92 protein-coding genes and 1 pseudogene (1 of these 93 running past the window's edge) are annotated in these 114146 nt (G+C 60.0%); 24 read left to right on the top strand and 69 right to left on the bottom strand.

The features are described 5' to 3' along the window. Positions 1-246: 246 nt before the first annotated feature. The 6 genes from ACTQWD_RS01005 to ACTQWD_RS00980 form a co-directional block, all read right to left on the bottom strand. On the bottom strand, positions 247-645 hold the full coding sequence (locus tag ACTQWD_RS01005; RefSeq protein ID WP_427719318.1) for a DUF956 family protein: 399 nt from the start codon (positions 643-645) through the stop codon (positions 247-249). Between the two features lie 120 nt (positions 646-765). Beyond that, positions 766-1686 carry a PTS system mannose/fructose/sorbose family transporter subunit IID gene (locus ACTQWD_RS01000; protein WP_154518429.1) on the bottom strand — a complete coding sequence of 307 codons (921 nt, stop codon included), beginning with the start codon at positions 1684-1686 and terminating at the stop codon, positions 766-768. A gap of 16 nt (positions 1687-1702) precedes the next feature. Beyond that, a complete protein-coding gene (locus tag ACTQWD_RS00995; RefSeq protein WP_055285302.1) occupies positions 1703-2521 on the bottom strand; it encodes a PTS mannose/fructose/sorbose transporter subunit IIC in 819 nt (272 codons plus the stop codon). Between the two features lie 18 nt (positions 2522-2539). After that, positions 2540-3529 (bottom strand): PTS sugar transporter subunit IIB, encoded by a 990-nt coding sequence (locus tag ACTQWD_RS00990; protein WP_154518426.1) that lies wholly within the window; start codon positions 3527-3529, stop codon positions 2540-2542. Between the two features lie 378 nt (positions 3530-3907). Beyond that, the gene (locus tag ACTQWD_RS00985; RefSeq protein WP_441054600.1) at positions 3908-4336 is read right to left on the bottom strand and encodes a hydrogenase maturation nickel metallochaperone HypA/HybF; all 429 of its coding nucleotides are present in this window, start codon (positions 4334-4336) and stop codon (positions 3908-3910) included. Between the two features lie 198 nt (positions 4337-4534). Then, entirely contained in the window at positions 4535-7312 is a 2778-nt protein-coding gene (locus ACTQWD_RS00980; protein WP_441054598.1) for an FAD-dependent oxidoreductase, read from the bottom strand. A gap of 189 nt (positions 7313-7501) precedes the next feature. On the opposite strand from ACTQWD_RS00980, the gene ACTQWD_RS00975 reads away from it, so the two are divergent. The 3 genes from ACTQWD_RS00975 to ACTQWD_RS00965 all read left to right on the top strand — a co-directional run bounded on the left by ACTQWD_RS00975 (position 7502) and on the right by ACTQWD_RS00965 (position 10954). Further along, positions 7502-8164, top strand: a complete 663-nt coding sequence (locus ACTQWD_RS00975; protein WP_441054596.1) for a TetR/AcrR family transcriptional regulator — start codon at positions 7502-7504, stop codon at positions 8162-8164. A gap of 62 nt (positions 8165-8226) precedes the next feature. Further along, positions 8227-9234: a DUF5692 family protein gene (locus tag ACTQWD_RS00970; RefSeq protein WP_441054594.1), complete on the top strand. Its 1008-nt coding sequence runs from the start codon at positions 8227-8229 to the stop codon at positions 9232-9234. A 232-nt stretch (positions 9235-9466) separates the two neighbouring features. Next, entirely contained in the window at positions 9467-10954 is a 1488-nt protein-coding gene (locus tag ACTQWD_RS00965) for a hypothetical protein (protein ID WP_441559056.1), read from the top strand. A 132-nt stretch (positions 10955-11086) separates the two neighbouring features. Here the strand turns inward: ACTQWD_RS00965 and ACTQWD_RS00960 are convergent, their stop codons facing one another. From ACTQWD_RS00960 to dnaK, 7 genes are all read right to left on the bottom strand, one after another. Then, positions 11087-11281 carry a hypothetical protein gene (locus tag ACTQWD_RS00960; RefSeq protein ID WP_441540398.1) on the bottom strand — a complete coding sequence of 65 codons (195 nt, stop codon included), beginning with the start codon at positions 11279-11281 and terminating at the stop codon, positions 11087-11089. 133 nt (positions 11282-11414) lie between these two features. Continuing rightward, a complete protein-coding gene (gene clpB, locus ACTQWD_RS00955; protein ID WP_441015378.1) occupies positions 11415-14042 on the bottom strand; it encodes an ATP-dependent chaperone ClpB in 2628 nt (875 codons plus the stop codon). Between the two features lie 621 nt (positions 14043-14663). Next, positions 14664-16964 carry a hydratase gene (locus ACTQWD_RS00950; protein WP_441559055.1) on the bottom strand — a complete coding sequence of 767 codons (2301 nt, stop codon included), beginning with the start codon at positions 16962-16964 and terminating at the stop codon, positions 14664-14666. 495 nt (positions 16965-17459) lie between these two features. Further along, entirely contained in the window at positions 17460-17876 is a 417-nt protein-coding gene (locus ACTQWD_RS00945) for a heat shock protein transcriptional repressor HspR (protein WP_427719306.1), read from the bottom strand. Positions 17877-17948: 72 nt separating this feature from the next. Beyond that, the gene (locus ACTQWD_RS00940) at positions 17949-18914 is read right to left on the bottom strand and encodes a DnaJ C-terminal domain-containing protein (RefSeq protein ID WP_154518131.1); all 966 of its coding nucleotides are present in this window, start codon (positions 18912-18914) and stop codon (positions 17949-17951) included. Positions 18915-19021: 107 nt separating this feature from the next. Then, positions 19022-19864, bottom strand: coding sequence for a nucleotide exchange factor GrpE (locus ACTQWD_RS00935; protein WP_441537702.1), 843 nt, complete (start codon positions 19862-19864; stop codon positions 19022-19024). A 2-nt stretch (positions 19865-19866) separates the two neighbouring features. Further along, positions 19867-21759: a molecular chaperone DnaK gene (gene dnaK, locus ACTQWD_RS00930; RefSeq protein WP_154518137.1), complete on the bottom strand. Its 1893-nt coding sequence runs from the start codon at positions 21757-21759 to the stop codon at positions 19867-19869. A 590-nt stretch (positions 21760-22349) separates the two neighbouring features. Here dnaK and ACTQWD_RS00925 point away from each other — a divergent pair. Further along, positions 22350-22601 (top strand): indolepyruvate ferredoxin oxidoreductase subunit alpha, encoded by a 252-nt coding sequence (locus ACTQWD_RS00925; RefSeq protein WP_158564522.1) that lies wholly within the window; start codon positions 22350-22352, stop codon positions 22599-22601. 236 nt (positions 22602-22837) lie between these two features. Here the strand turns inward: ACTQWD_RS00925 and ACTQWD_RS00920 are convergent, their stop codons facing one another. The 4 genes from ACTQWD_RS00920 to nadA are packed head-to-tail and all read right to left on the bottom strand — an operon-like array spanning position 22838 to position 26705. Then, positions 22838-23383, bottom strand: a complete 546-nt coding sequence (locus tag ACTQWD_RS00920) for a transcription repressor NadR (RefSeq protein WP_441537703.1) — start codon at positions 23381-23383, stop codon at positions 22838-22840. Beyond that, the gene (gene nadC / locus ACTQWD_RS00915) at positions 23383-24243 is read right to left on the bottom strand and encodes a carboxylating nicotinate-nucleotide diphosphorylase (RefSeq protein ID WP_441559054.1); all 861 of its coding nucleotides are present in this window, start codon (positions 24241-24243) and stop codon (positions 23383-23385) included. Before nadC ends, ACTQWD_RS00920 begins: the two co-directional genes overlap by 1 nt. Before the next feature lie 3 nt (positions 24244-24246). After that, entirely contained in the window at positions 24247-25623 is a 1377-nt protein-coding gene (locus ACTQWD_RS00910) for an L-aspartate oxidase (RefSeq protein WP_441559053.1), read from the bottom strand. A gap of 56 nt (positions 25624-25679) precedes the next feature. Next, positions 25680-26705 carry a quinolinate synthase NadA gene (gene nadA, locus ACTQWD_RS00905; protein WP_154518146.1) on the bottom strand — a complete coding sequence of 342 codons (1026 nt, stop codon included), beginning with the start codon at positions 26703-26705 and terminating at the stop codon, positions 25680-25682. A gap of 194 nt (positions 26706-26899) precedes the next feature. Between nadA and ACTQWD_RS00900 the strand changes: the two genes are divergently transcribed. Next, entirely contained in the window at positions 26900-27040 is a 141-nt protein-coding gene (locus ACTQWD_RS00900) for a hypothetical protein (RefSeq protein WP_441041767.1), read from the top strand. A gap of 60 nt (positions 27041-27100) precedes the next feature. On the opposite strand, the gene ACTQWD_RS00895 is transcribed toward ACTQWD_RS00900, so the two are convergent. After that, positions 27101-27676 (bottom strand): hypothetical protein, encoded by a 576-nt coding sequence (locus ACTQWD_RS00895; protein ID WP_441041769.1) that lies wholly within the window; start codon positions 27674-27676, stop codon positions 27101-27103. 136 nt (positions 27677-27812) lie between these two features. Between ACTQWD_RS00895 and trxA the strand changes: the two genes are divergently transcribed. From trxA to hypE, 7 genes are all read left to right on the top strand, one after another. Then, positions 27813-28133 (top strand): thioredoxin, encoded by a 321-nt coding sequence (trxA, locus tag ACTQWD_RS00890; RefSeq protein WP_441067417.1) that lies wholly within the window; start codon positions 27813-27815, stop codon positions 28131-28133. A gap of 219 nt (positions 28134-28352) precedes the next feature. Then, complete coding sequence (locus ACTQWD_RS00885; RefSeq protein ID WP_006235225.1) at positions 28353-28601, top strand: hypothetical protein; 249 nt, start codon at positions 28353-28355, stop codon at positions 28599-28601. A gap of 1 nt (position 28602) precedes the next feature. Next, positions 28603-29109 (top strand): nickel-responsive transcriptional regulator NikR, encoded by a 507-nt coding sequence (gene nikR, locus ACTQWD_RS00880; protein ID WP_441054572.1) that lies wholly within the window; start codon positions 28603-28605, stop codon positions 29107-29109. 117 nt (positions 29110-29226) lie between these two features. Beyond that, on the top strand, positions 29227-31884 hold the full coding sequence (hypF, locus tag ACTQWD_RS00875; RefSeq protein ID WP_441559052.1) for a carbamoyltransferase HypF: 2658 nt from the start codon (positions 29227-29229) through the stop codon (positions 31882-31884). Positions 31885-32018: 134 nt separating this feature from the next. Beyond that, a complete protein-coding gene (locus ACTQWD_RS00870; protein WP_154518167.1) occupies positions 32019-32279 on the top strand; it encodes a HypC/HybG/HupF family hydrogenase formation chaperone in 261 nt (86 codons plus the stop codon). Continuing rightward, positions 32279-33391, top strand: a complete 1113-nt coding sequence (gene hypD, locus ACTQWD_RS00865; RefSeq protein ID WP_441559051.1) for a hydrogenase formation protein HypD — start codon at positions 32279-32281, stop codon at positions 33389-33391. Before ACTQWD_RS00870 ends, hypD begins: the two co-directional genes overlap by 1 nt. A 48-nt stretch (positions 33392-33439) precedes the next feature. Then, positions 33440-34474 carry a hydrogenase expression/formation protein HypE gene (gene hypE, locus ACTQWD_RS00860; protein WP_441554238.1) on the top strand — a complete coding sequence of 345 codons (1035 nt, stop codon included), beginning with the start codon at positions 33440-33442 and terminating at the stop codon, positions 34472-34474. Between the two features lie 122 nt (positions 34475-34596). Here hypE and ACTQWD_RS00855 read toward each other — a convergent pair whose 3' ends face one another. The 6 genes from ACTQWD_RS00855 to ACTQWD_RS00830 all read right to left on the bottom strand — a co-directional run bounded on the left by ACTQWD_RS00855 (position 34597) and on the right by ACTQWD_RS00830 (position 38704). Continuing rightward, positions 34597-34719, bottom strand: coding sequence for a hypothetical protein (locus tag ACTQWD_RS00855; protein WP_255413547.1), 123 nt, complete (start codon positions 34717-34719; stop codon positions 34597-34599). 19 nt (positions 34720-34738) lie between these two features. Next, complete coding sequence (locus ACTQWD_RS00850; protein ID WP_117583648.1) at positions 34739-35005, bottom strand: HPr family phosphocarrier protein; 267 nt, start codon at positions 35003-35005, stop codon at positions 34739-34741. A 9-nt stretch (positions 35006-35014) separates the two neighbouring features. Then, a complete protein-coding gene (locus ACTQWD_RS00845) occupies positions 35015-36547 on the bottom strand; it encodes a glycoside hydrolase family 1 protein (RefSeq protein ID WP_154518173.1) in 1533 nt (510 codons plus the stop codon). A gap of 89 nt (positions 36548-36636) precedes the next feature. Then, positions 36637-36969, bottom strand: coding sequence for a PTS lactose/cellobiose transporter subunit IIA (locus ACTQWD_RS00840; protein WP_117583650.1), 333 nt, complete (start codon positions 36967-36969; stop codon positions 36637-36639). Beyond that, positions 36962-38350 (bottom strand): PTS sugar transporter subunit IIC, encoded by a 1389-nt coding sequence (locus tag ACTQWD_RS00835; protein ID WP_441559050.1) that lies wholly within the window; start codon positions 38348-38350, stop codon positions 36962-36964. Before ACTQWD_RS00835 ends, ACTQWD_RS00840 begins: the two co-directional genes overlap by 8 nt. Positions 38351-38362: 12 nt before the next feature. Further along, positions 38363-38704: a PTS sugar transporter subunit IIB gene (locus tag ACTQWD_RS00830; protein ID WP_117583652.1), complete on the bottom strand. Its 342-nt coding sequence runs from the start codon at positions 38702-38704 to the stop codon at positions 38363-38365. A 302-nt stretch (positions 38705-39006) separates the two neighbouring features. Here ACTQWD_RS00830 and ACTQWD_RS00825 point away from each other — a divergent pair, with 302 nt between their 5' ends. Both ACTQWD_RS00825 and ACTQWD_RS00820 read left to right on the top strand, forming a co-directional pair. Further along, a complete protein-coding gene (locus tag ACTQWD_RS00825; RefSeq protein WP_441559049.1) occupies positions 39007-40977 on the top strand; it encodes a BglG family transcription antiterminator in 1971 nt (656 codons plus the stop codon). A 164-nt stretch (positions 40978-41141) separates the two neighbouring features. Beyond that, a complete protein-coding gene (locus ACTQWD_RS00820) occupies positions 41142-41810 on the top strand; it encodes an HAD family hydrolase (protein ID WP_441559048.1) in 669 nt (222 codons plus the stop codon). Between the two features lie 511 nt (positions 41811-42321). On the opposite strand, the gene ACTQWD_RS00815 is transcribed toward ACTQWD_RS00820, so the two are convergent. From ACTQWD_RS00815 to ACTQWD_RS00795, 5 genes and pseudogenes are all read right to left on the bottom strand, one after another. Beyond that, positions 42322-42879: a hypothetical protein gene (locus ACTQWD_RS00815; RefSeq protein WP_441559047.1), complete on the bottom strand. Its 558-nt coding sequence runs from the start codon at positions 42877-42879 to the stop codon at positions 42322-42324. Positions 42880-43112: 233 nt separating this feature from the next. Further along, positions 43113-43649 carry a PTS sugar transporter subunit IIA gene (locus ACTQWD_RS00810; RefSeq protein ID WP_427719835.1) on the bottom strand — a complete coding sequence of 179 codons (537 nt, stop codon included), beginning with the start codon at positions 43647-43649 and terminating at the stop codon, positions 43113-43115. Positions 43650-43922: 273 nt separating this feature from the next. Next, positions 43923-44327 (bottom strand): annotated as a pseudogene (locus ACTQWD_RS00805) (family 1 glycosylhydrolase); the annotation flags it as partial. Positions 44328-44611: 284 nt separating this feature from the next. Beyond that, entirely contained in the window at positions 44612-45295 is a 684-nt protein-coding gene (pyrE, locus tag ACTQWD_RS00800) for an orotate phosphoribosyltransferase (RefSeq protein WP_441057299.1), read from the bottom strand. Between the two features lie 121 nt (positions 45296-45416). Next, a complete protein-coding gene (locus tag ACTQWD_RS00795) occupies positions 45417-45560 on the bottom strand; it encodes a LuxR C-terminal-related transcriptional regulator (protein WP_154518191.1) in 144 nt (47 codons plus the stop codon). 153 nt (positions 45561-45713) lie between these two features. Between ACTQWD_RS00795 and ACTQWD_RS00790 the strand changes: the two genes are divergently transcribed. From ACTQWD_RS00790 to ACTQWD_RS00775, 4 genes are all read left to right on the top strand, one after another. Next, positions 45714-46451 (top strand): DUF4428 domain-containing protein, encoded by a 738-nt coding sequence (locus ACTQWD_RS00790; protein ID WP_441032084.1) that lies wholly within the window; start codon positions 45714-45716, stop codon positions 46449-46451. A gap of 24 nt (positions 46452-46475) precedes the next feature. After that, positions 46476-47798, top strand: coding sequence for a hypothetical protein (locus ACTQWD_RS00785; RefSeq protein ID WP_441559046.1), 1323 nt, complete (start codon positions 46476-46478; stop codon positions 47796-47798). A 48-nt stretch (positions 47799-47846) separates the two neighbouring features. Next, positions 47847-49088 carry an SPFH domain-containing protein gene (locus tag ACTQWD_RS00780; protein WP_427747636.1) on the top strand — a complete coding sequence of 414 codons (1242 nt, stop codon included), beginning with the start codon at positions 47847-47849 and terminating at the stop codon, positions 49086-49088. 80 nt (positions 49089-49168) lie between these two features. Further along, positions 49169-50011 carry a hypothetical protein gene (locus ACTQWD_RS00775; RefSeq protein ID WP_441559045.1) on the top strand — a complete coding sequence of 281 codons (843 nt, stop codon included), beginning with the start codon at positions 49169-49171 and terminating at the stop codon, positions 50009-50011. Positions 50012-50203: 192 nt separating this feature from the next. On the opposite strand, the gene ACTQWD_RS00770 is transcribed toward ACTQWD_RS00775, so the two are convergent. From ACTQWD_RS00770 to ACTQWD_RS00710, 13 genes are all read right to left on the bottom strand, one after another. Then, complete coding sequence (locus ACTQWD_RS00770) at positions 50204-50827, bottom strand: response regulator transcription factor (protein WP_427795575.1); 624 nt, start codon at positions 50825-50827, stop codon at positions 50204-50206. Beyond that, the gene (locus tag ACTQWD_RS00765) at positions 50824-52323 is read right to left on the bottom strand and encodes a sensor histidine kinase (RefSeq protein ID WP_441559044.1); all 1500 of its coding nucleotides are present in this window, start codon (positions 52321-52323) and stop codon (positions 50824-50826) included. Before ACTQWD_RS00765 ends, ACTQWD_RS00770 begins: the two co-directional genes overlap by 4 nt. Beyond that, positions 52320-54203, bottom strand: a complete 1884-nt coding sequence (locus ACTQWD_RS00760) for a histidine kinase N-terminal 7TM domain-containing protein (RefSeq protein WP_441559043.1) — start codon at positions 54201-54203, stop codon at positions 52320-52322. The genes ACTQWD_RS00765 and ACTQWD_RS00760 overlap by 4 nt, the downstream gene beginning before the upstream one ends. Before the next feature lie 142 nt (positions 54204-54345). Beyond that, positions 54346-55776 (bottom strand): 6-phospho-beta-glucosidase, encoded by a 1431-nt coding sequence (locus tag ACTQWD_RS00755; RefSeq protein ID WP_441559042.1) that lies wholly within the window; start codon positions 55774-55776, stop codon positions 54346-54348. 344 nt (positions 55777-56120) lie between these two features. Next, a complete protein-coding gene (locus ACTQWD_RS00750) occupies positions 56121-56765 on the bottom strand; it encodes a DUF4867 family protein (protein WP_441054729.1) in 645 nt (214 codons plus the stop codon). Between the two features lie 142 nt (positions 56766-56907). Continuing rightward, the gene (locus ACTQWD_RS00745; protein WP_441559041.1) at positions 56908-57396 is read right to left on the bottom strand and encodes an S-ribosylhomocysteine lyase; all 489 of its coding nucleotides are present in this window, start codon (positions 57394-57396) and stop codon (positions 56908-56910) included. 151 nt (positions 57397-57547) lie between these two features. Continuing rightward, complete coding sequence (locus ACTQWD_RS00740) at positions 57548-59038, bottom strand: FGGY family carbohydrate kinase (RefSeq protein WP_441559040.1); 1491 nt, start codon at positions 59036-59038, stop codon at positions 57548-57550. Positions 59039-59208: 170 nt separating this feature from the next. Beyond that, positions 59209-60147, bottom strand: a complete 939-nt coding sequence (locus ACTQWD_RS00735) for a transketolase family protein (RefSeq protein ID WP_427718099.1) — start codon at positions 60145-60147, stop codon at positions 59209-59211. Then, on the bottom strand, positions 60140-60976 hold the full coding sequence (locus ACTQWD_RS00730) for a transketolase (RefSeq protein ID WP_441559039.1): 837 nt from the start codon (positions 60974-60976) through the stop codon (positions 60140-60142). The genes ACTQWD_RS00735 and ACTQWD_RS00730 overlap by 8 nt, the downstream gene beginning before the upstream one ends. A gap of 2 nt (positions 60977-60978) precedes the next feature. Beyond that, positions 60979-62379, bottom strand: coding sequence for an L-fucose/L-arabinose isomerase family protein (locus tag ACTQWD_RS00725; RefSeq protein ID WP_441559038.1), 1401 nt, complete (start codon positions 62377-62379; stop codon positions 60979-60981). Between the two features lie 255 nt (positions 62380-62634). Further along, positions 62635-63645: a LacI family DNA-binding transcriptional regulator gene (locus ACTQWD_RS00720; protein WP_427793677.1), complete on the bottom strand. Its 1011-nt coding sequence runs from the start codon at positions 63643-63645 to the stop codon at positions 62635-62637. A 219-nt stretch (positions 63646-63864) separates the two neighbouring features. Next, positions 63865-64839, bottom strand: coding sequence for a nucleoside hydrolase (locus ACTQWD_RS00715; RefSeq protein WP_441559037.1), 975 nt, complete (start codon positions 64837-64839; stop codon positions 63865-63867). A 4-nt stretch (positions 64840-64843) separates the two neighbouring features. Beyond that, entirely contained in the window at positions 64844-65839 is a 996-nt protein-coding gene (locus ACTQWD_RS00710; RefSeq protein ID WP_441041531.1) for a ribokinase, read from the bottom strand. Positions 65840-66025: 186 nt separating this feature from the next. Between ACTQWD_RS00710 and ACTQWD_RS00705 the strand changes: the two genes are divergently transcribed. After that, positions 66026-68218 carry an acyltransferase family protein gene (locus ACTQWD_RS00705; protein WP_441559036.1) on the top strand — a complete coding sequence of 731 codons (2193 nt, stop codon included), beginning with the start codon at positions 66026-66028 and terminating at the stop codon, positions 68216-68218. Positions 68219-68407: 189 nt separating this feature from the next. Here the strand turns inward: ACTQWD_RS00705 and ACTQWD_RS00700 are convergent, their stop codons facing one another. From ACTQWD_RS00700 to ACTQWD_RS00610, 19 genes are all read right to left on the bottom strand, one after another. After that, entirely contained in the window at positions 68408-69604 is a 1197-nt protein-coding gene (locus ACTQWD_RS00700) for an Nramp family divalent metal transporter (protein ID WP_427747655.1), read from the bottom strand. Between the two features lie 74 nt (positions 69605-69678). Further along, entirely contained in the window at positions 69679-71523 is a 1845-nt protein-coding gene (locus tag ACTQWD_RS00695) for a magnesium transporter (RefSeq protein WP_370450605.1), read from the bottom strand. Positions 71524-71843: 320 nt separating this feature from the next. After that, positions 71844-73250, bottom strand: a complete 1407-nt coding sequence (locus ACTQWD_RS00690; protein ID WP_441540367.1) for a polysaccharide deacetylase family protein — start codon at positions 73248-73250, stop codon at positions 71844-71846. Between the two features lie 72 nt (positions 73251-73322). Further along, on the bottom strand, positions 73323-74078 hold the full coding sequence (locus ACTQWD_RS00685) for a PRC-barrel domain containing protein (protein WP_441540366.1): 756 nt from the start codon (positions 74076-74078) through the stop codon (positions 73323-73325). Continuing rightward, positions 74078-74467: a YtxH domain-containing protein gene (locus ACTQWD_RS00680; protein WP_154516595.1), complete on the bottom strand. Its 390-nt coding sequence runs from the start codon at positions 74465-74467 to the stop codon at positions 74078-74080. Before ACTQWD_RS00680 ends, ACTQWD_RS00685 begins: the two co-directional genes overlap by 1 nt. Positions 74468-74603: 136 nt before the next feature. Further along, on the bottom strand, positions 74604-75431 hold the full coding sequence (locus tag ACTQWD_RS00675; RefSeq protein WP_441041523.1) for a cyanophycin synthetase family protein: 828 nt from the start codon (positions 75429-75431) through the stop codon (positions 74604-74606). A gap of 24 nt (positions 75432-75455) precedes the next feature. Beyond that, positions 75456-76829: a hemolysin family protein gene (locus ACTQWD_RS00670; protein ID WP_427793690.1), complete on the bottom strand. Its 1374-nt coding sequence runs from the start codon at positions 76827-76829 to the stop codon at positions 75456-75458. Between the two features lie 114 nt (positions 76830-76943). After that, positions 76944-77627, bottom strand: a complete 684-nt coding sequence (gene trhA / locus ACTQWD_RS00665) for a PAQR family membrane homeostasis protein TrhA (protein ID WP_441559035.1) — start codon at positions 77625-77627, stop codon at positions 76944-76946. Between the two features lie 851 nt (positions 77628-78478). Next, complete coding sequence (lacG, locus tag ACTQWD_RS00660; RefSeq protein ID WP_441559034.1) at positions 78479-79897, bottom strand: 6-phospho-beta-galactosidase; 1419 nt, start codon at positions 79895-79897, stop codon at positions 78479-78481. Beyond that, entirely contained in the window at positions 79894-81408 is a 1515-nt protein-coding gene (locus ACTQWD_RS00655) for a glycoside hydrolase family 1 protein (protein ID WP_441559033.1), read from the bottom strand. The genes lacG and ACTQWD_RS00655 overlap by 4 nt, the downstream gene beginning before the upstream one ends. Positions 81409-81410: 2 nt before the next feature. Next, a complete protein-coding gene (locus ACTQWD_RS00650; protein WP_441054783.1) occupies positions 81411-82751 on the bottom strand; it encodes a PTS sugar transporter subunit IIC in 1341 nt (446 codons plus the stop codon). Between the two features lie 80 nt (positions 82752-82831). Further along, on the bottom strand, positions 82832-83140 hold the full coding sequence (locus tag ACTQWD_RS00645) for a PTS sugar transporter subunit IIB (protein WP_441054753.1): 309 nt from the start codon (positions 83138-83140) through the stop codon (positions 82832-82834). A gap of 47 nt (positions 83141-83187) precedes the next feature. After that, entirely contained in the window at positions 83188-83502 is a 315-nt protein-coding gene (locus tag ACTQWD_RS00640) for a PTS lactose/cellobiose transporter subunit IIA (RefSeq protein ID WP_441554221.1), read from the bottom strand. Positions 83503-83513: 11 nt separating this feature from the next. Then, positions 83514-85394 (bottom strand): BglG family transcription antiterminator, encoded by a 1881-nt coding sequence (locus ACTQWD_RS00635; protein WP_441559032.1) that lies wholly within the window; start codon positions 85392-85394, stop codon positions 83514-83516. 659 nt (positions 85395-86053) lie between these two features. Then, positions 86054-86500 (bottom strand): type I restriction endonuclease subunit R, EcoR124 family, encoded by a 447-nt coding sequence (locus ACTQWD_RS00630; protein WP_441559031.1) that lies wholly within the window; start codon positions 86498-86500, stop codon positions 86054-86056. Positions 86501-87101: 601 nt separating this feature from the next. Then, positions 87102-88307: a DUF362 domain-containing protein gene (locus tag ACTQWD_RS00625; protein ID WP_441537100.1), complete on the bottom strand. Its 1206-nt coding sequence runs from the start codon at positions 88305-88307 to the stop codon at positions 87102-87104. Positions 88308-88634: 327 nt separating this feature from the next. Beyond that, positions 88635-89840, bottom strand: coding sequence for an ABC transporter permease (locus tag ACTQWD_RS00620; protein WP_441559030.1), 1206 nt, complete (start codon positions 89838-89840; stop codon positions 88635-88637). After that, complete coding sequence (locus tag ACTQWD_RS00615) at positions 89827-91014, bottom strand: ABC transporter permease (protein ID WP_441559029.1); 1188 nt, start codon at positions 91012-91014, stop codon at positions 89827-89829. The genes ACTQWD_RS00620 and ACTQWD_RS00615 overlap by 14 nt, the downstream gene beginning before the upstream one ends. Before the next feature lie 9 nt (positions 91015-91023). Next, positions 91024-91962 (bottom strand): ATP-binding cassette domain-containing protein, encoded by a 939-nt coding sequence (locus ACTQWD_RS00610; protein ID WP_441559028.1) that lies wholly within the window; start codon positions 91960-91962, stop codon positions 91024-91026. A gap of 166 nt (positions 91963-92128) precedes the next feature. On the opposite strand from ACTQWD_RS00610, the gene ACTQWD_RS00605 reads away from it, so the two are divergent. After that, positions 92129-93274, top strand: a complete 1146-nt coding sequence (locus ACTQWD_RS00605) for a sensor histidine kinase (RefSeq protein WP_441559027.1) — start codon at positions 92129-92131, stop codon at positions 93272-93274. After that, positions 93271-93900 (top strand): response regulator, encoded by a 630-nt coding sequence (locus ACTQWD_RS00600; protein WP_441559026.1) that lies wholly within the window; start codon positions 93271-93273, stop codon positions 93898-93900. The genes ACTQWD_RS00605 and ACTQWD_RS00600 overlap by 4 nt, the downstream gene beginning before the upstream one ends. Positions 93901-94337: 437 nt before the next feature. Here ACTQWD_RS00600 and ACTQWD_RS00595 read toward each other — a convergent pair whose 3' ends face one another. The 8 genes from ACTQWD_RS00595 to bilR all read right to left on the bottom strand — a co-directional run bounded on the left by ACTQWD_RS00595 (position 94338) and on the right by bilR (position 109879). Further along, positions 94338-100607 (bottom strand): Spy0128 family protein, encoded by a 6270-nt coding sequence (locus tag ACTQWD_RS00595; RefSeq protein WP_441559025.1) that lies wholly within the window; start codon positions 100605-100607, stop codon positions 94338-94340. A 457-nt stretch (positions 100608-101064) separates the two neighbouring features. Then, positions 101065-101406 (bottom strand): 4Fe-4S dicluster domain-containing protein, encoded by a 342-nt coding sequence (locus ACTQWD_RS00590; RefSeq protein ID WP_441559024.1) that lies wholly within the window; start codon positions 101404-101406, stop codon positions 101065-101067. Positions 101407-101413: 7 nt separating this feature from the next. Next, the gene (locus ACTQWD_RS00585; RefSeq protein WP_441559023.1) at positions 101414-102502 is read right to left on the bottom strand and encodes a hydrogenase large subunit; all 1089 of its coding nucleotides are present in this window, start codon (positions 102500-102502) and stop codon (positions 101414-101416) included. Positions 102503-102507: 5 nt separating this feature from the next. Then, positions 102508-103224 carry an NADH-quinone oxidoreductase subunit C gene (locus tag ACTQWD_RS00580; protein ID WP_441559022.1) on the bottom strand — a complete coding sequence of 239 codons (717 nt, stop codon included), beginning with the start codon at positions 103222-103224 and terminating at the stop codon, positions 102508-102510. Next, positions 103224-103817 carry an NADH-quinone oxidoreductase subunit B family protein gene (locus tag ACTQWD_RS00575; protein WP_441540356.1) on the bottom strand — a complete coding sequence of 198 codons (594 nt, stop codon included), beginning with the start codon at positions 103815-103817 and terminating at the stop codon, positions 103224-103226. Before ACTQWD_RS00575 ends, ACTQWD_RS00580 begins: the two co-directional genes overlap by 1 nt. A 12-nt stretch (positions 103818-103829) precedes the next feature. Next, complete coding sequence (locus tag ACTQWD_RS00570) at positions 103830-106712, bottom strand: proton-conducting transporter transmembrane domain-containing protein (protein ID WP_441559021.1); 2883 nt, start codon at positions 106710-106712, stop codon at positions 103830-103832. Positions 106713-106998: 286 nt separating this feature from the next. Continuing rightward, positions 106999-107394 (bottom strand): helix-turn-helix domain-containing protein, encoded by a 396-nt coding sequence (locus tag ACTQWD_RS00565; protein ID WP_229770663.1) that lies wholly within the window; start codon positions 107392-107394, stop codon positions 106999-107001. A gap of 454 nt (positions 107395-107848) precedes the next feature. Further along, positions 107849-109879, bottom strand: a complete 2031-nt coding sequence (gene bilR / locus ACTQWD_RS00560) for a bilirubin reductase, long form (RefSeq protein WP_441559020.1) — start codon at positions 109877-109879, stop codon at positions 107849-107851. 734 nt (positions 109880-110613) lie between these two features. Here bilR and ACTQWD_RS00555 point away from each other — a divergent pair. The 3 genes from ACTQWD_RS00555 to ACTQWD_RS00545 all read left to right on the top strand — a co-directional run. After that, positions 110614-110931 (top strand): hypothetical protein, encoded by a 318-nt coding sequence (locus tag ACTQWD_RS00555; protein ID WP_441559019.1) that lies wholly within the window; start codon positions 110614-110616, stop codon positions 110929-110931. A gap of 836 nt (positions 110932-111767) precedes the next feature. Then, positions 111768-112721: a helix-turn-helix domain-containing protein gene (locus tag ACTQWD_RS00550; RefSeq protein ID WP_441554208.1), complete on the top strand. Its 954-nt coding sequence runs from the start codon at positions 111768-111770 to the stop codon at positions 112719-112721. A 258-nt stretch (positions 112722-112979) separates the two neighbouring features. Next, positions 112980-114146, top strand: the 5' portion of a protein-coding gene (locus ACTQWD_RS00545; protein WP_441559018.1) for a C45 family autoproteolytic acyltransferase/hydolase. It continues 498 nt past the right edge of the window; 1167 of the gene's 1665 nt are visible here — the first part of the coding sequence; it begins with the start codon at positions 112980-112982; its stop codon lies beyond the right edge, outside the window.

Raw genomic sequence — 114146 nt, 5'->3', positions numbered from 1 at the left:
ACGGTGAGCCCGGCGCCGCGAAGCGCCCTGGCCCTCTCCACCATTCTCCTACTGTATGCCATGCGGACTCCGTTCCGGACCTCAACGGTCCAACTTTTTGTCCGCAGTCCCCCTTGTTCCGGAAACTGCATCCCAGAATAGGCGCTCAAACTGGGATGATATTTCCCCAGCGAATCCCGCGAAGAGCTACAGGTAGTCATTGGGGACGTTCTTAAATGACTAGTCGTATAAGAACGTCGCAGGCGACTAGTTGCCTTTGTGGAAAAGGCCTTTGATGACGGAGGGGATGCTCTTGGCGCCCTTGGCCGTCACATCGATAAAGTCGGGCGAACGCACAAGCTTATCCTCGTCGACGTACTTGCGAACTGCACGAAGCGTCTCTTTGTCGTCGCGCGTCGAAAACGTAAAGTGGCCGTTATCCTTGGTAAAGATAGCGAAACGCGTGATCTTCTTAGTGCCGCGCAAAACCTCGGCGGCAATATAGTCGACCTCGTCCCACGGAATTTGAATAAAATCCTCGGGATTGCGCTCGTTGTAATACTCGAACGCCTTATTGCCCACCATCACGTTACCGTGGCTGGTAAGCCCCATCAGGCAGGTTGCCGGTGTTGCCAGATCGACCGTGCTGTTCTGAGATTGCGCCATGCGCGCCTCGCCCTCCAAATAAAACAATCGGACCGCATCCAGTGTACCCACCGGGTGCGGTCCGTTTCAATGGCTCAAAAGCCCTTGCCTAGCAACTCTCGGTCTTAAGCCGAAGCGTGCTTACATGAAGCCGCAAACGCGACCGATGATACCGACGGCGAAGAGAGCCAAGATGATGACGATCGGGCTGACCTTCTTCTTGAGCAGCTTGCAGACGAACAGCGTCAGGCACACGGCAGCAAGGCCGGGGATGAGCTGATCGAGGTTAGCCTGAAGCGTGGTGACCTTCACCTGATCAAGGGCGGTAGCACCGACGGAGTTGTACATCGTCAGCGCTTCCTTGATGCCCTCGGCACCGGAAGGCAGGTTAGCCCAGTCAATGAAGGCGCCGGCAGACTGCGTGACCTTGGAGACGACCGGGGTGAAGGAGATGGACACCCAGCGCTCGACCAGGGCGCCGATGATGAACATACCCAGGATGGAAGCACCCTCGGTGACCTTGCCCATCAGACCGCCGGAGAGGTCCTTGGCGATGGAGGAGCCGACCTTATAGCCAAACTCCTGCGTGTACCACAGGAAGGCGTAACGGATGATGTTCCACGCGAAGAAGAACAGCAGCGGACCGGCGATGCTGCCGGACAGGGCCAGGGAAGCGCCCAGAGCGCCCAGGATCGGGCGAAGGGTGAACCAGAAGGCGGGGTCGCCGACGCCGGCGAGCGGGCCCATCATACCGACCTTGACGCCCTGAATGGCGACGTCATCGATCGGCGCACCGTTGGCGCGCTCCTCCTCAAGAGCGAGGGTAACACCAATGACGGGGGCGGAAACATAGGGATGGGTGTTATAGAACTCCAGGTGGCGCTTAAGCGCGGAAATCTGGTCGTCCTTGCTGGTGTAGAGCTTCTTGATCGCAGGGATCATTGCGAAGCACCAGCCGCCATTCTGCATACGCTCGTAGTTCCACGAGCCCTGAAGGAACTGATGACGGAAGCAAACCTTCTTGCGGTCAGCCTTGGTGAGCTGAATCTTGTTCTCTGCCATATGTATCACTCCCCTCCTACTCGTAATCGTTCAGAATGTCGCCGAGCGGGTCACCGGAGCCACCGCCCATGCCGCCACCCTGCTTGGCCAGATCCTTGAGGCCAAGGTAGATGAGGGCAAGGGAGATGCCGATGAGGCCAAGAGCGATCAGCGTGAGCTGAGGGATGGCAGCAAGGACAAAGCCGAGGATGAAGAACGGCCAGGTCTCCTTGGTGGCCATCATGTTGATGACCATGGCGTAACCGACGGAGGCGACCATGCCGCCGCCGACAGCCATGCCGCCGGACAGCCAGTCGGGCATAGCGTTAAGCGCGTTGGTAACCGCCTCGGCCGGGATGATGCACAGAAGTACTGCCGGGATGGCGATACGAAGGCCCTGCATGAGGATGGCGGCGTACTGCCAGCGCTCGATGCCGGAGAAGTCGCCCTTCTCGGCGCAACCGTCCATGGCGTGAGCGATAGCGGTAGCCAGGGTACGGCAGATCATGGTCAGGAACAGACCAGCGACCGACAGCGGGACGGCGACGGCGATGGCGGCGGTAACGGCCTTGGCCGAATCGGTGGCGCCACCGTTGAGGGCGAGCACCATGATAATCGAAGAAGCGACCGAGGCCAGAGCGGCGTCAGGCGCGACGGCGGCGCCGACGTTAGCCCAGCCAAGGGCCATCATCTGGAGCGAACCGCCCAAGAGGATGCCCTCCTGAAGGTGACCGGTTACGAGACCGATAAGCGTGCATGCCACGAGCGGCTGATGGAACTGGAACTCATCCAGAATGCCTTCCATACCGGCAAGCAACGCGACAATCGCAACAAGCAGAATAGTGATTGCAGACATGTATCGGACCCTCCTTTACTATGCTTGAGCGGCCAGTTCGGCCTTAGCTTTCTTCAACATGGCGTCGAGATCCTCGGAGGAATCCGAAGGAACCTTGCGGACCTCGAACTTGACGCCCTTGGCCTTGAGGGCCTCGAGAGTCTTAACGTCGTCATCGCCCATAGCGACGGCGTTAGTGACGACGACCTTGCCCTTGGAGTGAGCCATGGAACCGATGTTGACTTCCTTGATGTCGACGCCGGCCTCGATAGCCTTGAGCAGATCCTGCGGGTTCTCAAAGAGCAGCATGGCCTTGGTGTCACCAAAGCGCGTGTCCTTGACAACCTCGGCCATCTTCTTGATGGGCACGACGTTGGCATGGACTCCCGGAGGGGCAGCCTGCTCGATCATGGTCTTGCGGAGCTCGTCGTGAGCAACGCCGTCGGAAACCACGATGATGCGGTTGGGGTTGATCTGCTTGGTCCACGTGGTGGCCACCTGACCATGCAGCAGACGGGTGTCGATACGGACGTGGGCGATCTTGATGTGCCCATCGCCGATGACCGTTCCCGGAGGGATGGCGCCTGCAGGAGCAGCGGCGGCCGTGGCCGGCTTCTTCTCCTCGGGCTCCAGAGACTCGGGCTTGACGCGCACGCCAGCCTTAGCCTCAGTCACGAGATGTTTTGCGATCGCATGTGCAGTGTTCTTTGCGTCAAAGCGCTGCGAATATGCCTCGATGAGCATAGGCAGGTTGACACCGGTGACGATAGCCCAGGAATCGTGGCCCTCGATGAGACCGCTGATCTGGTTGAACGGCGTGCCGCCCCACAGATCAACGAGGAAGAGCACCTGCTCCTGGTCCTCGAAGGAAGCGATTGCTTCCTCGACCTTGGCACGGAAGTCGTCGGGGCCCATGCTCGGCTCGAGCGAGACCACGGCCACAGACGGCTGATCGCCAAAGACCATCGAGCCCGTCTGCTTGATTCCGGCTGCCAAGTCCCCGTGGCTAGCAAGAACAATACTTACCATCACATAACCTCCTCTTTGTCTACGTATTTCCTACACGACATGAAAGGAGTATACCTGTTCGTCCTGTAAAATTATAGAGAAAAATGCGAATGATTGGATAATTTGTTTAAACGTCTAGGTTTGTTACAAGTTGATTACGTTACTGCTTTTTGACGGATTACACGCCAAGGCGTCACTTATCAAGCCATTCATTTTACAGATACAAGCAGGCTGGTCATTAATATCGATTTTAGGCAAGCGCGAATGCGCTTGTACTGCAGTTATTTTGTTTAAACAGACATAACTTGACTATTAGCGTGACTTATGCACTAACGTAAGTAGTCATTGGGGACGTTCTTAAACGACTAGTCGAACAAGAACGTCCCCAACGACTAGGGGCTAGACGATGTGGAGGGGGTTGGCAGCGTCGACGGCATCGGGGGCGTCGGAGAGGCCGTCGGGAGCAGCATCTGGCGGGTCCTCGTCGGGGGTCTCAATCTGCTTGATCATGACCTCCTGGCCCTGCAGCAGGTATGTCTCGCCGCTACCGCAATGGGGACAGATTTTGCCGTGCTCGACCGTCGCATAGTCGCGGCCGCACGCCTCGCAATGCGTCACGGCCTCGACAGGATCCACGATAAGCTCCGTGCCCTCGGTGATAGGCTTTTTATCTGCCGCCCAGCGCCAAGCGTCGAGCAGCAAGTCGGGAACGACGCCCGAGACCTCGCCCAGCAGCAGCGTGACGCTCGAAACGCGACTCACGCCATTGGCGCGCGCCACGTTCTCGACATCGCGAATAATGTGATAGACGATTCCCAATTCATGCAAGGCGAAAACCCTTCTGCAGCGGTTGATACGATGTCAACCCATATATCAGCGAGCGGCGATCCAGGTGCCCCAGGTTGCCCCGAAACAAGGCGTCCGCTGGGCTTTTGCCCGCGGCGCCGCAGTTGAGGGGCAAGATGGGGTATCTGGGCGCCGCGCATCGTCGGCAGTGCCGCCGTTCGTTAGAACGGCGGAACCTCATTACTTCTTCCCGAATTTGATCTTGATGGCACGCTTGAGCGCATACTTGCCCAAGCTGGGGAGCTTTTGCTCGTATTTGACCATCGTGGAGCACTCGGGGCGGTCGCGATCCAGGTGGATGGCATCGAACGCGCACTTGGTGGTGCACAGACCGCAGCCGATGCACTTGTTGGGGTCGACGATCGAGGCGCCGCAGCCCAGACAACGGGCGGTCTCGGCGCGTACCTGCTCCTCGGTAAAGGTCTCGACGTACTCGCTAAAGGGCGCGGCCTTCTCGCGCTCGCGGTCGACATGTGCCACCTCGCGGCTCGCGTTGTCGTAGCTCTCGATAACGACATCGTCGCGGTCGAGCGCGATGTAGCGGCGCTGGTTGCGGCCGATGGTGAGCGTGGAGCCCGGTTGCACAAAGCGGTGGATGGACACGGCGGCCTCGTGACCGGCAGCGATGGCGTCGATGGCAAAGCTCGGACCGGTGTAGACGTCGCCGCCCACAAAGATGTCGGGCTCAGCGGTCTGGTAGGTCTGAGGATCGGCAAGGGCACCCTGGCCGCGGCCAAGCTCCACCTTGGAGCCAGCCAGCAGGTCGCCCCACACGATGGACTGACCGATCGACATGACCACGCGGTCGGCGTCGACACGACGCAGGTCGTTCTCGTCGTACTCGGGCGCAAAACGGCCCTCGTCGTCAAAGACACGCGTGCAGCGCTTGAAGGTGATACCGCACACACGACCGGCCTCGTCCAGATGGACCTCCTTGGGGCCCCAGCCGCAGCTGATGTGGGCGCCGTCCTCAACGGCCTCGCGACGCTCCTCCTCGCTGGCGGGCATCTGGGCCTCGCTCTCCAGGCAGAACATCTCAACGTGCTCGGAACCCAAACGGCAGGCGTTGCGCGCGACGTCGACAGCCACGTTGCCGCCGCCCACCACGATGGTGCGGCCGGGCAGCGTGTCGATCTTGCCACTGTTAACCTCGCGCAAAAAGTCGACGGCCACGGTCACGTCCTCGGCATCCTCGCCCGGAATACCGGCGAGGCGGCCGCCCTGGCAGCCAATGGCAACATAAAAGGCCTTAAAGCCCTGCTCGCGCAGCTCGTCGAGCGTCACATCGCGACCGACCTCCACGCCATAGCGGAACTCGGCGCCCATCAGGCGAATGACCTCGACCTCGGCCTCGATCACATCCTTCTGCAGCTTAAAGCTGGGAATGCCATAGGTGAGCATGCCGCCCGGACGCTCATTCTTCTCGAACACGACGGGCTTGTAGCCCTTCTCGGCCAGGTAGAAAGCGCAGGACAGGCCGGCCGGACCGGCACCGATGATGGCGATCTTCTGGTCGAAGCCGCCGGCACGCGTCGGGGTCACCACAGGTGGGACATAGCGGGTCGCGGCATCCAGATCGCGCTGGGCGATAAACTTCTTGACCTCGTCGATGGCCACGGCCTCGTCCACGCGACCGCGGGTGCAGGCATCCTCGCAGCGGCGATTGCACACACGGCCGCAGATAGCGGGCAGCGGGTTCTCGCGCTTAATGAGCGCTAGCGCCTCGTCATAGCGGCCCTGCGCCGCGAGCTTCAGATAGCCCTGAACGGCAATGTGCGCGGGGCAGGCCGTCTTGCAGGGCGCGGTGCCGGAATCGTGTGTCTCGATGCGGTTGTCGTTGCGGTAATTGGGCGACCACTTGGTGTGGTCCCACTTGGTGGCATCGGGCAGCTCCTGGCGCGGATACTCGGGCACCTGTCCGCCGGCCTTTTTGCTGCAGAGCTTCTGGCCGAGCTTGGCGGCACCAGCCGGGCACACCTCAACGCAGCGACCGCAGGCTACGCACTTGTCCTTCTCGACCTTGGCGACATAGGCCGAGCGCGACAGGTTAGGCGTGTTGAACAGCTGCGAGGTGCGCAGGGCGTAGCACACGTTGACGTTGCAGTTGCAGATGGCGAAGATCTTGTTCTCGCCGTCGATATTGGTGATCTGGTGCACAAAGCCGTTGTCCTCGGCCTGGCGCAAGATGTCATATACCTCCTCACGCGTCACATAATGGCCGCGGTCGGTCTCAACCACATAGTCGGCCATATCGCCCACGGCAATGCACCAGTCGGCGGGGTCGTCGGCGCAGCCCTCGCCCATCACACGACGACTCGCGCGGCAGCTGCAGATGCTGGCGGCATATTTGCCATCGTATTTGTCGAGCCAATGCTCGATATGCTCGATCGGCACCGAGGTGCTCGAAGCATCGATAGCCTTCTCGACCGGAATGACGTGCATGCCGATGCCGGCGCCTCCGGGCGGCACCATCGGCGTGGCTTTGGACAGCGGCCCCTTGGACGCCTGCTCAAAGAACTTGGCATAGACCGGATGCTCCTCGAGCTGGCTCACGCGCATGTTGAGGAACTCGGCGGAACCCGGCACCAGCATGGGCAGCACCCACTGCTTGGCGCGCTCGGGATTTTCCCAGTTGTACTCGAGCAGACCCGTGTAGCTCATGTCGTCGAGCATCTTCTCGATCTGGGCCTCGGGCATGCCGGTGAGCTTGACCATCTCGGGCAGCGTATAGGGACGGCGCATCTTCATCTTGCAGAGCACTTCGGCCTGCTCGTCGGTTGCGGCCTCGGCAAACGACCAGTACTCGTAGCCCAGCAGCTCGTCGCGGTGCAGCAGACGGTTGGTGCAATGCTCGCACAGCTTGACAATGGCCTCGCGCGGATGCTCCGGCAGCGGCGGCACGAACTCCGAACCGATGTCGGGCTCGGTGTAGCTAATTCCCGGTCCGTTGAGAATCATGGTTGTCCCTTCTCTTGCCGCAGCCCGACGAGGCCGCAGCGCCCCTCTTTTTTGCAGGCCGGGCATGCCCCCATGCCGTTCACCCGCCATTGTTGACATAATGTCAAAAATAGTATTGACGAACCGTCAACAATATTCAAGACTATTAGGCGAACGGTCGGGCCCAAACGGATGAAAGGCGGCAAGCGCATGAGCGATAACGCAGCGAGCACCCCTGTGGCCGACGCCGTCCCCACGCCCGACAGCGCGGCAAAGCGCCTGACAGGTGACGAGCGCCGTCGCGAGATTCTCGCCGCCGTGCGCGCCGTGAGCTCCGAGCTGGGCGTGTCCCATCTATCCGTCTCGGCCGTGACCAAGCGAGCCGGCTGCACGCGCTCGCTGTTCTACCACTACTTCGTCGACATGGACGCCGCCGTCACCGCCGTCATGGACGAGGCAATCGACGGTTTTATCTCCGAGCTCGAGCAGTGGAATGCCAGCCGCATCGTCGGTGATATCGAGGGCGCACTCGACACCGTCGCCCCGCTCTTTAAGCGCCTGGTTGTGAGCGGCCACGAGCTGCCGAGCACGCTCACCTCGAGCAGCGGCGCGCTCTACGGCGGCTTTCTGCACAACGTGGTCCAGCGCGTGGCGCAATACATCTGCGACACCACCGTGGTGGACTTTGTCGCCCATCATGACCTGCGCATCGACCATGTCTACGAGACGTTTTACACCCTCATCATGGGACTGTTGATGTACATCCGCACGCACCCCGATGTGCCCGACGAGACGGTTAAGGAGATTATCGCCTCGACACTCCACATCGAGGGCTACACCGCCAAGTATCCCGAGCGCAAGCCCAGGAACTGATGACATTTGGCCAAACTGCCCGCGACGGAAGAGGGGCCGCGGGCGTATGAAAGGAGAGCAGCATGCTGTTCGATGTTTGGGGTAGCGATACCCTTATCCACTGGGCCGGCTGGGCGATGGTCTTTATCGGCTTGATCGTACTCAACGAGGTCGGCCGCCGTACCAAGCTCGGCGCGGCCATCATCTTTGGCGTGGCTCCGCTGGCCATGACCATCTACTGCATCGCCATCGCCGTCGGCGTTTCGCAGGGTGCCGAGTGGGCGCTCACCAACCCCACCCATGTATACCAGAACAGCTGGTTCCATTACGCCAAGGTATACGCGGCGCTGGCCGGCTGCTGGGGCTTCATTGCCATTAAGTACCAGTGGGGCAAGATCGGCAAGGCGCATTGGTTCCGCGCATGGCCGTTTGTGATCGTCGCCATTAACATCTTGATCGCCGTCGTGTCCGACTTTGAGAGCGCCTATCACTTCTTTGTCCTGGGCGAGTCCACCTGGGTCACCTCCGAAGGTGCTACGCAGCTGGCCGGCTGGAACAACGTGTTCAACGGCATCGCGGGCATCATCAACATCTTCTGCATGACCGGTTGGTGGAGCGTCTACGCCTCCGAGGACAAGACCGACATGCTGTGGCCCGACATGACCTGGGTCTACATCATCGCCTACGACATCTGGAACTTCTGCTACACCTACAACTGCCTGCCCACCCACTCCTGGTTCTGCGGCTTTGCGCTGCTGCTGGCGCCCACCGTCGCCGCCTTTATCTGGAACAAGGGCGGCTGGATCCAGAACCGCGCCTTTACGCTGGCCATTTGGTGCATGTTTGCCCAGGTGTTCCCCTACTTCCAGGAGGAGTCCATCTTTGTGACGCACTCCACGCTCGACCCCAGCGCCGCCACCGCGGTCTCGATCGTCGCACTGGTCGCCAACATCGCCGCGATCATCTACGTCGCCTACCGTGCCAAGAAGCTCGGCCGCAACCCCTACAAGCAGGATGTCTTTGAGGGCACCAGCGATTGGGAGAAGGCCACTGCCCGTCGCGCCAAGGTTGATTACGCGCACGCCGAGTAACGCGCCTGACGCAAACATCGCTTGAGCACGAAGCGGCATAGCCGGCTCCGCGCAACTCAACGCACTGCAGAGCCCCCGAAACGTGATTCGTTCGCGTTCCGGGGGCCTTTTGCTGCCGCGAGGATACGGCCGAACGATACGCTCGGGTTAAATCGGATCTTATATTTCGCATGCGCTTTATATGGCTCCATTTTTGGGTACAGTGTTGAGCCGATATTGCATTGGGGGATATATGAGCGATGAGACACGTGGCCGCGAGGATGCGGCCCAGGATGCGGAAGCATGTGCCGAGGCCCTGGAGAGCCTTGACCGGATTGCGCTAGACGAGCTCTCGTTGAGCGATTTGGCCGTCGACGCGCAGGACGAGGTGTGCGAAGGCACTGAGGACGAAGGCAGCGACGCCAAAGACGCTTCTGACGAGGCCGAAGCCGAAGAGGACGATAGCAAGGACGACGTCCAGTCGGAATCCGCCTCGGGAGAAGAGACCGCCCTGCTTGGCAGCTTGCCTGCCGATGACTCGCTCACCCGCGAGCTTCCTGGCCTGGGTTCTGCGCCGGCCGTCGACGAGACCATCGCCATGGGCGATATTCCCCTGCCGTCCGTTCCCTCGGCACGCGAAGCCGAGGCTCGCCATCACAAGATGTCGCCCAAGCGACGCAATTTGATGGTTGCCGGCGTCGTTGCCGCCGCGCTCGTTGCCGGCGGCGCGGGCTATGCCGCTTGGAACGGATACCAACAAGAACAGGCCGCCATCGCTGCCGTCAACGCCCACACCATGATGTCGGTGCAGATTGGCGTACATGCCGCAGGGCTCGACTGCTCCACCGGCTCCAAGATTCCCGTGCAGGTGAGCGGGCAAGACTCTGACGGCTCCTCCGTGAGCGAGACGCTCTATGTTGATGAGCACGGTCGCGGTATTAAGCTGCTGCCTGGCGACTATACGCTCTCCATCGCTGGGTCCCCCATCGCAGCTGACGGTACCATTTACGCCGTGCCAACCACCAAGGCGCAGGTTAGCGTAAAGAGCGACGGGCAGGACCTGAGCGCTCAGGCATCCTTTAAGCTTAAGGTACCTTCGGCAGACACGGTGACCGACGACCAGATCGATGCCGCGGCCAAGTACGCCGAGGAGGGTGGTGCGAGCTCTGCCGCGGTCGCAAAGGTGCTCCAGCAGGCGGCAACCGCGCGCCGTGACGCCGCCGTCAATGCCATGAGTTCCCGCGAGGCGCAGGCGGCCCGCGACGCCGATGCTCGGCATAAGGCAACGAACCTGTATCAGCTCGATATTCCCGTTGAGTGGTACGGCAAAGTCGCGACTTGGCAAAACGGCAATACGCTGTGCATCTATCTTGCCAGCGACAGCAATACGCCGATCGCGACGCTTGTCGCAGTGCGCGACGGCGAGAGCTTTACGCCCGATAAGGGCGATACGGTTTTAGGTGCGGCAAGCCTTGGCAACGGCTACACGGTCTACGCCAGCGGCCCCGTCTATCCGTATGTGGTGCCCCAGACCATCAACGGGCGCACGCAAGACCCCGTGTCGACCTACCCCATGGACACGGCCATTGAGCTTGTCGAGCTTACAACCGGCAACCGCTATACCTATAGCCAGATCAAGAACGTACTGGTCGGTAAAGACGGCAAGGCAGACGCCGCGACCAAACTCGAGACCGACTACCTCGCCCAGATTCTGATGCCAAGCATCAAGGCCCAAGACTAGCCGTCCGCAGCGAGGGTAGCTAATTTGGGACGGGGCTTTTTTAGCTGCCCCGACCGTTAATCGACTAAACCGGCACATTACCAGCCGGGGCAGCTAAAAAAGCCCCGTCCCAAATTAGCTACCCTGCAGGAGTTAGCGCCACGGATCGGCTTCGAACATCGGCTCGCGCTCGGGGCAGCGATCGCTGTAGGGATCGTAGCCGTCGTCGTCCTCGTTCTCGGCACGGATGTAGGGGTCGCGCGGCTTGGGTGCCTGCTTAGACGCAGGCTTGGGTGCGGCGGGCGCTGACTCAGGCGCCGGTGCGTTCGTCTCGTTCTCGTCTTTCATCTGCATAGCTCCTTGCCATGTACTCATGTTCAACATCATCGATTGTCGCACGAAAAAGGGCGGCGGACCCAATTGGATCCGCCGCCCTTGGCGTTTGGCTCAAAAGGTAGTTTTTAAGGCATGGCCCAACAATCTACTCGGCGTCGGGCACCTCGTAGGTGGCAGACGGCGTGTTATCGCACACGACGGTAAAGGCACCGTCCTTGTCGACGTCAACCGTCACCTGATCGCCCTCGCGCACCGTACCGTCGATGATAGCGGCGGCGATGGCGTCCACGACCTCGCGCTGCACCAGACGCTTGAGCGGACGGGCACCAAAGACCGGGTCCAGACCGCCCACGGCGAGCATCTGCTTGGCCGCCGGGGTGATGGCAAGCGTCATGCGCTCCTTGGCCAGACGTGCGCGGACGTCGGCGAGCTGAATATCGACGATCTTTTCGATCTGCGCCATGCCGAGCGGATGGAACACCACGATATCGTCGATACGGTTGAGGAACTCGGGACGGAAAGTCTGAGCCATGGCCGCGTCAACCTGATGGCGCATCTCCTCCTCGTCCTTGCCCGAAAGATCGGCGATAGCCTTGGAGCCCACGTTGGACGTCATGATGATGATCGTGTTCTTGAAGGACACCTGACGACCCTGACCGTCGGTCAGACGGCCGTCGTCAAGCACCTGCAACAGCACGTTGAAGACATCTGGATGGGCCTTCTCCATCTCGTCGAGCAAGATCACGGAGTACGGGCGACGGCGCACGGCCTCGGTGAGCTGTCCACCCTCGTCGTAGCCCACGTATCCCGGGGGCGCACCGATCAGACGCTGAACGCTGAACTTCTCCATGTACTCGGACATGTCGATACGCACGAGCGCGCGCTCGTCATCGAACAGGCACTCGGCCAGCGCCTTGGCGAGTTCGGTCTTGCCCACACCGGTGGGGCCCAGGAAGAAGAAGCTGCCGATGGGCTTGTCCGGATCGGAGAGGCCCGCACGGCTACGGCGCACGGCCGCGGCGACGGCGGAGACGGCCTCATCCTGGCCGATGACGCGCTTATGCAGCTCGCCTTCCAAGCCCTTCAGCTTGTCGAGCTCACCCTGCATCATCTTGGAGACGGGCACACCGGTCCAGGCGCTCACGACCTCGGCGATCTCATCGGAGGTCACCTGCTCGTTGAGGCCTTCACCGTCCTGCTGCTTTTGTGCCTCGAGCGCGGCCTCGGAATCCTGAATCTGCTGCTGCAGACCCGGAATCACGGAGTAACGCAGCTCGGACGCACGGCCCAAGTCTCCGTTGCGCGTCGCACGTTCCTCTTCGCTCTTGGCCTCATCGAGCTGGCCCTTGAGCTCCTGCACATGGTCGATGGCGTTCTTTTGGTTGAGCCAACCGGCCTTTTGCACGTTGAGCTTTTCCTGGATCTCGGCGATTTCCTGGCGCAGGGTCTCCAGACGCTCCTTGGAGGCGTCGTCGGTCTCCTTCATGAGCGCCTGTTCCTCGATCTGCAGCTGGGTGAGCTGACGCGTGGTGGCGTCGATCTCGACCGGCATGCTGTCGAGCTCCATGCGCAGGCGGCTTGCCGCCTCATCGACCAGGTCGATGGCCTTGTCGGGCAGGAAGCGGTCGGCGATGTAACGATCGGAGAGGTCGGCGGCGGCCACGAGCGCGCTATCGGTAATGTGCACGCCGTGGAAGATCTCGTACTTCTCCTTGAGGCCACGCAGAATCGAGATGGTGTCCTCGACGGTAGGCTCGGAGACCATAACGGTCTGGAAACGACGGGCGAGCGCCGCGTCCTTCTCGATGTACTTGCGGTATTCGTCGAGCGTGGTCGCGCCGATCGCGTGCAGGTCGCCGCGGGCGAGCGCCGGTTTGAGGATGTTGCCGGCGTCCATGGAGCCCTCGGTGGCACCCGCGCCCACAATGGTGTGGAGCTCATCGATGAACAGGATGACCTTGCCTTCGGACTTCTGTACTTCCTTGAGCACGGCCTTCAAGCGGTCCTCGAACTCGCCGCGGTACTTGGCACCGGCGACCAGCGCGCTCATGTCGAGCTCGATGAGGTCGCGGTCGCGCAGCGTGCTCGGCACGTCGCCGGCCACGATACGCTGGGCGATGCCCTCGACGATGGCCGTTTTACCGACACCCGGCTCACCGATGAGCACGGGGTTGTTCTTGGTGCGGCGGGACAGGACCTGGATGGTACGGCGAATCTCGTCGGTACGGCCGATGACCGGGTCGAGCTTGCCGGCGCGGGCCAGGTCGCAGATGTTGCGGCCGTACTGCTCCAGCGCCTCAAACTGAGTCTTGTCCTCGGCGGACGTCACGCGGTCATCGCCGCGCAGCTCCTCGTAGACCTGCTCGATACGCTCCTTGGTAACGCCGGCGTCGCGCAGCACGCGGCCCGCCTCACCTTTGTCCTCGGCAAGCGCCATCAGCAGATGCTCGGTCACTACAAAGCTGTCGCCCATCTTGGTGGCCTTTTTCTCGGCCTTCTCGATGACGCGGACGAGCTCGTTGGACAGGCCCATCTGCTGGCCCTCGCCCGAAACCTTGGGTGCGCGGTCGATGGCATCTTGCGTGGAGTGTGCAAGCTGGGCTGGGTCGGCGCCGATGCGCTCGATAATCACGGAGATATTGCGCTCGCCGGCACCGAGCAGGGCGGACAGCAGGTGAATCGGCTCCACCGCGCCGGCCTGTGCGTCGGCAGCCGTGCTCATGGCGGTCTGCAACGCCTCGCGCGACGTCATTGCTAGCTTATCGATTCTCATGGAATCACCTCTCTTGGGGCGGCCGCCCTACGGGGCGGCTTCACGTTGTCCGAGAAGTATTGTTGCCAGCTTTGTACGATCTTATACACAAATCTAAGTCTCTATATATAAGATTTTCTGAGTGATTAAGCGATAGGGAGCAGGCACGCTCACCCGCTGCGGCCTCGTCCCCTTACTATCTCAATCTGTAACATCTAGCGGCTGTTTATGGCTCCAGATGTTACAAATCAAGATGAAATGACCAGCGGCACCCGTTTGTCTCAATCTGTAACATCTACTCGGCAAATAGAGCTCTATCTGTTACAAATCGAGACGAACAGAAGACACCCGAATCGAATATCTAAATCTGTAACACCAGGCCCACTTTTAGCGGCCAAGATGTTACAGGTCGAGACAAACGGGACCATCACAAAGGTGCCTGCCCCCTTTGTGGCGGTTCTCGACAAAAAGAAGCCGCCCCATTAACAGAGGCGGCATCAAGCAAGTCTATTTATTAGCGTCCCTCAAGACCCAACGAGAACGCAGAAATGTAGCCCGGGGCTTATCCTTTCCCGAACGCGACCCTCGCGAAGCGCGTGAGCGGGCGGGAAAGGATAAGCCCCGGGCGGACAATTAAGTGCGTTACTCGGCAGCGGCCTTGAACTTGTTGTAGTTGATCAGGCAGCCGGCCTTGACGATGGCACGCTCCTCAGCCGTCATATCGGCAATGTAGAGCTCAATCTGCTCGACCGCACCGTCGGCGCGCACCACGTAGGCGGCGATGTCCTTTAGGTCGCCGTCGAGCGCAGTGCGGATACCCGGCACAAAGACGTAGTCGCCCACCTCAAAGTTGGGCTCGGCCTCCATCTGGAAGGGCACCATGCCCCAGTTCATCACATTGGAGCGATAGCGCTTGGTGGCGTACTCGTGGACGATGTTGGCCAGACCGCCAATCACGCGCTGGCAGCTCGCGGCCTGCTCGCGGGCAGAACCGTCACCGGGCTTCTTGGCATAGAGCATGGAGCCGTACTCGGTCGCCTTGGCATCGGCCACGACGCCGGCGCCGGCCAGCGCCTCAAACACACCGGCAAGCTCGGCATCGAGTGCCGCCAGGTCGCCCGCCGCCTCGCCGGCAACGCGGCGCTTCTCCACGGCGTCGACCTCCTTGGAACGACCCACGTAGGCCGGATCGCGGCGGCTGAGCGTAAACTCTGCCAGGCCCAGCGGGTTGGAGCGGAAGGAGCTCGTCTCGCCCGAGGGAATGAGCTCGTCGGTCGTGGTGACCGGGTCCATGATCTTGGAGCACACCTTGAGCAGGATATCGTCGCCGAGAGGCTCCATCGCGGGCCACGGCTTGATGTTGGGGCCTTCGACCAGCTCGTCGGCAGGCTCGGCCTTGCCAAAGCCCCAGTACACGCGCTTTTTATACGGCGCGTCGTCAAAGGTGTACTCGCAGGCCTCATCCCAAGTCTCCTCGGGCAGGTCGGTCGCCGGCGTCAGGACGCCGCCGTTGGCAGCCGTCGCCGCAATGGAGCGAGCGTCCATTAGGGCCACGGCGCTCAGCTGACCATTGCCCGGCTTGGAACCCTCACGGTTGGGGAAGTTGCGCGTGGTGTGACGGATCGAAAGGCCGTTGTTGGCAGGCGTGTCGCCGGCACCAAAGCACGGACCGCAGAACGCCGTGCGCACGATCGCGCCGGCCTCCATAAGGTCGTAGATATAGCCACGGCGCGTAAGTTCGAGCGCCACGGGCTGGCTCGTGGGATAGACCGACAGCGAGAACTCGCCGCAGCCGGTGTTGGCGCCCTTGAGCACGCGGGCAGCCTGGACCACGGAGTCGTAGTTGCCGCCCGAGCAGCCGGCGATAACGCCCTGTTGCACGTGAAGCTTGCCGTCGACGATCTTGTCGAGCAGGCTAAAGTGCGTCTTGCCCTCGCCGATCTTGGCGGCCTCGAGCTCCACCTCATGCAGGATGTCCTCGAGGTTCTCGTTGAGCTCCTCGATCTCAAAGCCGTTGGAAGGATGGAATGGCAGCGCGATCATGGGCTTGATGCTCGACAGATCGACCTCGACGCAACCGTCGTAGTAGGCGACATCGGCGGGCTTGAGCTCGCGGTAGTCGTCGCCGCGACCGTGCATGGCCAAAAACGCGTGCGTGTCCTCGTCGGTGGCCCAGATGCTCGACAGGCAGGTGGTCTCGGTGGTCATGACGTCGACGCCGTTGCGGTAATCGGTCGTCATGCTCGCGATACCCGGGCCCACAAACTCCATGACCTTGTTCTTGACATAGCCCTTGGCAAAGACGGCACGGATGATGGCGAGCGCCACGTCGTGCGGGCCGACGCCGGGACGCGGGGCGCCCGTGAGGTAGATAGCGACGACGCCGGGATAGGCAACGTCGTAGGTGTCGCGCAGCAACTGCTTTGCCAGCTCGCCGCCGCCCTCGCCCACGGCCATGGTGCCCAGGGCGCCATAGCGGGTGTGCGAGTCGGAGCCCAGGATCATCTTGCCGCAACCGGCGAAGTTCTCGCGCATAAAGGAGTGGATGACGGCGATGTGCGGCGGAACGAAGATGCCGCCGTACTTTTTGGCCGCGGAAAGGCCAAAGACGTGGTCGTCCTCGTTGATGGTGCCGCCCACGGCGCACAGCGAGTTATGGCAGTTAGTGAGCACGTAGGGCAGCGGGAACTGCTCCATGCCCGAGGCGCGCGCCGTCTGGATGATGCCGACGAAGGTGATGTCGTGGCTCGCCATGGCATCGAAGCGAATCTTGAGCGCCTCGGGGTCGCCGGACGTATTGTGTGCCTGGAGGATCGAATACGCGATGGTGCCGCGCTTGGCATCCTCGGGCGTCTGCGTAATACCGCGCTCGGCAGCCTCGGCCGCAGGCACAACCTCGCTGCCGCCGCGCAGGTAGATGCCGTCCTCGTACAGCTTGACCATACTGTCTCCCACTCTGCCCAAAAGATTTGGGCGCATAGCATGCATTCGTTCAATATCGTGCCATAGAACGGTTGCGAATGGGTTACGAATCTGCACGTTCACTTTATCTTGGTAAAGCACAGGACGAGCCCGATGTGGATCAGCAGATTTGGTGCAAGAGCGTCCCTTTCGACTAGTCATTTAAGAACGTCCCCAATGACTACTCTGGCAACGGCAGCGAGCGGGCCGCATTCGGAGCAAGGCAACGCCGCAGGTAGAGGACGGACAGCGAGCGGGCCGCATTTCCAAAGTGAGGAACGTCCCCAAGTGCCGCATCCGGACCATGGCAACGCCGCAGGTAGAGGACGGACAGCGAGCGACGTCCAGAGCGAACAAGTTGGCATGAAAAAGGCAAGGCATAGACCTTCTGGTCATGCCTTGCCTTTTGAATGACAAATTGTCGCTCTGGGCGGCGCGCAGCGTCGACCGGTCCGCCGTTCGTTAGAACGGCGGAACCTAGAGATCCCCGCCGGCTCCCAGTAGCTTGCGCATGACCTGTTCGGGATTAACCGAGCCATCGCGCGGGGCCAGGGAGGTGATCTTCTTCTGCATCTTGTACTCGTGCAGCTCGTCCTCGAGCTGGCGCATGCGGGCGCGGAGCTTTTCGTTCTCGCGCTCGCGCTCCTCGGCACGCTCCTTCATATCGAGGATACGCACCACGCCGGCAAGGTTGATGCCCTCGTCGGTCAGCTGGTTGATGAGCTCCAGGCGCTCGATATCGGCACGCGAATACAGGCGCGTGTTGCCGCCCGAGCGCTGGGGGTTCACCAGGCCCTTGGACTCGTAGACGCGCAGAGTCTGCGGATGCATGCCGGTCAGCTCGGCCGCCACGCTGATCATGTACAGCGGTTTGTTCCTATTGTCCTCGGCCATGCTACCTGACCCCTTTCCGTCTCGTTATCGTCCATCATAAGCCCGCGGGCGTGGGCGTGCACCGCGACCGCCCTAGAACGTCGCCTTGTAACGGTTGACCTTCTCGCGGTAGTCGCGCGTGTCGGCCTCGCGCAGCTTGGTCATGGCATCGCGCTCGTCATCGGATAGGTTCGTGGGAACCTGTACCTTGATCTCGACGAGCAGCGCGCCCGTACGGCCACGGTGCTTAACGTCGGGCGCCCCCATCTCCTTAAAGCGGAACTTCTTGCCCGTCTGGGTACCCGCAGGCACTTTCAAACGGACCGTCGCACCGCCGGGCGTGGGCACGTCCACCGTGCAGCCGAGCGCCGCCTCGTAGACCGAGACCGGTACCTCCATGGTCACGTCGGCGCCTTTGCGCTTAAACAGCGGGTGCTCCTCCACATGCGTGGTCACGACCAGGTCGCCGCGCTCGCCACCGGCGACGCCATACTCGCCGCGACGCTTGTAGCGTAGCTTGCCGCCGTCGACCGCGCCCGCGGGCACCGAGACCGTAATGGTCTGCTGCTCGCCTGTCGAGGGAATGCGATAGGTGACCTTGTGCGTCACGCCGCGAAACGCGTCCTCGGCCGTCACATCGACGGTCAGCGACAGGTCGCCGCCCTTGCGAGCGCGGCTGCGACCCGCGCCGGCACCGGCAGCGCCCGCAGCCCCGGCAAAGCCCGAGCCCCAATCGCTGCCCCAGGCGCCGTTGCCGCTAAAGATGCTGTCGAAGATGTCGCCCCAGCCGCTGGCACCCGCGCCGGCACCGTAGCCGCCGCCATACGCGCCGCCTGCGCCCGGCATGCCGCCAAACATGAGCATCTGGTCGTACTCTTTGCGCTTCTTCTCGTCCGAAAGCGTCTCGTAGGCCTCGCTGATCTCCTTGAACTTGGCCTCGTCGCCGCCGGCGTCAGGGTGATATTTTTGCGCGAGCTTGCGAAACGCGCTCTTGATCTCTTTGTCGGAGGCGCTCTTGGATACGCCCAGGATGTCATAGAAGGTTTTGCCTGCAGCCATCGTAGCTCCTCTCCTGTTTTATCCGTCGCCCAGCGGGCGGCGGTTCATGCTTTCATATGGCACTAGGCCAGAAAGGGCCCCGGGTGTTGCCCCGGGGCCCTTCTCAATTACTCCTCGGCGCTCTCGGCCGTATCGGCCGCAGCATCCTCGGGCGCCGCTTCGGGCTCCGGTGCGGGGCGCTTTTCGCCACCGTAGGTCACCGTCACCATCGCGGAACGCAGGATGCGGTCCGCCATGCGGTAGCCCTTCTGGTACACGTCGTTGACGGTCTCGTCGTACTGCGACGAGTCCTCGACGCGACCCACAGCCTGGTGCTCGAGCGGATCGAACGCCTCGCCCTTGGGGTCGATGGGCTCAACGCCCTCGTGCGCAAACACATCGAGTAGCTTGGCATGCACCGCGTCGACGCCGTCGACGAACTGCTTAAAGTCGTCGGCAAGCTCTTGGCTGCGGGCATGGTCGATCGCGCGCTCGATATCGTCGACCACCGGCAGCAGCGCAGTGACAAGCTTCTCGGTCGCGCGCTCACGCTCGGCGATACGCTCGCTGGCGGTGCGGCGACGGAAGTTCTCCCAGTCGGCCTGCAGACGGGCGGTGCGCTCGGTGGCGTCCTTCGCCTTGTCCTCGGCAGCCTTCTGAGCCTCTGTCGCAGCATCGAGCTCATTGCGCACGTCGGCAAGCTCCTTCTGGGCCTGCTCGAACTTGAGCTTAAAGTCGTTGTCGGCGGCTTCCTCACCGGCGCGGATAGCGGCTTCCACCATCTCGTCCTCGGTCATCGTCGCCTCCTTGTTGGAATCCTCTACCTGGTTCTCGACAGCCTCGGCGGCCTCGGCCTCGTTGGCCTCGGTATCGTCGACGGCCTCTACGGGAATCTTCACGTCCTTCTCCTCAGAGTCAACGGGGGCGGCTCCAACGGCAGCCGCCTCCGTGCGAGCTTTACGGGCGGACATGATTACTTGTCCTCGTCGTCCACAACCTCGTAGTCGGCGTCGACGACGTCATCGTCGGCAGGCTGGGCGCCGGCGGCACCGTCGGTCTGCTGCTGAGCGTCGGCGTAGACAACCTGAGCCAGCTCGTAGGCCACGGACTGCAGGGACTCGCCAGCTGCCTTGATGGCCTCGACGTCAGAGCCCTCGAGCGCCTTCTTGGCATCGGCGATAGCGGCCTCGGCCTTGGACTTCACGTCGGCGGAAACCTTGTCGCCCAGCTCGTTGAGGGTCTGCTCGGTGGAGTAGCACAGGCTGTCGGTCTGGTTGCGGACCTCGACCTCTTCCTTCTGCTTCTTGTCCTCCTCGGCATGAGCCTCGGCGTCCTTGACCATACGATCGACTTCTTCGTCGGACAGAGCGGTGGAGCCGGAGATGGTGATCTGCTGCTCCTTGCCGGTGCCCTTGTCCTTAGCGGAGACCTTGACGATGCCGTTGGCGTCGATGTCGAAGGTGACCTCGATCTGCGGCACGCCGCGGCGGGCAGCCGGGATACCGGTCAGCTGGAACTTACCGAGCGACTTGTTGTCGCGGGCAAGTTCGCGCTCGCCCTGGAGCACGTTGATCTCGACGCTGGTCTGGTTGTCGGCAGCGGTGGAGTAGACCTCGGTCTTGGAGGTCGGAATCGTGGTGTTGCGGTCGATCATCTTGGTCATGATGCCGCCCATGGTCTCGACGCCCAGCGACAGCGGGGTAACGTCGAGCAGCAGGATGCCCTCGACGTCGCCGGTGAGCACGCCGCCCTGGACGGCAGCGCCGTCGGCAACGACCTCGTCGGGGTTCACGGACATGTTGGGCTGCTTGCCGGTCATAGTCTTGACGAGCTCCTGGACGGCAGGCATACGGGTGGAGCCGCCGACGAGGATGACCTCGGTCAGATCGGAGAGCTTAAGGTTAGCGTCGCGCAGGGCGTTGGTGACAGGCTGCTTGCAGCGCTCGAGCAGGTCGCGGGTGATCTTCTCGAACTCGGCGCGGGTCAGCGTGTAGTTGAGGTGCAGCGGGCCGGACTGGTTCATGGTGATGAACGGCAGGTTGATAGTGGACTGCTGGGCGGCGGAGAGCTCCTTCTTGGCGTTCTCGGCGGCCTCCTTCAGACGCTGCAGGGCCATGGGGTCCTGACGCAAGTCGACACCGTTCTCCTGCTGGAACTTATCGGCCATCCAGTCGATGACGCGCTGATCCCAGTCGTCGCCGCCCAGGTGGTTGTCGCCCGAGGTGGACAGAACCTCAAACACGCCGTCGGCGAGGTCGAGGATGGAGACGTCGAAGGTACCGCCGCCCAGGTCGAAGACCAGGATGCGCTGGTCGGAGCCCTGCTTGTCCAGACCATAGGCCAAAGCGGCAGCGGTCGGCTCGTTGACGATACGCTTAACGTTGAGGCCGGCGATCTTACCGGCGTCCTTGGTGGCCTGGCGCTGGGCGTCGTTGAAGTAGGCCGGGACGGTGATGACGGCGTCGGTGACGGTCTCGCCCAGATACTTCTCGGCGTCGGCCTTCATCTTTGCGAGCGTCATGGCGCTCACCTGCTCGGCGGTGTATTCCTTGCCCTCGATGTCGACGACGGCACGGCCACCCTGGCCCTCCTTGACCTCATACGGCACGGTCTTGAGCTCGGAGGTGCACTCGGAGTACTTGCGGCCCATGAAGCGCTTGATGGAGAACACGGTGTTCTTGGGGTTGGTGACCGCCTGGTTCTTAGCGGCCTTGCCCACGACGCGATCACCGTCGGCACGGAAGCCCACGACAGACGGGGTGGTGCGGTCGCCCTCGGCGTTCACGATGATGGTCGGAGAACCGCCCTCGAGAACGGCCATTGCGGAGTTAGTAGTACCAAGGTCGATACCAAGAATCTTGCCCATTAGAAATTCCCTCTCTCTTGTGCGTTTGCACCGACTCGGCGGTCTGCCAAGCGGTCTTTCGGTTTGTCTTTCAGGATGTAGTGTATCCCCTTATGGACCGGAATATACAAAATCTAAGTCAATTCATATAAGATTTCTTATCACTTAGAGTTTAGGTTCTCGAATGCGCAGGTAGATGCGCTGATTGAGTTCTCGGCAAATCTATCGAAATCTATGTAGAGATGGCTGAGGTTTGGGCCGGGGGTGCCTGGGGCTGCTTTACGGAAAGCTCGTCCCGGTTTGAGCGTGGATTCCGGGTCGTAGTTTCCGTCTGAAGGCTCAACCGGAAACCATATCCCGTTTTGAGAGCTGATACCGGGTCGCAGTTTCCGCTAGCGGACCCAACCGGAAACTGCGACCCGTTTTTCGACCAGATAACGGGATGCGCTTTCCGAAAGCCCACTCAATTGCTCAATAATTCGAGTCACCTTTATCTAACATTTGCTCAGCTCACCAGCCTCACCTGTGCGTTTCTTAGTAAGCCTTGGCATACTCGGCGAATGGTATGAAGATGCCGGCCAGAGGGTATTGCAAACGGTCGCTCACGTGGTATGTTTTTGCCCGAATCAAACCGGCGCGCATCGCCTGTAGCGTCGGTCAACAGAGAGGAAACTACCATGGCTCATCCCGTAATTGATGCCGACGAGTGCATCGCTTGTGGCGTTTGCGTCGACTCCTGCCCCGCTGGCGTTCTGGAGCTCCAGGACGTCGCTACCGTTGCTGACGAGGACTCCTGCGTCGCCTGTGGCGCTTGCCAGGACGCTTGCCCCGCCGGCGCGATCACCGAGATCGTCGAGGAGTAACAACTCCCCCACTTGCACACTCACAAGTACACCGTGCACAAAAAAGAGGCCTCCGCATCGCCGCAGAGGCCTCTTTTTTGTGCGGATAGCTAATTTGGCACCGTCGCAGGTTGAGCATAAGTCAGCGAAAACGCCCCTAAGCGAGCAAGGTGACGTGAAAGAGAAGGGAAGCGTACTTTTGTACGCGACCGACGATTGAACGTCAGATTGCCGCTTAGGGGCGTTTGCAGCGTCGGCTACGATAGATCGTCTTCGTAGGGCATCAGGTCTGCCAGATAGCCCCTCTCCTTGAGCATAGCCTCGATCTCGTCGAGGGTTTGCTCATCCTCTGCCGCGATGCGATGGAAGTGATAGCCGCTCGTCACCGTTAGTAGTGGAAAGCTCTTGCCGCTCTCGATATCGTGCAGGTAGCGCTCAACATCGCGACGATTGCGGATGTCCAGGTCGGCCGTGATCTTACCGTACACGCGGTGGTTGACGATTACGTTGAGCACGGCGCCTCCGGCGTCGACGATACTCGTGAGCTCATCGCCTGCCTGCTCCACGCTATGGCGAACCTTGACCAGGCGCGTGGGCACGGCGGGGCTGCTGGGGGCCTCCTGCAGCACGTAGCCGCGATTGGTCGCCACGATATCGTGCCCATCGGCGCGCAGCAGGGCGATGTCTTGCACGACAACCTGGCGGCTAACACCCACCTCGCGAGCAAGCGTACTGCCGGAGACGGGGTCTTTGGCTCGTTCGAGCACGCCCATGATGGCACGGCGACGCTCGCGGGCGTCCATTATTTACCGTCCAGCAGACGCAGGTGCTTAAGCGAGAGGTCGAGAATCGGCGCAGAGTGCGTCAACGCCCCCGAGCTAATAAAGTCAACGCCCAGGTCGGCAAGCGCACGGATATTGCTGGCATCCACGTTGCCCGAACACTCGGTCTTGGCGCGACCGGCAATAAGCTCAATCGCGGCAGCCATGTCATCGTGGGTCATGTTGTCGAGCATGATGATGTCGGCACCGGCCTCCACGGCCTCGCGTACCATGTCCAGGTTCTCGCACTCGATCTCGACCGTCGCGGTAAACGATGCATGGGCGCGCGCCATCTCGATCGCACGCGTCACGCCGCCGGCGGCATCGATGTGGTTGTCCTTGAGCATGACAGCCGTCGACAGGTTGTAGCGGTGGTTGCTGCCGCCGCCGATCTCGACCGCGGCCTTCTCGAAGACGCGCATACCCGGCGTGGTCTTGCGCGTGTCGACGAGCACGGTCTTGGTGCCCTCGAGCGCCGCAGCCATCTGGTGCGTATAGGTAGCGATACCGCTCATGCGCTGCAGGTAGTTGAGCGCCACGCGCTCGCCCGAAAGCAGCACGCGCGCATCGCCGCGTACCTGGCCCACATGGTCGCCCGCGTGCACCTCGTCGCCATCGGCAACATCAAACAGCACCGAGCTCTGCGAATCCAGCAGCGCAAAGGTACGAGCGAACACATCCAGGCCCGCGATGATGCCATCGGCCTTGGCGATGAGCTCCACCGTGGCGGGACGCGCCGTGGGGCACACGCTCGCCGTGCTCACGTCCTCAAACGTAATGTCCTCGCGCAGAGCCTGCAGAATCAGATCATCGACGACGAGCTTCATGGTAATGGGGTTCATGGTCTACTCCTCCACGGCCTGCGTGCCGGCGGCACGGGCCAAATCATCGATTGCCAGGGTGTCGGCGCTCAGGGCGCGATGACGGCCATCGAGCGCGGGCTCGCCCGCCTGCTCCACGGCGAGCGACTCGCCGGTACGCATGTGCCACGCGGCGCGACGACCCCAGACCAGCGCCTCGAGCAGGCTGTTTGATGCAAGGCGGTTCTTGCCGTGAACGCCGTTGCAGGCCGTCTCGCCGGCGGCGTAGAGCTCGGGCATCGAGGTGTGGCCGTCCTTGTCGACCCACACGCCGCCCATAAAGTAGTGCTGCGTGGGCGTAACGGGGATGGGCTCGTCCAAGATGTCGCGGCCGTCCTCCAGGCAGCGTGCGCGAATGTTGGCAAAGTGTCCGGTTACCACGTCGCGCTCAACGGGGGCAAAGCTCAGCCACTCGTGCTCGGTACCATCCTGCTTCATCTGCTCGCGAATAGCGGCGGCGACCACATCGCGCGGCTGAAGCTCGTCGGTAAAACGCTCGCCGGCGGCGTTAAGCAAAATCGCGCCCTCGCCGCGGCAGCTTTCGCTGATCAGGAAGGTGCGGCCCGGCTGCGGCGAGAACAGTCCCGTGGGGTGAATCTGCACGTAGTCCAGGTGCTCCATCTTAATGCCATGCTCCTGGGCGATGTAGCAGGCATCGCCCGTGAGCTGCGGGTAGTTGGTCGAGTGGTCGTACACGCCGCCGATACCGCCTGTCGCCCACAGCGTGTGGCGGGCATGGATCTTAAACGGCTCGCCGGCATGCACGCCCTCGGCGGCATTTGCCAGCTCGTCGGCGGGGCGAACCGAGTTGTCCTCGTCCACGGGAACGGCGACGACGCCGAGGCACGCCGTGGCGCCATCACGCTCGCCCGTCAGAATGTCGGTCATGGCCACGTGCTCCAAAATCTGCACGTTATCCAGCTTGCGAACGGCCTGGAGGAGCTTGGTCGTGATCTCCTTGCCCGTAATGTCGGCATGGAAGGCAATGCGCGGGCGGCTGTGCGCACCCTCGCGGGTAAAGTCGAGGCTGCCGTCGGCCTTGCGCTCAAAGTCCACGCCCATGGCCAGCAGGTCGTTGATGACCGAGCGGCTCGAGCGGATCATGATGTCGACGCTCTCGCGGCGGTTGTCGTAGTGGCCGGCGTGCATGGTGTCCTCAAAGAAGGCGTCGTAGTCAGAGCCTTCGGGAAGCACGCAGATACCGCCCTGCGCGAGCATCGAATCGCACTCGTCGACAGCGCCCTTGGAGAGCATGATCACGCGCGTGCTCGTCGGCAGATTGAGGGCCGCGTATAGGCCCGCCACGCCGCAACCGGCAATGACGACGTCGCACTCCATGTCGGGGCATTGTTTGGTTTCCACAGGAATCCTCTCCCTTGTAATGTGACATAAGGGATGGTCCCTCATGTCACATCGTTCTAGCGAGCCGCGTATTCGAGCATGCGGTCGAGCGTGAGCTTGGCCTGGTCGGCGGCCTCATCCGACACGCCGATCTGCACCTCGCCCTCGCCCGTCTCCAGGCAGCGCACGAGCTTTTCGAGCGTGATGAGATCCATGTTGACGCAGGTGGGCTGCACCGCGGGGAAGTAGAACTTTTTGCCGGTGCCCTGACAGCGGCGCTCGAGCTCGTAGAGCACGCCGCGGACCGTCACGATGATGAACTCGCTCGCGTCCGACTCCTCGGCATACTTGATGATGCCGGCAGTGGAGCCGATGTAGTCGGCCTCGGCCAGGACGTCGGCCTTGCACTCGGGGTGCGCCAGCACGAGCGCGTCGGGGTGCGCCTCCTGTGCGTCGACGATCTGCTCGACGGTGATGATGTGATGGCGCGGGCAGTAGCCGTTGTTGAGGATGACGTGCTTTTGGGGCACCTGCTCGGCCACAAAGCGGCCCAGGTTCTGGTCGGGAATGAACAAGATGTGCTGCTGCGGCAGCTCGGAGACGATCTTGACGGCGTTAGAGCTGGTAACGCACACGTCACTCCAGCTCTTGATCTCGACCGTCGAGTTGACGTAACACACCACGGCCAGGTCGTCGCCATATTCGGCGCGCGCCGCGTCGACCGTCTCGTGCTTAACCATGTGCGCCATGGGACAGTCCGCGCCCGGCTCGGGCAGCAGTACGGTCTTGGTGGGGTTGAGCAGCTTGGCGCTCTCGCCCATAAACTCCACGCCGCACAGCACGATAGTCTGCTGCGGCAGGCTCTTGGCGAGCTTTGCCAGGTAGAAGCTGTCGCCGACGAAATCGGCCACAGCCTGAACCTCGGGCGCCACATAATAGTGCGCCAGGATCACTGCGTCACGTTGGGTTTTTAGCTGATGAATGGCCTCGACGAGCTCTGCGGGCACCAGTGCCGCGCGCTCCGTTGCCGTCGTTGCCGATGCCAGGCCGGCCGCGATATCGCGTGCAAGCTCCGATGCATCCATGTTCGCGCTCTGTGCCATCAAGGCCCCTCTCTTTTGGCGAATCTTGGGGCTTTAGTATGACACCTGGCTTTACAGCTGACAAGACAGCTGTAAAGCCAGGTGTAAAGTTGGAATAAGGATTCAATCTTGGGGCGGGTCCATTTTCGAACTGGCAAGCTGAGGACAGTCGAGCTCTCGATAACGCAGGAGGCATCTTTGGACGGCCGCCGCGCATGGTCGACGGCATGCCCGTGACCCAGCATGCGGGCCACGGCTTTGACACCAAGAGCATCAAGTTCGCCGTCGAGCGCATGAACGGCAACTGCCAGTTTCGCATTCACGGCAATCGGTTTGAGCTTCGCGCAGTGATGTAAGGGCGCGACAAGTCGGCGCCGCGCTCGACCCATCAGGACCGCCTTGCCGGCGCCAGTCCGCTACAGCGGTGCGGCGGCCGGGGTCAGCTGCTTGATGTAGGCCCACATGCGCTGCTTGGCGGCCTTGTCGGTCAGCGCGGCCTCAAAGCCGTCGAGCGCGAGTACGCGACGACCCTGCACGTGGGCGACCAAGCCGGGCTTGAGCATGGCGGTATCAAAGTCGTCGATCGCCACGAGCATGTCTGCGTAGGTCTCGCGCATGGTATCGGCCGCGCGATCGTCCAGCAGCAGGACCGCCTCGGGGTCCAAGGCCTCGAGCGCCTCGCGGAACAGCTCGCACGGCAGGTCCTCGCCTATCGCAACCGCTCCGTCGCCCGCGCCGGCAACACTTGCCAGCACGCAGAAATCCTCGGGCGCGTAACCGATGGCGCCGAGCGCCTTACGCAACGCGGCGCCGTCTGGACCGGCAGCCAGCTCGCCACCCGCACGCTCGGCATCGTCTAAATCTCCTTTTACCAGCACAATCGGCGAGCACGCGTTGCCCGCGATACGCACGCCGCGGCCCGCGAGCGATGCGAGCTCCTGCTCGGCCGCCTGGGCGATGGCTTCTTTTTTCTGGCTTTGTGACGTGGGCATGCGCTCTCCAATCGTTTGCGTGCCCACCATTATATAAAAGAGCCGCCCGCGAGTGGTTGCATTGCGGGCCGTTGGGTATAAGCACGGTCGTACTGAGTTTTACGCGGCCGAGCCGCGTCGCACTATGGAGGTCACTATGGCTGACATTAAGCAGATTACCCCCGAGAATTTCGATTCCATCGTTGACGGCAGCCTTCCCGTGCTGGTTGATTTTTGGGCACCGTGGTGCGGTCCCTGCCGCTCGCTCTCGCCTATCGTTGACGAAGTGGCCGACGAGCTGGCCGGCAAGATTACCGTCGCCAAATGCAACGTCGACGACAATCAGGACCTGGCCATGAAGTTTGGCGTCATGAGCATCCCCACGCTGGTTGTCTTTAAGAACGGCGAGGAAATCGACCGCTCCGTCGGTGCGCTGCCCAAGGCCAGGCTGCAGGCGCTGCTGGAGAAGCACCTGTAATACGCCGGTCACGCGCTGCCGTCCATGAGTGGTTTTGTGCCGCTCGCCGGAGAGCCGGGTGTTGAGCCCGCGACCACGGATAGTATGGTAATCACAAACAGCCCCCAGTGAACGGGTGCGAGTCAGACGGACTCGCACCCGTTTTCTTATGCGGCGATGCGCAAAGCGGGCGTAGTAGAATCTGAACCACTGATTAGACCCGTACAAAAGGAGATTCCCATGCATGACGTCGGAATGAACATGAGCCAGCTTGCCATGAGCGTCAAGCAGGTCGACGACACCATTGAGCTCGCTCACGAGTGGAGCCATCAGCTGCTGCATGCGACCGAGAACTTTGACATGGAGCGCATTGGCGCCAAGCTCGAGGCCGCCATGGCGGCGCTCCACGAGGCGCACGATGCGCTCGAGGGCTACGAGGAGGCCATCGAGGCCGACCATAACTCCGTTGGCTCCGTAAAGCTGGTGTAGCGTGGCCGAGCACGAGCACGCCTGCGAGCACGAGCATCCGCACGGGCCGACCGGCGACGTGGGCTGCCGCCTCAGCGGCTCCGCCTCCGAGCTGGTCCGTTTTTCGGTCACCGCGCCCGACGACCTGTTGCGCCGCTTTGACGAGCAAATCGCGCGCCGCGGCGACGTTGCCAACCGCTCCGAGGCCGTGCGCGACCTGATTCGCGCCTCCATTGCCAAGGAGCAGATGCGAACGCCCGACGAGCAGGTCATCGGGTCGCTCACCATGATTTACGACCATCACACCGGCGACCTGACGCGCCGCCTGGACGAGGTGCAGCACGACTACACCAACGAGATTGTCTCGACCATGCACGTGCATCTGGACCACCACAACTGCTTGGAGATTCTGGCGCTTAAGGGTCGCGGCGAACGTGTCTACGAGCTGGCCGACCGTCTGCTGGGCCTGCGCGGCGTTAAACACGGCGAGCTCACCTGCGCCGCCACCGAGCAGAGCCTGGGGCTGTAGCGGGTCTTTGCGCGGCGCACCTGCCAAGAAGGGACAGGTTTGTTTTGGCAGGTTTAACGTTTTACCTACCAAAATAAACCTGTCCCTTTTTGGCAGGTCTCGATGAAGGAGGGTCGCATGCGACATGCGCATATCCATGTAACGGGCATTGTGCAGGGCGTCGGCATGCGACCGTTTGTGTATCGCGAGGCCATGGCGCACGGCATTTGCGGCTGGGTGCTTAACGCGGGCGATGGCGTGCATATCGAGGCGCACGCTCTAAGCGAGGCGCTCGACGAATTTGTCGCCGCGCTTTCCGAGCATACGCCTGCGGCGGCTCGTGTGGAGCATGTCGAGGTTATGGACCTAGCGCCCGGCGACTGGGACGCCGCCAACGAGCGGGGCTTTCGCATTGTGGCATCGCAGGATCAAACCGCCCACACGACGCTCGTCTCGCCCGACATCGCCACGTGCGACGACTGCCTGCACGAGCTGTTCGACCCCGCCGACCGACGCTTTCACTATCCCTTTATCAACTGCACCAACTGCGGACCGCGCTTTACCATCATCCGGTCGCTGCCCTATGACCGAGCGGCCACCTCGATGGATTGCTTTCCCATGTGCCCCACCTGTGCCGCAGAGTATGGCGACCCGCTTGACCGGCGGTTTCACGCGCAGCCCGATGCCTGCTTTGATTGCGGGCCGCACATTACGTGGCGCGAGGCCGGCGAAGCCGCCGCGTCGCTGACCGTCGGCACCACGCGCAAGACCAGCGACGCCATTATCGACCGCTGTGTTGAGCTGCTGGCCAACGGCGGTATCATCGCCATCAAGGGTCTGGGCGGATTTCACTTGGCATGCGACGCCTCCAACGAGAAGACGGTAGCCGAGCTTCGCCGCCGCAAACGCCGCAGCAACAAACCGCTTGCCGTTATGGTACGCGGCCTTGCCGATACTGAACGCCTGTGCCATGTCAACGACGTTGAACGCGGCTTGCTGACCGGCAGCATTCGCCCCATCGTGCTGCTGCACCGACGTGCCGTTTGCGAGAGCGGCGGCTCCCCCAACGCGCTCGCGCCGTCCGTCGCGCACAACCTTCCTGAGCTTGGCGTTATGCTCCCCTACACCCCGCTTCAGCATCTGTTGCTTGCCGCGGCAGAAGCCCGCGGTATGCACGCGCTCGTCATGACCAGCGGAAACCTGAGCGAAGAACCCATCGAGACCGATGACAACCTTGCCTGGGAACACCTCGTTGCCGCCGGCATCGCCGACGCGTTGCTCGGTAACGACCGCGCAATCCTCTCGCGCTACGACGACTCTGTGGTGCGCGCGGTGAACGGCGCCGTTATGCCCGTTCGCCGCGCTCGCGGATATGCACCCCAGCCGCTGCCGTTGCCGGCGCTCGACGGAGCTCCGTCCTGCGTGCTCGCCTGCGGGCCACAACAAAAGGCCACGATTGCGCTCACGCGTGAAGGGACGAACGGCGAGGCAACCTGTTTTGTGTCGCAGTATATCGGCGATGTTGAAAACGGCGGGACCTTCGATGCCTGGAACGCCGCGCGCACGCGCTTGGAAGATCTCTTTGACTTGGAGCCCGCCGCCTTGGCCTGCGATCTACACCCCAGCTATCTATCGAGCCAGTGGGCGCGCGAGCAGGCGCGAAAATGCAATCTGCCGCTCGTCGAGGTCCAGCACCATCATGCGCATATCGCGAGCGTAATGGCCGAGGCGATTGCCGCGGGCCAGCTTACAACCGACGCGCGCGTCCTTGGCATCGCCTTTGACGGCACCGGCGCCGGCACCGATGGGACCATTTGGGGCGGCGAGTTTCTTGTTGCCAGCCTTGGCGGCTTTGAGCGCGCCGCGCATTTGCGCACCTGGACGCTCCCCGGCGGGGCGGCCTCCGTGCGCGACGCCCGCCGCAACGCCTTTGCCCTGCTCAGTGAGCTCGGCCTGCTTGAACATCCGGGGGCCGAGCGGCTCTTGGACGGCCTAGACGAGCAAACACGCAGCGTGACGGCAACGATGATCGAGCGGAACATCAACAGCCCACGCACGAGCAGTATGGGGCGTCTCTTTGACGCCGCCGCTGCAGTTTTGGGCATTTGCGGGCAGGCAACCTACGAAGGCGAGCCCGCCATCGAACTCGAAGCCGCCGCCTGGCGCGCGCTCGGCAGCAAAATTACCCATGTTCCCGGCGATAAAGACGGCTGTTCCGCATCTGACCCATTGCGACTGGACAGTTTGTTCAGATTTGTATTAAAAACAGACCCTCTAACCAACGGTTTTGGCTCAGATTACCCCGAAGAGGGCTCTCCAGGCACCTCATTTGCGGTTAATTCGCCCGCCGGATACCCCAAATCAACCCATTCGGGGTCCTCGCAGACGATCTATACCACCCATTACCACTCTAAAAAGTACAAATCTGAACTAACTGTCCAAGCAACCTCGAGCAGGTCTCTCGTCCTGAGCCCCAGCTCACTTTTTGCGGCGCTTTTGGAGGGAACCAGAGCCAGTGTGCCCGCCGACAGGCTCGCACTCGACTTCCATGTCGCCGTCGCGCGCTCTTCGGCACGCATCGCCAGCGAGATCTGCACCCGTGAAGGCCTCGACACCGTCGCGCTCTCGGGCGGCGTGTTCATGAACCGACTTCTGCTCCAGCTCCTCACCCGCGAGCTCAAAAGCGCAGGTCTTACTGTCCTTATCCCGCATACCGTGCCCGTCAATGACGGCTGCATCGCCTACGGTCAGGCGGCGGTCGCAAGCGCTCGTCTTGCGCAAATCGCATCGCAGTAGCTCGCTCTCGCACGCCGCTGTGCCCAGCCGTCTCACAGGCGTAACGCGTTTGCCCGCGAACCCCGCGAGCGCTACCATCAACTGATGGATTATTGAGCGCCCATCCAGCGCAAAGCGTCTAAAAGGGGAACAATATGTGCCTTGCCGTCCCCGGTAAAGTAGTCAAACGCGACGACGGCCTCAAGGCCACCGTCGACATGATGGGCATCGAGCGCCCCGTGTCGCTACGACTCGTGCCGACGGCGCAGGTTGGCGACTATATTCTCGTGCACGCCGGCTTTGGCATCCAGATCGTCGACGAGCAGGAAGCGCAAGAAACGCTCGAGCTCGTTAACGCCATGACCGAACTGGCCGAAGAAGACCAACTGGCCAGCAACCCGGCCGAGGCATACTAGTGGCGGCCGGACAGCCGGTGCGCTCCGGTATCGACTTTTCGGTATTTCGCGACCCCAAGCTGGCTCGCGAGCTCATCGAACGCATTCTCGGTCTTGTCGGCGACCGTACCATCAACCTTATGGAAGTCTGCGGCACGCACACCGTGAGCATCGGCCGCTATGGCTTTCGCTCCATTATGCCGGCCGGGCTCAAGCTGCTGAGCGGCCCGGGCTGCCCCGTCTGCGTTACCGCCAACCGTGACATCGACCACGCGATCGCGCTCGCCAACATAGACGGCGCCATCATCACCACCTTTGGCGACATGATGCGCGTGCCCGGATCGTCCACCTCGCTCGCAGCGCAAAAGGCGGCAGGGCGCGATATCCGCATCGTCTACTCTCCGCTCGATGCGCTCGACATTGCCGAGCAAAATCCCGATCGTCCGGTCATTTTTATGGGCGTGGGCTTTGAGACTACGACGCCCACCATCGCCGCTGCCATCTTGGAGGCCGAGACGCGCGAGCTTTTGAACTTTTCGGTCTATTGCGCCCACAAGACCACGCCGCCGGCGTTGCGCGCCATCGCCAACGATCCCGAGACCGCCATCGACGGCTTTATCCTGCCGGGCCACGTCTCCACCATCACGGGTTTGGCGCCCTTTAGCTTTTTGGTCGACGAGTTCGATACCCCGGGCGTGGTCACGGGATTTGAGCCGGTCGATATCCTGCAAGGCATCTGCATGCTGGTCCAGATGGCTGTCGAGGGCAGGCCCGCGATCGACAACGCCTACCGCCGTGGCGTCAACGCAGGCGGCAACCCCGTGGCGCGACAGCTGGTCGAGCAGGTGTTTGAGCCATGCGACACCACATGGCGCGGGCTGGGGCCGATTGCCAGCTCGGGCCTTTCCATCCGCCCCGAGTTCTCGCGCTTTGATGCCCGTACCCGCTTTGACGTGCCCGTTGAGGCGACGGTCGAGCCGCGTGGGTGCCGCTGCGGCGACGTACTGCGCGGGGCCATTACGCCGAGCGGCTGCCCTCTGTTCGGCCACGCTTGCACACCCGAGCATCCCGTGGGCCCCTGCATGGTGAGCTCCGAAGGCAGCTGCGCGGCGTACTACCGCTACCGTAACTAGTCCGGACGCACCCGCACACTGACACCACCCACGATTGGAGTTTTGGATATGTCCCGTACTGCCACCGATAGCACCGTCCTGTTGGGCCATGGCTCCGGCGGTCAGATGATGAAACGCATCATCGATGAGGTCTTTTTAGATGCCTTTGGGGCGCCCGAGTTGCTCGAAGGCAACGACGCCGGCGTCGCCGCGCTGCCCGCGAGCGGGCGCATCGCCATGTCGACCGACAGCTTTGTAGTCTCGCCGCAGTTCTTCCCCGGTGGCAATATCGGTCGCCTCGCCGTGTGCGGAACCGTCAACGATGTCGCGACCTCGGGCGCCAACGTGCGCTACCTATCGTGCGGTTTTATCCTCGAAGAGGGCTATCCCATGGATAAGCTCCGCCAGATTGTGCAGACGATGGCCGAGACGGCGCGCGAGGCGGGCGTGTCCATAATCACGGGCGACACCAAGGTGGTCGAGCGCGGCGGGGCCGACGGCGTCTACATCAATACCGCCGGCGTGGGCGAGGTTCCCACGGGCGTGGCGCTCAGCGGCGCCAACTGCCGCCCCGGCGACGTTATCCTGGTGTCAGGCACACTGGGCGACCACGGGATCGCCATCATGAGCCAACGCGAGGGCCTGGCGTTTTCGAGCACGATCGAAAGCGACGCCGCGCCGCTCAACCACCTGATTGCCGACGTTTTGGCCGCAGCGCCCGGCACGCGTTGCTTTCGCGACCCCACGCGCGGTGGCCTGGCGTCCACACTCAACGAGTTTGCCCAGGCCAGCGGTGTTGCCATGGAGATCGACGAGGATGCCGTGCCCGTGCGTCCCGACGTGCAGGCGGCATGTGAAATGCTCGGCTACGATGTGCTGCAGGTGGCAAACGAGGGCAAGATGGTCGCCGTGGTGCCGGCCGAGCAGGCCGATGCGGCTCTAGCCGCCATGCGTTCCGCCCGCTACGGCGAGAACGCCGCGATCATCGGCCGCGTGCTGCCACTTGCCGAGGGCTCCCGTCCCGCCGTGCGCGTGCGCACCGGCTGGGGCTCGACCCGCATCCTCGACATGCTCGTGGGAGAGCAGCTGCCGAGAATTTGCTAACGACGGCATCCGTGCGCCACCGCGCTTTGAACAATGCGCTTTTGATCGCTCAGCACAAGAGACCCCCACGACCGAGTTGAATCGGTCGCGGGGGTCCTTGCATTTGCGAGCTTTGCCGTTATCTACACTCGGAACTTTGGATACGTCAGCAGTACGAGCGAGACGCTCACGCCCAGCTGTATGAGAATCTGGCGAACGTCGCCGACGCCTCCAAGCGCCATGATAGGCAGCAAGGTAACGAGCATCGACGTGGCTTTTGCCCGCCTACTCCCCGCAGCCGCTCTCGATTAGCGCCACGAGGGCATCGACGGCGGCCGCCTCGTCGGCGCCGTCGGCTGCAATCTCAATCTCGCAACCACAGGCCATTCCCAGGCTCATAACCATCAGGATCGACTTGGCGTCTTTGGCGTCTCCGCCCACCTTACCAACGGTGATCGAGCTCTCGTACTTGCTCGCCTCCTGCACAAACAGCGATGCAGGGCGCGCGTGGATGCCGCTCGGATTCTTGACGACCGTCGTCTTGGAAACCATCTCTACTCCTTACTCCACCACGATGTTATCGGTTGCGGTGTCGGCGCCGTTGCTGGCGATGAGTTTCTTGTAGTAGAAATAGGACTTCTTTCGCCCCAGCGCCATGCTTCCATTGCCAAAATCGTCAACATCGACCGAAACAAAGCCGTATCGTTTGCTTACCTCGGAAGTTCCGGAACTTACCAGATCAATCGGACCCCACCACGCATAACCAAATACATCCACACCATCCTTAATTGCTTCAGCGAGCTGCTCGACATGGCGCTTCATATAGTCGATACGATAGTCGTCCTCGACATATCCATTCTCGTCGAGCTCATCTATGGCTCCAAGACCGTTCTCAGAGATAAAAATAGGCAAATGGTAACGATCGTAAATATGATTAAGAGTGATACGGAAACCAATGGGGTCGATAGGCCATCCCCATTCCGACGCCTCAAGATAGGGATTTTTAATTGCCGTAACCAAAGAGCCCGAGGGCTTGGGGACCGGCTCACCCTTATAGCGCATGATGTAGGTCATGTAGTAACTGATCGTTACGAAATCGACAGTACCCGACTTGAGCACCTCAGCATCACCCGGCTGCATATCAATATGAATATCGTTCTCATCAAAGAAACGATCCATGTAATACGGGTATTCGCCTTTAGCCTGGACGTCACTGTAGAACCAGTTGAAGTGGTCTTCGAACAGAACCTGGAGCTGATCTTCGGGCTTGGGGGTCTCAGCATAGTTCTCGAGTCGGCAGAGCATGTTTCCGATCTTTGCATCCGGATCAATTTCGTGGCACTTCATAACGGCCTTGGCGCTCGCAACAAATTGATTATGGGAAACCTGATACTTAAGCTCCCAATTGTCGCGATACGGATTCTCCGGAGTCTTAGAATCCTCTTCGCTCATAATGACGCCACTGCAGGTGAAAGGATTGGTAAGAACATTGTTGATTTCGTTGAACGTAAGCCAGTATTTAACTTTCCCCTTGTAACGCCTAAAGCAAGTCTCCGCATAACGCTCAAATGCTTCGACAGTGTGGCGGCTTTTGAAACCACCGTATGCTTCGGCAAGATGAAGCGGGGTATCGAAGTGGCACAGCGTCACCATTGGCTCCATACCGAGCTTGTGGCATTCATCAAACACGCGGTCATAAAAAGCCAAACCGACCTCGTTTGGCTGAGCATCGTCACCGTTGGGGAAAATGCGGCTCCAGCTGATCGACATGCGGAAAACCTTAAATCCCATACCCGCAATCTCGGCCAGTTGCTCCTTATAGCGATGATAAAAATCGATTCCCCGACGCTTGGGAAGATTGTATTGCTCGGGATGTAGCTTCATTTGCTCCAACATCTCGGCGGTAACGGAATTATGCGGGAGAGGCTGACCTTCATATCCACGATTCGCCTCGCGAGAAATAAACGGAGCGAAATCAGAGGTTGCAAGCCCGCGACCCCCCTCATCAAACGCACCCTCAATCTGATTTGCAGCCGTTGCTCCTCCCCAGAGGAAGCCATCAGGAAATGCGCTCTGCTTCTTAACAGTATCCATAAATCTAGTTCCTTAAAGATGGAGTTCTTAAAAATAGAGGGAGACCTTTGTCGCAATCTCCCTCGCGTCAACCAATTGGAAGATTCGAATTACTGACCGGCGCGGATAGCCAGTGCGCGCACAATCGGCATCATCTTTTTAACCATATGAAGTTCAGCACTAATGGTCATGAGAGTGTCCTGAGCATGCGTAAAAAGCAACGAGTACTCGACTTCCTCACCTGCCGCTTGGGCTTGAATCGTGGCAGTCTGCACTTTATGCGCGGTCAGAATCTTTGCATCCGCTTGGGCAAGGTGCTCCTCTGCCGCATCAAAATCAAACTCCGCCAAGCTATCCAACGCCTGGTCAATACAAGTCCTACCGTCACCAGTATTTAAAATGACTTCCATAGCCACAGCGCTGATGTCAATTGCGTCACTCATCGTTCGCTCCCGTCGTTGTAGAATCTGCAGCTGCCAGCACAACTTTTTCGGATGGACCATTCTCAGAAGCAGTCTCGGAAATGTTTGCAGCCTTCCTTGCCTCACGAGCGACACGTTTTGCCGCCTTCTTCGCAGCGCGCTCAGCCTCGATTTTCTGCTCGTCCTCTGCGGCATGTTTGTCGAAAACCTTAAAGAAGGGATACCAAATGATTGCCGCAAGAATCAGGTTCACCACGACAAGCACCACGTTGCGAAAATCTCCGTTGGAAAGGAAGTAAGCCGAAACCGCGTTGGGAAGGAAGTTCATCGCAAACATCTGGGTATGGAGACTTGCCCAGTCGAACTGCAGCCACAGATAGGCATTTGCGGGCAGAATGATAGCTTGAAGAATAACCGGGATGAACAGATAGGGATTATTAACGATAGTGGAAAAAACCAGAGGCTCATTGATATTAAAGAGGGACGGCACGAACGTCGCCTTACCGAGCGTGCGGTTCTTTTTGGATTTCGAGAACAGCATCATAAACGCCAGAGGCAAAGTGTTGAGCTCTCCGCCAATCATGTAGTAGCGCGAAAGGCCATACGCATTGATGTTGGTCGGCGTAGCCCCCGCGGCAACTGCAGCCATATTCTCAGCCATACCACCCTGGGTGATCGGAAGCGTCACCGAAATAAACGCCCAGCCCGAAACACCAAAGAAGTAGAACACGTCCATCACCAAAGCCATAAACACAACGCCGGGGAGAGACTGGCCAAAACTGGTAACGGGTGAAAGAATCAGCGCAATTACGGTAAAGACATCAATTCGAACAAGAAACGTCAGCAGAAACGCAATTGTAAGGCTCAGCAAAATTGGGATAATGCTGTCGAACCAGCTTTTAACAAAATCAGGGATAACCGATTCTTCACCGAAGAAGCTATGATGCGCTGCGAACTTGTAGATTGCACCGACCGTGATACCCACTGCCATAGCCGCAAACATGCCGCTCGAGCCGAACTTCCACATCTCGAAGGCCATGCCCTCATCGACCGTCTGGGGATTCATGCACAGCATAAAAGCGCCGACGCCGGTAAAGCCAGCGATCAGGGCCCTACCTTTATCGTCCTCCTTGACACAGACGCTGTGAGGAATGATAAAAGCGATGAACATTCCTACGAGACCAAACGAGTAGGTATTAAGCGCTGACAGGTCAGGTAGAGCGGGCACAAAATTACGAACCACATTAAAAAGGCTCGGAATTGCCGAGACCATTGTAAACGGAACGATATACAAAACGGCATTGGCAACGATTCCAAACCAATAGCTCGACGTAAGCTTATTGACAACGGGGACAACGTTCTTTTCGATGCTCCCTTGGACTTTTTTCATCACATTAGACATATCAAGCACACCCTATTCGCCATCAAAATCTATGTCGAGAAGATCGTAGGCATCTTCGAGAATTCCCTCGCCATCAAGCGACGCATAATAATCAGGGTCGATTGACATTACCTTTACACCGTAAGGCTCAAGCATTTTTTGCGTCGCCGGAACCTCGGCGGCAAAATGCGGCCCCAAGAGGAGGGCATCGATCTTATCGGCATAGTCCATAATTTCAGATTTGCTGACCGCATTGATGGTGCAGTCAAGGCCCTTGGACTTTGCGACCCTGCGCATGCCCGCCGCCATAAAGCCGGTCGAGGCACCGATGCCGCAAGCGAGGAGAATACGGACGGTGCCGTTCTCGTCTGCCATGGGGTACTCCTTTCCCAATAAGCGGGCCCAAGGCAGCTCCGATGCCGCCGCAGTCCCCGCCATGTTCTTGAGCGTCCGTGTCGACCCGGCCGCCCTTGACCGTGACCGCACTATACGCGGCAGAGGGTTCTTGCCGCCAACCGTCTTTTTGCCGCATGGCGGCAAGGCGGCAGATTTTCCGCTTGCGCGGCAAGCCGGGCGGTTTTCCGCTTGGGCGGCAAATTGGAAAAGCTGCTCCACACGGAGCTGAGATACCATGGGGCGGTACGCCCCATCTGCCGTTCATCTCTTGGAGGAAAGCCATGGCGAGTGCCAAGCAGAACCGCATCAACCGCATGATCGACGTGCTCGAAAACAGCAGCTCATGGGTATCCTCCTCGATGCTTGCCGGCCTTTTAGGCGCAAGCGAGCGAAGCATCCGCAATTATGTTGCAGAGGTCAACGAAACCGGTACCCGGCATATTGAATCGTCTAAAGAGGGCTATCGCCTTGCCGCGACGGCACCGGCCACCGCCAGCGCTGCCGCAAGTCCTCGCGAGAACGTCGATGCCATCCCCGCGAGTGCGGACACCAGACGCGACTTTACCATCTCCCGCCTTGTCAACGCATGCGGTGGACTCTCCGTCTTTGATATCTCCGATGAGCTCTTTATCAGCGAGAGCACGTTTCAGAGCTCCGTGATGCCACAGGTGCGCGCGCTCGTGCGACAATTTGGCCTCAATGTCGAGACGCACGACTACCGTATGACGCTTACGGGGCGCGAGGCCGACAAGCGCAAGCTTCTCGGCCATATAGCCACCCACAATTCCTATGGATACTTCACCTCGACCAAGACGCTCGAGAACATGTTTCCCGGCTTTGACGTGCAGGCGACCCTCTCGAGCTTGGTCGAGATCTGTCAGCGCTCGGACCTGTTTATCAACGACTACGCACTCTCCAACCTGCTTATGCACCTGCTGGTGATCATCATCAGGCTCACCTCGAACAACGAGCTCAGCGAGGTAGACGGCGTCATCGACGGAGACGGCCTAGTGGAGCAGCTCGGGCAGCGCGAGCAGATCACGCACTGCGCCCAGCGCATCGCCGCCTACTTTGAGAAGCAGTTTGGCTGCGCGATTCCGCGCACCGATTTTCAGCAGATCCTGCTGCTTTTGGCGCTTTCCGTCGAGCGTTGCGATTTTGGCGACCTCAACCGCGAGGAGCTCGCGGGCATCATCGACCGCGATTTTGTGGACATGGTCCTGGGAATTCTCGACGAGTGCGGCGAGCGCTACAACCTACCACGCTTTATCGACGAGCCTATGCGCCTGCAGCTCGTCCTGCATATGTTTAACGCCTACCAGCGCGCTATCTACCACGTAAGCTACCCCAACCCGCTCGCCGCGCAGATCAAAAGCGAGTACGCACCGGTCTACGACATGGCGGTCTATATCGCCCACCGCTTTTCGACCGCCATGGATGTTGAGGTGGGCGAGAACGAAATCGCATTTATCGCCTTTCACATCGGCGCCTATTTTGAGAAGTTCTCTGCACCCGATGGCGCCATCACCTGCACGGTGATTATCGAGGAGTACCACGATTTTGCACGCAGGCTCGTCGACGACCTCAAGGCCGAGTTTGGCGACGACATAAGTGTTGTTGCCGTGATGAGTTGCGATAACTACCTGGCCGATCCTCCCGAGTGCGACGTGGTGGTCACTACGATCGACGTGCCGGTTTGCGGCGGCAGCACCAAAATCTTGATCGGACCCATCCTCACTAAGCAAAACGTGCGAAAGATCCGCGACCGGCTTTGCGCCATCCAAGAGCGGCGGCGGCGCCTCTATGCCCAGGGCCTTTTGGGACGCCTGCTGCAGCCGGGGCTGTTTATGCGCAATGTGGACGCAGACGACGCCATAAGCTGCATCGACCGAATGGGGAAGCTTTTGGCTGCCCAGGGGCTCGCAACGCCTGAGTATATCGCTGACGTGCATCTGCGTGAGAGAGTCTCGTCGACGGCGTTTACCGACAGCCTTGCCATACCCCACGCGATCTCGGTGTATCCAGACCGTTCGTTTATCGCCGTGGCCCACAATGACGCCCCGATTCCTTGGGGACGCCACGACGTGCGGTTTGTGCTACTTATAGGCATCGCACAGGAAGACATGGGGCTCTTTAGAGATGTGCTCGATCTGATTATCGAGGTGTTCTCCTCGGTAGAGACCACGATGAGGCTCATGCAGACCGACACATTCGAGGAGTTTCTGGCTGCGTTTACGCAAGACATCGGATAGAAGGCTCGACCCGCATCCTCGACATGCTCGTAGGAGAGCAGCTGCCGAGGATTTGCTAACGACAAAGGCTCAGGGCTATTAAAGATATTCAAATTCCAAACATGCCCGGCACGCATGCCCAGTATCATGAGGTGCGTTTTACAACTCAAGCGGCAGGAGCACCCATGGCAGCAGCTTTTTCCCATGTGATCTTTGACCTGGACGGCACCATCCTCAACACGCTCGAGGACCTGGCGGCCGCCGGCAACCATACCTGCGAGATGCACGGCTGGCCCACGTTTGCCGTAGACGAGTACCGCTACAAGGTGGGAAACGGCATGCTCAAGCTGGTCGAGCGCTTTATGCCCGCCGAGTATGCGGGCGACGGCCGTATGTTTGAGCAGACGCTTGCCGAGTTTAGGGCTTACTACGGCGAGCACAAGGAGGACCACACCGCACCGTACGCCGGTACGATCGAGATGCTCGACCGCCTGCACGCGGCGGGCGTGCAGCTTGCCGTGCTCACCAACAAGGACCATGTCTCGGCCGCTCCGCTTATCGAGAAGTATTTTGGTTCCGAGCGCTTTGCGCTGGTACAGGGCCGTGTCGATGCGTTTCCGCCCAAGCCCGAGGCACCCGTCACGCTGCATGTGATGGAAGAGCTGGGCGCCGACCCGGCGACCACGCTCTACGTAGGCGATTCCAATGTCGATATCCTGACCGGCCACAACGCCGGTCTTAAGAGCGCAGGCGTCAGCTGGGGCTTCCGCGGCCGCGCAGAGCTGGAAGCCGCCGGCGCCGACTACGTGGTGGACACCCAGGACGAACTTGCAGCGCTGGTGCTGGGCGAGTAGCGAAGCCGCTGCTTAACGTAGCTGCGACAATTCTTCCACGCGGAAACGGCATCCCGTTTTGGGGCTCCGGAATGGGATGCACTTTCCGTTTGAGGCGCGTCGGGGAAACGACATCCCGTTTTGGAGCAATATTCCGGGTCGAACTTTCCGCAACCCACCCCATCCGGAAACCGCAACCCACTATTCGGCCAAAAACCGGGTCGCATTTTCCCAAGCATTCGATGCAACGCCGGTGCAAGGCGTGTCCCTAACTGCCGGCAGAAAAAGAACGTCCCTAAGTGCCGCAAGAGTGTCCCTTTTGACTAGTCATTTAAGAACGTCCCCAATGACTACCATGGCAACGTCGATGTTTCGGCAATGTCAGCGAGCGGGCACCAGAGCGAACAAATTGGCATGAAAAGAGGACGGCATAGACCTTCTGGTCATGCCGTCCTCTTTGAATGACAAGTTGTCGCTCTGGTGCCCACGCAGCGTCGAGCAGTTGCGGCGTTTGGTAAAACGCCGCAACGAACTAGTTCATCATCGCATTCATAATCTCGGTGGTTGCGGAATCGTCGACAGACCACTCGTTATCCTCGTTGGCGGAATACTTAAAGGTGACCTTGGTGTCCTTGGTCTTAGCGGCCTTGGTCACGTCGACCATCACCTGGCCGGCCATCTTGTACAGCTCGTCCTCGGAAGGCATCGTATCGAGTGCGGCGATCTTCTCCTGATACTGGGTGGCGAAATCTTCGACGATCTTGTTCATGGACTTGCAGGTGATGGTGACCTCGGCGGTCGCGGTGCCCTTGTCCTCATCGACCGTCACATCACCGATCTTGTAATCAAAACCCTCGAGATAGCTCTTGGCATACTCCTTGGGATCGATGCCCAGCTGCTCAAACTCGTCGCCCGAAGCCTCTTCCAGGCCGGAGAGGAAATCATCGCTGCCGTTCTTGATCTCGTCAAACTGACTCGTAAGGTCGTCGGTGATGAGCTCCTCCACCGAAGGCCCTCCGCAGCCGGAAAGCAAAACCACGCACGCGACCAGGGCAGCCATCAAGGGCGCAAGCAGCAGCTTCTTTTTCATGACATTCCTCCAAACAAGCGGCGCTGCGTTTCCCGCGCAGCGCACGTCGTAACAGTAGGTCCATATTAGCGGCTCCGTTCAACCCCCTACGTCGCAAAAGCGTGGGCGGCTCAATTTGACGAGTGAATGGCCCATAAAGCAAGCCCCCTGCAATAAAATGTGCCTGCTCGGCCTATTAAAAAAGGGTGGCCGGATAACCCGACCACCCTTGTGCATCTTCTGGATGCCGCAGACTACTTGCGGACGACCTTAACGATGGCGTCACCGGCGGCGACGGCAGACTCGGCCTCGACGGCGAGCTCGACATCGGCAAACTCGGCGGTGTTGGACACGGCCACGACGACGCAGTCCTTGTAACCGGCGGCAGCGATCTTGGCGCGGTCGATCTTGAGCAAGGGCTGGCCGGCCTTCACGACGTCGTCGGCCTTGACGAAGCCCTCGAAGCCGTCGCCATTCATGTTGACGGTATCGACGCCAACGTGCACCAGAACCTCGATGCCGCTATCGGACTGCAGGCCCACGGCGTGACCCATGGTGACGGTCACCTTGCCGTCGCAGGGAGCGTAGACCAGGTCGTCCTCGGGCCACACGGCGCAGCCCTTGCCCAAAACCTCGCCAGCAAAGACGGGATCGGGCACGTCGGCCATCTTGATGACCTTGCCCTTGACGGGCGAACACAGCACGTCGGCGCCGGCAGAAGCAGAAATGGAGGCCGGAGCAGCGGCAGCCACGGGCTCAGCCTTCTTCTTGAACATATCAAACAGACCCATACGTTTTCTCCTCTTGATTAAGCGCAACGTTATGCGCATACCTATGGTGATTATAGTGCCAAATGGCCAAAATGCTAAGGCGAGGGCCCGAATCACAAGCCCTTCCAAGCCCTTCCAAGCCCTTCCAAAACCTTTTCCCATGGGCACTCATATTGTCGATTAAGCCTCGATAAGCCCCAGGTGAACAAAAGCGTTCCAGATGCCGTCGTCATCGACGTCGGTGGTCGCGTAGTCGCCGGCCGGTCCGGCGTTCGGCGGAACGCCGGGGCTCAATTATTCCAAGCCCTCGGTGCCGTTGGACTTGATGATCTTCTGGTATGCGAAGAAGCTGTCCTTGCGGCGGCGCTCGTAGGTACCGGTGCCGTCGTCGTACTTATCGACGTGAATGAAGCCGTAGCGCTTGCGCATCTCGCCAGTGCCGGCGGAAACCAGGTCGATGGGACCCCACCAGGTGTAGGCTATCAGGTCAACGCCATCGGCAATGGCCTCGCCCATGGCCTTGATGTGGCTCTGCAGGTAGGCGATGCGATACGGGTCATGGATGGAGCCGTCCTCCTCGACCTCGTCGTAGTCGCCCATGCCGTTCTCGACCACCATCAGCGGAATCTCGTAGCGGGCGTAAATCTCGTTGAGGGCGATGCGCAGGCCCAGCGGATCGATCTGCCAGCCCCAGTCGGTGGGGACGTTCTTAAACGACTAGTCAAACAAGAATGTCCCCAACGACTAGTCGTTTAAGAACGTCCCCAATGGCTACTCTGGCAACGGCAGCGAGCGGGCCGCATCCGGAGCAAGACAACGCCGCAAGTAGAGGACGGACAGCGAGCGACGTCCAGGGAGAACAAGTTGGCATGAAAAAGGCGAGGCATTGACCTTCTGGTCATGCCTCGCCTTTTGAATGACAAATTGTCTCCCTGGGCGGCGCGCAGCGTCGGCCGGTTACGGCGTTTGGTACAACGCCGTAACTACTCCTGTGCTCCATACTGCTCGTAGTAGGCGTCGATGGCGGCCTTAAGCTCGTCATCGATGACGACCTTGCCATCGATCTCGTGGTTGTAGAGGGTCTCGACGACCTCGGCCATGGAGACGATGCTCGCGACGGGGAAACCGTACTTTGCCTCGATCTCCTTCTGAGCGGTGGTCACGCCACCCTTACCGACCTCCATGCGGTTGAGGGACACAATCAGGCCCTTGATTTCGACGTCGGCGGCAGCCTTAACCTTGGGATAGGTCTCGTCGATGGACTTGCCGCTGGTGGTAACGTCCTCGACCATGACCACGCGGTCGCCGTCCTTGGGCTCATAACCCAGCAGGTTGCCCTTATCGGCACCGTGGTCCTTGGCCTCCTTGCGGTCGCAGCAGTACTTGACCTCCTTGCCGTACAGCTCGTGGTAGGCAATCGCGGTCACGACGGCCAGCGGAATACCCTTGTAGGCCGGTCCAAACAGCACATCAAAGTCGTCGCCAAAGTTATCGTGGATGGCCTGGGCGTAATACTCGCCCAGCTTCTTGAGCTGATAGCCCGTCACGTAAGCGCCGGCGTTCATAAAGAACGGGGACTGACGGCCGCTCTTGAGCGTAAAGCTGCCGAACTTAAGGACGTCGGACTCAACCATAAACTTGATGAACTCTTGCTTGTAAGCCTCCATGCGGGCTCCTCTCGTAATCGCGTACGTGCTCTCCAGTTTAGCGCAGGCGAAGCGTCGATGCGGGTGCGCTTTGGAGCCACATCCCCCCGTTAGAGTAAGGAACTGGGCGGCGGCTCATACGCTAGTCCTTGGGTGCCCAGGACCAGAAGAAGTTGATAAGGGCCACACGCGAGGCGGTACCGGTCTTTCTGTTGATCGAGGAAATGTGGCGGTAGAGCGTAGAGCGCGAAAGGAAAAGCGTTGCGGCAATGTCCTGAACGCTCAACTGTACTCATTTAAGTACGTCCCCAATGAGTGGCCGAAAATGGGCCATGTGTCCCAGTTGTGGAGACTCGTTGAGCCGTCTGGGTATCGTGAAAGATCGCGCGCTCACCCATCATCAAAAGTGACACACGCTACCTGTTGATGGGAGGCAGCCATGGGCTTCTTTGACAAGATGTTCGAGAAGAAAGAGTGCGCGATTTGCGGTACCGAACTGGGGCTTTTGGGAAAGACCAAAATCAACGAAGGCTACCTGTGCAAAGAGTGCGCAGGCAAGCTCTCCCCCTTCTTTAGTGGTTGGCGCTCCAGCACCGCGGACGATATCCGCGAGCAACTCGCCTACCGCGAGGCCAACGCCGAGCGCCTGGCCTCGTTCAACCCCACGCGCACGCTCTCTGCCGGGCGCACCAACATCATGCTCGATGAGGACGCGGGCCTGCTGATCATCACTTCGCAGAGCCGCTGGCGCGACGCCAATCCCGACATCATCGAGTTCTCACAGGTACTCGGCTGCGACATGGATATCGACGAGCATCGCACCGAGATCTATCGCGAGACCAAGGACGGCGAGCGCGAGAGCTACAACCCGCCGCGCTACGACCTGGATTACGACTTTAACCTGACCATTCACGTCAACACGCCGTACTTTACCGAGATCAACCTGCGCGTGAACGACTCCACCATCGATCAGCGCGGGTCCATCGAATATCGCGAGGCCAAGCGCCAGGCAACCGAAGTCCGCGATGCGCTGGTACAGCTGCGTCAGGAGACACGCGACAGCGTCGTGGCCGCCAAGGCCCCCAAGACCGCGGTCACCTGCCCCTTCTGCGGTGCAACCACCATTCCCGATGCCAGCGGGCGCTGCGAATACTGCGGCGGCGCCATCGGCGCATAGTCTCCGGCACGGAAAGGACCGGTCATGGCCTTCGAGAGTGTCAACTATCAGTGCCCCGCGTGTGGCGGCCCCCTTCACTTTGCCAGTGCCGAACAAAAGCTTGTCTGCGACTACTGCGATTCGCGTTTTGAAGTCGAAGAAGTCGAGGCCCTCTATCGCGAGCGCCAGGACAAGGCAGATGCCAAAGCCGATGCCGCAGCCGCGGCCCCCAAACCTGCTGTCGACGATGCTGTGCAGGAGCTCGCCCAAAACGCCGGCTACATCTGCTCGTCGTGCGGCGCCGAGCTGGTCTCGGACGGCACCGTCGCCGTTACCACTTGCCCATACTGCGGCAACTCCGCCGTGGCGCCCGGCCAGCTCTCGGGCGACTTCTCACCCGACCTGGTGATTCCGTTTAAGCTCGGGCGCGATGATGTTATGGCAGCACTCAAAGAGCACTACAAGGGCAAAATCCTGCTGCCCAAGAGCTTTGTCACCGGCAACCACATCGACGAGGTCCAAGGCGTTTACGTGCCGTTTTGGCTCTACGGCGCCCGCGTGGATGGCGAAGTGTACTTCGATGCGACCAACGAGACCGTGACCGAGGAATCCGACCGCACCGTCACGACCACCGACCACTACGACGCCTACCGTAAGGGCAAAATCTCGTTTGAGCGCGTGCCCGTCGACGGATCGTCCAAGATGCCCGACGGCCATATGGATGCCATCGAGCCGTTTGACTACGACGCGCTGCGCCCGTTCTCGGTCGCGTATATGCCCGGCTACATCGCCAACCGCTACGATGAGGATTGCGAGACCTGCAAGGCGCGCGCCGAGCGTCGTATGGAAGAAAGTACGATTTCGGCCCTGCGCGAGACCGTCGTCGACGAATATGACGATGCCACGGTCGAAAGCAAGCAGCTCGACTACACCTGGGAAGACAGCAACTACGCTCTGTTCCCCGTGTGGATGCTTTCCACCTCGTGGAACGGCAAGAGCTACCTGTTTGCCATGAACGGCCAAACCGGCCGCATGGTCGGCGAGCTTCCCTGCTCCAAGCCCAAGCTCGCCATCGCCTCGGTGCTGTTCTTTGTGATCGGGTTTGTCCTCTCCCAGATTCTCTTTATGGGCGAGAACGCCTTCAATCCGGACTACCTCACCTTTGATATCGAGGGCATCCTCATCAACATCGTCGCGCCGCTGATCATCGTAATCATCGGAGACGTGCTGCTGGTAGGCCAGCTCAAGACGGCCAACGAGGCCACCCACGCCGATTGCTACTGCGGTGAGCTCGACTTGACCGAGAAGCACGACACCTTCAGCCACACCGAGACCACCGTTGTCATGAAGGACAACAAGGACGATTAGCCATTCTGACCAATACCACCCGGCCTTTGACGAGAAAGGAAGATCACCATGGGACTCTTGAAAGCTGGATTGGGTGCTGCCGGCGGCGTCATGGCCGACCAGTGGAAGGAATATATCTATTGCGAATCGATGCCCGCTGACGTCTTGGCCTGCAAGGGCAGCAAGCGCACCGGCGGCCGCAGCTCCAACACGCGCGGCGAGGACAACGTCATCTCCAACGGCTCGGTTATCGCCGTCAACGACGGCCAGGGCATGCTCGTGGTGCAAAACGGCAAGATCATCGAGGTCGCGCTGGAGCCCGGCGAGTTTGTCTTTGACACCGGCAGCGAGCCGAGCGTCTTTAGCGGCAACCTGGGCGACTCCATCAAGGAGACGTTCGCCAATATCGGCAGCCGTTTTACCTTTGGCGGCGACGCGGGCAAAGACCAGCGCGTCTACTTCATCAACACCAAGGAGATCATCGGCAACAAGTACGGCACCGCCTCGCCTGTGCCCTTCCGCGTGGTCGATAACAACATTGGCCTGGATGTCGACATCTCCGTTCGCTGCAATGGCGAGTATTCGTACCGCATCACCAACCCGCTGCTGTTCTACACCAACGTGTGCGGCAACGTGACCGATAGCTACACGCGCGATAAGATCGATAGCCAGCTTAAGTCCGAGCTGCTCACCGCTCTGCAACCCGCCTTTGCCAAGATCTCGGAGATGGGCATCCGCTACAGCGCTATCCCCGGCCACACCACCGAGCTCGCCCGCGCGCTCAACGAGGTTCTCTCCGCCGACTGGCGCGACCTGCGCGGCGTCGAGATCGTGAGCTTTGGCGTCAACTCCATCGCCGCCTCGCAAGAAGACGAGCAAATGATCAAGGACCTGCAGAAGGCCGCAGTCATGCGCGATCCCACCATGGCAGCCGCCAACATCGCCAGCGCCCAGAGCGATGCGATGCGCGCGGCAGCCGCCAACCCCAACGGCGCGATGGCCGGCTTTATGGGCATGGGCATGGCGGGCGGCATGGGCGGCATGAACGCCAGCCAGCTGTTCGCCGCCGGCCAGGCACAGCAGCAGGCCGCCCCACAGCCGGCTCCGGCACCCGCCCCCGCACCGGCTCCCGCCGCTGCCCCCGCGGCCGGCGCATGGACCTGCAGCTGCGGTGCCACCAACACCGGCAAGTTCTGCCCCGAATGCGGCAGTCCCGCACCCGCCCCGGCACCGACCAAGTGGTTCTGCCCCAACTGCGGCAGCGAAAACGGCGGCAAGTTCTGCAGCAACTGCGGAACGCCTAGGCCCTAACCCCTCTATCTGGTAATTGGCGGGGGGTCCGCCACCCCCGCATTTGCTTCTATGGGTTTCGTTCGATAAAGGAGGACACCATGAAGACAACGTTCAAAAAGTCCGTACTCGCATTTCTGACATGCGTCCTGGCGCTCGCCTTTGCCCTGACGGGCTGCAGCGGCGGCGGCAAGGACCCCAAGGCCAACTTCGTCGGCAGCTGGGAACTCTCGGGTGGAACCCTGGAGGGCGAAGAGCTCACCGATGAGTACATGGATATGCTCAAAGAGTGGGGCCTCAACTGTATCCTGATCCTCGACGAAGACGGCACGGGCGTCCTCGACATGTTCCTTGAGGTCGCCGACCTGAAATGGGAGGCCAAGGACGCCACCACTGCAACCATCACCGCCGACGGCGATTCGCAGGACATGAAACTCAAGGACGGCAAGCTCGTCCTCGAGGTGGAAGGCGACAAGCTTATCTTTACGAAGTCCGACAAGGATCTGTCCGGTACGCTAAAAAAGGATCGCGAGGCGGCCGAGAAGGAAGAGGAGATCGATGAGGCCGTCGAAGACAACGATGTCCAGAGCGTCGAAATCTCCCCCGCCGTCACCGTCGCCGATGACGATCTGTGCACCATCACCATCACCGAGAAGTTCAAGGACGAATGGGGCGACATCGGCTTTGTCGTCAACATCACCAACAAGAGCGACAAGGACCTGACCTTCTACGCTCCCTCCGGCAAGACCAACGTCAACGGCACCATGAAGGAACCCTGGTTCTCGGCTAACCTGATGCCCGGCACCAACGCCACCGAGGAATTCACGTTCTCGAGCGGCGAGCTTGACAGCCTTGACGACCTGGTCAACACGACCATCGGCATCGACGCCTACCTGACCGATTCCTACGAGGACGTCGCCTCCTACACCGCAACCATCGCGTAGCGGCACGTAACATCAGCCGCGGATTGGCGGACGCATCCGCGCACTTGCCAGGCGGGGCCGCAGGAGTTGATCCTGCGGCCCCGTCGTTTTTATGCCGACAGCACAGCCGCACAAGCAGGCCGCCCGTCGTTTTCTGATGCAAAACGGCGGACGGCCTATCTTTACGGCGCCAGAACACGGCGAGCGCGTCGATTACGGGCGCTCCATGTTGGGAACGATGCTGCCCTCCGTTACCGCGCGCACGGCCAGGCGCATGATGTTGTCGTAGCCGGTCTTGCTCAGAATCTCCGAGATGCGACGCTTGATGGTACCCTCACTCATAAACAGCTCGGCCGCGATCTCGCGGCGGCTTTTGCCCTCGCAGGCAAGGCGCAAAATCGACAGCTCGACATCGTCGAGTGCCGCCGTGCCCGAAAAAATGCTTTCGGGCGGCTTGGGAAACGTGCAGTAGCCCGCCAGCGTGGAGCGCATCACGGCGAACAGCTCGTCGATACCAACGTTCTTGTACACAAAGCTATCGACGCCCGCCTCGCGAGCCTGATCGACAAAAGTGATCTCGGGCATGCCTGTCATGATGATGACGCGGCACTCGGGCAGCTGCTCCTTGATGCGCGCCGCCGCCACGATGCCGTTTGAATCGTGTTCGGTGCACACGTCCATCAATATCATGTCCGGGTGCTCCTTGAGCGCGACACCCAAGGCCTCGGAGGCATCGGCGATCGCGGCGACGACGGTCATATCGGGCTGGTCGCCAACGGAGCGCGCCAGGCTTTCGCGCAGAATGGCCTGATCTTCGACAATTAACACGCGGATCATGAACTTCTCCTTTGGACCGTGGCGTTGGGGCTCAGCGGGATGGACACCGCAAGCGTAAAGGGCTGGGCGGCGTGGACTTCCAGGCCGCCGCCCAAATCTTGCGCGACATGCCTCATACCTGGGATACCCGTTCCCTCGCGATACGATACGGGGGCCGGGGACCCGTCGTTAGAAATCGTCATGCGCGCGACGGCGCCAGCATTCGTCCCCTCCTGCCACAGGCGCACGTGGACCCGATGCGCCTGCGCATGCCTGGTGGCATTGGTCGAGGCCTCGCGGATAATCTGCAAAAATGCGGCGGCGACACGCGCGTCCTCAGGCAGCGCACCCTCAACATCGATCTGCACACTCACCAAGCCAAAGGCGTGGACGATATCGCTCAGCTGCTCTGCAGGCTCGCTGGCACCGCCACTGCGCAAATCGGCGGCGATTGAGCGCAGCAACGGGTCAATCTGCTCGAGCGACTCATCATCCAGACGTCCCTCCTCCAAATAGCGATGAAGAATGGACAGGCGCTGGCCGATCACATCGTGAACGCGGGCACGCATACGTAGGTAGGCCGCATTGTCGGCAACCTTTTTGGCTTCTTCAATCTGGGCCTGGAGCTCTTGGCCAGCACGCTCAAGCAGGTGGTTGGCTTGCGCCAGACGGTCGTAGGCGCGTGCGTATTCCGTCATGTCCAGGCCGACGACGCGCTCGAACGGACGGCTCGAGACCGTAACGGAGTCACGCACGAACAGACGAATCTCGGAAGGAGAGATCTCGACCACGGCGCGATCCCTACCAAAGCGATCAAGGTCGATATGGGCGCGATTGGCGCTGCTTTCGGGCATTTGCATGCTCAGTTTGCGCAGGTCGTTCCATGTGCTGCTCATGTCGCCCAGGTCGGTGGGCATATGGAGCTCTACGAGGTTTTTGCGCATGCAGCGGTTCATGAGCAGCGGACGGCCCCTCGGGTCTAGATACAGGATGCCCACGGGAATCACGTTGATGGTCTCGATCGTCGAGAACAAGGTGATATCCTCTTGGCGGTTACGGACGTCCATCAAGAGCGCCGCGATGGAACGGAACAGGAAGAACGCTCCCTCTGCGATAAGGACAACGGTCCACGCCGAGCCCATGGCAAAAACCACCGGTGGTGTAACGGCGACAACAAGCAACAGCTCGACCAGCATGACGGGACGACGATAGTGCACCATAAGTACCACGCCATAGGCAAAGATTGCGGCATTGAGCCACAACGCTCCGCCCATTGCCCTGGCGCAAACGTCAAGCGGCGCCACCAGATACGAGCCAGACGACGTGAACAAGATGAGCGCCGAAATCATCAGGTGAAGCACAAGACTCGCCTCGTAGGCGCAAATCACCTTACGGTTATAGGACGAGCGGCGCGATGCGATGAGCGGGACGTGGATCGTCTGCAGACACGCAGCCAGGGCAAAGACAACATCGAGCGCAACGATTTGGGGAAGTATGAGCGAAATCTGCATCGTCACTCACCCGCCCTCGGCATCAAGACGATCATGCGCAGCTGACCGGACTCGCCCTCAAGGCGGTATGCCACGTTGCGCCCTTGCAAAGCGCTTTCGAGCTCTTGCGCAGCGGGCGTCTGCGAAAGATCTTCATCATCGTTGGAAAAAAGTGTGGCGCGCAGCTCGACGCTGCATCGGTCATGGTCGCCCAAGTGATACATAAGTGCCGGATGATCGGTGGCGTAGGCAAAAAACGCAAAGTCATACACACAGTCGTACAGCGCGCTTACCGTACTGGCGTGCATCGGGCGCCGTATGGCAATAATCGAGGCGCAATCGACATCGATCGTGCGCAGGTCGCTTGCGAGCTCGTTGGCAATGAGCTGAATGCGGTCGCGGTCAAAACCGCTCTCCCCGTGCTGTGCCAACGTGAGCGACCCCTTCCGTTTGCAATAGGCAACGAGCATCTTGGCGCGCTGCAGCATGCGGTAGCGCTCGCGCGAAGATTCCTCGTCAGTCAACGGCGGCAGCGAGCTCAACAAGTCGTACATCTCTTCGAGCGCGCGGGCAAGCGCCTGGTCCACGTCTTGGACTAGCAAGGTCTCGGCCTCTTGATCTGCCAAATGTGTCTTAAGGTCGTAGTCGGCGGCAAGCAGCTCGTTTTGGCGTTGCAGCTCCATGCGACGATGCGCCAGTTCGCGATTGAGCTCGTTGAGCTCCGATACGTCTTGGGCAAGCAGGGCCGATCCCCCCAGCAGCGGAAAAGCACGATACATCACATCGGGATCGGACGCCACGGTAAAGGCATGGGCGCGGCCGTGCTCCTGGTTCCGCAACTCCTCGCGCACGCCTACCGGCATTGGCTTTGACACCGGCGTGGCATAGACCTCCTGCAGGTCGCGCGTTAGAACTTTGAGGTCAAGCGGCAAGGTGTCGAAGATGCCGGCGATATCGTGGTACGACGGAATGACACCGCAATCGAGACAGATTTCCATCGCCACCACGCACAGGATGCAATAGACGAGCGAAAAGTTGAGCCTCCATGCCCAGGGCACGCGCAGAACATATGAGATGGCAAAGAATGCGCCGCCCAGCAGCACGAGCGCCGCCATGCCCGAGAAACGTTGGATGCGAAAGGACGAGGACCGACCAACCAGGATAAAAAAGGCCACGAAGTTAAAGGCCGTCCACACGAGGAAGGCGAAATAACCCCGGCCGTACGTGTAATCGTTGCTCCAGGTGTCGCTTGTACGGTCAAAGCGGAAGACCTGCTGGTGAAAATCGTTGGTGAGCACAAATCCGATAAGCAGGATGGCCACAATCCACAGCGCAGCACGGTAGCGGCGACCCAGGCGGCGTTGCTCCAGGCCCGCAAGGCGCAGGCCGCAGAGCTGGTAGAGCAGCGGAATGAGCGTCATGGGCACGTAGTACAGGTACCACAGCATGGTGGCATAGAACGGCGTGAACGACTTGTACTTGAGAATGACCTCGATCATCCACAGGGCACAGATGGTGGCGATGGCAACAAGGCGGCGGCGCAACACATAGTCCAAACAACGCAGATAGACCAACACGCCCCAAGTCGAAAATACAATTGCGGCGACAAGCAGCGGGAGAGGGCTCGAATGGGCGAGCGCATCCACGACCTCTTCGGACACCTCACTATAGGCGGGCACGGCGTTAGAAAGTTTGGGGTCGAAGGCGAACAGCACCGGCAAGATCGCCAAAAGCATGAGGAACAGCGCGGTGATGGCGCCGGCGATAGCAAAGACGCGGTGACGGTACACCTGATGTGTTATGCCAACAAGGAATCGCGGCATGGCGAAGAGCCTGCCGCCCCTGGGATCCGCAACCGGAGCGGTCCGGGCGGCCGCGTGGCCGATATGTCGCTCGCGGGTACTCATAGTCCCTTTAGTGTACCGACAGGCGGGCCCAAAAAGCGGGCCGCATGTCCCAAAATCCGCAGACGGCAAGGCGCCCGGCGAGCAATAACTACTCGCCGGGCGCCTTGGTTAGAAGGCTATGAAGTTGAGCGTCTCAGCTTCCTTAGGACAGGTCCTCACCATTAGAAGCAATAACCTTCTTGTACCAGTCGAAGCTCTTCTTTTTGGAACGCTTGAGGGTACCGTTGCCGGCGTCGTCGCGGTCCACATAGATAAAGCCGTAGCGCTTGGACATCTCACCCGTGCCGGCAGACACCAGGTCGATCGGGCCCCAGGTGGTGTAGCCCAGCAGGTCAACGCCGTCCTCGGTCACCGCATCGCGCATCGCGGCGATATGCTGGCGCAGGTAGTCGATACGGTAGTCGTCGTTGACGGAGCCATCCTCCTCGACAACATCCTTGGCGCCCAGACCGTTCTCGACCACAAACAGCGGCTTCTGATAACGGTCGTACAGGTCGTTGAGGGTGATGCGGAAGCCCAGCGGATCGATGGCCCAGCCCCACTGGCTCTCCTGCAGGTAGGGGTTCTTGGCGCCGGCGAAGGCGTTACCCTGGGTGCGCTCGACATCGGGGTTATCGGCACCGGCAGAGCAGCGGGTGCTGTAATAGCTAAAGCTGATGAAGTCGACGGTGTTAGCGGCCAGGATCTCGCGGTCCTCGTCCGTCATGCCCACATCGATGCCTAGACGCTCGAGCTTCTTGACGGCATATGCCGGGTAGTAGCCGCGGCTCTGGACGTCGACGAAGAAGTAGTTGTCCTGGTTATCGAGCTGCGCCTGGCGCACATCGCCCGGACGGCAGCTGTAGGGGTAGTAGCTACCCGCGGCGAGCATGCAGCCGATCTTGATCTCGGGGTCGATCTCGTGGGCGATCTTGGTTGCCCAGGCGCTGGCGACGAGCTCGTTGTGGGCGGCCAGGTACTCGACGGCCTCCTTGTTCTCGCCCTCCTCAAAGACCAGACCGGCACCCATAAACGGCAGGTGCAAGATCATATTGATCTCGTTGAAGGTGAGCCAGTACTTCACCAGCCCCTTGTAGCGGGTAAAGATCGTGGTCGCGAGGTTCTTGTAGAAGTCGATGAGCTTGCGGTTGCGCCAGCCGCCGTACTCCTTGATGAGGTGAATCGGGCAATCGAAGTGCGTGATGGTCACGAGCGGCTCGATGCCGTGCGCCTGACACTCGCGGAATACGTCCTCGTAGAAGGCCAGGCCAGCCTCGTTGGGCTCGGTCTCGTCGCCGTTGGGGAAGATGCGGGTCCAAGCCAGGCTCATACGGAAGGTCTTAAAGCCCATCTCGGCAAAGAGAGCGATGTCCTCTTTGTAGTGGTGATAGAAATCGATGCCGGTCTGCGCGGGATAGTAATAGCCGTCCTCGAAGTCGAGCATTTTACGCTGGCCGGAGACCACCGCATAGCGCTCGGGGCCGTGCGGAGCCACGTCCACGTTGGCCAGGCCGCGGCCGTCCACGTCGTAGGCACCCTCGCACTGGTTGGCAGCCGTTGCGCCGCCCCACAGGAAGTCATTACGGAAAGCCATGTATCAATCCTTTCGCACGCTGTTCTCATAGGCTCAGTATCCCCGCAAACAACGCGTCGCTCAACGGCAGTGGCACAGGCCGATACTTCTTTTCGCGTGCAGGCGCCCGGCAGCCACCCCGCCTGACACTTTTTGATACCCGCCTGCCCAATTCACCACAAAGGGGACAGGCACCTTTGTGGCGGTTTGGGGCGATTTGTCTCGATCTGTAACAGGTAGGCCGCCAAAACCGGGCCAGGTATTACAGATTGAGATTGTTCGGCCAGTCCCTTGCAGTTTGTCTAAATCTGTAACAGGTAGAGACGATTTAGCCCGCTAGATGTTACAGATCGAGACAGAAGATTCTAGTCACAGGCGATGTCGAGGTTTTTGCCGATGAGACCTACGTAGCCGCCTTCGGCTGCCTTGGGGCTGTCAGCATGGCAGAGAACCCACTTGTCGGCCTTCCAGTAGCAGTAGCTGTCGCCGGCAGCAGGCATATCGGCCGCAGCCTCGGGACGCGGACCGTTGGTGCCGGCGGGCAGCGCCACCATCACCTGGAAGCCACCGTCGTCGACCATGCACGGCGTGTAGTGGAGCGTGGTGTTGAAAACCTCGACGACCTTGCCTGCCGGCACGCGGAACGCCTTGACGCACGCGGTATCGAGCTTGCCGCCCTCGATCTCCCAGCGATGCGCCACGAGCAGGATAAAGTCGCGTGCACCCAGGTTGAACTCGCTGGCACGGTGGTACTCCAGGCAGTTGAGACGCGTGTTGTGCCCGTTGCACCAGCCGAGCTGGAAGGGACGGCCACCAAACATGAGAAAGCCCAGTTTATCGGCACCCTTAACGCCCTCGAGCTCCGGCGTACTCGCTACGTACTTACTGCCCTCGGGGATGGGCGTAGCGGAGAGCGCCTCGACGAGTGGGGCGGTCAGGCCGGACGGGACGTCGTCCCACACGCGGCCATAGGACTTGAACTCGAGATCGTTGACAGAGTAGATATGCATGTTCACTCCTGTTCGTAAATGTGACTATACGAACATTCTAGAACAAACATGAGCGATTTTGAACGCTCGTCCAGACCACTCAACAAAAAGGCCCCCCGCATAAGCGAAGGCGCCCAATGTGCGCGTTTTGGGCGATAAGCCCTTACGCCTGCTGATAGTGCAGGTGCTTCTCGTCGATATCGGCCAGGTCGCGGTTGAGGTAGCGGCGCGCGAGCCAGTTTGCCATGGGAAGGTTCTGGTCCAGGTAGTTGCCGCACTCCTCGGGAGCGGCTCCGGGGACATCGCCCTCAAAGTCGGCGACAAACTCAAACAACTCACGCACGAGCGGCAGAATCTCCTCGCTCGTCACCTCGCCAAACACGACCAGGTAAAAGCCCGTGCGGCAGCCCATGGGGCCAAAGTAGACAATGCGGCTCGACCACTCGGCATGGTTGCGGAGGAACGTCGCCCCCAGGTGCTCGATGGTGTGGCACTCGGCCGTGTTCATGACCGGCTCCTTGTTGGGCGTGGTCAGGCGCAGGTCAAAGGTGGTAACGACAGCGGCGGTCGCCGGATCGCGGTCGATGCGGCTCACGTACACGCCGGGCTCAAGCTGCAAATGGTCAACGGAAAAGCTCGCGATGCGCTCCATGGCAGATCCTCTCGATAGTCAATTTGGGACGGGGCTCTTTTAGCTGGTTCGAATGGTCGCACCAATCATACCAGTCAAAAAAGCCCCGTCCCAAATGAGCTGCCCGGGACGGGGATCAATGAGTTTTTACTCCCGTACCAAAAAAATCATGCTAGGCAGTGTATGCAATTGTTGATTTGACAGCGTGGCGCCAGCCGGCGATCTTTTTGGCGCGTTCGTCAGCGGGCATCGACGGCTCCACGATGCCGCGGGCGCCGTAGACATCGACGACATCGCGCGTGTACATGCCCAGCGCGATGCCGCAGGCCCAGGCCGCACCCAGGCCGCTCATCTCGTCGTTGCTCGCGATGCGGATGGGCGAGCCAACCAAGTCGCTCTCAAACTGCATCAGGTACGCGTCGCGCGTGGGACCGCCGTCAACACGAAGCTCGGCCAACGTTGCACCCGAATCCTCGACCATCGCATCGATCACGTCAAAGATCTGATAGGCGATCGACTCGTCGGCGGCCTTCACGAACTCCGCGCGACCCGTGGTGCGCGTCATGCCAAAGACGCAGCCCTCGGCGTCACTCGCCCAGTGCGGCGCGCCCAAACCGGTAAACGCCGGCACAAAGTAAACGCGGCTCGCCGGATTGGCGGCGTAGCACAGGTCGGTAACTTCCTCGGGGTTATTGATGAGTTCCAGATCGTCGCGCAGCCACGTCTTGACGGCGCCGGCGTAGCTCACGTTGCCCTCGAGCACGTACTCGGTCACGCCGTCCATACGCCATGCGAGCGAGCTCGAAAGCCCGTGCGAGCTGGCAACGAACTCGTCGCCGACGTTCATCATGACCGAGCTGCCGGTGCCATAGGTCGCTTTGGCCATGCCGCGGCTATGGCAGCCCTGCGCGAACAAAGCGGCATGGCTGTCGCCGAGCACGCCGTGAATGGGCACGGGTGCCGGCAAAAAGCCGCCCAGGTCCGTCATGCCGAACAGGCCATCGGAATCGGTCACCTGCGGCAGGCAGGCCGCATCGACGCCAAAGGCCTCGCACACCGGCTCGCTCCAGCAGCCACGGCGCAGGTCAAAGAGCTGCGTGCGGCTGGCGTTGGACCAGTCGCAGCGAAACTCCGCGCCGCCCGTGAGCGTCCAGACCACCCAGGCATCGATGGTGCCCAGGCACAGCTCGCCTGCCGCCGCAGCCTCGGCAGCAGCGGGAACGTTCGCGAGGATCCAGGCCATCTTGCCCGCCGGGTAGTAGGGCGAGAGCACCAGACCCGTCGTGTCGCGCACCAGCTCGGCCACACCCTCGCGCGCGGCCAGCTTGTCGCACAGCTCGCGGGCGCGGGCGCACTGCCACACTACGGCGTCGCACAGCGGCTCGCCCGTCGCGCAGTTCCAGGCAACGGTGGTCTCGCGCTGGTTGGAGATGCCGATGCCGGCGATGTCGGCAGGGTCGACCCCGGTCTCTTCCACCACGGCACGCGCCACGGCCAGCACATTGGCGGCAATCTCGGCCGGATCATGGCTCACCCAGCCGGCCTCGTTGACAATCTGGCGATGCGAGCGATCGGCACGATGAATCAAATGGCCGCCCTCGTCCACCAGCAGCGCCTTGGTGCCCTGCGTGGATTGATCGATTCCGATGATGTATTTGCTCATGTACTCTCCCATTCCTTCCGCCAAATCAAAGACGACTGGCGGACAAGGAGCGAGCGGCCGTCAAGTGCCGCAGATTGCCGTGAAAGAGGAGCGCCGCGTACTTTGCGTACGCAAGCGACGGTTTGAACGGCAAGGTGCGGTGCTTGGCGGCCGCGCAGCGTCTGTATCTACTAGTTGCCGAGGAACTCGGCGACGGTCTGCGCAATTCCGGCACCCGTCAGACCGTAGTGTGCAAAGACCTCGGGGCTCGTGCCGGTGATGACCGGTGCGTCGGGCAGGGAGAGGCACTTGACCGGACGCGGGCAATGCTCGCCCACCACCTGCGCGACCATAGAGCCCAGGCCGCCGAAGGGACTGTGCTCCTCGACCGTCACGACGGCGCGCGTGGCACCGGCAGCCTCAATCACGGCCTCGGCGTCAAGCGGCTTGACGCAATACATGTCGAGCACCGTTGCCGAGATGCCCTGCTCGGCCAGCAGGTCGGCAGCGTCCACGGCATGGCGGACCATCTCGCCGGTGGCGACGAGCGTCACATCGGTGCCGCGACGCACCCAGGTGGCGCGATCCATCTGGAACGGGCACTCGTCCTCGGTGTACACGTCCTCGACCGGGTTGCGGCCCACGCGAATGTAGGCCGGCTTGTTGTCGGCGACCAGGGCCCGCACGAGCTCGGCGGTCTGGAAGCGGTCGCTCGGCAGATACACGCGCATGTTGGGAATCGCACTCATGGCGGCGATATCCTGCGCGGAGTGATGGCTCATGCCCAAGGCGCCATAGGACACGCCGCCCGAGATGCCGATGAGCTTGACGTTGGTGTTGGAGTACGAGACATCAACCTTGCACTGCTCATACGAGCGCGTGGTCACAAAGGACGCCGGCGAGGCGGCCCAGGCCTTCTTGCCGCACGAAGCCATGCCGGCGGCGATGCTCACCAGGTCCTGCTCGGCAATGCCGACCTCGACGGACTGCTGGGGATACTGATCAAAGAACGGCGTGAGCGATGCGGAGCCGCGGGAGTCGGAGCACAGGACGACGATGTCCTTATCGGTCTTCGCGGCCTCGAGCAGCGTGTCACAGATAACCTTGCGATTGGCGATCTTGTTAGCCATTGACGGCCTCCTTATGGGCAGCGAAATCGGCGATGATCTGAGCATATTCCTCATCGTTGGGCAGGTGATGGTGCCAGGCGGCCTTGTCCTCCATAACAGGCGAGCCATAGCCCTTCACCGTGTTGAGGATGATGACCGTGGGCTTGCCGCAGGTCTCGGCCGCAAGCGTCAGCGCGGCATCGATGGCCCGGACGTCGTTGCCCGGAATGGAGAGCACGTTCCAACCGAAGGCGGCCCAGCGCTCCTCCTGCGAGTCCTGCTTCATAACGTCCTCGGTGCTGCCGCTGATCTGCAGGCGGTTGCGGTCCACGAGCGCGCACAGGTTATCGAGCTGGTAGTTGCCGCCGCTCATGGCGCCCTCCCAGACCGAGCCCTCGGCAAGTTCGCCGTCGCCCATGATGGTGTAGACGCGGTAGTCGCGGCCGTCCATCTTGCCGGCGAGCGCCATGCCCACGGCCACGGGCAGGCCGTGACCCAGCGAGCCCGAGTTCATCTTGATGCCCTTGAGCTTGTTGTTGGGGTGGCCGATGTAGGGGCTGCCGAACTTGGAGAAGCGGGCCTTGACGTCGTCGAGGTCAAGATAGCCCTCGTGGCAGAGCACCGCGTAGTAGGCTTCCATGGCGTGGCCCTTGGAGAGCACGAAGCGGTCGCGGTTGGGATCGTCGACGGTCTCGGGCGAAATGTTGAGGTGGTTGGCGTAGAGGGTCATGAGGGCGTCGATCACCGACATGTCACCGCCGATGTGGCCGCCAGCGCCAGCCATGATGATATCGACGCAATCGCGGCGAAGGTCCCAACGCAGGGACTCAAGCTCTTCGATAGTTGCCATTTCTACTCTCCTCGCAGGTAGGCTTTAACGTCTTCTTCGATGGGGTCGTACAGGTCGGGTTGGATGCCGATATACTTGCACGCCTCGTAGAGCACCGGCACCACGTTGGCGTGAATAGCGACGCAGTGGTGGATGTAGGGACCCTCGACGATCTTGGCCTCAAGGCGCTTGAGGTTGTCGACCTCGACCCACAGATAGGTGCCCATGCCGGCCGGGCCGTCGATGCCGCGGGCGTTGCCCAGCAGCAGCGAGTACTCGCCGTTGTCGCCGTCAAAGCGGGCAAGGGTGAGGTCGCCGTGCTTGGCCTCGGCCGTCAGCGCACCGGGGTGATCGAAAGCCAGCGGGTAGGTGAGCTTGGGCTTGACGGCCGCGCAGCTGCAGGGCCAGGGGCCACAATGCTGCAGCAGCTCGCCGTTCTCATTGTCGGGATGGCGCACGGTCCAGTCGGCGAACATGCCGCGGTGACGGCCCAGGTCGGCGGCCTCGACCATCAGCGCGGTGATGGCGCCGTGGATATCGGTCTCGCATACGATAGGAATGCCCATCTCGTTGAGGATGGCGTTGGCGGCGCAGGGCATAATGCCCAGCTCGTCCTGCAGAGCGTTCCAGCACTGAATGGCGCCGGCGTTGCAACCGTACTTCTCGACCAGGCGCTTCATGGCGATGGCAAGACCGGCGACCGCGGGAACCTTATCCTCGGGGATGCAGATCTCAAAGCTGTCGTTGATGTGGGCAAGCATGGCAGCCATGGCCTGCTCGTCGGCCTGGGCGTCGCGCACGGCCTGGACAAGCTCGGTCATGGGAATGGGCGAAAGCTGGATGTTGAACTTCTCGAGCAGCTCGCCCTCGTTGCACATGGTCGACCAGAAGTCGAACGGACGGGTGGCCATCTGCAGGATGCGGGTGTGCTTGAAGGTCTTGACCACGTTGCACACGGCCAAGAAGTCCCAAACACCGCGCTCGAACTCGGGATCGGTCAGGCGGCAGTTGGTCATGTAGGTGAAGGGAACCTGGAAGCGGCGCAGGACCTTGCCGGTGGCGAACAGGCCGCACTGGCTATCGCGCAGGCGGGTGCCGTCGGGCTCGGGGCACTCGTCGCGCGGGCCCCACAGCAGCACGGGTAGGCCGAGCTCGCGGGCAAGGCGAGCGCAAACGTACTCGGTGCCAAAGTTGGCGTGGCACAGCATAATGCCATCGACGCCCTCGGCGCGGAACTTCTTGACGATAGGCTCAATGTGGCTGTCGTCGAACAGCAGGCCCTCGTCATTGATGTCGTCGATATCCACGATGTCGACGCCGATCTCACGCAGGCGATCAGCCGTCAGGCCGCGATACTTGATTGCGTCCGGCGCGCTAAAGATACTGCGGCGCGTGGGCGCAAAACCGAGCTTGATCTTGTCCATGTACGTCCTCCCCTAATCACATGTTCAGTAAACAGACGCATGTTTCGTTTTGTTCTGTTTACTAAATTTTTACTCCAGTGTTTAGAAGTTTAACGCGAAATACCCGTGGGCGGTAGAGAAATCAGCCTAAACGGTATGTAAACAAACTGAACATACAAGGGCAACAAAAAGAGAGCCCCGAAGGACCCCTTATGGATGACGTTATTTTTCTGCCTTAGCGAGCTTTGCCGCCCTGCGGCCCGGCGTTGCCTTTGCCTAGATCTCACGCACGCTCTGACGCTCGACAAAATAGGTCGATACGGCTGTCTTGCAGGTATAGCTCTTGGGATTGCGGATGTTGCCCACCAGGCGGCGCACCGCGATCTCGCCCACCTCGTGCTTGGGAACGTGCACCGTGGTGAGCGGCGGGTTGGAGAAGGCACCCAGAGATAGGTCGTCAAAGCCGATGATCGAGACATCCTCGGGCACGCGTATGCCGTGCTCGTTGAGCGCGCGCATGGCACCCACGGCGAGCACGTCGTTTTCGGCAAAGAAAGCCGTCGGCAGGTCGTCGCGCGAGACGCTGTCGAGCCATGCGCCCATGTCGCGATAGGCGCCCTCGAGCGTGGTGCCCAGCGTAACGCGCCATGTCGGGTTGGCCTCAAGGTCTGCGTCCTCAAGCGCTTGGCGATAGCCGCGCTCGCGATCCTTAAAGTTGCGGATGCGAAGGTCGCCTGCCAGATAGCCGATCTGCCTGTGACCTTTCTCGATGAGGTGATCCACGGCGCGCAGCACCGAGTCGGTGTTGGCAATGACCACGGCATCGAAGTACTGACGATCGCTCCAGCCATCGAGCACGATCAGGTGGGCGGCAGCGTTGGCAAACAGGGCGTAGTCTTCCTCGCCCAGCTCGGTGCCCATCAGCACGATAGCGGCGGACGGATCGGCGATCAGGCCCTCGACCTGCGGACGCACGGCGTCCAAGTCGCTAAAGTCGAGCGAGACAAAGCTCGTGCTCATGCCGTGACGACGCGCCTGGCGCTCCACGCCCTCGATGACCGCGGGATGGAAGGTGCTCTCGTCCAGAATGGCGCCCGTCTTGCGCGCGAGCACAAACTGAATGCTCTCGAGCTGCGTCGACTGCTGATAGCCAAGCGATTGCGCGCACTCCAGGATGACCTTGGCGGTCTCTTCACTCACGCTGCGCTTGCGGTTGAGCGCGTTGGACACGGTCGCAGGCGAAAAACCGGTGATGCGGCTGATCTCGCGAACACTTGCTTTGGCCATTGTTCCCCCTAGCAACGGCCGTGGCGGAGCATCGCAACTTGATGACTCGACAACTAAACGACCGCAAATTCAATCTAAACAGAATAGTAAATGTTTATGAGCTAGTTTAGCCTGTTGTCAAGCGAAGTGGCACGACTATTCCCCCAACGGGCACATTTACTCGGTAGCTAAAAAAGCCCCGTCCCAAATTGACTACATGGGGCGGGGCACGGAAATCATCTAGCCAAGAACACGGGCCATGCGCGTCTTGAACTCGGACAGGAAGCGCGGGGCATCCACGGTCAGCGCCACAAGCGCGCTCTTGTCCGGATCGGACAGGCGATGCTCGTCGCAAATGGTGCGGCCGCGATACTCGCCCAGCAGATCAACACGCAGATTGCAGCCGAGCGCACCTACAAGCGTGGGGTCAATCGCCACGGCAACGGCCAGCGGATCGTGCAGCGCACAACCACCCAGGTAGGGTGCGTTCATCTCGTACGAGCCAATGTAGTGCTCGACCATGCTCGCAAATGCGCAGCCGGCCATGGTGCCCGAGCCCGTCCAGCCGGCAATGTCGCGGCGCGTAAGCACCACGCGATGCGTCACGTCCAGACCCACCATGGTGAGCTTGCGGCCCGAGCGCAGCACGGCATCGGCCGCCTCGGGATCGCTTGCCATGTTGGCCTCGGCGCCCGCGCTCACGTTGCCGGGCACGGTCAGGGCGCCGCCCATCACCACCACGCGGCCGATAGACATCACCGCCGCCGCATCGCGCTCCAGGGCAAGCGCCAGGTTGGAGAGCGGGCCGGTCGCTACGTAGACCAGATCGGGACCATAGGTGCGCGCGGCATCGATCAGATAATCGACTGCAGCGTTGCCGTCGGCCGACGTCGCCCCCACCGGCTCGTAGGGCGACGCGGGCACGCTCGCGCCGCCGATGCCGTTCTTGCCGTGAATGAGTACGGTGGACGCCGGCGGCGTATAAGGCTCAGTCGCCTGCAGAGGACGGTCGGCGCCCAGGTACACCGGCACCTCGGGACGGCCCAACAGGTCCAGCACCGCCAGGCAGTTGCGCGCCGACTGGTCGACGCGCACATTGCCAAAACACGTGGTAATGCCAACGAGCTCAACCTCGGGGCTCGCGATGGCATAGGCAAGCGCCATCGCATCGTCCACACCCATATCCAGATCAAGGATCAGCTTCTTGATTGCCATTGTTCTACTCCGCTTCTCCGTCTTGTACTAAATCGTCTAAACCAAACACGCGCTCAACTTCGGCGCGCGTGGGAATCGACTGCTGCGCGCCCAAGCGCGACACCGTCACCGCCGAGGCGCGAGCACCCGCGGCCATGCACTCAAAGAGCGGCAGCCCCTCCAGACGAGCCGCGGCAAGCGCACCGATAAATGTATCGCCCGCGGCCGTCGTATCGACCACCGCGCTCGAAAGCACCGGCATGCGCAGCAGCTCGCCGTCGTCGCCGAGCGTAACCGAGCCGGCGCCGCCCAGCGTGATGACCGCGGCTTCGGCACCCTTGGCGAGCAAGGCATTGAGCGCCGCGACGCAGCTCGCATCGTCTGCAGGCAAGATGCCCGTCAGCACCTGGCACTCAGTCTCGTTGGGACAAACCAGGTCGACTGCAGGCCAGACCTCCGCAGGCACTTCGCAGGCAGGCGCTGGATTAAAGACCGTATAGAACCCCAGCTCGTGAGCGCAAACAAGCGCCTCGGCCGTCGCTGCAAGGTCACATTCGCCCTGGGCGATAAAGACGCTTCCGGCAGCCGGGGCAATATCGCTGGCGTCGCCGTCGAGCTCATCGGCCACCAGGCGCCTCAGCGCGCGAGCAACGTCCTCGCCCGCGAGCGCATGGTTAGCGCCCGGCGACAGCACGATGCGGTTATCGCCCTCACAACGAATGATGGTCGCCGTTCCCGTCTCCACGTCGTCGCGACACGCCACAAAGTCACAGTCCACGCCAGCATCTTGGAGCCCCGCCACGAGCGACGAGCCAAACGCGTCGCGGCCGACCGCGCCGATCATGCGCGTGCGCGCGCCCATGCGCGCAGCTGCTACGGCCTGGTTGGCGCCTTTGCCGCCGGCGTTGGTGATAAACCCGCTGCCGCCGACGGTCTCGCCCGCACGCGGCATGCGCTCGCACGCCACCGAAAGGTCCATGTTCATGCTGCCGAACACCGCAACGATGCCGCAATCTGCCATGGAAACCTCCTCGTCCGCGGGCTCTGCACCCGCTGTCGGCCGTCAATCGTGCGCTCTCGCACTTCTATAACTTTAGTTCACTTTGATGTGGACGCGCACTTGAGCTTACGCCAGCAGCAAGCATTCACAGGAGTAGGCGGCTACAATGAAAGCGTGCTGATTATTCTCGTCATTGGATGATGTTTTATGGAACAATTCCCGCGATCGAGCTCGCGCAGCTCACGCCATGCGAGCGATCAACAAGCGCCGCACGAACGTTCGCGCACTAACCGCCAAACCACCGAGCCGCGCCGCGCTGCAGGCTCCCATCGCTCGCCCGCCAACAAGGGCGCCCGCACCGACAGCGCCGCAAAAGAACAGGCGCCCACGCGTCCCAAATCTCGCTACATCCCCGCCCTCGACGGCCTTCGCACGCTCGCCGTTGTCGCGGTGGTGCTCTATCACCTCAACCTCACGTGGGCACAGGGCGGCCTGCTCGGTGTCACGATCTTCTTTGTGCTCTCGGGATACTTGATCACGCGCCTGCTCATCAACGAAATAGCAAAGACCGGTCGTATCGATCTCAAGAGCTTCTGGATCCGCCGCATCCGTCGCCTGTTCCCCGCCGTGGTAACCGTCGTGGTGGTGACCTGCGCACTGTGCACTGTCTTTAACCATGTGATGCTCACCAAGATGCGCCCCGACATCCTGCCGTCGCTGCTGTTCTTTAATAACTGGTGGCAGATTATGCAGGACGTTTCGTACTTTAACGCCTTGGGCGACCCCTCGCCGCTCACGCACTTTTGGTCGCTTGCCATCGAGGAACAGTTCTATCTTATTTGGCCGCCGCTGCTGCTCGCCATGGTGTCGGTGCACATGAGCAAGCCCAACACGCGCCGCGTGGTCCTGGGCCTTGCCGCGGTATCCGCCGTCGCCATGATGGTGCTCTACAACCCCGCCACCGACCCCAGCCGCGTGTACTACGGCACCGACACCCGCGTGTTCTCGTTGCTGCTGGGCGCCTGGATGGCCTTTATTCCCGATCGCTACCTGGCGCCTGCGCGCCTTGTCCGCCATCTGGGGCTCGACCGACTGGCCGGCGCCGGCAAGCACGACAAGTCAAAGAGCGACACCGCCGAGGCCGCCACGACAAAGCCAAGTGAGCCCGCACGCTTTTGGTCCTCCCCCGCATCCATCGATTTGATGGGCGTCGTTGGCCTGGTCGGACTCGCCGCCATGGTCGCGCTCACCAACGGCTATACCGCGTTTCAGTATCGCGGCGGCACGCTGCTGTGCTCCATCCTCACACTGATGGTTATCGCGGCATGTGTGCAGCCCCAGGGCATGGTCGCACGGGCCTTGGCCGCCGAGCCGCTCGTATGGATCGGCAAGCGCTCCTACAGCATCTACCTGTGGCATTATCCGCTGCTGCTCCTCATGAACCCGGTCGCCAACATCAACGACACGCCCTGGTGGCACTACATTTTGCAGGTGTTGTTGGTGGTCGCCGTGGCCGAGTGCTCCTATCGCTTTATCGAAACGCCGTTTAGGAAGGGCGCTTTTGGGCGCACCGTTTCCGAGCTCCGCGACGGCACCACCACGCCCGCCGGCTGGATGCGCGCACATGTCCCCGCCTGCGCCGTTTGCGCCGTCGTGATTGTTGTGGCGCTGGGCGGCCTGGTCTTTGTGCCCGACACATCCGCGCTGAGCGGCGAGGGCGCCGAAATCCTAAACAAGGAAGCCAAAAATGCAAAGCCTCAAGATCAGCGGGCGGCCGATGACACCGACAAAGATGACGACGGCTTCCCCGACGGAGCCTACGACCTGCTAATGATTGGCGACTCCGTGTCCCTGCGCGCCGTCGATGCCTTTGACGGCGTGTTCCCGCACAGCCACATCGATGCCGAAAAGGGCCGCCAGTTTGATGCGGGCCGCGCGACATTTGAGGGCTATATCCAGCAGAACCTTGCCGGCAAGATCGTGGTCTTTGCCCTGGGCACCAACGGTTTGGTAACGGACGCCCAGGTCGACGCGATCATGGCCGACGCCGGTGATCAACGTATTGTCGTGTTTGTAAACACGCGTAGCCCGCAGCCGTGGGTCGGGTCCACGAACCAAGCCATTGCCAACGCCGCCAAGCGCTATAAAAACGTGCGTGTTATCGACTGGTACGGATACAGCACAAATCGCAACGACCTGTTCGATGGCGACGGCACGCATCTTTCGACCGCCGGTGTGACCGAGTACCTTAAGCTCATCCACGATGCCGTCAAGAAGGACCTACCCGTGCACCCCGAGGACCACGTTAACGATCCGCAGCCGGCGGCTGTCAAATCCGCTGCCGAGGCACTCGTCAACGCCCTCGCCTACAAACCGCACAAGCTAGGCACCGACAAGTAACGCACCGCCAAATCTGCTTGCAATCCGGCACTTGGGACCACTTCCGCGACTTACAAAGCCGCCTCTGAGCTGTTAATTCACCCCAGAGGCGGCTTTATAGCTGCATATCGGTATATAACTAGCACCCTATAGCAGACAAAAACAGGCCGCAGCCCATGGCGGCGGCCTGTTTAGAGTCCAAGAGAGGTGCTACGCGCTGTAGCCCATCGCTTGCAGAACAAACATGACGACCGTCAGCACCGTAATAACGCCGATAGTCGCCCAAGTGAGCACATTCCACACACGGCCGTTGCGGTTGGCGCCCATAATGTGTCGATCGGCGGCAATAACCACCTGGAACACCAGAACCACGGGCAGCAACACGCCGTTGATGACCTGCGAGGTCATCATAATCTGGAACAGGTCGACGCCGGGCATGAGCACCAGCACGGCAGAAATGCCAATGATTGCCGTAATGATGCCGCGATAGACCGGGGCCTCGTCCCAGCTGCGATCGGCACCGCGTTCCCAGCCAAACGCCTCGCAGATAGCGCTGGACGTAACGCCCGGCAGCACACAGGCGGCCAAGAAGCTCGCCGCGACCAGGCCCGAGGCAAACAGCACCGTGGACCACTGGCCCGCAATGGGCTCCAGCGCGCGGGCAGCGTCTGCAGCGTCGCTAATCTGAATGCCCGCGGGGAACAATACCGTACCGGTCGTGATGATAATAAAACCGGCAATGACATCGGCGGCAATCGAGCCGCTCACGGTATCGATGCGCTGCAACACGATATCGTCCTCGCCCGCATTCTTATCGACCACGTTGTTCTGTGCCAGGAAAATCATCCAGGGCGCGATGGTGGTACCGATCGTCGCGACCACAAGCGACACGTAGCTGGGGTCATTTTGAATGTTGGGTACAACCAGATCGACCGCCACCTCGCCCCAACTGGGACCAGCCATAATTGCAGCGACAATGTAGGTCACAAACACGCAGCTCACCAGCAACAGAATCTTCTCGATGCGCTGGAAGCTACCCGACATGGTAAGCATCCAAACCATCAGCGCCACAAGCGGCACCGAGATGCTCGCCGGCACGCCAAAGAGGGCAAGGCCGCTCGCGATACCCGCAAACTCCGAAATGGTCACGGCTGTGTTGGCAATCAGCAGCGCCGCCATGGCCAGCACGCTCTTGCGCACGCCAAAGCGCTCGCGAATGAGCGAGGCCAGGCCCTTGCCCGTCACGCAGCCGCAACGCGCCGCGGTCTCCTGCGTCACGATGAGCAGCACGGTCATGACGGGAAGCATCCAGAGCATCTTGTAACCATAGCTGGCACCGGCGCTGGAATACGTGGCGATGCCGCCGGCGTCATTGCCCGAAAGCGCCGCCAGAAGGCCAGGACCCATGGCACCAAAGATGGCCGCGATGGTCAGCTTTTGCTTGGTGCTCTGCTTTTGCTTGCTATTTTGCACGCGACCACCTAACCCATGACCGACATGGTGAGCAGCACCGCAGCGGCACAGTACGCCACGCACGAGATCATAACGGCAATGACGTTCATGGCGGTACCCGACGTATTGAGGTCGTGCTCGTCACGCCAGAACAGCACCATCAGGTAAATCACAGCGCTCATGTTGCCAATCAGGCAGACGATGGCCGCGATGTTAAAGCAGCCGGTAAAGAGCTGCTCCTCAAGCATGGGCGCGTCGGGGAACGCCGTGGTGCGCACCAGCTGAGCGCACAGGTAGGTCACGAGCGACAGGATCAGGCCCATGCCCGTGCTCTGGAAGAAGAATCCCAGATACGGCTTGGGTTCATCGTCATGGCCGTCGTACTCCAGGAAGTAGTTCTTGACGAACGACACCATACGCGAGGCAGCCAGCAGCACGAGCGGCATGGCGCACATGGGGAACACCACCAGATGCGCGGAGCCCAGCGCCGTCCCCAGCACTGCCGCCATGATGCACGAGGAAATGCCCCACACGACAACCCAGTACTGGCGATGCACAAACCAGCTGAGCACATTCGTCGAGTCGTCGGACGCGCTATCGCCCGAGCCGACGCCTGCGATCTGCAGGTCCTCCTGGTGCTCCTCGGCGATAACGTCCATGGCGTCGTCGAAGGTCACAATGCCCAAGATGTGGCGGTTCTCATCGCAGACGGGGATGGCGACCAGGTCGTACTTGGTCATCTCGTCCGTTACGTCTTCCTGGTCCTCGTCGGGCGACACATAAACCAGGTCGCGGTAGGCCAGCTGGCCCAGCGTGGCGTCGCGGTCGGCCACGATCAGCGTGCGCAGCGAGAGCACACCGGTCAGCATACCGCTCGGATCCTCGGTATAGACGTAGTAGACGCTTTCGAAATCCTCGTCGAGCTTGCGGATCGCCTCGATAGCGTCACCGACCGTCGCCGTGGCAGGCAGGGAGACAAACTCCGAGGTCATAATGCGGCCGGCAGTGTTTTCCTCATAGCCCAGCAGGTTACGAATCGCCTTCTCCTCCTGAACGCCCATCAGGCGCAGGAGCTTCTCGGCCTTCTCGTAATCGAGCTCGTCGATCAGGTCGGCGGCGTCGTCCGGGTCCATCATGGCCAGCATCGACGACGCATCCGTGTCGGACAGGCCCTCGAGCATCTCGGTCATGAGCTCGTCGTCATCGAACTCCGAGATGGCCTCGGCGGCCTGGGCGGTGTCGAGCTGCGCGAACACCTGCGCGCGCAGGCGAGGATCGAGCTGCTCGATAATGTCGGCAATGTCGGCAGGATGCAGCTCGCCGAGCGTCTTATGCGACACCGACAGCTGGATGTTCTTAGTCGATCGATCGAGCAGGTCCATGTAGGACCAGGCGATGATGTCCTCGCCGAGCGGTTTGCCCAGGTGCTTCATAAAGCCCTCGACGACATGTTCAAGAGCGGGGCTGATTGCGCGCAGCAGACCGCGGGCACCAACTTCGGCACCCAGCAGGCGCAGCTGATTTTCGCCCGACATGGAAAACTTGATGTCGTTTACGCGCACAACCTTCATGCCCTGCGTGTCGACGATTTGTTTATTGAGCACGTCGCGCGCGAGCAAGAGTTCGGTCGGCTGCAGGTACGAAAAACGGATTTCGGTGGCCGACGTCTTAAGGTATACGCCCGTCTCGTCGATACGGTCGACCCATTTTCGCCAGCTGATCATAAACGGCGTCTTGCCGGGACCGCGGAACGCGAGCGACGTCACGTGCGGAAAAACTTCGCCGGTAGCAATGCCAAAATCGTTCACAACGCCGAGCTTTTCGCCATCGACGTCCAAGACCGGCAGCTTGAGCATCTCACTCAGATAATTCACTGGTGCTCCCCATCATTATTCCTTCGGACCGTGGCCATGCCGGCACGCCATCCGTGGACTTTTAGATATGTATACGCATGCGCGGGCGGCACACCGCTCGGCGCTCACACCCCGTGCATGCGCAAGAAGCACCTGCAAGGGGTCATCGACTGTATGGTCGAGGTTTGGATTTCACCTGCAACCTTTCTCTTGACCCTTGTTATCCGCAGTAACTATAGCATCAGCATCGCGCCGTGACGCCAAATTTATGCTCCAAACATCGCAGGCATATCAAACGCTGACGCATCCGTGACATAGTCGTTTAAGAACGTCCCCCATGACTAGTCTGCGGTGTCGTTATCTTCGGCGAGCTGGGGAAACACGGCGTTCTTGGGCATGGAAGTCTTAGTTAGCGAGGTGAGTTTTTTGCTCAGCGACGTATCCGTCTTCACCAAATCGCTCAGCGTCACGATCTTGTAGCCCTTGGCGACAAGGCCATCGATGATCTGCGGCAGCGCTTCGAGCGTCTGTTCGGAGCACTCGTCGCTATCGGTGAACAAAACAATGTTGCCCGGAGTCACCGATTCGAGCACTGTCGAAACCTGTTCGTCGGCGCCGTTGAGCAGCCAGTCGCCCGAATCGACATTCCACGAGACCACGGCAGACACCAGGTCCATCGCATCGATCCAGTTTTGCTCGTCAAACGCGGCATAGGGAGCACGCAGCAACATCGTCTCGACGCCGGTCGCCGACTTAATCGCCTCGGTGCCCTTCGTGATCTGCTTGCGCACCGCCTCGCGATCCTCGCCCTTGAGCGAATCATCGCTGTAGCTGTTGGAGCCGATCTCGCATCCGGCATCGACAATCGCTTTGGCAGTAGCGGGCGAGGCTTCCGCAGCATCGCCCAAAAGGAAGAACGTCGCCGTGACGCCCTTTTCCTTGAGCACCTGCAAGACCTGCTTGGTCGCGCCGCTCGGACCCTCGTCAAATGTCAGGGCCACGTACTTTTCGTTGCCCTTGGGCGCTACGCTCGCGCACTCGACTACACAGTCGGTGGCGGGCACGACCTCGCCGCGGTCCTGCGTCTTGCCCGACTGCTCGCCGACCCATACCTCGGAGCGGCCCCGAACGCCCCAGGTTTTAACGTATTCGATAGCGCCCGTGCCCTCGACCTTCAACTTGGGCTCAATGGTCGTGACCTGGACCTCGTGCTTCTCGTACGTGTCGCGGCCGTCTTTGACCGTCACTTTCTCGCCGCCCGTTAGCTCGCGGCTATTCCACTTGCCCTGCTTCACCCGTTTGCCGTCCACCTTCACCGACAGCTTTTCGCCGCCACGGCGGGTAAGCACGCTATCGTCGACAGCCAACAAGTCGCCGGCATCGTAGGTGTCGGTCAGGCCTTGATCATCGATAAGGTTCTGCAACGTGGAGCCCACACGCACCGAAGCCTGCTCCCCATTGAGTACAATGTCCACGCTGCGATTGACATAGCCCACGACGGCAGCGATAAACAGCACGAGCGCACAGCCGACAGCGATGAGCGCATAGGGCAGGCGGGACGGTCGGCGCGGTGAGCGCCCGTTGCCGATGCGCGCGCTGCGATCGCTAAACCCACGGCTATGGTTGAGGTACATCGCGCCGGGTTTACGGCGACGTCGACGCTGACCGCTGGGCAGCTGCCCCAGGTCGCGTCGCGCCGTCGGACGCGCACCCGAGCGCCCGTTTAAGTTAGATCCGTTTTGGCGCATGTGCCCTCCCCCATAAACACAGCGAGCCGGAGCAACATGTCTCCGGCTCGCCCCCCGTCATTTGGTACGTCGCTATTTGCTAGCTTTTGACGAGCCCCCGCTCGCCTTTTGATATTCGTCCTTAAAGGCCTTGAACATACCGCGCGTCTTGCCGAGCTGCTTGCCCAGTGCGCGACTGCCCTTGTCCACGGCGGCCGACCCCTTGTCATCGAGCACCTTGGCGCCCTTCTTGACCTTATCGCCCACCACGACACTGGCCTCGGCAGCCTTGGCGGCCGCGCCGCCCGAATACCCGAGCGACTTGACCTCGTCCGAGACGATCATCGCGCCGTTCTCGTAGCCGCGCAGCATCGCCGGCGGCATCTGTGTGTCGCCCACCAGCACACTCGAGGCAGTGCCGGCGGTCACGTAGAACGTCTGCACGATACCCGAACGCGGCTTGAACTCAACGTCCGAGCAGTAGCCCACGACATCGCCCGATTCCGTGCGCACGTCCATGCCAACCCAGATGATGCAGTCGTCCAGGTTGATATCGAGGCGCTTGGCCGCGGCGGCATCGTAGGTGCCCTTGACGTCGTCGACCGCGACAGCACCCTCATAGACGCCGATGGCATCGAGCGCCACAAATCGATCGGGGCGCTCGATCATGCCCGCGATATCGGACTGGCGAACCATAAAGCCCACCACGCGCGTACCGCCCGGGGTAAAGACCGGAAAGTGAATCTTGCCGAGCTTTTTGGGGCTGCGCGGCGTGCCGTCCTTTTTGGTGCGCTTGTCTTCGGCAGGCTTACGATAAACCTTGACGCCGACAAAATCCCCTGCGCGCATTATGCCTCGGTCGAGGGCTCCGTGGCCTCGGTGTCGGCCTCAGTGACGTTCTCGACCACGACGTCGGCAGCGGGCGTCACGTTGCCGCCCGAGATGGCGTCGTTGAGCTGCTCGCGAAGCTGGTCCATGCGCTCGCGGGCCAGGTCGACCTTGGCGCGCAGGTCATCGGTCTTGGCGTCGACCATCGGACCAAAGTCGTTGACCGCGGCACGAGCCTCCTCGGCACCGTGCTCGTAGGTGTCGCGCATGTTGTCCCAGGCATCGTTGGCGATATCGGCGGCCATGGCACGGGTCTCGGCACCCGAGCGCGGGGCCAGAGCAACGCCGATGATAGCGCCGGCGGCAGCGCCAAAGAGCGCACCGGAGACAAAGCTGAAAGTCTTTCCCATGATCATTCCTCTCCTGCGGGCACCTCGATGCCCACCGTTTGAATGCTGTCCATTATACCCGCAGCGCAACACTTGCCGTCGTGCACATCTGCGTACGGTAAAAGCGCAGGTACATGATAGTGATAAGCGAGTGAGCCTACTCCTGCGGCATGGCAGGCATGGCCACCGTGGCCGCCGGGTCCTCGCCGGCGCCATCAACGAGCGGAAGCGCACCTTCCTGTGCGGGGCCTGCCGGAACCGTCGCCGCGCCACCGTAGACGGCAGCGGGGGCCTCGTGGCTCTCGGCGGTCGCGCCCTCGGTATCGATTGCCTCCTGCAGCTCATCGTCAAAGCTCGGAACACCCTGGGGCTCCACGGGCTCGGACTCGACAGCTTCCTCAGCAGCTGCCTCGACGCCGGGTTCGGAATCGGCAGGAGCCTCGCCTTCGGCCCCGTCCTCGGCGTTTGCGGCGGCGATGGCCTCGTGCGGATCCTTGCCCTCGGCCTCGGCGCGCATACCCAGCACCAGGTTGCGCAGGCCCGCGACCGTGCCCTCCACGTCAGGGGCAGGCTGGTCGGCGTGCAGATAGGCCCAGTCCATCATAAAGGTCGCCGAAGACAGCGCGCCGATGGCCAGCGCGTCATCGGGGCATGAAAGCTCAACCTCAAAGACACGCTCATCGTGCTCGCTTACGCGGGTACGGCCGCACGAAATGCTGCCGGCGAGACCGGTCTCGTTCATGAGCTCCACTGTCACGTGCTCAAGCAGATGGCAAAGCTCGGTCTGGCCCATGCAGTCCTGGAATTCACGACCGGAATCGCCTAGGCACAGGTGCTTGGCAATCGCGGGCACCAGGTAGTACACGCGCGCCGTGGCCTCGATGTCCTCCGAGGTCATGAGCGGCATGCCGGGGTTCACCAGCACATGCGCGCAGATCTTGTCCTCGCTGACGGTGACCTTAAGGATGTTGAACAGGCCTGCCATAACTCTCCCCTACTCTTCCTTGCCCTACTCGTCGCCGTCGTGCGGGTCCGCAGAGCCCGCGCCCGGCGTCGCCGGCTTATCTGCCGAGGACTCGGAATCCTTCTTATCGGTTTCGGCCGGAGCGATCACGCGAATAAGCGAGATGCGCTGGCCACGCATCGACTGCACCTTGAACTTGTACCCTGCAACCTCAAACACCTCTCCGATGTCGGGCACCGAGTCGCAAAGTTCCAAAATCCAGCCGGCGATGGTCTCATAATCATCGCTTTCCTCGAGCGGCCAACCAAGCTCAATCGCATCATCGCACGAAAAACGCCCATCGACGAGCCACTCACGGCGCGAAAGACGCGTGAGGTACTTGTTGTCGGGGTCGAACTCATCCTCGATCTCGCCCACGATCTCCTCGACGATGTCCTCGATGGTAATGATGCCGGCCGTGCCGCCGTACTCGTCCACGACCACCACGATCTGGTCGTGCGAAGTCTGCATCTCGGACAGCAGCGGCAGGATGTCCTTGGTGTCGGGCACAAAGGTGGCGTCGCGCAAATAACCGGCGATGGGCTGGTCGCCCTCGCCGTCGAGCGAGGGCTGAATCAGGTCCTTGATGTGCGCGATGCCCGCCACGTTGTCGGGATCTTCGTGATAGACGGGGATGCGGCTAAAGCCGGTCTGGCGCATAGTGGACAGCACGTCGGCGACCGTCTCGTCGTCCTCGCACATGGTGGTGTCCACGCGCGGCACCATGACCTCGCGGGCAACGGTATCGCCCAGGTCGAAGATCTCGTGGATCATACGCTTTTCCTCGTCGAGCAGGTCGTCCTGCTCCGAGACCATGTACTTAATCTCTTCCTCCGAGACGTTTTGGCGATCGTCGGCGCTCTTGATGCGCAGGATGCGGGCCAGACCATCGGAGCAAGCACCAGTCAGCCACACGAGCGGACGGGCAATCTTTTGGAAAAACGACAGCGGCCCCACGACCTGCTTGGACACGCCTTCGGCATTGGCCAGACCAATGCGCTTGGGCACAAGCTCGCCAATCACGATGGACACGAAGGCAACCGCAACGGTGATGATGACCGGTGCCAGTCCGCGCGCGATGGCAGAGAGCGGCGCGATGCCAAAGCTCATGAGCCACGTGGCGAGCGGGTCGGACAGGCTCGTCGAAGCAACGGCGGACGAGGCAAAGCCCACGAGCGTGATGGCGACCTGGATGGTGGCGAGCAGCTGGTCGGAGTCGGCAGCCAGCTTAACGGCACGCTCGGCGCGTTTGTCGCCTTCCTCGGCCTCGTGCTCCAGCACGGCGCGCTTTGCCGTGGTGAGCGCCATCTCGGACATAGAGAAGTAGCCGTTGATGAGGGTCAAAACGAGGGTGGTGATAAGGGAGATGGTTATGTCCATCGGGAGTTTCTCGAACCTCCAAGATTCGGGACGTTAGGTAGTAAGCGTAGATAACGGATAGGGCAGTTGCGTCCGGCGGCCGCTTGGATGGGTCCGCAGGCACAGACGTGATCGCTAGATTACGAAGAGGATCACCGCCATGAACTGGAAGATACTGCCGGCGAGCACCCACAAGTGAAACACACTGTGCAGGTAGCGCACGTTTTTAGCGATATAGAACGGCACGCCCACGGTGTAGCACACGCCGCCGACAGCGAGCAGGGCAAGTGCCACGGGGTTGAGCAGCGACACGAGCTCGGGCAGCTTAAAGACGACGAGCCAGCCCATCAGCAGGTAGACCAGGCCGCTTACCCAGTGCGGTTGACGCTCGCGCATAAAGCACTCGAGGGCGATGCCGATAATGGCGATGGCCCATACGGCAAAGAACAGCATAGGGCCGCCATCGTTTACGAGCGTGATGAGGCAAAACGGCGTATAGCTGCCGGCTATGAGCAGGTAGATGCAGCTGTGGTCGATGATGCGAAACACGCGCTTGGCGCGCGCGGGCTGAATCGCGTGGTAGAGCGTAGAGGCTAGGTATTCGAGGATAATACTGACACCATAGACAATCGCCGCGGCCATGTGGGCTGGGCCTCCGCCGCGAAGAGCGGCAAATACGATCAGGAGCACCAGGCCCGCGATGCCCAGCAGGCAACCGACACCATGGGTGACGGAGTTCATGATCTCCTCACCCACCGTGTAATGTGGAACGGCCGCGGCCTTGGGTCGCGGCTTGGAACTGTCGCTCGAATCGGACATGCCGGTTACATCCTCCAAGTAAATAGTTCTCAACACTATATCAAAGCGTCTGGGTACGTGCGAAATTTGCACCATACGTGACCCCTTGTTTACCCATTCTTTGCTTGTTGACGCATCAACGGCGAACAATCATGGTTGATTACAGCGCTGGAGGACCGTTTTGGCTCCCGCCTTCGGAAGTATGCGGCAAAATCTGGAACTTCCGGCCAGACCGCAGTTTTACCAACAATTTATCAGGGGTTTTATTGCCAAAAAATGTCGTGTGCTCGGCGGTCTCGAAATTTGCCGCATACTTCCGGAAAACCGCCCGCGAGCGCTGTACTCACGGGCGGCTTTTACTAAATGACAAGCTAGGACATATGCAGCCACACAGCCTAACTATTTTTGGAGGCGCGATGCCCGGCCGGTCGTCTTGCGGGTCGTGGACCATGTACCAACTGTTTTTGTAATGGCGAATCTCGCGGGCAGTGTCGTTTTTGAGAACCACACGACAAGATTCGCAAACATGGTCGTTTCCCATCGCCCAGGAGCGCGGAGTGTACGATTCGATCTCTTTGAATGGATAGACGGCGCCGTCGTACCACTTGATGCCCCAGGGGACGTACTCGCCGTCGGGACGGCATTCGACCAGGGCCATGACTAGGCGGATGGTTTTAGCGTCTGCGGACAAAGGCACCTCCCGTGCAATACGAACTTGTGTTCTATTATCGCACGGGAGGCTTGTTGGGGCTGCGGGTTCTTCGGCGTACCGCGGTAATCTGGAGGTCCTGAATCAGATCAGGCAGGGAATGGTTACGCGAAGCTAGGCCGAAGAAATTCACAAGGTATCGGTGATAAGGTCATCACCGGCTCTAGTCAATAGTGCTTGCGATCTCCTTCGACCATAGGGCACTCTTCTTGATGACACGACGTTGTGTCTCGAAATCGATATAGAAAAGGCCGTAGCGTTTGTTGTATCCATTCGACCAAGAGAATTGATCCTGAAGAGACCAAACGAAATAACCCCTCACGTCTACGCCGTCTTCACGAGCTTTCAGGAGAGCATCCAAATGCTGATCGATGAAGTCGATCCTATCATCGTCATCGACGAAATCGCCGGCTGCGTCCAACACGTCTTTGCTGCCAAGGCCGTTTTCCGTAATGTAAATTGCGGGATGAGCGGGATAGTTCGCATCGACCTGTCGAAGAATGTCGTACAGACCTTGCGGGTAGATATTCCAATCCCAGTCGGTCGTCGGAACATCAGGGTTCTTGACAAGTTCCGCAATGCCCTTCATGCGGAGGGTCGTCGTTCCCTTTTCGCCGGTCGCGTTGTACTTGGAACGATTTTCACCTGCATAGGCCTGTACGAACTGCGGCTGATAGTAATTGATACCGAGGTAGTCGTTGAGACCAACAGCCGCCTGCATCTCATCGTAATCTCCGTCTTCTACTGAGAACGAAGCCTCCTGCACCCCACATATCTCCTCAATGAGCGCGCTGGTGCGATCCGTGAGTTTGCCGAAGAACGTTAAATCAAGCAGGAACCTATTCAGATAGGCATCCCAAAGCTCGGCGGCATGTCGGTTGTCGGGTGTATCAACGATTGGATACACGGGCTTAAGCGCGTGTATGACTCCAATGCGTCCTCGATGTCCGCCTTCCTTGAAAGCCTTGACAACGCGAGCGTGGGCAAGCGCCATGTTATGCATAGCCTGGAAAGACGACGAGAAATTGAACAGATCGGCTGGGGGGAATTCAGCTACAACATATTGGAAAAACGCCAGGCTAATCGGTTCATTGATCGTGAACCACTGGGAGACCTCTGTGAACTCCTCGAAGCAGAACTGTGCGTAGTTTACGAAGGAATCGATATTGGCGCGATTCAGCCAATCTCCCCGACTGAACATTCCGATTGGGGAATCGAGGTGATGTAGCGTTACGTACGGCTCGATTCCATGTTTGCGGCATTCAGCGAACAACTCGTGATAATACTTGACGCCCACGGGATTCGGGTCACCATCAGTATTCGGAAACACGCGTGCCCAGGAAATCGAGATGCGCAGCGCCTTGATGCCATGCTCGGCAGCGAGGCGGATGTCTTCTGGGTATCGGTGATAGAAGTCGCTTGCGGGATCAGGCAGGAAACGGCCCTTCGAAACGAGAAAATCGTCCCACATGGTCTTCCCCATGCCATCTTTGCCCGTCGACCCCTCTACCTGGTAGGCGGCAGTGGCGGCCCCCCATACAAACCCCTCGGGCAACCGCTTGACGCGCTTGAGCAGCGTCATCGTTCATCTCCTCCATCCTCAAGGAACAAGCTGGCACCGTTTGTCTCGATCACTTTCCGATACCAGTAAAAGCTCTTCTTCTTGGTGCGATCGTAGGTACCTTTTCCGTCATCATCTAGATCGACATAGATGAAGCCATAGCGCTTTGACATCTGATTCGTCGATGTCGACACGACGTCTATGCAACCCCATGAGGTGTATCCCATGACCTCGACGCCATCGTCAATCGCCTCCGCGATAGCCCGGATATGACGGCGGAAATAATCGATGCGGTAGTCGTCGTTGATGGAGCCGTCCTCCTCGACAACGTCACGGGCACCCAGGCCGTTCTCGACTATGAACAGCGGCTTTTGGTACCGATCGTACATATCGACAAGGGCGTAGCGCAGGCCATCGGGGTCGATCTGCCAACCCCATTCGGAAACATCGAGATAGGGGTTCTTAACGCCCGTAGCCAGATTGCCGCATACCTTTTCTCGGTCATCCGCATCAACAGAATCGACGAGCGACATGTAGTAGCTGAAGGAGACGAAGTCCGCCGGATAGCACCGCAGAATCTCTTCATCACCCTGCTCGAATCTGACATCGATGCCATGCTTGTCCCAGTAGTCGAATATGAATGCTGGATATGCTCCACGGGCCTGAACATCGGAGTAGAAGTAGTTCTCGCGATTCGATCTCTGGGAAAGCAACATGTTCTTTGGATTGCAATTCTCAGGATAGGTTAGGGTCCGCGTGATCATACATCCCATCAAGGCATCAGGATCGATCTCGTGTAGCTCTTTCGTCGCGAGTGCGGCTGCGACAAATTGATGGTGGACGGCTTGGTATATCACCTCTTCGAGGTTGGCATCGGCGAAACGGTCTGGAACGATCCCCGCGGTCACGTAAGGGTGCCTGAAAATCGAGTCGATCTCGTTGAACGTGATCCAATACTTCACAAGGCCCTTATATCGCTCGAAGCACACGCGCGCGAAACGGGCGAAAAGGTCGACAAGACGGCGGTCGTACCACCCTTGATAGTGGTCTGAAAGATACAGCGGCATATCATAATGATGGAGCGTTACAAGCGGCTCGATTCCATGTTCGCGCATTGTTTTGAACATGTCCTCGTAGAACGAAAGCCCGGCCTCGTTCGGCTCTTCCTCATTGCCCATGGGAAAGATTCGAGCCCATTGAATGGACACGCGCAGGCACTTGAAGCCCATCTCGGCGAATAGAGCGATGTCCTCGCGATAACGATGGTAAAAATCAATGCCGTGTCGTTTCGGATACATAAGCTCGTCATCCGTTTGCATCGCCTGGGCGATCTCCTCGGATGTAATTCCATGCTGGGCGCTGTAATCGCTTGGGTCGATGCCGGGTTTATAGCGGGAAACATCCGCGACGGTAGGGCCCTTGCCCCCTTCTCGCCAAGCGCCCTCGCATTGGCACCCGGCGATGGCGCCGCCCCAAAGGAAACCTTCGGGGAAGGGAGACTCGAGATGATGGAAATCGATACTGGTGTCCATGGCTAATTGACTCCGCAGGTAGCGTCGACTTCTGCTTCCTCGAGGGCAGCAGCGTCCTGTTCTTTCTTCTTCTCCTGCTCCAGCTTGGCCTGGCGGTTGGAGATGAGCACAAATGGGACCCAAATCGCAGTCGTGACGGCGATGCAGATGATTTGCACCACAACGCCCTGCCAACCGTGGCTGATGAAGGGAGAAATCAGAACAGGGAGACCCAAGGGCACGTCAACGGTGTTGCACGGCAGGAATCCGATGTTCGTGGCGAACATGGCAATCGCGGTCGAGATGGGCGATGTGATGGCAAGGGGGATCGCGAACGTCGGATTAAGCACGACGGGCAGGCCGAAGTAGACGGGCTCGGGGATACCGCAAATGGTCGAGGGAAGTCCGAACTTCGCGACCTCACGATAATCGTCGCGTTTTGAGAACAGCATGATCGCGATGATGAGGGAAAGGATGCAGCCCGCTCCACCGGGGACCACGAAGTTCATCCAGAAGCCGTAGGTGACCGGCTGATCGGGCACTGCGCCAGAGCTGGCGGCAGCGATATTCGCCGCGATGGCGGCGGCCATCAGAGGATTGCGGATGGGCGAGATGACCAAGCCGCCGTGAATTCCCAACACCCAGAAGATCTGCGAGATGAGAACCACGAGAACGATACCGACAGGGCTCTGGAACATGATCTCCAGAGGGGTCTGCAGGAACGTATAGATAAAATCGTTTACATACGTACCCGTCAGGCTCTTGAATGCGATTCCGAAAATCGAGGAGCAGAGCAGCGTAATCAGAATCGGAAGCAGGACGTTGAAGGAAGTCGCGATCGCGGGAGGCACCGAGTCGGGCATCTTGATCTTGATGCGATCGATCTTCGTCAGCTTGCCGAACAGCTGAGAGTAGACGACGGCGCTGATCATGCCGATGAACAGCCCCTGAGCGCCCAAGATGCCCGTTACCAGTCCAGACACCGTCGTTCCATCGGGACCCGGTATGACGTTGGGAACCATGCTGATGTATGCTGCGATGCACACGATGCCCGTGATATGCTCGGGGACTTTGTCTCGGCGGGCGAGATTGGTCGCTACCAGGAAAATGATAGGAACCGTCATAAACGACATCGTGCAGTAATTCAGAAGCGTGAACGCCGGACCGAGAGCCGTCAGTGACGGAATCCACTGAGCGAGCCCACTTGTCGGTGATGCGATCAGGTTATTCAACAGTGATCCGAGAGAACCGACGATTACAAAAGGCAGAAAGGTTGTGAACGCGTTCTTTATGCTTGCGAGATACTTGTTGTCATCAACCTTTTCCGCAACAATAAGAATTGCATCCTCAAATTTGTGTGACATTGCCACAGAAAGCACCTTCTTTCACGAAATGGCGTGTTGCGTCCGCCGGTAGTGCCAGCTGCCGGCGGGTCATTTTTTAGCTACTTGGACGACGCCACCAAATCCTCAGCTTGCTTGAGAACCGCCGCTCCGTCACAGCGTCCATAGGAGACGGGATCGATAACGCCAACCGGAGCACGCCCTTCAACAATCTTCGTCACTTTGCGTAAAATATGACGTACCTGTGGACCAAGCATCAAAACATCGAAATTACCCAGCTCATCGGAAATCTGGCCCTGCTCAACAGCCCAGATTTTATAGTCCTTACCCTGGGCCTTAGCAGCCTCCTGCATCTTGGTCACAACGAGTGATGTGCTCATTCCAGCACAGCAGGCAAGCATGATATTCATGTCTCTCTCCTTTGTTCTCACGCACTTGCGCACTTATGGACAAATGCTTAGTTAGTACCGTTCTTGTACAGATCGATGAATCGCTCGGCAAGATCGCTTGCGAGTATCGCCATCGTTAGATGGTCCTCTGCGTGCACCAAGATGATGTTCACCTCAACGGAGTTGCCGTTTGCCTCATCGCGTATAAGGTTGAACTGCACTTCATGGGCTGCATGCATCTCGTCCCGAGCCTCTTTAAGTTGGGCGTCGGCAGCTTCAAAATCGCCGTCGGCGGCAGAGTCGATCGCCATAAGGGCGGCAGACTTTGCGTTGCCGGCATGCAAGATAATCTGCATCGCATCCAAATATTTATCCTCGTCCATTCTCCCTCCTCCTATAAATCGCAGTGTCCGTGCAATAGCTCCATCAGTGTCGAGAGACTCTGATGGCTGATCAGCGTGTCGATATCGTGTTCACTGGTAAGCAGCTTGGCCGCGCGCTGGTAAAAACCTTGGAGGTTTTTATCGCGCTTCTTGGATATGCTCAACAGGAAAACAACCTGGACATCATGAGTGTTCCAAGAAACAGGTTTATCAAGGATTCCGATGCATACGAACGTCTCATCCGTCACCGCCTCAAAGGGATGAGGAATGGCCACACGATTTCCGAAAGATGTCTCAGCCAGTGATTCGCGCCTCAGTACCGAGGACTCAAATGCGTCAGGGATTGGTTTAACGTCGGCGATTCGTTGACAGAGTTCAGAAATGACCTCTTCCTTGCTCTCGCAGTGCATGTGGGTGAAAAACAAATCCTCAGAAAAGAACGAGTCGATGACGTCATCCTGAATGCCGCTGTTCAGGATGTGCTGAACGTTACCGATTTCACTCTCATCGAGAAAAGAGCTCACGTGGAGGACAGGTATATCGAGCTTCTGTCGAATCGGCACAGTGGTAAAGACATAGTCGATATTGTGCAGGCTTGCCGCGTTGAGACTTCCGGCGTCACAGGTCCTAATCGTTCCGAGCATGCCTCCAAAAGCACTTCGGTATTGATACTCCAGCAGATGCGCGCTACCGGCACCCGATGCGCAAACAATCAGGATGTTCTTCTTGCTCTGTCCGTTTTTCTGTCGCTCAAGTGCGAGAGCGAACGCAAGGGCGATATACCCTATCTCCTCCTCAGAAGGTTTTTGCCGATACTTATCGGCCAGCACGGAAGAACTGTCCGACGCCATGGAATACGCCAATGGAAACCGTCTTTTTATATCGCCCAGCAGAGGATTGTCGAGATTCATATGGCACTTCAGTCGCACAGAAAGAGGAACGATATGGCGAGCCAGATTGAGGCACAGTTCGAAGTCTTCGCGAAAATCGAAACGGAATGATTCCCATACGCGCTCAATCATCTGCGCGGCAACACCCCAGGCTTCGCCTAAGATTTCGAAACCTTCATCATCCTTCCCGTCTGTATCGATAGTCTGTTTGCCAGCGAGATGAATTGCGATGTAGGCCACCTCTTCAACCGGCATCCCAATATCAAATTGAGCTGCCACTTTTCTCGCGATGGTCTCGGCTATGGCGTATTCGCGCCGCGTCTTAATATCCTTGATCTGAAGTTGTTCCATTGGCACATAGCAGTTGTTTCTTATGCGTTCGATTGCCACGGCGATATGAACAAGAAGATTCTGGTGTGCGACCGCATTGATATGGAATTCGTTTTGCTCAAGAGATTGATCGACACACTCTGCGATTTCAGCGAGGTCATCCCCGAAAGGAGCATCCATTGCAAGGCTTGCCAAACAAAGACGGTGCATAAACTCGGGACCGATGACTCGAATCCCGTGTCTTGGTTTTCTTTCGATCTGCAGCCCGAAACGGCCGATATAGTCCTCGGCGGCCTTGAGATCATTCGAAATCGTCACCCTTGAAACATATAAGGTGTCGGCAAGGCGGTCTAGTGTGACCCACCCGTTTCGATAGAGCAGTTCATTTAAAATGAAACGAATTCGACCCCTAGACGTGTCTGGCAGGGCATGGATACTATCAGCGTCGGCTTTGATAATCCCGTTGAACGCGTCGTTATCGCGAATCGATAACTCATATCCCTCGCCGCGTTTCATATCTATGCGCGCCGCATCATGGAAAAGCTGGTTCAGCTGAGAGATATACGTACGGATGGTACGAGTGCTCACCCCAAGTATCCGGGATAAATCACTTGCAGGAACCGACGGGCTACGCCTGAGCTCCTGAATGATGCGCAACAACTTATCGTCCACGGTTCCTCCTCTCGCTATTGATAATAGGAAGGAACGTTACGCGATTCCACAAAGGATATTTCCTTCCAAACGGAAGATGTCCTTATGATTGAGTAGGCGTGTATGCAAGACAAAATGCCCAAGCAGCTCTCCAGCACGGTACATCCAGTTATACGCCATACCCATGCTTTGCAAGAAAGCGCGCCACCAAATGCGCCCAACATAGGTGCCGCCTTGTCGATATCCCCGGAAGGATGGATCGTCCCGGCTGGTAAACCTGATGTTTTGTACGGTATGCGTCAGTATATCTAGCGCGCAACAACTTTCCGTGCATAGGCCGGCGGCACCCTGACACCATACGGGAGATCTGACTGACGGACAGATATTGGGAATTGACATTCGGGGACCACTTTTCGCGAGCCTTGTTATCGGCAAGGGCCACGCGCCAGGATTCGCGAGTGCGATCGTTTCCCAACGCCCAGGAACGGGGTTTGTATGACTCGATTTCTTTGAAGGGATAGACGGTGCCGTCGTACCACTTGATGCCCCAGGGAGCGTATTCTCCGTCGGGGCGGCACTCCACGATGGCAGTGACCAAGCGGATTGATTTGGAACCTGTAGACAACAGTACCTCCCGTGCTATGCGAACTTATGTTCTATTATTTCACGGGAGGCTTGGCTTAGTCCTCGGGAAACTCGATGGGGTAGTGGGCGGCCAGGCTGCGGTACTTGCGGTAGAACCCGGACAGCAGGTCGGCCACGCGGTGGCGCTGCCTGTCCCTCGCCTCGGCCTTCGCGCCGAAACGCGAGCCAGGCAGCATGACCCTCGTCACCGCCGTGCCCTCCTGCGGCACGCCGCCGACCTCGAACGCCTCGCGCATGAGGTCGCGCGTCGGCTCGGCCTTCAGCTTCTCGGCCTCGATGATGCCCGACATCTCGTCCTCCATGGAGTCGGCCACGAACTTGCGCCAGTTGCGCTCGGGCTCAGGCGCGGCCGGGTCGATGTCGAACTGGGCGTCCGCCTCCCCGAAGCCGGCGATCTCGAGGAACCGCTCGATGAGTTCGGACTTGTCGCGCAGCTCCGGCGATGCTGCCACCGAGAACATGATCCGCGCGGCGATCTCCACCGTCCCTTCAACTGGGAAAACGGCGCCCCCGGGCCCCGGAAGGGGCCCGGGGGCGTTCGGCTAGGTGCGGGAACGGCCTATTTGCTCAATGTGTTCGGCTGAGACCGGAAATCAACCCTGACTATCAAAGTTCATTCATTCATCGTTCATGTGATGTGAAGCACAGCGACAGAAGCCGCTCGGGACAGTTTTCTGAGAATCGAATAAATCGCCGTTGTCGAGCGAGCGCCAGTTGGTTATCCACCGCTCGCGGTTCCAAACTGACCACTCGTAGTGAACGGCGGCAGCGCCGAAAAAATCGTTTTTAACCCTCGCGCGATGGCTCGTTTTAGCTGGGAAAACTGGACTTTTTAAGCGGATATCGACATTTTCAGCTCTAACTGACCCTTTTTTCGAAAGTGTGGGGAAAATGTCGGGAACCCCGAGCAGACCGCACTTTTACCAACAATTTATCAGGGGTTTTGTTGCCAAAAACGCCTTGTGGTCGGCGGTATTCGACTTTCCCCGCACTTCCGAAAAGCCGCCCGTGAGCGCTGTGCTCGCGGGCGGCTTTTGCTCGAATTACGCCACAAAGGCGCTTATATTGTCCAATAGCTAGGCGCTATTTGACCTCGATAAGCTCGTACTTGCTCGTGCCCAGGCCGATCTTCTCGGCGTGCGCGATGCACGCGCGCCAGTCGGTGTCGGGATGCGTGATGCAGAAGGGGTCACGCGCCTGCTCGCCCTCCAGATGCTCGTGGTTATGCTCCATCTTGGCCGCGCTATCGGTGAGCTCGGTGTTGGGCAGCGGCTCGGACGCCATGACGGCATCGGCACAGGCCTGGTCGATGGCGACCGGGTCGAAGCTCGCGAACATGCCGATATCGTTGACGATAGGCGTATCGTTTTCGGGATGGCAATCACAGTTGGGGCTGATATCCATGGCAAGCGAGATGTGGAAGCTCGGGCGGCCGTCGACGACGGCCTTGGTGTACTCGGCGATCTTGCAGTTGAGCACGTTGGCCGCGGCGTCATAGACGGGCTTGATGGCGTCCTGGTTGCACACGCCGATGCAGCGTCCGCAGCCCACACAGCGATCGTGGTCGATGGCAGCCACGTGCACCGTGCGAGTAGCGCCGCTGGCAAGCTCGCGCTCGCGGGTGTCGTCGAACGAGATAGCGTTGTGCGCGCAGATCTTTTCGCAGGCACGGCAGCCAATGCAGTGCTCGGTCGCAACGTTCGGCTTGCCGGCGGCATGCTGCTCCATCTTGCCGGCACGGCTGCCGCCTCCCATGCCCAGGTTCTTCATGGCGCCGCCAAAACCGGCCTGCTCATGGCCCTTAAAGTGGGTGAGGCTAATCACGATATCGGCATCCATGAGTGCCTGACCGATCTTGGCCTCATGCACGTACTCGCCGCCCTCGACCGGGACGAGCGCCTCGTCGGTACCCTTGAGGCCGTCGGCGATGATGATCTGGCAACCCGTGGCATACGGGGTAAAGCCGTTCTGATAAGCGGTGTCGATGTGCTCGAGCGCGTTTTTGCGGCTACCGACATAGAGCGTGTTGCAGTCGGTGAGGAAGGGCTTGCCGCCCAGTTCCTTCACGACATCCGCGACGGCGCGGGCGTAGTTGGGGCGCAAAAAGCTCAGGTTGCCCAGCTCACCAAAGTGAATCTTGATAGCGACGAACTTGTTCTCAAAGTCGATCTGCTCAATACCGGCGCGGCGGATGAGGCGCTTGAGCTTGTCAAGCTGGCTCTCGCGAGCATGCGTACGCAAGTTGGTGAAGTACACCTTAGCGGGTGCTGCGGGTGAAGTTGCGGTCATATATATCCCCTCGGTCTATATGGCGTTACAGACATAGAGGATGGTACCCGTTAAAGTGGGGTCAAAGTCAAGTACGGCGCCTAGTCATTGGGGACGTTCTTAAATGAGTGACTACTCATTGGGGACAGACTTAAATGACTGAAGCCACTCATTGGGGACGGACTTAAATGAGTACCTCGCCACCCGGCAGTTAGGGACGTTCCTTTCCTGCCGGCAGTTGGGGACAGTCCTTGGCAACCCTGCCGGCGAGCCGGCGAACCGGCAAAGACTGTCCCCGATGACTAGTCGTTTAAGTCTGTCCCCAATGACCACCCAATGACTAGGTAGCTAGGCGTGGGATTTGGCGCGTGCGAGGGCTAGGCCTACGGCAGCGATGGCCGCGGCAAAGAGCACCGTGACGCCCAGATCGCAGGCGATGTCTCCCAGCACGGCGGACGTCAGGTCCGCGGCGAGCGCCTTGCCGATCGCGTCGTTCACCCAAAACGTCGGTACAAAGTGCGCCACCGTCTGCACGGACGGGCCCATCAGCGACAGCGGCATCCAGGCGCCGCCCAAAAACGTCATGAGCATGCCAAGCAGGTTGCCCACACCGTTGAGCAGCTCCTCGCGCGCGCCCAGGCTCGACAACGCAAAGCCAACGGCCAGCGGCGTGCACGCCAGGGCAAACGTCGCCGCTAGCGCCAGACACACGCGGTCCACGCCGACCTCGGCGACCGCGCCGGCAAAGCCCACGACGCCCATCATGCTCGACACAAACCAGATGCAGACGGTGATCACGGCAGCGGCCGCAAACACGGCAAGGGAGCGCTGGCGCTCGGAGATTGGGCCGGCCTCCATGCGGCGCACGCGCTCGGGTTCGTTCATGCCCGAGAACACCAGCCCCACCGACACGATGACCGACGAGATAATCGCGTACGCGCCAAAGTTGAAATACGACTCAAGCGTGGCGGCGGCTGTCGAGTCGACCTTGACCTGCTCGATCTCGACCTCCGCGCGCTTGGCGGCGGCATGCTCGGCGGCCTTGGCGACGTCACCGTCGGAGGCAGTAGGATCAAGTGCGGCCGCAGCGCCCGCGAGCGAAATCCAGCGCGAGGCCTCGGCAGACGAAAGCGCCGCCGCCATGGTGCCGGCACCGTAGGTCACATCGAGCTTGGGCAGGGGCTCCCCCGCTCGGGCGGCTGCAACGAGGTCGTCCTCAAACCCCTCCGGAATAAAGAACACGCAATCGGCGCTACCCTTGGCGCTGTTGCTCTTGGAGAGCGCGTCCGCAAGGTCGTAGGTGTCCTCGCCGATACCCGTGACCAGATCAAAGCGCGAGCCCAGGTGCTTGGTAAGCGCACGCGAAAGATCGCTGTTGTCGCGGTCGACCACGATCACGTTGGTGTCGTAGGGTTCGTACTCGGTGAGCTGCGACGAGTTCCAGCTCACCGAGGCCGCGATGAATACGCCCATGAGCGAGATGAACACCGTATAGATGAGCAGGTAGAACGGGTGCGCCAGCGCCATGCGAAGCGCAGTCTTAAAGGTGCTCATAGCGGCTCCTTCCAAAGATCAGCGTGGCGGCGGCAACGAACAGCAACGCCATAAGGACCAGCGCGCCAGCGCGAACGGCAAAGGGGCCCAGGTCCTCAAAGAAATACAGGCGGTTGAACATGTCGCAGATAAGCTTGACGGGGTTGAGCCAGCACTCGGCCGGACAGGCGCGGGCGACGTCGTCGGCAAGCGCCATCGCCGGCTCGCCGTAGAGGCCGGCGAACAGGGCGCACGTGGTGGCGAAGCCCGTGAGGATGCCCGACTTGGATGCCTTGCCGCCCTTAACGGGAAGCGTGCCCACAAAGAGCCCCAGGCCCGTCGCGGCAAGCGCGGAGGCAGCGCCACCCACCAGGCAGAGCCCCTCGCGCCCGCCAAAGCCGACGCCCACGACCAGGCGCACGTAGCCGATCGCGATCGTCATCGAGGCAAAGGAAACCAACCACGAGCCCACAAAGATGCCGGCCAGCGACGCCGTCTTGGAAAGGCCGCCCACGCAGCGACGCGCACCAAGACCAGACAGATTGGGCTGCAGGTCGACGACGCTCAAGGCGGCAAACTCGGCAGACATCATCGCGACCAGGCCAAAGAGCGCGTAGTAGTAGATGACCGTGCCATCGGGCGTGGCACGCGTCAGGCTCACACGGCGAGTGCCGCCCTCAAGCGACAGGGCGCGCGCAACCGCCTCCGGGTCGGTGAGCGCCGCCGGGTTGTCTTGGGCAATCTGGCGCATGAGCTCGGCATTTTGCGTATACGAGCTTGCCACCGTCTCCAGGATGCTGCGGTCGGTGAGCACCGACGTCGCACGCGAGCTGTCATAGCTCGAAAGCAATGTGAGTTTGGGCGTGCCCGCGGCATCGACCGCATAGATGCCCGCGACCTCGCCAGCCTTAAGCGCACGGTTCGCATCGACTGCGTCGTCGAACTCGTGGATCTCGAGCAGTTGGTCGTCGCCTTCCTTGGCAAGCGACGTCGCCACGTCCTTAAAGGTCGAGGCGCCCCAGGCCTCATCCGCCACGATGGCCACCGGCACCGGGTCGACCGTGCCATCGGAGCTCAGATTCGCAAACATAAACATGAACATCGTGGAAAGCGCGACGGGAAAGATCGCGCCCCAAACCCACGTGCTCGGCCGGCGCAGCAGCGTCTTGACCGTAATGATAATGGTGTTGAACATGGCCGCCCCCTAGTCGCGCAGCTCGCGGCCGGTGATCTCGAGGAACACGTCGTTGAGGGTCGGCGGCTCGCTCCACACGCGGCCGAGCGCAACGTCGGCGGCGCGCAGCGTGTCGAGGATGTCAACCAGGTTGTGCGGGCTCGCTTCGCAGGTGCAGACGAGCTCGCCGCCGGACAGCTCGACGCTGAGCACGTGCTCGAGGGCGCGCAGTCGCTCGACCGTGGCGAGCTCGACGGCGCCGACCTCGACGGTCACGCGCTCACCCATCTGAATCATGCGCTTGAGCTCGTCGTTGGTGCCCTGCGCCAGCACGCGCCCGCCGTCCATGATCATGATGCGGCTGCAGATCTGCTCGACTTCCTCCATGTAATGGCTGGTATACACCACCGTGGCGCCTTCGTCGCGCAGGCGGCAGATGCCCTCCAGGATGGCGTTGCGGCTCTGCGGGTCGACCGCCACCGTGGGCTCGTCGAAGAAGATGAGCTCGGGCTTGTGCGCGACGCCGCAGGCGATGTTGAGGCGACGCGCCAGACCGCCCGAGAGCTTGCCGGGGCGAAACTTGGCAAAGTCGCCCAGCCCGACAAAGTCGATGGCCTCGTCGACCAGCTCGCGACGGCGCTTGCGGTCGTTGACGTAGAGGCTGCAGAAATAGTCGATGTTCTCGCGCACCGTGAGCTCGTCGAACACCGCCACCTGCTGCGGCACCACGCCGATGCGGCGCTTGAGGTCGTAGCGGGCGGGCGTCATGGGCTCGCCGAACAACTCGATGGTGCCTTTGTCGTAGGCGAGCAGCTGCAGAATGCAGTTGATGGACGTAGTCTTGCCCGAGCCGTTGGGGCCCAGCAGGCCAAAGATCTCGCCGGGGGCGATGCTCAGGTTAAAGTGGTCGAGCGCGATAAGATCGTCGTAGCGCTTGACGAGGTTTTCGACGTGGACGATGTCTGTCATGAGGCGGCCCTTCCGTTGATTGCGGCCCGGTACGATTGCATCATCGCAGGAGCCGCCGGCGCGCGCCAGTGAGCTTTGTCACGAGTGCGGCGGGGGCGGGCGGGAGGAATGTCACGGTTGCGGCACCTGAGCAATCGTCGCGCGCACCATCGCGTACAATACCCGTATGAACAGGCTATTCGACAAATCGATCGTGCTGGCGTGCTGCATTGCGGCCGCTCTGGGCCTTGCTGTGGATGCTTGCTTGGTCGCGGCGTTTTGTCTTGGCGTCGTAGTCGCCTCGCTTACGGAAATTGCGCAAGGCGAACGTGCCCGCCGCGCCGGTGAGGCCGCGAGCTACGCTTACATTATGGTGACCGTCTTTGTGCCGTCGTTTGTGCCGTTTGCGCCCCTCGCCCTCTATGACATCGCGCGATACGTGCGCCGTGAACACGTTTGGGTCGCGCTGGGCGCCGGCGCCATCTTTGTCTGCGCACTCGTCGCATATGCCCACGCTGGCGCGCTTCCCACCCGTGCGCTGCTGTTGACCGCCATCCTTTCAGTCGCCGCCACCTTGCTGTCTCTGCGCACCGCTCAGCTGGAGCGCGAGCAGGAGCGCATGCGTCGCACCCGCGACGAGCTGCAGGAGCGAGCCCTCGCGCTCGAGGCGCGCAACCGCGACCTTGCCGACTGCCAGGACTACGAGGTCGAGCTCGCAACGCTCGCCGAGCGCGCCCGCATCGCACGCGAGATCCACGATAACGTGGGGCACCAGCTCACGCGCGCCTCGCTGCAAACCGAGGCCCTACGCGTGGTCCACGCCAACGAGCCCGGCGTCGCCGCCGACTTCGCTGACGTCAAGCGCACCGTGGACGAAGCGCTTCAGCTCGTGCGCTCGAGCGTCCACGCGCTCAACGACAACGCGGCGAATCTCTCCGTACAGCTCGAGCGCATCGTGGAGGGCGCGCGCTCAGATGGCGGGCCGCAGATTGAACTTGAGGTTTTGGCCGAGCATGCGCCCGCAAATGTCGCCAACTGCTTTGCGGCGGTCCTGCGCGAGGCGCTTTCCAACTCCATACGCCATGCTTGCGCCCATACTGTCACCGTACGATGCATGGAGCATCCGTCGTTTTACCAGCTCATCGTTACCGACGATGGCGCAGGCGGGGCTCAAGCAAGCGGCCGCAACGTCACAGGAGGCATGGGGCTCGGCTCCATGCGCGAGCGCGTCGAGGCGCTTGGCGGCACCTTCACCGCCGGCCCGCGCGCCGGCGCCGGCGGCTGGCGTGTGTTTGCCACCGTTCCCAAACAGCAAGGAGATGAGGGCCGATGAGGCTCATCGTTGTCGACGACGACCGCCTAGTGGTCGATTCGCTCAAGATTATCCTGGGCGCCCAGCCGCAGATCGAAGTGGTGGGTACCGGTGCCAACGGCAACGATGCGGTTTCACTCTATGCCGAACACGCACCCGATATCGCGCTGCTCGACATTCAGATGCCGGGGCGCGACGGGCTTTCGGCGGCCCGCGAGATCCTTGAGCGCGACCCTGCGGCGCGCGTGGTATTTCTGACGACATTCTCGGATGACGAGTACATTGTGTCGGCGCTCAAACTGGGTGCCCGCGGCTACCTGATCAAAACCGATGTCGCCGCCATCCCGCCGGCGTTGGCGCAGGTCATGGACGGTAAACGCGTGCTCGAGGGCAAGGCGATCGAGGATGTCGACTTTGATGGGGCGGGCGTCGAGGTGGGCACGACCCGCCGGCCCGCGGCCTTCGTCAGCCTGACCGACCGCGAGTTCGAGGTCGCCGAGCTCATTGCCCGCGGCCTCGATAACAAGGAGATTGCCGCCACCGCCTATATGGGCGAAGGCACCGTGCGAAACCACATCAGCTCAATCCTGGCCAAAATGGGCCTGCGCAACCGCACGCAGATCGCCATCGCCTACCTGCGAGGGTAGTTGCCCGAAGACCGACCGCCCCGGCATAACAAAATGTCTGCTACCGGTTTAATGCCATTTCAAAACTATGCCGGTTTACGGGGCCAAACTCAGGACCCCCATCCATACCCGCGTTTTCTGTAAAATGACGGCTCGTCTACCTGCGGTTTTATTTTCACGAATATCAGCATGGTTGGGGACTCGTGACTCAGCCCCGTAAACCGGCCTAGTTTTGTCCGAGCGGCCACGTCAAGTGTCTCCGCAAGCCGCTTCAAGCCAAAAATGATCCGTTTTCCTCCGTCCCCAAGGGATCAGCCGGAACCGCTCGCCTACGCACAAAAGTGCCGCCACGGAGGAGGGAGATACCTCCGTGGCGGCTCGGGGTGGGGGGGTGGGGCTATGTTCTGGCTCCCCGCCGGCCGCCCGGGGCCTTTTGGCCCCGGGCGCCGCCAGCGTGCCTAGCGTTTACGGATACCCCAGACCAGGGCTCCGACGCCGGCCATGGCGATAACAAACGCCATGAGCAGTGCGGCGGCCTGCTGGTCACCCGTGGTGGGCAGGAAACCCTTGACCGTCTTGACGATGTTCGTCACGGTCTTGGGCGTGCCGGGATCGGGCGTCGGCACGGGCGTCTCGGGCTTCTTGTACGTGTTGTTGAACACGATACCCTCGACGCTCTTATCGCCCTTGGCAAAGGCGACATTCGCCTTGAGGTTGCCCTCGCCGTCGTCGACCACGTTGACGGTCGCGGTAAAGACGGACTTGTCGTAGGTCATACCGGCCTCGTCGCCCTTGACCTCGCTGATGGTGTAGACGTACGTACCGGGCTCGTCGTACTCGAACTTGTCGAAGTTGATCTTGCCGTCGGCATCGTTGGTGACGGTGGACTCGATGTCCTCGCCAACGAGCTTAAAGCTAAACTCGTCCTTCTTGAGCTCGCGTCCCTCGAGCACCTTGATGGCGCCGATGGAAACCTGCGTGGGCATGGCGTGGTACTTGTTGGTAAAGCCAGCCGACTCAGTAGTTCCCTCGAGCTTGTGCGTCGCGGTCAGCGTGCCGTCGCCGTTGTCGGAGACGGTGGTCACGACGGTGTAGGTCGTGCCGTCATAGGTGACGCCCTTGTACAGGCCGAGCGCGTTGGGGCAAGCCTCGCGCAGCGTGTACGTGTGCGTGCCGGGTGCCTCGTAGCGGATCGGGCTCAGCGTAACGTTGCCGTTGGCGTCGTTGGTGCCGGTCGCGACAACCACGCCGTCCTCGAGCAGATCAAACGTGAACTCGCCTGCTGCAAGGTCGCGTCCGGTTAGGCGCTTGACCGTCTTGACCTGATCGGTCACCACAGAATCGGTAGGCGTCACGCTGTAGGTGTTGGTGAACGTGAAGGCAGCACCGTCGTCACCCTCGCGCACGACCTTCAGATGTCCGGCACCGTCGTCAGTCACGGTGTAGGAAACCTTACGCGTGGCGTTGGCGTCGTTAGTCACGCCAGGGGCGCTACCGGACTCGGTCACCGTGTAGGCAAAGGTGTGCGAGCGCGGGGCGGTGGGGGCTGCGGGCTCGGACTCGCCGCCGGACTCGTCGGCATTGGCGTCAGCGTCGGCGTCGGCCTCTTCAGCCTCTGCCTCGTCGGCCTCGACTTCGTCAGCTTCGTCTGCCTCGGCCTTATCGGCCGCATCGTCCGTCACGCCCAAGGCGCGGTTGAGGTCCTCGAGCGTAAAGTGGATATTGCCAAAGTCCACGTTGCCGGCCGCGTCGTTGGTTGCGGTCGTGCGCTCGGGCATCGGGGCGCCCGCCTCATCGGCGGTCACGGTAAAGGTGAACTTACCCGTGATATCGGCCGGGGTCAGGCCCTCGGCAGCCTGGAGCTTCTTGGCGCCGGCGAGCGTGGCGTCAACGGCATCGGCGCCGTAGACGTTCTCGAACACGGGCTCGGTGCCACCGTAGTCAGGCTTCGCCGTCAGAGTGCCGTCGCCGTTGTCGACGACGATGACCTTAAAGCTAAAGCTCGACTTCGCGGCAGTAATACCCTTTGCTGCGAGCGGGGACGTGTACTCAAACGCCGTGTAGTTGATAGTCCACGCAAGCTTGGCATCCGTGTCGGTACGGATGGCGCGTCCGGCGCTCACCAAATCGGCGAGCATCTCAGTCGTGTAATGCAGCGTGCCAAAGCTCACCTGGCCGTTGATGTTGGTCGCCACAGTGCCGTCAATGGCTTCCGTCTCGCCCGCATAGGCGATGCCAAAGTAGAACTCGCCGTTGGCCAGCGGACGACCGGTCAGGGTCTTGGTGGCGACAATCTGCGCAAGCTCGCCGCCCGGGTTATCGGTCGATGCGTGGTAGCTGTTGGCGAACGAGACCAAGGCGCTCTCGACCTTATTCTCGCCGCTCTTGTGGACCGCCACAGGCGTGCCATTGGGTCCGCCAGAAACGGTCGTCGTAGCGGTGAGCGCGCCGGCACCATCGTCGGCGATAGCGATCGTCACGGTGCGCTCGGCGTCATCGTAGGTGTAACCGGGCTTGCCGTCGTTCTTCTCGGCCACGGTGTACGTAAAGGTCTTGCCCGCGTCAGCCTGCGTAAACTTGACCTCATGGCCAGCCAGGATGTCGATCAGACCAACCGTTGCCTCTGCCGTTGCAGGGGACTTGTACACGTTGGCGCCCTCGTGCAGGCCGAGCGCGATGGCCGAAGCCTCGTCGGCAGGCGTCACGGTAAAGGTGAACTGGCCCTCGGTCATGGGACGTCCGGAGAGGGTCTTGCTGAGCTTGAGGCCGCCGGCCGCGGCGTAATCGAGCTCAGTACGGTACGCGTTGGTGAAGCGGCCGCTTTCCTTCTTGGTGACGTTGGCGGTCAGGGTGCCGTCGCCGTTCTCGGTCACGGTCACCTCGGCAGTTGCGACATGCGCGTCATACGTCATACCGGCCGCGCTTCCCGCGTTCTCGCAAATCTCGTACTTGTAGGTTCCGGCAGCCGTGTAGTGGATCTTGCCGAACTTGATGGCGGCGATGCCTTCGTTGTCCGCATCCTGCTTGGTCACGGTTACGGTTGCCGGGTCGGGCAGTGGGGTGCCCTCGGGGGCCGTGATGGTAAAGCTGAACTTGTCTGCATCCGTCCAGTCGCGACCGTCGATGGCCTTGCTCAGGTCAAAGTCGAGCTCTTCGTCGAGCGGGGTCACGCTGTAGGTGTTCTTGAACTCGACGGGCTCGGTGCCCTTCAGAACATGCTCGGCCTTGAGGGTGCCGTCGCCGTTGTCGGTGATGGTGGTCTCAACGGTGTACTTGGCGTCGCTGTAAGTGACGCCCTTGCTGGTGGTTCCGCCGTTGACCTCGCACAGTGTGTAGGTGTGCTTGCCGGGCTTGTCGTACTTCACGGCGTTCATCGTGATCTTGCCTTCGGCATTGTTGGTGCCGGTGGCGACGACCTTGGCGTCCTCGCCCTCGCCCTCGACGAGCTCGAATCTAAACTCGCCAGCCTTGAGGTCGCGTCCGGTCAGGACCTTGGTCGCGGTGATCTGGTCGGTGACGCTGGAGTCCTTGGGCGTCACGTTGTAGGCGTTCTTGAACTCGGCGGGCTCGGTGCCCTTCAGAACATGCTCGGCCTTGAGGGTGCCGTCGCCGTTGTCGGTGATGGTAGTCACGATGGTGTAGGTCTTGCCGTCGCAGGTGATGCCATTGGCGGTGGTTCCACCGTTGGCTTCGCGCAGCGTATAGGTGTGCTCGCCGGCCTCTGTGTACTCGATGGGGCTCATCGTGATCTTGCCGTCGGCATTGTTGGTGCCGGTGGCGACGACCTTGGCGCCCTCGCCCTCGCCCTCGACGAGCTCGAAGGCGAACTCGCCTTCCTTGAGATCGCGCCCGGTCAGGACCTTGGTCGCCTTGATCCGGTCGGTGACGCTGGAGCTCTCGGAGGTCACGCTGTAGGAGTTCTTGAACTCAATCTTCTCAACATCCTCGGCGCCCTTCAGCTTATGCGTGGCCACAAGCTGGCCCTTGCCATTGTCGGCGATGGTCGTCACGACGGTATAGACGGTTTTGTCGTAGGTGATGCCGCCGGCATTGCCCTTAACCTCGCGCAGCGTATAGATGTGCTGACCAATCTTGGTGTACTTGATAGCGCTGAACGTAACCTTGCCGCCAGCGTCATTCTTAACGGTCTCGACAACCGTCGCGTCCTCGCCCTCGCCCTCGACGAGCTCAAAGGAGAACTCATTGGCCTGGAGCTTATGGCCGGTCAGGACCTTGGTGACTGTAATCTGATCGGTGACGCTCGACTCGGCGGGATTGGCGGTGTAGGTGTTCTTGAACTCGGCCTCGCCCGAGGTCTTCTTCACGGAAGCCTCGAGCTCGCCCCTTGCGTTGGGCTTCACCGTCACGGTGAACTCCGCAACGTTCTTGCTGTAGGCGATGCCATGGACCGTGGTTCCGGCATGCTTCTCGCTAACCTTGTAGACATACGTGCCCGGCTTGTCATAGGCAATCTCGCCAAAGCTAATGTCCGCATGGCCCTTGGTCGCAACCGCAGTCGTGGATTTGGGCATCGGGGCGTTGTCCTCGGACGTCAGGTCAAACTCAAACTTGTCCTCGTCCGTCCAATCGCGGCCCTCGAGCACCTTGGTCAGGCCAAAGCTGGCCTTGGTATCCACCGTTGTTGGCGTCATATCAAGCGCAAAGCTAATCTTGCCGTTGTTGCCCAGATAAACATTGACCTTCGTCGCGCCGGAAACAACCTTCGTGTTGTTCCACTGGGGATTGATTACGTCGTGTGCAGTGTCCGTCGGGTTTCCGCCCACACGCTCCTTGGTGGTGTGGAGCTGATTGATAAAGGCGAGGCGCGCGGTGCCAGCCTTAATCGACCAGTGATCGTCATCCTTTACCAAAGCGCCTTCAAAGCTTTCGAGCTCGCTTCCCTTAACCGGGATCGAAACGGAATCATCGTACGGCGCGCCCGACGAGTTCTGCGCCATAAACTCATCTTTGTACCAATAGGTCTTAGAGCCCGAAGGCTTTTCCGTTGCAAGCTTGGTGCAAGCTGCGTCCGTATAGACGGGCGTTAGCTTTTGGAAGTAGTAGTAGCTGTTCGTATCAGCAGGCTCAAAGCTCGCGACCGTATCGCCCGCATCGTCGCCGGTCCACTTGTTGGCGTAGAAGCTAACGGTATTGGAATCGGCGTCCTTGTGCTCGTTGATGTAATCCTGCAGTCCCGGTACGTTATTGGGAGTAAACAGGTTTTTGCGTGCAACAGCCTTTACGCTCGATGCATATGCAACGCGGATGGGCGAGATGGCATCCGTGGAGTCAACCACAAACGTGCCCGCCGACTCGTCAACGGTAAAACGGCGCAGCGGAATGAGCGATGCGGGGACCTTGACCGTCACGATGTCACCGCGCTGAGGGTTTTTCTCGTCCGCACGGTCGACCGTGATCACCAGGTGAGCGAGCTCGCCATCAAACGTATAGATATCGATATTGCCATCGGTCGACTTGTGGGCGGCGCCATAGGTCTTGCCGTTGTACTCGGCACCGGTAAACCCGTCGACCTGCATGAAGGCGCCCAGCTCGTCCTCGAATGTGACGTAACCGGAGCCGTTGGGATTGTTGCCCTCGACCTTGGTCGGGAAACCCTTGCCCGACGTAATGGCACTCGAGATGTCCTTAAAGACCTGATCAAGCTCGGCGGCGTTGGTTGCCGACTTGTAGTAGCTGGCACCGGCAACGGGGTTGCCAAAATTGACATTCCACTTCTTAGTTCCAAGAAAGCCATAGCTTACGGACGATGTGGCCTCCGGATAGTTACTCGACACGGCATGCATGAACTTATTCTTATTGCTCGTGTCGTTGCTTGTTGGATCGTCGTCCGGTTTCGCACCGTTGAAGATACCGATGGTATAAATGGTCGCCCCACCGCTCTTTATGGTCTTGGCGGTATTGATGGCGTCCTTAGCAACCTCAGCCTCAAAACCATTAGAACTCGTAGGAGAGCCGTCCGTAAAGAATACGACGATCTTCTGGGCGTCTTCACGACCAGAAGTGATGCCCTTGGCCAGGTCCATGCCAATGTCGGCACGCGTGGCACCGGCGGGCTCGATGGATTTAATCGTGCTCCTGAGACTCTCTGCGCCCCCATCCTTACAGGCCGTGAGCTCCAACATGGTCTGCGAGTAGTTATAGCCGTCACTATCGGTATCATTACCGACCTTATCGCTCCTCTTACCCGCAAACTTTACGATGGCAACCTGGTGCTGCTTGTTCGCATCCTCAATATTCTTGTTTTGCTCGGCAATAGTGCCAATAAAGTGGCTGGCAGCACTCTTGAGTGCATCGATGCGCTTAGGGGACCCTTTACCGCCCATGGACTCATCCATCGAGCCAGAGGCATCGAGCACGAGAACGATATCGAGCGGCTTAGTGACCAGCGACGTTGTATCGGATGTCGAAGACATCGCCGAAAGCGTGGTCAAAAAGTCCGATTTCCCGTCATCGATTGCCTTGACCGTCTTGTCGGTCCAGATTCGGCCGACGTTTTGAGTTGTCACTTTCTTGCCTTCATAGCCACCGGCCCAGAACTTCCAGTAGTTGCTGGTGTCAGGGTCGACGACCTTTCCGGTCATTGTCGGTCCGTCCATTCCGGTGCTGGACCTGGCGTTGGCCTCGGGCAGCATGGCAAATGCTGCAGCCGGCAACACCAACACTACGGCCAGTATCACCGCCAAGAGACCCCTCGTGTACCTACTCATCGCGTCTCCCTTCTCGCGGTCTCAAACCTTGCATCAGCCTAAAGTTACGGAATGAGACACAATTTGAGCAGGTGACACACGTTCCAGATTCGGTTTTGAACGTGAGACAAATGTCTCACCAAAGTTAAGACACGAGGGTTTTCGCAGGAAAACAGGTGCGACTCAAGATCGACGGCCAAAATCGCCCGTTTTCTTCCACCCCCGAGGGAGTGACCGATGGCGCTCGCCACGAAATTGGCCCATCTACTACGTTTGACTCGATACCCCCGACCATACCCGCTTTTCATGCAAAATCGCAGGCGTTCTACCTGCGGTTTTGTTTTTGCGGTTTTCAGTACGGTCGGAGGTTCGCTATCCAGCCCCGTAAACCGGCATAGTTTTGTTAACGGCAGCCTAACCGTGCGTTTAAGCGCGGGGCCGCTGGGGCATTTTTGCCCCACCGGCCCCTATTCCAGCACTATTCCGGCTTGGTTTCTACCGTGGGAGTCTTGTCCGCCGCGACTGGAGTGCGCGCGGTGTCCATAGTCAGGCAGTGCTTGGGGCAGCTCTCGATGCACTCGCCACACACCACGCAAGCGTACGGATCGATCGACCAGGTACCACCCTTACGATCGACTGTGAGCGCGCCCGCCGGGCAGCGACGCGCGCACATACCGCAGCAGATGCACACGTCCATATCGTTGACGATATGCCCGCGGAGGCGCTCGGGCGCCGTCAGCTCCTCCTGCGGATAGCACACCGTGACCGGCTGCTTGACCATAGAGCCCAAGGCCGTCTTGGCAAATGTCATCAAACTCATGCCGCGCCTACCTTTCCGTGCAACTAATACAGGGGTCGATGGTCAGGATAATCATGGGCACGTTGGCAATGAGCACGCCCTGCAGTGCATGCGTCAGGCCCGCCAGGTTTTGCGACGTCGGCGTGCGCACACGGAAACGGTCCAAATTCTTGGTGCCGTTACCGCGCACATAGTAGTACGCCTCGCCGCGCGGCTGCTCAATCACAACCTCGCCGCGCGCGCCATCGGCTGGCGTAAGCTTGGTACGCCCGCCGATGCCGTCGTGCGGAATCTTGCCCACAAGCTCCTTAATGATGTCTATGGCCTGCGTGACCTCGGCGCAACGCACCTGGCAGCGGGCATAGCAATCGCCATCGGTAGCAACGATGGGCTCAAACGCAGCCAGGTCCGCATAGGCACCGTCGCCAAACATGCGCACGTCGTAATCCACGCCCGAGGCGCGCCCAAACGGACCGACCATCGAAAGCTCCAGCGCGTCTTTCTTGCTGATCACGCCCACGCCATGCAGGCGCTCGCCGCAGCTGCCGTCGTCCAAAAAGGTATGCACCAGGGCCTCGTAGTCGAGGCGCATGGCATCGAGCGTCTGGACAATGCCCGCCAGCTCGGAGTCCTCAATGTCATGCTTAAGGCCGCCGATCTCGTTAATCGACAGAATCACGCGACCGCCGCACGTGCTCTCAAAAATCTTGAGAATCTGCTCGCGCAGCGTCCACGAACGATAGAACAGCGCCTCAAAGCCAAAGGCATCGGCGAGCAGGCCCAGCCACAGCAGGTGCGAGTGAATGCGCGAAAGCTCATGCAAAATGGTACGGATATACCGCACGCGGCCAGGCACCTCGATATCGAGCATGCGCTCGCAGGCGCTGGCATAGCCGCAGCTGTGACCCACGGCGCAAATACCGCAGATGCGCTCGGCGATGTAGCCAAACTGGTGCATGTCACGCTTTTCAGTGAGCTTCTCGAGTCCGCGGTGCACAAAGCCGATCTGCGGAATTGCCTCGATAACGCGGTCGTCCTCGAGCACCAGGTCCAGGTGAAGCGGCTCGGGCAGCACCGGGTGCTGCGGGCCAAACGGAATAACGGAGCGATGTGCCATGGACCTTACGCCTCCTTTTTCTGCTTATCGCGGGCGGCTTTGGCGGCAAGCGCCGCGCGAACCTTGGCCGCCTTCTCGGGATCCATGGCGGCGAGCTTTGCCTCCATCTCGGCAGCCTTGAGCGCGGCCTTGGCGGCAGCCTCGTCATGCTGAGCATCGGAGCCGGCAGCCGCAGTGGGCTTGGCGGCAGCGTCCGCAGCATCGTCGGCGCTCGCAGCTCCCTCCCCTGCAGCAGCCGCAGCAGCGGCGGCCTTCTCGGCAGCGGCCTTGCGCGCCTTGGCCTCGGCAGCGGCACGGACCTTCATGGCCTTCTCGCGCGCAGCCTTCACCTCGGGCGTGATGACGCTCATGGGCTCGGCAGTCGAGACCTGGTAGAAAAAGCCCTTAAAGTCAATCTGCATGTCGGTAATGGCAAGCCCAAACAGGTCGTGTGCCTCATTTTCAAACGGGAACACCGCAGGGTAGTACGAGCTGATGGATGGAATCTCCTGGTACTGGTCGATGCCCTCGACTACCAGGTTCTCAATCGCATAACTGCCGTCCTGCGCGATCTGCTCCTGGGCAGCACGAACGTTGATGAACGTATAGACCAAGCGATACGTGCCGTCGTCCACATTGCGCTCGGCGTGCATCTGTACAAAGCGGGCACCGGCACCCTTGAGCGCCTGGACATGCGACAGCAGCGCATCGAGCTCGACGGTGGTATAGATTGCCTTTTGCATTACTCGGCCCCCTTTGCAGCGGCGGACGCGGCGGATGTCCCAGCAGATGCGTCGCCAGCGGCGGGCGCGTCGCCGGCCTCAGCCGGGGCCACAAATCCGTCCTCGCCCAGCTCAACACCACCATCCCAGGTAGCGGCCCCGCCCACGGTAAGCGGGTCGCCGCCGGCGCGCATCACGGCCTCCTTCTGGTCCAGGATGCCGCACGCCTCCACAATGGCGTCGATAACCGTCTCGGGGCGAATGGCGCATCCGGGCGCGTACACGTCCACGGGAATTGCGCGATCCACGCCACCGATCACGTTGTACGCATCGCGGAACACGCCGCCCGAGCACGCGCAGATGCCGCACGCCACCACGCACTTGGGCTCGAGCATCTGGTTGTAGATCTGGCGCACGACGGGCAAGTTCTGGGCGTTGACCGACCCCGTCACCAAAAAGATGTCCGCATGTTTGGGGTTGCCGGTGTTGACCACGCCAAAGCGCTCCGCATCGAACAGCGGCATGAGCGAGGCCAGCACCTCGATATCGCATCCGTTGCAGCTCGAGCCGTCGTAATGAATAACCCACGGCGAGCGCGACATTTTATGATCCATGGATGCCGCCTCCTAAATAAACACGTCGACGAGGATGGGCATAAGGTTGAGCAGGCCAAACACCAGCGCCACGCCCCAGCCGAGCTTAAAGCAGCTGCGCCAGGTGCTGCGCGCGAAGGTATTGTCAATCAGCACCTCGACAAAATACGTCATGACCATAACGACCAGGGCGACCAACCAGCTCACCGGGTTGTCCCAAACAAAGAACATGCCCACCCACATCAAAAACAGCACGGTCTCGCACCAGTGCATAAGGGTCATCTTGGCCAGCGTGCCGCCGCTCATCTCGGTGGCGACGCCCTGGACGATCTCCTGATGCGCGTGATGCGAGTACGAAAGATCGAACGGTGACTTGCGCAGCTTGATGGTAAGCACCGCGAGCAGTGCGAGGAAGATGGGCGCGCTGTACACGATGATGGGGGCCGACTGCCCCGTCACGGCGATGGAATCGAAGCTATCGGTGGCAAGGTACAGGCCCACACTCATCAGCAAAACGGCGGGCTCGTAACTCATGACCTGCAGCAGCTCGCGGTCGGCGCCGACCTGGGCAAACGGGCTTTGCGTCGAGGCGGACGCCAGCACCACAAAGATCGCAGCGAGGGTAACCATAAAGGCGCATAACAGTGTGTTGGAACCCGACACAAAGATGCCGCCGCCCACCACGGTAAAGACGAGCGCGCACGCCATGTAGGTATCGTCCACGGTGTTTACGCTGGCAGGGGCTTTGCGCAGGAGCTTGGCTACATCGTAGAACGGTTGCAGCAGACGCGGTCCCACGCGGCCCTGCATGCGGGCGGACAGCTTGCGGTCGATGCCGTCGATCAGGCCACCAACCAAAGGCGCCAGCAGGGCAAACGCCACGGTGCCTATAAAGATGCCTACGACACCCGAGCCTTCGAAATACTTGCCGCGCAGCACCGAGGGCTCGCCCATGGCGAGCGTATCGGGACCAATCCATGTGCAGCATAGCAGCGCGAACAGAATGATGCTACAGCACACGATGCTGCCCGCGGGGCCAATACGCTTCTCGCCAAAGGCGTCCTCCAGGTACCAATTGCGCTTTTCGGCCTTCACCTCGTGTCCCATCGAGCCGCGGAAATGACGGTAATTGTCGGTTCCCACGCCCGAAAGATATACGTTTACGTGCGGTTTGTTGCTCACGCGGAATGAAGTCAGCAGCACCACGGCGATAAAAGCCACGATAACCACCATTAGATACATGGCATCCTTGCCAATAACATACGGCACGCGGCCAAACACCATGGCCAAGTAAGGCGACACCAGACCGCTCGAGATAATCGGGAACGCTACACAGCACAGAATCAGCAGCGCGGCGATAGTGTTGAGCGCTATCCATTCGGTCTTATGGACATTGCCCTCCACGTTTTCGGCCGTAGAATCCACGCCCGAGAGCTTGGCGAGCCACTTGCCCCAGAAGAAGAACGTCGCGGCCGAGCCAAAGGCCAGCACCATGATCATGAGCACATTACCGGTCTGCGCAAACGCCACCAGGGCGCCCCACTTAGACACGAGCATGCCAAACGGCGCCACGAACATGCCCATGATACCCAGCATCATCAGGCGCGTCAGGTGCGGCATGCGGCTGAACATGCCGTCCATGTCCTCGATATTGCGGCTGCCGATATGATGCTCGGCCGTGCCCACGCACAGGAACAGCAGCGACTTTGCCACCGTATGGAACAAGATTAAGAAGATGGCGGCCCACACGGCCTCGGGCGCGCCGACACCCAGGCAGGCACTGATGAGGCCCAGGTTGGAAATGGTGGAGTACGCGAGCACACGCTTGGCATTGCTCTGCGAGATGGCCATGAGGGCGGCGAGCAAAAACGTGATGGCGCCCACGCTCGTGACCATAAAGCCGGTCACGGGATAGGTGGCGTACAGCGGGCTCAGCTTGACCATCAAAAACACGCCGGCCTTGACCATGGTGGACGAGTGCAGCAGGGCGCTCGTGGGCGTGGGGGCGACCATGGCGCCGAGCAGCCAGGTGTGGAACGGCATCTGTGCGGCCTTGGTAAGCGCGGCGATCGACAGCAAGACGACCGGCAGCACCAGCAGCGCGGATTGCGCGGTTCCGGCGCCGGAAAGCTCAATCATGCCCGAGATGGTCGGCGGCACGCCGTTGACGTGCAGGAACATAAGGCCCGCCAAAAACGCGATGCCGCCCAGCATGTTGAGGATGATCTGGGTAAAGGCGTTTTTGATGGCCTCGGGCGTGCGCGTATAGCCAATCATAAGAAACGAGCACACGGTGGTGATTTCCCAGCCGCAGAACAGCCACTCCAGGTTGTCGCTCGTCACGATGACGAACATGGCCGAAAGGAACAGGAACATAAGCGCCAGGAACTGCGGGCGTCGGTCGGGCGCGGTCTGCCCACGCAGCGCGGCCTCGTGCTCATCGTGCGCCTGGAAGTCCTTCATGTAGCCCAGGGCATACACGCAGATCAGGCTGCCGACAATGCCGACGGCGAGCACCATGATCACGCTCATATAGTCCAGGTAGAGCGGCGTGGCGGTGACGACCTCGGCCGTGGGCAGCGTCATGGCAGCGAAGGCAACCGAACCCACCAGCTGCACCACGCCGAGCACACCGGTAAGCGCGTTCCTATATTTGAACGCGTTGTACAGGATGACGGCGCACAGAATTACGTCGACGACGGAGCTGATGATCGAGAGCACATGCGAGGTGCCGGGGGCAACCTCAAAGCCCTGCGGACCCGTGCCAAAAAATAAGACGGCGACTACAACGGTCACCGCCATAATAATGCCGGAGCCTACAAGCCCTACCGCATCGCGGGCTCGGTCACTGCGCGCGAGCAGCATGCCCATCGCCGGTACCAGCGGAAACAGGGTAAGGAAATACAGTAGCGTCATACCATCACTCCCCCATGCAAAAACGCTGCAATTGCTTAACGTTATAGCTCAAATTGGGAGTTCAGGCGGCAGGTTTTCGGTCAACTGGGAAGTTTTAGGCGTATGGGGTAAGGGCATGTCCGCTTTGGAGTAGAGAGGCAACGCTCCCCCTCTCGTAGCGGCGGGCGCACGGGCCACTGCGCGCGGTTTATTGACCACTTTGAAGGATGTCCCGATAGACTCGCGGCGGTCCAAAAAGTTGGCGCGGCAAGAAAAATGCGCCCCTGCGGACGCACCATCCCGTTCGCTATTCCGCCTTTTTAACGCGCGGTTTACGACCCCGCGGCTTATCGACCAAGGCGGCCTCGCCACCGTCGCGATACTGTCGGCACCAAGCTTTAACCGAAGACTCGCTGGGGATCTTGTGCTTGACCATGACCTCACGCACCGTCAGACCGTGTTCCAAGCGGTCCTTAACCACGGCAAGCTTAACGTCAAACGAATATGTGTGGTGATGAGAGCCCGCATTGAGAACGGCGTCGGCGCCGCCCACGGCATACGCACGGGCCCACTGACGGGCTGTGGCCTGGGGGATGCCAAGCTCTGCGGCGAGCGCGCGATGGCCGACCCCTTCTTGGAGGATCTCGACAGCGCGCTGCCTAATCTCGGGCGCATGCGTGCGAGTCCTTGTTGTTTCTGACATACCTGCCACTTCTACTTCTTAGCCTTAAACGTTAAATTGCTTTCTTACGTGCAAGTTAGATAGTAGCATTTTACTGTTTGCTCAAAGCAGTTAATTAAAATAGACGCGGCGCTATCTGGGAATTTGACACCGATTTACGACATTTCTTTATTGATTATTTACGCTGGTAACTAGCTCGCAGCTAATCGTCATTCGCTTGCCAGCAAAATTGGCATCTCTTTATATCCTTTGGAATAGAGGGTATGATTATTAACCCCTCCTCCAATAATTTTGAGCAGCCTGCAAGGCAGTAGACGCCTCACTCCCCATGATTAGCGCGCATTGCCGTCCACCGGGGCAAAACAAAAAGTGCGGGACCTGCTGCGCTTGCAGGCCCCGCCCCGATTGACACCCGATGGGACGCGGCCGGGCGAGACAGATCCGTGCTACCGCCCCGCCTGGCCGCGATGTTCAACTACAGCTCGTTGGCCGCGTGATATGCCGTGCGAATGGCGTTCGCAATGTCGGCGGTGCGCTCGCCCGAGCAGTCGCCCACACAGGTCACGGGCACCGTAACGCCATCCAAGTCAAACGCGTTGGCCTTGGAACCGACGGCCATCACCACGTAATCGCAGGCGATCTTCACCGGCTCCTCGGCGCCGTCATCGGCAGTGCGAATGGCCTCCACGCCCTCGTCGGTAATGGCGGTCAGACGGGTCTTAACATGCTGCTCCACGTTGTGCTCTGCAAAGTCGCTCATAATCAGCGGCAGAATGGTCTCGGACTCGCCCGCGGCAATCTTGTCGAGCATCTCCACGATCGCCACTTCGCAGCCGTGCTGCAGCAGGTACTCGGCAGTCTCGGTGCCCACCAGGCCACCGCCAATGACGGCGACGCGGCCCGTAAGCTCCACCTTGCCGGCCAGCACGTCCCAGCTCGAGACGACCTTCTTAGAATCGGCACCCGGAACAGGAATGACCACGTCGCGCGCGCCCACAGCCACAATCGCGGCGTCGGCGGCGTTGAGGTCCTCAGTGGTAGCGGCATGGTTGAGCTCAACCTTCACGCCCAGGCCGGGCAGAATCTTCTCGTAATACTCGACCGAGCGCATGATCTCGTCCTTGCGCGGAGGCGCGGCCGCCAGCACAATCTGGCCGCCCAGATGATCGCTCGCCTCGTAGACGGTCACGTCGTAGCCGCGCTTGGCCGCCACGCGCGCGGCCTCCAGACCGGCAATACCGCCGCCTACAACGGCGATCTTCTTGTCGCCCTCGCCCGGCTTAATGGCGATGGTAGCCTCGTCGCCGTTCTCGGCATTGAGCACACACGAGATGTACTTGCGGTTTTGAATCGCATCGACGCAGCCCTTGTTGCAGTTGAGGCACTCGCGGATGGGCTCGCCCGTGGCGGCCTTCAGCGCAATGTCGGGGTCGCACATGAGCGAGCGGCCATAGGCGATGATATCGGCCGCGCCGTCTTCCAGGATCTTCTCGCCAGCCTCGACCGAGACAACACGGCCCACAGTTGCCACCGGCACGGAGACCAGGGCCTTGACGCGCTCGGCCACGGGCAGCGTCCAGTTGTAGGGCATGGCGCCCATGGACGGAATGGTGTCGCCCATATTGCCGGTGTGGTTGGCTTGTGCAACCTGGATCATATCGATGCCCGCGCCCTCGAGCAGCTTGGCAAACTCGCAGGCCTCATCGGGCTGCAGGCCGCCCTTGCCACGCGGCGTGCCGTCGGGGTTCTCCATGATCACGGGGAGCTTATACTCCACCATCAGCTGCGGCGCGGCTTCCTTGATGGCAGCGACGACCTCCAGCGCGTAGCGAACGCGGTTCTCAAACGAGCCACCGTACTCGTCGGTTCGCTTGTTGAGGATCGCGGAGCACAGCGAACCCACCAGGCGGTCGCCGTGGACCTCGATGGCGTCGATGCCGGCCTGCTGCGCGCGAGCGGCCGAGGCAGCGATGGCCTCCTTGATCTGGGTGAGCTGCTCTACACTCGCCTCGTTCACAAAGTGCTGCATGTCGTGGTGCAGCTTGGCGTATGCCTGCTTGCGGATCTCGTTGGACTCGGCCATCTTGGCGGCAAAGGTCTCCTCGTCGCCGGCGGCCTTGGCCTCCTGCGCGGCTTTGGCTGCAGCCATGGAGCCCATGACCATGCGGCCGACACCGGGCACGTCGTACTCGGGGTGGAACAGCTGCAGCGCGACCTTGGCACCGTGCTTGTGGACGGCGTCGGCCAGCGCCTTAAACGTGGGGATCTGGGCGTCGGTCGCCAGCTTGGGCGTGGGGCTTGCGGTCGTGACGGGAGCGACGTCGCCGATGACGATATAGCCCACGCCGCCACGGGCCAGGCGCTCGTAAAAAGCCAGGCTGCGCTCGCCGATGGAACCGTCGCGCTCCTCATAGCCGGTGGTCAGCGGCGGGAACATAATGCGGTTCTTGAGCTCAAGGGGGCCAACCGTAATGGGCTGGAGCAGCTTGGACGCAGGTGCGGTCATGAACATTCCTCTCTTGTAGACGCGGCGGCGATGGTGCCGCGTAGTTGTTTAGAGGATATGGCATGGGGGTACAGCGGCACAACGAAAATCGGCGGATAGCAGGCAGCGGCAGGCGGATGGGGCGGGGCGGCCCGTCGGTTTGTCTCAATCTGTAACACCTACCCAGCAAAACCGGGTCTTACTGTTACAGATCGAGATGTTCCTCTCGACCCATCCTCAACAATCTAAATCTGTAACAGCTAGACCCACTTTTGACCCCTACCTGTTACAGATCAAGACAAACGTAAGCGTTCCGTCGGAAAATCTCGATCTGTAACACCTACAGGCCAAAAACGACCCCAGATGTTACAGATCGAGACGAACAAACTCGGTCCGACCAAACATCTCAATCTGTAACATCTAGACCGACTTTTGGCCTCCACCTGTTACAGATCGAGACAAACGGCAACTGTCCGTCCGAATATCTCAATCTGTAACAACAACTCGGCAAAATCCGTCCCTCGTGTTACAGATCGAGACAAACGGAGCCCCGCTCGCCGGAAATCTCAATCTGTAACATCTACAGACCAAAATCGGACCCACCTGTTACAGATTGAGACGGCCCCAACAACACCGTCCCCGTTCGAGGAAACGACCGACACACTCACCTTTTTAAGCAACCTAATACTGCGCAGCCTGCGATAATAATTTGGTCACGCGTCGACTACGGCGAAGACGCGGCAGAGGGGACACCCATGCAACCGAGTACCACCGATAGGTCCACCGCAAAGCAAGCGCTGCTCGAGGCGCTCTTGAGCGACGCGGGGCTCAAGAGCCTCACGCAAACAGCCTCTACCGTTATGGGCAACCCGGTGCTCGTCGTCGATCCCGTCTACCGCTATGCCGCCCGCGGTGGCTTTGAGCTCGACGATGCCGACGACCCCCCCTGCAGCCATCACCCGCGCCGAGCTCTCCGAAGGCGATATGCTGCAGGACGAAGCCGTGCGCTACATCATCGAACGCGATCTAGACGAGAAGATTGCCCGCTCGACAGGCCCGCTCACACGCTATAACGACATGTTCTGCCTCAACACCATGACCGGTGCGATCAAGGTTCACGGCACGTGTCTGGGCCGGGCGATGATGATCGAGCGCAATCTCATGCGAATCCTCCTTTATAGGGCTCTCGGACGAGCCCGGGTTTCATGCGAATTGCATGCGTATCGACAGCCATACTTTCGCTCGAGAACAGGCTCAAAACCATGTGCAGGCGCACCGATGTTTGCCCATAGCGACCATGGGCTTTGTGCGGATGAACCATGCGTTTGGGCAACGCTTTCGAGCGCATGGTCCTGGCGCCATACGCACAAAGGGGGGCGGTGTGCCTTATGGCACACCGCCCCTGATAATCGAGTTTTCTTATGTTTAGTCCTATAAACAGTCCAATATCTTTAGGCAAGATCACCCCGACGACGCTCATCCCACTTGGAAGGCCAGACTCCACCCGCCCGCTCGATGGGATGAGTCCGCGCATCACCTGGACTCTCTACGCCTCCAATGGATCGGTAGCCTCTTACGAACACTTTCAAAAGTATGGCAAGAGAAAGAAAAATCCGTAGATTATGCATCTTTAGACTCGTGAAAAAGCGCATCGTGCCCGTCAGCGGCGACGCACCGGCCTTCGGGACGCCTGAAGGCTACTGAGCACGGCGGCGATATTCATAGCGAATGATACGGACGCTGCAACTGGTATTATATGACGTACTATTGAAAGGATGCTGAAGAGGTTGCGGGAAAAGGCTTGCTTACTAGAAGCAGAGCAAGGAGATCCAGAAGACGGATTGCGGACAAATGAAATGAATTAAATAGGGCACTGCGCGCTATAAGAGGAAAAAGGTGGTGGGTCCTGGTGCTGGTACTGTCTGCTGTTTTAAGTTTATTAATAAAATCTGGCTGTGTAATCTGTGCAGCCCTTTATTTAATCCTCTATATCGGAGGTCAAAAGAAGGAATATCTGTATATCGCTCTGTTTATGCTCAGCCAGTACTTGATTGAGCTAATAGTTCGAGGATACGAAATCAGTTCGCCCCTTTATTATTACTTTCATAATTTTTTTTCGGTGCCCGTAGTAATCAAGTCGCTATTATATTTCGCCTGCGCCTTTCTCATATGTCATTTATTCAAGGGGGCTGTTGGAGGGTCAAAAACGTGGATATTGACATTGGTGGAAGCGCCATTGTTCATCTGGCTCATTATGTTCCCTTTGTTAAAGGTGCGTACAGGATTCTTGTATATTTGTTATTTGTTGCCATTCCAACTTCTGGTTATCGTACTGGCCTTTATCGGTAGCAGGTCCTTTGGCAAAACAGCGCATAAGAGCATGTTTTTAAGGTTAGATATGTTCTTGCGACTGGTTGGAATCCTGGGATTAATGACTGTCTTTGAGGATGTTCTTACGGGGTTACATTATGGGCTAAATAATGATGTTGCAAGCCTAGTAACTAGCGGCGCGATTCGAAGCCGCAATTTTGGCGAAAGCGTCTCCCAGATAGTTGTTGCCGCATATCTTATTGTTGTTGCGGCGCGTTTTTTTGTTGACAAGATCACAGTGAAACCGATTAGCTATGAAGCCTTGACAGGAGAGCTTTCGGAAGAAATCATAGACGCCTATGCGACATCTATTGGCCTTAGTCTCAGAGAACGAGAGATTCTGGGATTCTTGCTCAAGGAGAAAAGCACACAGGAGATATCCGAACTGTTGTTTATTTCGACTGGCACCGTCAAATCTCATACACATAACATTTACCAGAAGGCCGATGTTAGCAACAGGATGCAGTTGCTGCAGAAAATCAGATGTTCATAACGTTGATTACGTTGGGCTAATCAATATGAATCCCACTTCCTTTTGTTTATACAGCTTAGCGCTTTATGAACCCTGGTTCATAAAGCGCTAAACCAGGGTATAGGCTAAGATTGAACATATTTATCGAGACCAGTTCATGTGAAAGCGGATCGGAAAATTACATAATTTTGTCATTAGGTTGTCGGCAACGAGGGGTCTTTGCTTTAGCCATCAAGTTATCGGCAACACGGAACCTCTGAAAGAGAAGGTGACAAGATTATGAGAAGAAAGATAGCCTGCGTATTGTGTTGCGCCAGCTTATGTTTAAGCATGGTGGCAGGCCCAGGATGCTCTGCAAACAATACGCAAGGTGGGTCATCAGACGGCACGCTGGCAAATGCCGGATCAACTTCTGAAAACGAAGAGTTTGACGGGAAGTTCGATGCAACCGTCAACGCAGGAAATGCGCAAGAAGTTGTGTATGTAAATGGCTCCTGGTTTGACATGGGAAAGCAGTATGGCTTACAGCAAAAGGATCAGTTAGAAAGTAACTGGACAGCTGTAATGGCTTCAATTTATGCAGAGGCAGACGATGCCGCATATAACGAAGCTATGGGTAAGATTCTGAAACATTATGAAGAGGATGATCCATCTGTATTTAATTTCTTGTCGGGAGTAGCTGAGGGGGCAGGAGTCTCAAAGGAAGATGCAGTAGTTGCAGTTATGGGCTCATCTGTTCTTAACTATGACCTCATGATGCATTTTGATCCAGAGAGCTCAAATGATCCAGAGCGTTCAAAAACATGTATGAATGTATCTGCTTGGGGAAGTATGACTCAGGATGGTCATCATCTTGGAGCCGCTAATCTTGATGCAGTCAGCACAACACCCGCCGCAATGTTCTCGAGCATGGTTTCTTATCCGAAACATGGCAATGCAGTCATTGCATCAGGTGGATTGCAGGGAAATGCGTTCATGAACTCTAAGGGCCTTATTATTACCTATGCCGGAGGACCTACGGCATCGCCAAGCGATGATGCTAAGACAATCGATAGGGAAGGCACCTTCCTCGATACTTTGTTTGCTTATTGGTACACAGCCACAAAGTGCGATACGGCAGACGAAGCAGTCAAAATGCTTACGAAAACTGAGTGGATTCACACGGGTAACATCAACGTTTCCGACAACAAGGGAAATGCGTATCTCATCGAGCAAAAAGATAATGCATATGTAGTGCGCAAAGCCGGTGACTACGGTGAGACGGACTATCTAATTGCAGCGAATCATTTCAAGGATGAGCTCTGGATGAATGATTCATATGAGGCATATCCGGATAGCGTGCCAAGAGCCAATACTCTAGAAAAGGTTATGCAAGACGAGAGCGGCAGCGTTACCCCACTCACGCTCGCGAACGGACTCGGAAGCATTCGTTACTATGACGAGGGC

The sequence above is a fragment of the Collinsella sp. LCP19S3_B6 genome, assembly GCF_052121815.1.
Taxonomy (GTDB): Bacteria; Actinomycetota; Coriobacteriia; order Coriobacteriales; family Coriobacteriaceae; genus Collinsella.
This window is presented reverse-complemented; position numbering and strand designations above follow the sequence as displayed.

Excerpts from the sequence above, each read along its gene's own strand:
- ACTQWD_RS01005 (WP_427719318.1), bottom strand. The coding sequence starts at position 645 with ATGGCGCAATCTCAGAACAGCACGGTCGATCTGGCAACACCGGCAACC.
- ACTQWD_RS01000 (WP_154518429.1), bottom strand. The coding sequence starts at position 1,686 with ATGGCAGAGAACAAGATTCAGCTCACCAAGGCTGACCGCAAGAAGGTT.
- ACTQWD_RS00995 (WP_055285302.1), bottom strand. The coding sequence starts at position 2,521 with ATGTCTGCAATCACTATTCTGCTTGTTGCGATTGTCGCGTTGCTTGCC.
- ACTQWD_RS00990 (WP_154518426.1), bottom strand. The coding sequence starts at position 3,529 with ATGGTAAGTATTGTTCTTGCTAGCCACGGGGACTTGGCAGCCGGAATC.
- ACTQWD_RS00980 (WP_441054598.1), bottom strand. The coding sequence starts at position 7,312 with ATGATTCTCAACGGACCGGGAATTAGCTACACCGAGCCCGACATCGGT.
- ACTQWD_RS00975 (WP_441054596.1), top strand. The coding sequence starts at position 7,502 with ATGAGCGATAACGCAGCGAGCACCCCTGTGGCCGACGCCGTCCCCACG.
- ACTQWD_RS00970 (WP_441054594.1), top strand. The coding sequence starts at position 8,227 with ATGCTGTTCGATGTTTGGGGTAGCGATACCCTTATCCACTGGGCCGGC.
- ACTQWD_RS00965 (WP_441559056.1), top strand. The coding sequence starts at position 9,467 with ATGAGCGATGAGACACGTGGCCGCGAGGATGCGGCCCAGGATGCGGAA.
- ACTQWD_RS00960 (WP_441540398.1), bottom strand. The coding sequence starts at position 11,281 with ATGAAAGACGAGAACGAGACGAACGCACCGGCGCCTGAGTCAGCGCCC.
- clpB (WP_441015378.1), bottom strand. The coding sequence starts at position 14,042 with ATGAGAATCGATAAGCTAGCAATGACGTCGCGCGAGGCGTTGCAGACC.
- ACTQWD_RS00950 (WP_441559055.1), bottom strand. The coding sequence starts at position 16,964 with ATGGTCAAGCTGTACGAGGACGGCATCTACCTGCGCGGCGGCAGCGAG.
- ACTQWD_RS00945 (WP_427719306.1), bottom strand. The coding sequence starts at position 17,876 with ATGGCCGAGGACAATAGGAACAAACCGCTGTACATGATCAGCGTGGCG.
- ACTQWD_RS00940 (WP_154518131.1), bottom strand. The coding sequence starts at position 18,914 with ATGGCTGCAGGCAAAACCTTCTATGACATCCTGGGCGTATCCAAGAGC.
- ACTQWD_RS00935 (WP_441537702.1), bottom strand. The coding sequence starts at position 19,864 with ATGTCCGCCCGTAAAGCTCGCACGGAGGCGGCTGCCGTTGGAGCCGCC.
- dnaK (WP_154518137.1), bottom strand. The coding sequence starts at position 21,759 with ATGGGCAAGATTCTTGGTATCGACCTTGGTACTACTAACTCCGCAATG.
- ACTQWD_RS00925 (WP_158564522.1), top strand. The coding sequence starts at position 22,350 with ATGTTTTTGCCCGAATCAAACCGGCGCGCATCGCCTGTAGCGTCGGTC.
- ACTQWD_RS00920 (WP_441537703.1), bottom strand. The coding sequence starts at position 23,383 with ATGGACGCCCGCGAGCGTCGCCGTGCCATCATGGGCGTGCTCGAACGA.
- nadC (WP_441559054.1), bottom strand. The coding sequence starts at position 24,243 with ATGAACCCCATTACCATGAAGCTCGTCGTCGATGATCTGATTCTGCAG.
- nadA (WP_154518146.1), bottom strand. The coding sequence starts at position 26,705 with ATGGCACAGAGCGCGAACATGGATGCATCGGAGCTTGCACGCGATATC.
- ACTQWD_RS00900 (WP_441041767.1), top strand. The coding sequence starts at position 26,900 with ATGGTCGACGGCATGCCCGTGACCCAGCATGCGGGCCACGGCTTTGAC.
- ACTQWD_RS00895 (WP_441041769.1), bottom strand. The coding sequence starts at position 27,676 with ATGCCCACGTCACAAAGCCAGAAAAAAGAAGCCATCGCCCAGGCGGCC.
- trxA (WP_441067417.1), top strand. The coding sequence starts at position 27,813 with ATGGCTGACATTAAGCAGATTACCCCCGAGAATTTCGATTCCATCGTT.
- ACTQWD_RS00885 (WP_006235225.1), top strand. The coding sequence starts at position 28,353 with ATGCATGACGTCGGAATGAACATGAGCCAGCTTGCCATGAGCGTCAAG.
- hypF (WP_441559052.1), top strand. The coding sequence starts at position 29,227 with ATGCGACATGCGCATATCCATGTAACGGGCATTGTGCAGGGCGTCGGC.
- ACTQWD_RS00870 (WP_154518167.1), top strand. The coding sequence starts at position 32,019 with ATGTGCCTTGCCGTCCCCGGTAAAGTAGTCAAACGCGACGACGGCCTC.
- hypE (WP_441554238.1), top strand. The coding sequence starts at position 33,440 with ATGTCCCGTACTGCCACCGATAGCACCGTCCTGTTGGGCCATGGCTCC.
- ACTQWD_RS00855 (WP_255413547.1), bottom strand. The coding sequence starts at position 34,719 with ATGCTCGTTACCTTGCTGCCTATCATGGCGCTTGGAGGCGTCGGCGAC.
- ACTQWD_RS00850 (WP_117583648.1), bottom strand. The coding sequence starts at position 35,005 with ATGGTTTCCAAGACGACGGTCGTCAAGAATCCGAGCGGCATCCACGCG.
- ACTQWD_RS00845 (WP_154518173.1), bottom strand. The coding sequence starts at position 36,547 with ATGGATACTGTTAAGAAGCAGAGCGCATTTCCTGATGGCTTCCTCTGG.
- ACTQWD_RS00840 (WP_117583650.1), bottom strand. The coding sequence starts at position 36,969 with ATGAGTGACGCAATTGACATCAGCGCTGTGGCTATGGAAGTCATTTTA.
- ACTQWD_RS00835 (WP_441559050.1), bottom strand. The coding sequence starts at position 38,350 with ATGTCTAATGTGATGAAAAAAGTCCAAGGGAGCATCGAAAAGAACGTT.
- ACTQWD_RS00830 (WP_117583652.1), bottom strand. The coding sequence starts at position 38,704 with ATGGCAGACGAGAACGGCACCGTCCGTATTCTCCTCGCTTGCGGCATC.
- ACTQWD_RS00825 (WP_441559049.1), top strand. The coding sequence starts at position 39,007 with ATGGCGAGTGCCAAGCAGAACCGCATCAACCGCATGATCGACGTGCTC.
- ACTQWD_RS00820 (WP_441559048.1), top strand. The coding sequence starts at position 41,142 with ATGGCAGCAGCTTTTTCCCATGTGATCTTTGACCTGGACGGCACCATC.
- ACTQWD_RS00815 (WP_441559047.1), bottom strand. The coding sequence starts at position 42,879 with ATGAAAAAGAAGCTGCTGCTTGCGCCCTTGATGGCTGCCCTGGTCGCG.
- ACTQWD_RS00810 (WP_427719835.1), bottom strand. The coding sequence starts at position 43,649 with ATGGGTCTGTTTGATATGTTCAAGAAGAAGGCTGAGCCCGTGGCTGCC.
- pyrE (WP_441057299.1), bottom strand. The coding sequence starts at position 45,295 with ATGGAGGCTTACAAGCAAGAGTTCATCAAGTTTATGGTTGAGTCCGAC.
- ACTQWD_RS00790 (WP_441032084.1), top strand. The coding sequence starts at position 45,714 with ATGGGCTTCTTTGACAAGATGTTCGAGAAGAAAGAGTGCGCGATTTGC.
- ACTQWD_RS00785 (WP_441559046.1), top strand. The coding sequence starts at position 46,476 with ATGGCCTTCGAGAGTGTCAACTATCAGTGCCCCGCGTGTGGCGGCCCC.
- ACTQWD_RS00780 (WP_427747636.1), top strand. The coding sequence starts at position 47,847 with ATGGGACTCTTGAAAGCTGGATTGGGTGCTGCCGGCGGCGTCATGGCC.
- ACTQWD_RS00775 (WP_441559045.1), top strand. The coding sequence starts at position 49,169 with ATGAAGACAACGTTCAAAAAGTCCGTACTCGCATTTCTGACATGCGTC.
- ACTQWD_RS00770 (WP_427795575.1), bottom strand. The coding sequence starts at position 50,827 with ATGATCCGCGTGTTAATTGTCGAAGATCAGGCCATTCTGCGCGAAAGC.
- ACTQWD_RS00760 (WP_441559043.1), bottom strand. The coding sequence starts at position 54,203 with ATGAGTACCCGCGAGCGACATATCGGCCACGCGGCCGCCCGGACCGCT.
- ACTQWD_RS00755 (WP_441559042.1), bottom strand. The coding sequence starts at position 55,776 with ATGGCTTTCCGTAATGACTTCCTGTGGGGCGGCGCAACGGCTGCCAAC.
- ACTQWD_RS00750 (WP_441054729.1), bottom strand. The coding sequence starts at position 56,765 with ATGCATATCTACTCTGTCAACGATCTCGAGTTCAAGTCCTATGGCCGC.
- ACTQWD_RS00745 (WP_441559041.1), bottom strand. The coding sequence starts at position 57,396 with ATGGAGCGCATCGCGAGCTTTTCCGTTGACCATTTGCAGCTTGAGCCC.
- ACTQWD_RS00740 (WP_441559040.1), bottom strand. The coding sequence starts at position 59,038 with ATGAGCAAATACATCATCGGAATCGATCAATCCACGCAGGGCACCAAG.
- ACTQWD_RS00735 (WP_427718099.1), bottom strand. The coding sequence starts at position 60,147 with ATGGCTAACAAGATCGCCAATCGCAAGGTTATCTGTGACACGCTGCTC.
- ACTQWD_RS00730 (WP_441559039.1), bottom strand. The coding sequence starts at position 60,976 with ATGGCAACTATCGAAGAGCTTGAGTCCCTGCGTTGGGACCTTCGCCGC.
- ACTQWD_RS00725 (WP_441559038.1), bottom strand. The coding sequence starts at position 62,379 with ATGGACAAGATCAAGCTCGGTTTTGCGCCCACGCGCCGCAGTATCTTT.
- ACTQWD_RS00720 (WP_427793677.1), bottom strand. The coding sequence starts at position 63,645 with ATGGCCAAAGCAAGTGTTCGCGAGATCAGCCGCATCACCGGTTTTTCG.
- ACTQWD_RS00715 (WP_441559037.1), bottom strand. The coding sequence starts at position 64,839 with ATGGCAATCAAGAAGCTGATCCTTGATCTGGATATGGGTGTGGACGAT.
- ACTQWD_RS00710 (WP_441041531.1), bottom strand. The coding sequence starts at position 65,839 with ATGGCAGATTGCGGCATCGTTGCGGTGTTCGGCAGCATGAACATGGAC.
- ACTQWD_RS00705 (WP_441559036.1), top strand. The coding sequence starts at position 66,026 with ATGGAACAATTCCCGCGATCGAGCTCGCGCAGCTCACGCCATGCGAGC.
- ACTQWD_RS00700 (WP_427747655.1), bottom strand. The coding sequence starts at position 69,604 with ATGGGTCCTGGCCTTCTGGCGGCGCTTTCGGGCAATGACGCCGGCGGC.
- ACTQWD_RS00690 (WP_441540367.1), bottom strand. The coding sequence starts at position 73,250 with ATGCGCCAAAACGGATCTAACTTAAACGGGCGCTCGGGTGCGCGTCCG.
- ACTQWD_RS00685 (WP_441540366.1), bottom strand. The coding sequence starts at position 74,078 with ATGCGCGCAGGGGATTTTGTCGGCGTCAAGGTTTATCGTAAGCCTGCC.
- ACTQWD_RS00680 (WP_154516595.1), bottom strand. The coding sequence starts at position 74,467 with ATGGGAAAGACTTTCAGCTTTGTCTCCGGTGCGCTCTTTGGCGCTGCC.
- ACTQWD_RS00675 (WP_441041523.1), bottom strand. The coding sequence starts at position 75,431 with ATGGCAGGCCTGTTCAACATCCTTAAGGTCACCGTCAGCGAGGACAAG.
- ACTQWD_RS00670 (WP_427793690.1), bottom strand. The coding sequence starts at position 76,829 with ATGGACATAACCATCTCCCTTATCACCACCCTCGTTTTGACCCTCATC.
- trhA (WP_441559035.1), bottom strand. The coding sequence starts at position 77,627 with ATGTCCGATTCGAGCGACAGTTCCAAGCCGCGACCCAAGGCCGCGGCC.
- lacG (WP_441559034.1), bottom strand. The coding sequence starts at position 79,897 with ATGACGCTGCTCAAGCGCGTCAAGCGGTTGCCCGAGGGGTTTGTATGG.
- ACTQWD_RS00655 (WP_441559033.1), bottom strand. The coding sequence starts at position 81,408 with ATGGACACCAGTATCGATTTCCATCATCTCGAGTCTCCCTTCCCCGAA.
- ACTQWD_RS00650 (WP_441054783.1), bottom strand. The coding sequence starts at position 82,751 with ATGTCACACAAATTTGAGGATGCAATTCTTATTGTTGCGGAAAAGGTT.
- ACTQWD_RS00645 (WP_441054753.1), bottom strand. The coding sequence starts at position 83,140 with ATGAATATCATGCTTGCCTGCTGTGCTGGAATGAGCACATCACTCGTT.
- ACTQWD_RS00640 (WP_441554221.1), bottom strand. The coding sequence starts at position 83,502 with ATGGACGAGGATAAATATTTGGATGCGATGCAGATTATCTTGCATGCC.
- ACTQWD_RS00625 (WP_441537100.1), bottom strand. The coding sequence starts at position 88,307 with ATGACCGCAACTTCACCCGCAGCACCCGCTAAGGTGTACTTCACCAAC.
- ACTQWD_RS00620 (WP_441559030.1), bottom strand. The coding sequence starts at position 89,840 with ATGAGCACCTTTAAGACTGCGCTTCGCATGGCGCTGGCGCACCCGTTC.
- ACTQWD_RS00615 (WP_441559029.1), bottom strand. The coding sequence starts at position 91,014 with ATGTTCAACACCATTATCATTACGGTCAAGACGCTGCTGCGCCGGCCG.
- ACTQWD_RS00610 (WP_441559028.1), bottom strand. The coding sequence starts at position 91,962 with ATGACAGACATCGTCCACGTCGAAAACCTCGTCAAGCGCTACGACGAT.
- ACTQWD_RS00605 (WP_441559027.1), top strand. The coding sequence starts at position 92,129 with ATGAACAGGCTATTCGACAAATCGATCGTGCTGGCGTGCTGCATTGCG.
- ACTQWD_RS00600 (WP_441559026.1), top strand. The coding sequence starts at position 93,271 with ATGAGGCTCATCGTTGTCGACGACGACCGCCTAGTGGTCGATTCGCTC.
- ACTQWD_RS00595 (WP_441559025.1), bottom strand. The coding sequence starts at position 100,607 with ATGAGTAGGTACACGAGGGGTCTCTTGGCGGTGATACTGGCCGTAGTG.
- ACTQWD_RS00590 (WP_441559024.1), bottom strand. The coding sequence starts at position 101,406 with ATGAGTTTGATGACATTTGCCAAGACGGCCTTGGGCTCTATGGTCAAG.
- ACTQWD_RS00585 (WP_441559023.1), bottom strand. The coding sequence starts at position 102,502 with ATGGCACATCGCTCCGTTATTCCGTTTGGCCCGCAGCACCCGGTGCTG.
- ACTQWD_RS00580 (WP_441559022.1), bottom strand. The coding sequence starts at position 103,224 with ATGCAAAAGGCAATCTATACCACCGTCGAGCTCGATGCGCTGCTGTCG.
- ACTQWD_RS00575 (WP_441540356.1), bottom strand. The coding sequence starts at position 103,817 with ATGGATCATAAAATGTCGCGCTCGCCGTGGGTTATTCATTACGACGGC.
- ACTQWD_RS00570 (WP_441559021.1), bottom strand. The coding sequence starts at position 106,712 with ATGACGCTACTGTATTTCCTTACCCTGTTTCCGCTGGTACCGGCGATG.
- ACTQWD_RS00565 (WP_229770663.1), bottom strand. The coding sequence starts at position 107,394 with ATGTCAGAAACAACAAGGACTCGCACGCATGCGCCCGAGATTAGGCAG.
- bilR (WP_441559020.1), bottom strand. The coding sequence starts at position 109,879 with ATGACCGCACCTGCGTCCAAGCTGCTCCAGCCCATTACGGTTGGCCCC.
- ACTQWD_RS00555 (WP_441559019.1), top strand. The coding sequence starts at position 110,614 with ATGCAACCGAGTACCACCGATAGGTCCACCGCAAAGCAAGCGCTGCTC.